Annotated in this window: 105 protein-coding genes (2 of these 105 cut by a window edge); 45 read left to right on the top strand and 60 right to left on the bottom strand. The window is 74.6% G+C overall.

The features are described 5' to 3' along the window. On the bottom strand, positions 1–513 hold the 5' portion of the coding sequence (locus ABZ452_RS20260; protein WP_262286146.1) for a DUF3090 domain-containing protein. It extends 69 nt beyond the left edge of the window; the window shows 513 of its 582 coding nt (coding positions 1–513); its start codon is at positions 511–513; its stop codon lies off the left edge, out of view. A 112-nt stretch (positions 514–625) separates the two neighbouring features. After that, positions 626–1,339 carry a histidine phosphatase family protein gene (locus tag ABZ452_RS20255; protein ID WP_357945366.1) on the bottom strand — a complete coding sequence of 238 codons (714 nt, stop codon included), beginning with the start codon at positions 1,337–1,339 and terminating at the stop codon, positions 626–628. A 1,161-nt stretch (positions 1,340–2,500) separates the two neighbouring features. On the opposite strand from ABZ452_RS20255, the gene ABZ452_RS20250 reads away from it, so the two are divergent. Beyond that, positions 2,501–3,049 carry a hypothetical protein gene (locus ABZ452_RS20250; protein WP_357944953.1) on the top strand — a complete coding sequence of 183 codons (549 nt, stop codon included), beginning with the start codon at positions 2,501–2,503 and terminating at the stop codon, positions 3,047–3,049. Positions 3,050–3,115: 66 nt separating this feature from the next. Here the strand turns inward: ABZ452_RS20250 and ABZ452_RS20245 are convergent, their stop codons facing one another. Together ABZ452_RS20245 and ABZ452_RS20240 are read right to left on the bottom strand one after the other, a co-directional pair. Then, positions 3,116–3,952 (bottom strand): undecaprenyl-diphosphate phosphatase, encoded by an 837-nt coding sequence (locus tag ABZ452_RS20245; protein ID WP_357944950.1) that lies wholly within the window; start codon positions 3,950–3,952, stop codon positions 3,116–3,118. Continuing rightward, entirely contained in the window at positions 3,949–5,001 is a 1,053-nt protein-coding gene (locus tag ABZ452_RS20240) for an LLM class F420-dependent oxidoreductase (RefSeq protein ID WP_091265972.1), read from the bottom strand. Before ABZ452_RS20240 ends, ABZ452_RS20245 begins: the two co-directional genes overlap by 4 nt. Before the next feature lie 164 nt (positions 5,002–5,165). Here ABZ452_RS20240 and ABZ452_RS20235 point away from each other — a divergent pair, with 164 nt between their 5' ends. After that, positions 5,166–6,137, top strand: a complete 972-nt coding sequence (locus ABZ452_RS20235) for an aldo/keto reductase (protein ID WP_313721510.1) — start codon at positions 5,166–5,168, stop codon at positions 6,135–6,137. Positions 6,138–6,230: 93 nt separating this feature from the next. After that, positions 6,231–6,422 (top strand): DUF5703 family protein, encoded by a 192-nt coding sequence (locus ABZ452_RS20230; protein ID WP_091265978.1) that lies wholly within the window; start codon positions 6,231–6,233, stop codon positions 6,420–6,422. A 60-nt stretch (positions 6,423–6,482) separates the two neighbouring features. On the opposite strand, the gene ABZ452_RS20225 is transcribed toward ABZ452_RS20230, so the two are convergent. Both ABZ452_RS20225 and ABZ452_RS20220 read right to left on the bottom strand, forming a co-directional pair. Further along, positions 6,483–7,136 (bottom strand): hypothetical protein, encoded by a 654-nt coding sequence (locus ABZ452_RS20225; protein ID WP_357944946.1) that lies wholly within the window; start codon positions 7,134–7,136, stop codon positions 6,483–6,485. Positions 7,137–7,196: 60 nt separating this feature from the next. Beyond that, positions 7,197–8,525 carry a M20/M25/M40 family metallo-hydrolase gene (locus ABZ452_RS20220; protein ID WP_357944944.1) on the bottom strand — a complete coding sequence of 443 codons (1,329 nt, stop codon included), beginning with the start codon at positions 8,523–8,525 and terminating at the stop codon, positions 7,197–7,199. Between the two features lie 182 nt (positions 8,526–8,707). Between ABZ452_RS20220 and ABZ452_RS20215 the strand changes: the two genes are divergently transcribed. The 3 genes from ABZ452_RS20215 (at position 8,708) to ABZ452_RS20205 (ending at position 10,639) form a co-directional block, all read left to right on the top strand. Beyond that, positions 8,708–9,325 carry a hemerythrin domain-containing protein gene (locus ABZ452_RS20215; protein ID WP_357944941.1) on the top strand — a complete coding sequence of 206 codons (618 nt, stop codon included), beginning with the start codon at positions 8,708–8,710 and terminating at the stop codon, positions 9,323–9,325. Positions 9,326–9,399: 74 nt separating this feature from the next. Next, a complete protein-coding gene (locus ABZ452_RS20210; RefSeq protein WP_357944939.1) occupies positions 9,400–10,383 on the top strand; it encodes a LysR family transcriptional regulator in 984 nt (327 codons plus the stop codon). A 19-nt stretch (positions 10,384–10,402) separates the two neighbouring features. Further along, a complete protein-coding gene (locus ABZ452_RS20205) occupies positions 10,403–10,639 on the top strand; it encodes a hypothetical protein (protein WP_357944937.1) in 237 nt (78 codons plus the stop codon). 53 nt (positions 10,640–10,692) lie between these two features. On the opposite strand, the gene ABZ452_RS20200 is transcribed toward ABZ452_RS20205, so the two are convergent. Genes ABZ452_RS20200 through ABZ452_RS20190 form a run of 3 tightly spaced genes read right to left on the bottom strand, consistent with a single transcriptional unit; the run spans position 10,693 to position 13,801 of the window. Then, positions 10,693–11,043, bottom strand: coding sequence for a DUF3140 domain-containing protein (locus tag ABZ452_RS20200; RefSeq protein WP_357944934.1), 351 nt, complete (start codon positions 11,041–11,043; stop codon positions 10,693–10,695). Then, positions 11,043–11,216, bottom strand: a complete 174-nt coding sequence (locus ABZ452_RS20195; RefSeq protein ID WP_357944932.1) for a hypothetical protein — start codon at positions 11,214–11,216, stop codon at positions 11,043–11,045. The genes ABZ452_RS20200 and ABZ452_RS20195 overlap by 1 nt, the downstream gene beginning before the upstream one ends. A gap of 38 nt (positions 11,217–11,254) precedes the next feature. Continuing rightward, positions 11,255–13,801: an ATP-dependent Clp protease ATP-binding subunit gene (locus ABZ452_RS20190; RefSeq protein ID WP_357944929.1), complete on the bottom strand. Its 2,547-nt coding sequence runs from the start codon at positions 13,799–13,801 to the stop codon at positions 11,255–11,257. A 119-nt stretch (positions 13,802–13,920) separates the two neighbouring features. On the opposite strand from ABZ452_RS20190, the gene ABZ452_RS20185 reads away from it, so the two are divergent. From ABZ452_RS20185 to ABZ452_RS20165, 5 genes are all read left to right on the top strand, one after another. Next, positions 13,921–14,298 carry a hypothetical protein gene (locus ABZ452_RS20185; RefSeq protein ID WP_357944925.1) on the top strand — a complete coding sequence of 126 codons (378 nt, stop codon included), beginning with the start codon at positions 13,921–13,923 and terminating at the stop codon, positions 14,296–14,298. A gap of 201 nt (positions 14,299–14,499) precedes the next feature. Then, a complete protein-coding gene (locus tag ABZ452_RS20180; RefSeq protein WP_030504016.1) occupies positions 14,500–14,760 on the top strand; it encodes a hypothetical protein in 261 nt (86 codons plus the stop codon). 9 nt (positions 14,761–14,769) lie between these two features. Beyond that, positions 14,770–15,651, top strand: coding sequence for a hypothetical protein (locus tag ABZ452_RS20175; RefSeq protein ID WP_357944922.1), 882 nt, complete (start codon positions 14,770–14,772; stop codon positions 15,649–15,651). Then, positions 15,644–18,316, top strand: a complete 2,673-nt coding sequence (locus ABZ452_RS20170) for an FtsK/SpoIIIE domain-containing protein (protein ID WP_357944919.1) — start codon at positions 15,644–15,646, stop codon at positions 18,314–18,316. Before ABZ452_RS20175 ends, ABZ452_RS20170 begins: the two co-directional genes overlap by 8 nt. After that, the gene (locus tag ABZ452_RS20165) at positions 18,313–18,984 is read left to right on the top strand and encodes a hypothetical protein (RefSeq protein WP_357944916.1); all 672 of its coding nucleotides are present in this window, start codon (positions 18,313–18,315) and stop codon (positions 18,982–18,984) included. The genes ABZ452_RS20170 and ABZ452_RS20165 overlap by 4 nt, the downstream gene beginning before the upstream one ends. 249 nt (positions 18,985–19,233) lie before the next feature. Here ABZ452_RS20165 and ABZ452_RS20160 read toward each other — a convergent pair whose 3' ends face one another. Further along, on the bottom strand, positions 19,234–20,505 hold the full coding sequence (locus ABZ452_RS20160) for a cupin domain-containing protein (protein ID WP_357945363.1): 1,272 nt from the start codon (positions 20,503–20,505) through the stop codon (positions 19,234–19,236). A 9-nt stretch (positions 20,506–20,514) separates the two neighbouring features. Next, positions 20,515–20,802, bottom strand: coding sequence for a hypothetical protein (locus ABZ452_RS20155; RefSeq protein WP_091266016.1), 288 nt, complete (start codon positions 20,800–20,802; stop codon positions 20,515–20,517). Positions 20,803–21,085: 283 nt separating this feature from the next. Between ABZ452_RS20155 and ABZ452_RS20150 the strand changes: the two genes are divergently transcribed. Further along, positions 21,086–21,829: a PIG-L deacetylase family protein gene (locus ABZ452_RS20150; protein ID WP_357944913.1), complete on the top strand. Its 744-nt coding sequence runs from the start codon at positions 21,086–21,088 to the stop codon at positions 21,827–21,829. 9 nt (positions 21,830–21,838) lie between these two features. Beyond that, a complete protein-coding gene (locus tag ABZ452_RS20145) occupies positions 21,839–22,648 on the top strand; it encodes a DUF72 domain-containing protein (RefSeq protein ID WP_357944911.1) in 810 nt (269 codons plus the stop codon). Here ABZ452_RS20145 and ABZ452_RS20140 read toward each other — a convergent pair. The 9 genes from ABZ452_RS20140 to ABZ452_RS20100 all read right to left on the bottom strand — a co-directional run bounded on the left by ABZ452_RS20140 (position 22,633) and on the right by ABZ452_RS20100 (position 28,774). Further along, positions 22,633–23,061 (bottom strand): DUF2267 domain-containing protein, encoded by a 429-nt coding sequence (locus ABZ452_RS20140; RefSeq protein WP_357944909.1) that lies wholly within the window; start codon positions 23,059–23,061, stop codon positions 22,633–22,635. The genes ABZ452_RS20145 and ABZ452_RS20140 overlap by 16 nt on opposite strands. Positions 23,062–23,358: 297 nt before the next feature. Continuing rightward, positions 23,359–24,231: a DUF72 domain-containing protein gene (locus ABZ452_RS20135; protein WP_357944906.1), complete on the bottom strand. Its 873-nt coding sequence runs from the start codon at positions 24,229–24,231 to the stop codon at positions 23,359–23,361. 47 nt (positions 24,232–24,278) lie between these two features. Beyond that, the gene (locus ABZ452_RS20130; protein ID WP_357944903.1) at positions 24,279–24,677 is read right to left on the bottom strand and encodes a TraR/DksA C4-type zinc finger protein; all 399 of its coding nucleotides are present in this window, start codon (positions 24,675–24,677) and stop codon (positions 24,279–24,281) included. A 245-nt stretch (positions 24,678–24,922) separates the two neighbouring features. Beyond that, on the bottom strand, positions 24,923–25,552 hold the full coding sequence (locus ABZ452_RS20125) for a uridine kinase (protein WP_357944900.1): 630 nt from the start codon (positions 25,550–25,552) through the stop codon (positions 24,923–24,925). A gap of 191 nt (positions 25,553–25,743) precedes the next feature. Then, the gene (locus ABZ452_RS20120) at positions 25,744–26,352 is read right to left on the bottom strand and encodes a winged helix-turn-helix domain-containing protein (protein WP_357944897.1); all 609 of its coding nucleotides are present in this window, start codon (positions 26,350–26,352) and stop codon (positions 25,744–25,746) included. Between the two features lie 290 nt (positions 26,353–26,642). Then, positions 26,643–27,146 (bottom strand): winged helix-turn-helix domain-containing protein, encoded by a 504-nt coding sequence (locus ABZ452_RS20115; protein ID WP_357945361.1) that lies wholly within the window; start codon positions 27,144–27,146, stop codon positions 26,643–26,645. Positions 27,147–27,287: 141 nt separating this feature from the next. Next, positions 27,288–27,779 carry a rhodanese-like domain-containing protein gene (locus ABZ452_RS20110; RefSeq protein ID WP_357944894.1) on the bottom strand — a complete coding sequence of 164 codons (492 nt, stop codon included), beginning with the start codon at positions 27,777–27,779 and terminating at the stop codon, positions 27,288–27,290. A gap of 50 nt (positions 27,780–27,829) precedes the next feature. Beyond that, positions 27,830–28,282: a cysteine dioxygenase family protein gene (locus tag ABZ452_RS20105; RefSeq protein WP_357944891.1), complete on the bottom strand. Its 453-nt coding sequence runs from the start codon at positions 28,280–28,282 to the stop codon at positions 27,830–27,832. Between the two features lie 114 nt (positions 28,283–28,396). Then, positions 28,397–28,774 carry a signal peptidase I gene (locus ABZ452_RS20100; RefSeq protein ID WP_357944888.1) on the bottom strand — a complete coding sequence of 126 codons (378 nt, stop codon included), beginning with the start codon at positions 28,772–28,774 and terminating at the stop codon, positions 28,397–28,399. Positions 28,775–28,842: 68 nt separating this feature from the next. Here ABZ452_RS20100 and ABZ452_RS20095 point away from each other — a divergent pair, with 68 nt between their 5' ends. Beyond that, positions 28,843–29,235, top strand: coding sequence for an ankyrin repeat domain-containing protein (locus ABZ452_RS20095; RefSeq protein WP_357944886.1), 393 nt, complete (start codon positions 28,843–28,845; stop codon positions 29,233–29,235). A gap of 53 nt (positions 29,236–29,288) precedes the next feature. Next, complete coding sequence (locus ABZ452_RS20090) at positions 29,289–30,236, top strand: DUF3500 domain-containing protein (RefSeq protein ID WP_357944883.1); 948 nt, start codon at positions 29,289–29,291, stop codon at positions 30,234–30,236. 10 nt (positions 30,237–30,246) lie between these two features. Here ABZ452_RS20090 and ABZ452_RS20085 read toward each other — a convergent pair whose 3' ends face one another. The 7 genes from ABZ452_RS20085 to ABZ452_RS20055 all read right to left on the bottom strand — a co-directional run bounded on the left by ABZ452_RS20085 (position 30,247) and on the right by ABZ452_RS20055 (position 38,861). Continuing rightward, positions 30,247–31,005 (bottom strand): class I SAM-dependent methyltransferase, encoded by a 759-nt coding sequence (locus ABZ452_RS20085; RefSeq protein WP_357944880.1) that lies wholly within the window; start codon positions 31,003–31,005, stop codon positions 30,247–30,249. Positions 31,006–31,048: 43 nt separating this feature from the next. Beyond that, positions 31,049–31,552, bottom strand: a complete 504-nt coding sequence (locus ABZ452_RS20080; protein WP_357944878.1) for a DUF2231 domain-containing protein — start codon at positions 31,550–31,552, stop codon at positions 31,049–31,051. Positions 31,553–31,628: 76 nt separating this feature from the next. Beyond that, positions 31,629–32,345, bottom strand: a complete 717-nt coding sequence (locus ABZ452_RS20075; protein WP_357944875.1) for a GAF and ANTAR domain-containing protein — start codon at positions 32,343–32,345, stop codon at positions 31,629–31,631. Between the two features lie 212 nt (positions 32,346–32,557). Beyond that, positions 32,558–34,852, bottom strand: a complete 2,295-nt coding sequence (gene secA2, locus ABZ452_RS20070; RefSeq protein ID WP_357944872.1) for an accessory Sec system translocase SecA2 — start codon at positions 34,850–34,852, stop codon at positions 32,558–32,560. A gap of 109 nt (positions 34,853–34,961) precedes the next feature. Continuing rightward, a complete protein-coding gene (locus tag ABZ452_RS20065; RefSeq protein ID WP_357944869.1) occupies positions 34,962–36,710 on the bottom strand; it encodes an ABC transporter ATP-binding protein in 1,749 nt (582 codons plus the stop codon). 29 nt (positions 36,711–36,739) lie between these two features. Continuing rightward, positions 36,740–37,828 carry a zinc-binding dehydrogenase gene (locus ABZ452_RS20060; RefSeq protein ID WP_357944866.1) on the bottom strand — a complete coding sequence of 363 codons (1,089 nt, stop codon included), beginning with the start codon at positions 37,826–37,828 and terminating at the stop codon, positions 36,740–36,742. After that, the gene (locus ABZ452_RS20055) at positions 37,821–38,861 is read right to left on the bottom strand and encodes a Gfo/Idh/MocA family oxidoreductase (RefSeq protein ID WP_357944864.1); all 1,041 of its coding nucleotides are present in this window, start codon (positions 38,859–38,861) and stop codon (positions 37,821–37,823) included. Before ABZ452_RS20055 ends, ABZ452_RS20060 begins: the two co-directional genes overlap by 8 nt. 245 nt (positions 38,862–39,106) lie before the next feature. Here ABZ452_RS20055 and ABZ452_RS20050 point away from each other — a divergent pair, with 245 nt between their 5' ends. The 5 genes from ABZ452_RS20050 to ctaD all read left to right on the top strand — a co-directional run bounded on the left by ABZ452_RS20050 (position 39,107) and on the right by ctaD (position 44,736). After that, positions 39,107–40,087 carry a glucosyl-3-phosphoglycerate synthase gene (locus tag ABZ452_RS20050; RefSeq protein WP_357945358.1) on the top strand — a complete coding sequence of 327 codons (981 nt, stop codon included), beginning with the start codon at positions 39,107–39,109 and terminating at the stop codon, positions 40,085–40,087. Positions 40,088–40,123: 36 nt separating this feature from the next. Next, a complete protein-coding gene (locus ABZ452_RS20045) occupies positions 40,124–41,278 on the top strand; it encodes a glycosyltransferase (protein ID WP_357944862.1) in 1,155 nt (384 codons plus the stop codon). Positions 41,279–41,362: 84 nt separating this feature from the next. Further along, positions 41,363–41,827, top strand: coding sequence for a DUF4383 domain-containing protein (locus ABZ452_RS20040; RefSeq protein ID WP_357944860.1), 465 nt, complete (start codon positions 41,363–41,365; stop codon positions 41,825–41,827). An 89-nt stretch (positions 41,828–41,916) separates the two neighbouring features. After that, on the top strand, positions 41,917–42,648 hold the full coding sequence (locus ABZ452_RS20035) for an ATP-binding protein (protein ID WP_357944857.1): 732 nt from the start codon (positions 41,917–41,919) through the stop codon (positions 42,646–42,648). A gap of 87 nt (positions 42,649–42,735) precedes the next feature. Further along, positions 42,736–44,736: a cytochrome c oxidase subunit I gene (gene ctaD / locus ABZ452_RS20030; RefSeq protein WP_357944854.1), complete on the top strand. Its 2,001-nt coding sequence runs from the start codon at positions 42,736–42,738 to the stop codon at positions 44,734–44,736. Positions 44,737–44,875: 139 nt separating this feature from the next. Here the strand turns inward: ctaD and ABZ452_RS20025 are convergent, their stop codons facing one another. From ABZ452_RS20025 to ABZ452_RS20010, 4 genes are all read right to left on the bottom strand, one after another. Continuing rightward, positions 44,876–46,009, bottom strand: coding sequence for a SigB/SigF/SigG family RNA polymerase sigma factor (locus ABZ452_RS20025; RefSeq protein ID WP_357944852.1), 1,134 nt, complete (start codon positions 46,007–46,009; stop codon positions 44,876–44,878). 242 nt (positions 46,010–46,251) lie between these two features. Next, complete coding sequence (locus ABZ452_RS20020; protein ID WP_357945355.1) at positions 46,252–47,649, bottom strand: hypothetical protein; 1,398 nt, start codon at positions 47,647–47,649, stop codon at positions 46,252–46,254. A gap of 274 nt (positions 47,650–47,923) precedes the next feature. After that, positions 47,924–49,684, bottom strand: a complete 1,761-nt coding sequence (locus ABZ452_RS20015; protein WP_357944849.1) for a thiamine pyrophosphate-binding protein — start codon at positions 49,682–49,684, stop codon at positions 47,924–47,926. After that, positions 49,677–50,804 carry a Vms1/Ankzf1 family peptidyl-tRNA hydrolase gene (locus ABZ452_RS20010; RefSeq protein ID WP_357944846.1) on the bottom strand — a complete coding sequence of 376 codons (1,128 nt, stop codon included), beginning with the start codon at positions 50,802–50,804 and terminating at the stop codon, positions 49,677–49,679. The genes ABZ452_RS20015 and ABZ452_RS20010 overlap by 8 nt, the downstream gene beginning before the upstream one ends. 140 nt (positions 50,805–50,944) lie before the next feature. Between ABZ452_RS20010 and ABZ452_RS20005 the strand changes: the two genes are divergently transcribed. Both ABZ452_RS20005 and ABZ452_RS20000 read left to right on the top strand, forming a co-directional pair. Further along, the gene (locus ABZ452_RS20005) at positions 50,945–51,493 is read left to right on the top strand and encodes a hypothetical protein (RefSeq protein WP_357945352.1); all 549 of its coding nucleotides are present in this window, start codon (positions 50,945–50,947) and stop codon (positions 51,491–51,493) included. A gap of 36 nt (positions 51,494–51,529) precedes the next feature. Further along, complete coding sequence (locus tag ABZ452_RS20000; RefSeq protein ID WP_357944844.1) at positions 51,530–52,390, top strand: alpha/beta hydrolase; 861 nt, start codon at positions 51,530–51,532, stop codon at positions 52,388–52,390. 10 nt (positions 52,391–52,400) lie between these two features. Here the strand turns inward: ABZ452_RS20000 and ABZ452_RS19995 are convergent, their stop codons facing one another. After that, entirely contained in the window at positions 52,401–52,739 is a 339-nt protein-coding gene (locus ABZ452_RS19995) for a DUF3817 domain-containing protein (RefSeq protein WP_357944841.1), read from the bottom strand. Positions 52,740–52,902: 163 nt separating this feature from the next. On the opposite strand from ABZ452_RS19995, the gene ABZ452_RS19990 reads away from it, so the two are divergent. After that, positions 52,903–54,381: a glutamate--cysteine ligase gene (locus ABZ452_RS19990; RefSeq protein WP_357944839.1), complete on the top strand. Its 1,479-nt coding sequence runs from the start codon at positions 52,903–52,905 to the stop codon at positions 54,379–54,381. 10 nt (positions 54,382–54,391) lie between these two features. Here ABZ452_RS19990 and ABZ452_RS19985 read toward each other — a convergent pair whose 3' ends face one another. The 4 genes from ABZ452_RS19985 to glgX form a co-directional block, all read right to left on the bottom strand. Further along, complete coding sequence (locus tag ABZ452_RS19985) at positions 54,392–54,961, bottom strand: GNAT family protein (RefSeq protein WP_357944836.1); 570 nt, start codon at positions 54,959–54,961, stop codon at positions 54,392–54,394. Between the two features lie 104 nt (positions 54,962–55,065). Next, complete coding sequence (treZ, locus tag ABZ452_RS19980; RefSeq protein ID WP_357944834.1) at positions 55,066–56,799, bottom strand: malto-oligosyltrehalose trehalohydrolase; 1,734 nt, start codon at positions 56,797–56,799, stop codon at positions 55,066–55,068. Continuing rightward, positions 56,796–59,138, bottom strand: a complete 2,343-nt coding sequence (gene treY / locus ABZ452_RS19975; RefSeq protein ID WP_357944832.1) for a malto-oligosyltrehalose synthase — start codon at positions 59,136–59,138, stop codon at positions 56,796–56,798. The genes treZ and treY overlap by 4 nt, the downstream gene beginning before the upstream one ends. A gap of 2 nt (positions 59,139–59,140) precedes the next feature. Continuing rightward, complete coding sequence (glgX, locus tag ABZ452_RS19970) at positions 59,141–61,261, bottom strand: glycogen debranching protein GlgX (RefSeq protein WP_357944830.1); 2,121 nt, start codon at positions 61,259–61,261, stop codon at positions 59,141–59,143. Positions 61,262–61,581: 320 nt separating this feature from the next. On the opposite strand from glgX, the gene ABZ452_RS19965 reads away from it, so the two are divergent. From ABZ452_RS19965 to ABZ452_RS19935, 7 genes are all read left to right on the top strand, one after another. After that, positions 61,582–62,979: a glycosyltransferase family 4 protein gene (locus ABZ452_RS19965; protein ID WP_357944827.1), complete on the top strand. Its 1,398-nt coding sequence runs from the start codon at positions 61,582–61,584 to the stop codon at positions 62,977–62,979. A gap of 461 nt (positions 62,980–63,440) precedes the next feature. Beyond that, a complete protein-coding gene (locus ABZ452_RS19960) occupies positions 63,441–63,635 on the top strand; it encodes an AlpA family phage regulatory protein (protein WP_357944825.1) in 195 nt (64 codons plus the stop codon). A 61-nt stretch (positions 63,636–63,696) separates the two neighbouring features. After that, a complete protein-coding gene (locus tag ABZ452_RS19955) occupies positions 63,697–64,107 on the top strand; it encodes an NUDIX domain-containing protein (protein WP_357944822.1) in 411 nt (136 codons plus the stop codon). Positions 64,108–64,308: 201 nt separating this feature from the next. Continuing rightward, the gene (locus tag ABZ452_RS19950; protein ID WP_357944819.1) at positions 64,309–64,965 is read left to right on the top strand and encodes a response regulator transcription factor; all 657 of its coding nucleotides are present in this window, start codon (positions 64,309–64,311) and stop codon (positions 64,963–64,965) included. Positions 64,966–65,073: 108 nt separating this feature from the next. Beyond that, positions 65,074–67,176 carry a M14 family metallocarboxypeptidase gene (locus tag ABZ452_RS19945; RefSeq protein ID WP_357944817.1) on the top strand — a complete coding sequence of 701 codons (2,103 nt, stop codon included), beginning with the start codon at positions 65,074–65,076 and terminating at the stop codon, positions 67,174–67,176. A 259-nt stretch (positions 67,177–67,435) separates the two neighbouring features. Further along, the gene (locus ABZ452_RS19940; protein ID WP_357944815.1) at positions 67,436–67,951 is read left to right on the top strand and encodes a fasciclin domain-containing protein; all 516 of its coding nucleotides are present in this window, start codon (positions 67,436–67,438) and stop codon (positions 67,949–67,951) included. A gap of 94 nt (positions 67,952–68,045) precedes the next feature. Continuing rightward, on the top strand, positions 68,046–70,862 hold the full coding sequence (locus ABZ452_RS19935) for a M14 family zinc carboxypeptidase (RefSeq protein WP_357944812.1): 2,817 nt from the start codon (positions 68,046–68,048) through the stop codon (positions 70,860–70,862). Between the two features lie 69 nt (positions 70,863–70,931). Here the strand turns inward: ABZ452_RS19935 and ABZ452_RS19930 are convergent, their stop codons facing one another. From ABZ452_RS19930 to ABZ452_RS19915, 4 genes are all read right to left on the bottom strand, one after another. Beyond that, positions 70,932–72,215, bottom strand: a complete 1,284-nt coding sequence (locus ABZ452_RS19930) for a citrate synthase (protein ID WP_357944809.1) — start codon at positions 72,213–72,215, stop codon at positions 70,932–70,934. A 194-nt stretch (positions 72,216–72,409) separates the two neighbouring features. Continuing rightward, the gene (locus ABZ452_RS19925) at positions 72,410–74,461 is read right to left on the bottom strand and encodes a sulfatase-like hydrolase/transferase (protein ID WP_357944806.1); all 2,052 of its coding nucleotides are present in this window, start codon (positions 74,459–74,461) and stop codon (positions 72,410–72,412) included. Further along, the gene (locus ABZ452_RS19920) at positions 74,454–75,869 is read right to left on the bottom strand and encodes a class I SAM-dependent methyltransferase (protein WP_357944803.1); all 1,416 of its coding nucleotides are present in this window, start codon (positions 75,867–75,869) and stop codon (positions 74,454–74,456) included. Before ABZ452_RS19920 ends, ABZ452_RS19925 begins: the two co-directional genes overlap by 8 nt. A gap of 5 nt (positions 75,870–75,874) precedes the next feature. Continuing rightward, positions 75,875–76,024 (bottom strand): hypothetical protein, encoded by a 150-nt coding sequence (locus ABZ452_RS19915; protein ID WP_167364301.1) that lies wholly within the window; start codon positions 76,022–76,024, stop codon positions 75,875–75,877. Between the two features lie 179 nt (positions 76,025–76,203). Here ABZ452_RS19915 and ABZ452_RS19910 point away from each other — a divergent pair, with 179 nt between their 5' ends. After that, the gene (locus tag ABZ452_RS19910) at positions 76,204–76,602 is read left to right on the top strand and encodes a VOC family protein (protein ID WP_357944800.1); all 399 of its coding nucleotides are present in this window, start codon (positions 76,204–76,206) and stop codon (positions 76,600–76,602) included. A gap of 109 nt (positions 76,603–76,711) precedes the next feature. Here ABZ452_RS19910 and ABZ452_RS19905 read toward each other — a convergent pair whose 3' ends face one another. The 5 genes from ABZ452_RS19905 to ABZ452_RS19885 form a co-directional block, all read right to left on the bottom strand. Next, entirely contained in the window at positions 76,712–77,524 is an 813-nt protein-coding gene (locus ABZ452_RS19905; protein WP_357944797.1) for a helix-turn-helix domain-containing protein, read from the bottom strand. A gap of 93 nt (positions 77,525–77,617) precedes the next feature. After that, positions 77,618–78,844: a bifunctional glycosyltransferase family 2/GtrA family protein gene (locus tag ABZ452_RS19900; protein WP_357944794.1), complete on the bottom strand. Its 1,227-nt coding sequence runs from the start codon at positions 78,842–78,844 to the stop codon at positions 77,618–77,620. 3 nt (positions 78,845–78,847) lie between these two features. Next, complete coding sequence (locus ABZ452_RS19895) at positions 78,848–81,397, bottom strand: glycosyltransferase family 39 protein (protein ID WP_357944791.1); 2,550 nt, start codon at positions 81,395–81,397, stop codon at positions 78,848–78,850. A gap of 45 nt (positions 81,398–81,442) precedes the next feature. After that, positions 81,443–82,954, bottom strand: a complete 1,512-nt coding sequence (locus ABZ452_RS19890; protein WP_357944788.1) for an ATP-binding protein — start codon at positions 82,952–82,954, stop codon at positions 81,443–81,445. Beyond that, the gene (locus ABZ452_RS19885; protein ID WP_357945349.1) at positions 82,932–83,672 is read right to left on the bottom strand and encodes a response regulator transcription factor; all 741 of its coding nucleotides are present in this window, start codon (positions 83,670–83,672) and stop codon (positions 82,932–82,934) included. Before ABZ452_RS19885 ends, ABZ452_RS19890 begins: the two co-directional genes overlap by 23 nt. A gap of 184 nt (positions 83,673–83,856) precedes the next feature. On the opposite strand from ABZ452_RS19885, the gene ABZ452_RS19880 reads away from it, so the two are divergent. Both ABZ452_RS19880 and ABZ452_RS19875 read left to right on the top strand, forming a co-directional pair. Continuing rightward, complete coding sequence (locus ABZ452_RS19880) at positions 83,857–84,756, top strand: SDR family oxidoreductase (protein WP_357944785.1); 900 nt, start codon at positions 83,857–83,859, stop codon at positions 84,754–84,756. Continuing rightward, positions 84,753–85,550 (top strand): alpha/beta fold hydrolase, encoded by a 798-nt coding sequence (locus tag ABZ452_RS19875; protein WP_357944783.1) that lies wholly within the window; start codon positions 84,753–84,755, stop codon positions 85,548–85,550. The genes ABZ452_RS19880 and ABZ452_RS19875 overlap by 4 nt, the downstream gene beginning before the upstream one ends. 6 nt (positions 85,551–85,556) lie before the next feature. Here the strand turns inward: ABZ452_RS19875 and ABZ452_RS19870 are convergent, their stop codons facing one another. Continuing rightward, positions 85,557–85,775, bottom strand: a complete 219-nt coding sequence (locus ABZ452_RS19870) for a hypothetical protein (RefSeq protein WP_357945347.1) — start codon at positions 85,773–85,775, stop codon at positions 85,557–85,559. Positions 85,776–85,934: 159 nt separating this feature from the next. Between ABZ452_RS19870 and ABZ452_RS19865 the strand changes: the two genes are divergently transcribed. Then, complete coding sequence (locus ABZ452_RS19865) at positions 85,935–86,879, top strand: serine/threonine-protein kinase (protein ID WP_357944781.1); 945 nt, start codon at positions 85,935–85,937, stop codon at positions 86,877–86,879. A 75-nt stretch (positions 86,880–86,954) separates the two neighbouring features. Then, the gene (locus ABZ452_RS19860) at positions 86,955–87,383 is read left to right on the top strand and encodes an OsmC family protein (RefSeq protein WP_151464846.1); all 429 of its coding nucleotides are present in this window, start codon (positions 86,955–86,957) and stop codon (positions 87,381–87,383) included. Between the two features lie 5 nt (positions 87,384–87,388). Here ABZ452_RS19860 and ABZ452_RS19855 read toward each other — a convergent pair whose 3' ends face one another. Then, entirely contained in the window at positions 87,389–88,339 is a 951-nt protein-coding gene (locus tag ABZ452_RS19855) for an endonuclease/exonuclease/phosphatase family protein (RefSeq protein ID WP_357944777.1), read from the bottom strand. Positions 88,340–88,670: 331 nt separating this feature from the next. On the opposite strand from ABZ452_RS19855, the gene ABZ452_RS19850 reads away from it, so the two are divergent. After that, positions 88,671–89,507: a hypothetical protein gene (locus ABZ452_RS19850; protein ID WP_357944774.1), complete on the top strand. Its 837-nt coding sequence runs from the start codon at positions 88,671–88,673 to the stop codon at positions 89,505–89,507. A gap of 7 nt (positions 89,508–89,514) precedes the next feature. Here ABZ452_RS19850 and ABZ452_RS19845 read toward each other — a convergent pair whose 3' ends face one another. The 5 genes from ABZ452_RS19845 to ABZ452_RS19825 form a co-directional block, all read right to left on the bottom strand. After that, on the bottom strand, positions 89,515–90,003 hold the full coding sequence (locus ABZ452_RS19845; RefSeq protein WP_357944772.1) for an ATPase: 489 nt from the start codon (positions 90,001–90,003) through the stop codon (positions 89,515–89,517). Positions 90,004–90,123: 120 nt separating this feature from the next. Continuing rightward, positions 90,124–90,570 carry a response regulator gene (locus ABZ452_RS19840; RefSeq protein WP_357944769.1) on the bottom strand — a complete coding sequence of 149 codons (447 nt, stop codon included), beginning with the start codon at positions 90,568–90,570 and terminating at the stop codon, positions 90,124–90,126. 73 nt (positions 90,571–90,643) lie between these two features. Beyond that, positions 90,644–90,991 (bottom strand): STAS domain-containing protein, encoded by a 348-nt coding sequence (locus ABZ452_RS19835; protein WP_357944766.1) that lies wholly within the window; start codon positions 90,989–90,991, stop codon positions 90,644–90,646. An 88-nt stretch (positions 90,992–91,079) separates the two neighbouring features. Further along, entirely contained in the window at positions 91,080–92,129 is a 1,050-nt protein-coding gene (locus ABZ452_RS19830; RefSeq protein ID WP_357944763.1) for a cobalamin-dependent protein, read from the bottom strand. After that, on the bottom strand, positions 92,126–93,874 hold the full coding sequence (locus tag ABZ452_RS19825) for a PP2C family protein-serine/threonine phosphatase (protein WP_357944761.1): 1,749 nt from the start codon (positions 93,872–93,874) through the stop codon (positions 92,126–92,128). The genes ABZ452_RS19830 and ABZ452_RS19825 overlap by 4 nt, the downstream gene beginning before the upstream one ends. Positions 93,875–94,129: 255 nt before the next feature. Here ABZ452_RS19825 and ABZ452_RS19820 point away from each other — a divergent pair, with 255 nt between their 5' ends. Both ABZ452_RS19820 and ABZ452_RS19815 read left to right on the top strand, forming a co-directional pair. Further along, positions 94,130–94,474, top strand: a complete 345-nt coding sequence (locus ABZ452_RS19820; RefSeq protein WP_357944759.1) for an STAS domain-containing protein — start codon at positions 94,130–94,132, stop codon at positions 94,472–94,474. Positions 94,475–94,520: 46 nt separating this feature from the next. After that, positions 94,521–94,868, top strand: a complete 348-nt coding sequence (locus ABZ452_RS19815) for an STAS domain-containing protein (RefSeq protein ID WP_357944756.1) — start codon at positions 94,521–94,523, stop codon at positions 94,866–94,868. Positions 94,869–94,932: 64 nt separating this feature from the next. On the opposite strand, the gene ABZ452_RS19810 is transcribed toward ABZ452_RS19815, so the two are convergent. Then, on the bottom strand, positions 94,933–95,247 hold the full coding sequence (locus ABZ452_RS19810; protein WP_357944753.1) for a hypothetical protein: 315 nt from the start codon (positions 95,245–95,247) through the stop codon (positions 94,933–94,935). A gap of 185 nt (positions 95,248–95,432) precedes the next feature. Here ABZ452_RS19810 and ABZ452_RS19805 point away from each other — a divergent pair, with 185 nt between their 5' ends. From ABZ452_RS19805 to ABZ452_RS19795, 3 genes are all read left to right on the top strand, one after another. After that, positions 95,433–96,404, top strand: a complete 972-nt coding sequence (locus tag ABZ452_RS19805; protein ID WP_357944751.1) for a DUF2267 domain-containing protein — start codon at positions 95,433–95,435, stop codon at positions 96,402–96,404. Between the two features lie 70 nt (positions 96,405–96,474). Then, entirely contained in the window at positions 96,475–97,266 is a 792-nt protein-coding gene (locus ABZ452_RS19800) for a fused MFS/spermidine synthase (protein ID WP_357944749.1), read from the top strand. A gap of 41 nt (positions 97,267–97,307) precedes the next feature. After that, positions 97,308–98,435 (top strand): AI-2E family transporter, encoded by a 1,128-nt coding sequence (locus tag ABZ452_RS19795; protein WP_357944746.1) that lies wholly within the window; start codon positions 97,308–97,310, stop codon positions 98,433–98,435. Positions 98,436–98,450: 15 nt separating this feature from the next. On the opposite strand, the gene ABZ452_RS19790 is transcribed toward ABZ452_RS19795, so the two are convergent. Both ABZ452_RS19790 and ABZ452_RS19785 read right to left on the bottom strand, forming a co-directional pair. Then, positions 98,451–99,749, bottom strand: a complete 1,299-nt coding sequence (locus ABZ452_RS19790; RefSeq protein WP_357944744.1) for an NAD(P)/FAD-dependent oxidoreductase — start codon at positions 99,747–99,749, stop codon at positions 98,451–98,453. A gap of 42 nt (positions 99,750–99,791) precedes the next feature. Then, positions 99,792–101,942, bottom strand: coding sequence for a glycogen debranching N-terminal domain-containing protein (locus ABZ452_RS19785; protein ID WP_357944741.1), 2,151 nt, complete (start codon positions 101,940–101,942; stop codon positions 99,792–99,794). Positions 101,943–102,055: 113 nt separating this feature from the next. Here ABZ452_RS19785 and ABZ452_RS19780 point away from each other — a divergent pair, with 113 nt between their 5' ends. Beyond that, the gene (locus tag ABZ452_RS19780) at positions 102,056–103,504 is read left to right on the top strand and encodes a M20/M25/M40 family metallo-hydrolase (RefSeq protein WP_357944738.1); all 1,449 of its coding nucleotides are present in this window, start codon (positions 102,056–102,058) and stop codon (positions 103,502–103,504) included. Between the two features lie 65 nt (positions 103,505–103,569). On the opposite strand, the gene ABZ452_RS19775 is transcribed toward ABZ452_RS19780, so the two are convergent. Beyond that, on the bottom strand, positions 103,570–104,103 hold the full coding sequence (locus tag ABZ452_RS19775; RefSeq protein ID WP_357944735.1) for a GNAT family protein: 534 nt from the start codon (positions 104,101–104,103) through the stop codon (positions 103,570–103,572). A gap of 385 nt (positions 104,104–104,488) precedes the next feature. On the opposite strand from ABZ452_RS19775, the gene ABZ452_RS19770 reads away from it, so the two are divergent. The 3 genes from ABZ452_RS19770 to ABZ452_RS19760 all read left to right on the top strand — a co-directional run bounded on the left by ABZ452_RS19770 (position 104,489) and on the right by ABZ452_RS19760 (position 109,135). After that, a complete protein-coding gene (locus ABZ452_RS19770; RefSeq protein ID WP_357945344.1) occupies positions 104,489–105,715 on the top strand; it encodes an MFS transporter in 1,227 nt (408 codons plus the stop codon). A 202-nt stretch (positions 105,716–105,917) separates the two neighbouring features. Beyond that, entirely contained in the window at positions 105,918–107,489 is a 1,572-nt protein-coding gene (locus tag ABZ452_RS19765) for a glycosyltransferase family 4 protein (protein ID WP_357945342.1), read from the top strand. Next, the gene (locus tag ABZ452_RS19760; protein ID WP_357944732.1) at positions 107,471–109,135 is read left to right on the top strand and encodes a glycosyltransferase family 2 protein; all 1,665 of its coding nucleotides are present in this window, start codon (positions 107,471–107,473) and stop codon (positions 109,133–109,135) included. Before ABZ452_RS19765 ends, ABZ452_RS19760 begins: the two co-directional genes overlap by 19 nt. Positions 109,136–109,156: 21 nt before the next feature. Here the strand turns inward: ABZ452_RS19760 and ABZ452_RS19755 are convergent, their stop codons facing one another. From ABZ452_RS19755 to ABZ452_RS19740, 4 genes are all read right to left on the bottom strand, one after another. Beyond that, positions 109,157–109,450, bottom strand: coding sequence for a DUF6510 family protein (locus tag ABZ452_RS19755; RefSeq protein WP_357944730.1), 294 nt, complete (start codon positions 109,448–109,450; stop codon positions 109,157–109,159). 17 nt (positions 109,451–109,467) lie between these two features. Further along, positions 109,468–110,202: a ferredoxin reductase gene (locus ABZ452_RS19750; protein WP_357944727.1), complete on the bottom strand. Its 735-nt coding sequence runs from the start codon at positions 110,200–110,202 to the stop codon at positions 109,468–109,470. 1 nt (position 110,203) lies between these two features. Continuing rightward, complete coding sequence (locus tag ABZ452_RS19745; protein ID WP_357945339.1) at positions 110,204–110,794, bottom strand: sulfite oxidase-like oxidoreductase; 591 nt, start codon at positions 110,792–110,794, stop codon at positions 110,204–110,206. A 94-nt stretch (positions 110,795–110,888) separates the two neighbouring features. Further along, positions 110,889–111,686, bottom strand: the 3' portion of a protein-coding gene (locus tag ABZ452_RS19740; RefSeq protein ID WP_357944725.1) for a TerC family protein. Its footprint extends 222 nt past the window's final position; the window shows 798 of its 1,020 coding nt (coding positions 223–1,020); the start codon falls outside the window, past its right edge; it ends in the stop codon at positions 110,889–110,891.

Below are 111,686 nucleotides of genomic sequence, written 5' to 3'. Positions count from 1 at the left end.
GCAGGGCGGTCGGCCGGCGTTGACCACCCGCCGGGCCCGCTCGATGAACGCGCGGGTCGCCTCGGGGGTCAGCCGGACCCGGAGCCGGTCGAGGTCGTCGTCCGGTTCGTCCGGGTCCTCGTCGGTGTCGTCGTCCGCGTCGCCCAGCTCGACCTCGGCCTCCGCCTCACCGGCGGCGATCGCCTCGATCACCACGGTGGCGGAGTCGACGTCGAAGGCCAGGCCCAGGGTGCCGACCCGGAACTCCTCGTCGACCGGGGTGTCGAGCGGGTCGTTGTCGCCCGTCGTCACCGGGGCCGCCTCCGGAAGCTCGACGCCGAACCGGCGCTGCGCCTCGGAGAGCAACTCCTCCAGCTTCTCGGCGAGCAGGGACACCTGGACCTTTTCCAGCGCGACGCTGACCAGCCGGCCTCCGCCGCGCGCCTGGAGGAAGAACGTGCGCTCCCCCGGCGGGCCGACGGTTCCGGCGACGAACCGCTCCGGCGGCTCGAAGGCGTGCACCTGGTGGGTCATACCCACGACCCTATCCGGCGTGTGGAACCGTCGCGCAGCGCACCGACGCCGAATCCGCCCAGGGCGAAACGCCAGGGCCGCCGCCCGCCGTTCCCGGGCGTGGCGGTGCGGCTCACCGGGTCGCCCCCGCGCCGCCACCCACCGCCGCGTCCGAGTCGGTCGCCCGGGTCGCCCGCCGGCGCCGCTTGCGCGGCGGCGGGACCAGCCCGGCGAGGTCGCCGCCCGTGTCGTTGAGCCGGACCAGGAAGGGCCGCAGCGGCGTGTAGCGGATCGCGGTCACCGACGCCGGGTCGGCCACGATCCGCTGGAACAGATCCAGGTGTACGCCCAACGCGTCGGCCACGATCGCCTTGATCACGTCGCCGTGGCTGCACGCCAGCCAGACCGCCTCGGGCCCGTGCTCGGCGCTGATCCGGGCGTCCCAGGAGCGCACCGCGGCGACCGCCCGCGCCGCCATCGCCGCCATCGACTCCCCCTCCGGGAACACGGCGGCGCTCGGGTGCTGCTGCACCACCGGCCAGAGCGGCTCCTTCGCCAGCTTCTTCAACGGCTGCCCCTCCCAGGCGCCGTAGCCGCACTCGATCAGCCCCTCCTCGACCACCGGCTCCGCCCCGGGCAGGGCCAGCTCCAGGGTCTGCCGGCAGCGGATCAGCGGGCTGGTCACCACCGCCGCGAGGGGCAGCCCCTTGAGCCGGTCGCCCACCGCCGCGGCCTGGGCGCGCCCGGTCTCGTCCAGCTCGACCGGTTGCCGGCCGGCCAGGCCACCGTCGGCGTTCGCGGTGGTCCGGCCGTGTCGCAGAAGCAGAAGGGTCGCCACGCAGACCACCCTAGGCGCTGCCACCCCCTTGATCGACTGCACCACGGGATGTCGCGGTATCGGGGCGAGCCTGTGACCGCGAACACGTCGCCACCCGGAACACCGGACCCGGTCGGGCCGTTGTGCAGAGCGTCGGTGTGCCCAGTGTCCCCGGGCCTCACCTAAATTGCCTTCGCGGAATACCGTTCGGCTGGAGCCGCGTCGCGCCACTCGCCGAGAGGCGACCTGCACACCGACACCTACAGCGCCGCCCGTCCCTCCGGGGCCGGGCGGCGCTGTCGTTTCCACCCTCTCCCCCGGCGCATCCTCACCCCACGGTTCCGGGTTCGGCGTCCGGCTCCGGCGTTCGGGGCTCGGGGTTCGAGGTTCGGGGTTCGGGTCCGGGGTTCGGCGTCCGGCCCCGGCGTTCGGCGTTCGGGGTTCGGCGTCCGGCTCCGCCTCCGGCGTTCGGGGTTCGGGGTTCGGGGTTCGGGGTCTGGGGTCTGGGGTCTGGGGTCTGGGGTCTGGGGTCTGGGGTTCAGCGTTCGGCGTCCGGCGTCCGACGTCCGGCGTCCGGCGTTCGGCGTTCGGCGTTCAGCGTTCAGCGTTCAGCGAGAGGCACCGGCGAGGAGATGCGCGACCGGTACCGCGCCGATCCATCCACGTCATCAAGTTCGTAGCGCCGACACAGGCAGCGTCAGCCTGGGGTGGATGTCCGGTTCGCACGCAACCTCGGTCGCTGAGTGGAACCTCATGTATGTCTCCGGTGCCGGGATACCTCCATAGCGTTCCACCGACCGTCCCGGCCTGCGTGCGGTGTCCGCTTCGCGGGGTGACCGGCGGCATCCCGGCGGCGGAATGGCGGGCGGGTGGGGGTCGTTGTATCCGGGTGAACGACCGAGGACCACGCCCCGCCCGACGGGGTGACCGGCCCGCGTGAACGACCGAGGACCACGCCCCGCCCGACGGGGTGACCGGCCCGGGTGACAGCCCGCCGAGGCGGGACTGCCCGGCCGGGAATGACGGTGGCCCGGCGGTCGTTGTACATGGTCCCGGCGCGACGAAGAGGCTTCGCCCCGCGCGCTGGATCCCCCAAGACTTTCTTGAGCGCCTGACGGTGCTTGCGCACGCCAGTTAGAGCCGACCCCCATCGGCCCGCGTGTGCGCCAACCCCCGAATGGAGCTACCCCCATGAACACGATGCTGCGTAAGAGTGTGCTGGGTATTGCTGGTCTGGCCTTCACCGGTGGGATCTTCGCCGGTCCGGTCGCCGCCCACGCCGACGCTGCCCCCGTGCAGGGCACCACGCCGGCAGCGGTGAGCGTGCAGGGCGCCCAGTCCAAGATTGACCTCAACGGTGAGCAGCTGGCCAACGCCAAGGCGATCATCGCGGCGACGAAGAAGGCCGGCCTGCCGGAGCGGGCGGCGGTGATCTCGATCGCCACGAGCCTGCAGGAGTCGAAGCTGGAGAACCTCGGGCACCTCGGCGACAAGAACGATCACGACTCGCTGGGCCTGTTCCAGCAGCGCCCGAGCTCGGGTTGGGGCACGCCGGAGCAGATCACCAACCCGGAGTACTCCACCCTGGCGTTCCTGAAGGGCCTCAAGCAGGTCGACGGCTGGGACAAGATGCCCCTGACCGACGCCGCGCAGACCGTGCAGGTCTCGGCCTACCCGGACGCGTACGCGCAGTGGGAGCAGCAGGCCACCGACATCGTCGCGCACAACTGGAACAGCTGACAGCCGAACGAACGCTGGCCGGCACCCCCGAACGGGGGTGCCGGCCAGCGGCGTATCCGGATCAGGTCAGGTGGCGTCGATCGTGCCGGTCAGGAGCAGGCAGATGACCAGGGAGCCGAGCGCCACCCGGTAGAGGACGAACAGGTAGAGGGTGTGGTGCGCGACGTAGCGCAGGAGCCAGGCGATGGCCGCGTACCCGATGGCGAAGGCGATCACCGTGGCGACGACCATCTGCGCCACGCTCGGCGCGGCGGTGCCCGGCGCGGACGGCTCGAAGACGTCCGGGATGCTGAACACGCCGGAGATCACCACGGCCGGGATGGCCAGCAGGAACGAGTAGCGGGCCGCCGTCTCGCGGGTGAGGTTGAGCAGCAGGCCGGCGGTGAGCGTGCCGCCCGAGCGGGAGACACCGGGGACCAGCGCGGCGGCCTGGGCGAAGCCCATGATCACGCCGTCGCGCATCCGGAAGTTCTCCAGCCTGCGGGTCTGCCGCCCCCAGTACTCGGCCAGGGCGAGCACGATGGCGCCGAGGATCAGCGTGGTGGAGACCAGTCGCAGGTCCCGGCCGGCGGTGCGGATCTGGTCCTTGAACAGCAGCCCGAAGATGCCGATCGGGATGGTGCCGATGATGACGTACCAGCCCATGCGGTAGTCGAGGCTCGAGCGCACCGAGCGGTCGAACAGGCCGAGGCACCAGGTGCGGACGATCCGCCAGATGTCCTTGAAGAAGTAGATGAGCACCGCCGCCTCGGTGCCCAGCTGGGTCACCGCGGTGAACGACGCCCCGGCGTCCCGGTCGAAGAAGATCGCCGAGGTGATCCGCAGGTGCCCGGAGGACGAGACCGGCAGGAATTCCGTGAGCCCCTGGACGATGCCCAGGACGATGGCCTCGACCCAGGTCACTCGCCGACTCCGGAGAGGTCCAGCGCCTCGGCGACGGTCCGCAGGGTCTGCACGCCGCTGTCCCGGTCCGCCACAAAGAGGGTGACCGAGAGGGTGGTCACGCCGGCGGCGGCGTACTCCCGCATCCGCTCGGCGATGCGCTCCTTCGGGCCGAGCAGCGAGGTGCGGTCGATGAACTCCATGGGCACCGCGGCGGCCGCGTCGCGCTGCCGCTTGGCCAGGTAGAGGTCCTGCACCTCGCGGGCGGCGTCGCCGTAGCCCATCCGGGTGGCGAGCTGGTTGTAGAAGTTCTGCTGCCGGCTGCCCATGCCGCCGACGTAGAGGGCCGCGTACCAGCGGACCAGCTCCGCGCAGGTGGCGATGTCGTCGCCGACCACCACCGGCACGGACGGGACGACGTCGAAGCCGGCCAGCTCCTTGCCGGCCTTGGCCCGGCCGGCCCGCACCGAGGCGAGCTGCTCCTCGGCGAACTCGGGGGCGTAGAAGACGGCGAGCCAGCCGTCGGCGATCTCGCCGGCCAGCTCCAGGTTCTTCGGGCCGACGGCGGCCAGGTAGATCGGGATGTGCTCGCGCGGCGGGTGGAAGCCCAGCCGCAGCGCCTTGCCCGGGCCGTCCGGCAGCGGCAGCGTGTAGTGCTCGCCGTCGTACGCGACCTCCTTGCGGGCCACGGCCAGCTTCACGATGTCGACGTACTCCCGGGTGCGGGCCAGGGGCTTGGCGAAGCGGACGCCGTGCCAGCCCTCGGAGACCTGCGGGCCGGAGACGCCGAGGCCGAGCCGGAACCGGCCGCCGGAGAGCGCGTCGATGGTCGCCGCGGTCATCGCGGTCATCGCCGGGGTCCGCGCGGGGATCTGCATCACCGCGGCGCCCACGTCGATCCGCTCGGTCTGCCCGGCCATCCAGGCCAGCATGCTCGGCGAGTCGGAGCCGTAGGCCTCCGCGGCCCACACCACCGAGTAGCCGAGCCGATCCGCCTCCTGGGCCAGCGCCAGGTGGTCGGCCGGCGTGCTCCACGCCGTCTGGTATCCGAGGCTGAGCCCGAGTCGCACTGGTCCTCCCACCATCCGCACCACAGGTCGCATCAGGTTACGCAATGGAGGTGGTGGCGCGGACCACGGGCTCACCTCGAACACGTCACATCCGCCGGAGGTCGCGCCGGAAGTTGACTGCGGCGAGGATATCCGTGACGCCGGCTTCGAAATAAGGTTCACCCATGCAACAGCGACCGCTCGGCCGAAGCGGGCTGGCGGTTTCGCGGCTCGCGCTCGGCACCATGACCTGGGGACGGGACACCGATGCCGATGACGCGGCCGCACAGCTGAAGAGCTACCTCGACGCGGGCGGCAACCTCGTGGACACCGCCGACGTGTACGCCGACGGCGACGCCGAGTCGGTGATCGGCTCCCTGCTGGGCAGCCTGGTGCCGCGCGACGACCTGCTCATCGCCACGAAGGCGGGGCTGCGGCCGGGCAGCGGCCGGCGCCGGGACGGCTCCCGGGGGCACCTGCTGCGCACCCTGGAGGCCTCGCTGCGCCGGCTCGGCACCGACCACGTCGACCTCTGGCAGGTGCACGGGTACGACCCGGACACCCCGTTGGAGGAGACGCTCTCCGCGCTCGACCACGCGGTGTCCAGCGGCAAGGCCCGGTACGTCGGGGTGTCGAACTTCTCCGGCTGGCAGACCGCCCGCGCCGCCGCCTGGCAGGCCGCCTGGCCGGGGCGGGCCCCGGTGGTGGCCGCCCAGGTGGAGTATTCGCTGCTGGAGCGGGGGGTGGAGCGCGAGGTGCTGCCCGCCTGCGAGGCCATGGGGCTGGGCGTGCTGCCCTGGTCGCCGCTGGGTCGCGGGGTGCTCACCGGCAAGTACCGCAACGGCCGCCCGGCGGACTCGCGGGCCGTGTCGCCGCACTTCGAGCGCTTCGTCGCCACCTACCTGGAGCCGCGCTGCTCCAGCATCGTGGAGGCGGTCGCCATCGCGGCCGGCGGCCTGGGCGTGTCGCCGCTGGAGGTGGCGCTGGCCTGGGTCCGGGACCGGCCCGGCGTGACCGCGCCGATCCTCGGCGCCCGCACCGTGGGGCAGCTCCTCGGGGCGCTGCAGGTGGAGCGGATGACCCTGCCGGAGGAGATCGTCACCGCGCTGGACGACGTCTCGGCGGTGCCGGTGGGCTACCCGGAACGGGACGGCTGAGCCCGTCCGGCCGAGCCCGCCCGGGCGAAGAGGGCGACGCGGGTCACCCTCAGGGGGTGGCGGCGCGCTGCAGGTCTGGGCAGCATAGAGGCCATGGACTACGAATACGCGCCGCTGCGGTTGCCCTCGAACGTCGATCGGTTGACCGCCGCGGCGCAGCTGGCGATCCAGGCGGAGTTCTCCGGCTGGGAACTGGCCCGGGTGCGGCTGTACCGGGACGGCACGCGGCAGGTCATGCTGCGCCGCCGCCGGGTCAACCAGCCGCAGCCGGGCCTCTCCTACTGACGGCCGCCGGGCGGGAGCGTCCCCGGGGCCCGCACACGGTGGGCCCCGGGGCGTCACTGCCTAGTGGGCGTGGTCGTGCTCCTCGTCGAGCTCCAGGAACGGGTGCTCGTCGAGCCGGCCGACCAGCCGGTCGTCGGCGGCCGGCTGGAACGGGCCGACCGGGTCGTCGTCGTCGAAGGACTCCAGGTCGACCGGGGTGCCGACCTCGCTGACCATGACCACACCGTCGAGCGGCTCCAGCTCGGGCACGTCGAGGGCGGAGAGCGAGCCGTCGCCGCTCTGCAGCAGCTCCAGCACGGCCTCGCCGACCCCCTCGACCGCGGCCGGCTCGTCCTCCTCCGGGGTGCCCTCGCGGCGGGCCGCCTCGGCCGCCCGGATCAGCGCGGAGATGCTGGGCACCCGGTAGTCCCGCCGCTGGCGCACCGAGATCACCCGCGGGTGCGGGTCGGTCGCCTCGACGCCCTCGGCCCCGCCGAAGCGCTCGTCAGCCTCGTCCGGGTCGATCGACTCGACGTCCCACGGCGTCACCTCGCCGAACGCGTCGAGCAGCTGCTCGTCGTAGGCGAACGAGGCGTTGTTCAACGTGACGTACGCCTGCCAGACGGCGTCGTCGTCGATCCGGCCCTGGGCGGCGCGGACGGCGGCCAGGTGGGCGCGGGCCGCGTCGATCACCCGCTCGAGGGCGGCGTCCAGCTCACCGTGCTGGTCGGTCATGTGAGGCAGTCCCTTCGCGATGGGGGAGGTCCGGCGCCGGCGGCGGCGCGACGGGCACGGTCAGCAGCTGCGGAGAAAGCGGTCGAGAACCCGCACGCCGAACTGTAGTCCGTCCAGCGGAACGCGCTCGTCGATGCCATGGAACAGGCCGGAGAAATTGAGGTCGGCGGGCAGCCGCAGCGGCGCGAAGCCGAAGCACCGGATGCCGAGCTGGGAGAACGCCTTGGCGTCGGTGCCGCCGGAGAGCATGTACGGCACCGGCCGGGCGCCCGGGTCCTCGGCGAGCAGCGCGGCCGACATCGCCTCGACCAGGTCGCCGTCGAAGGTGGTCTCCAGGGCCGGCTGGCGCTGGATGTACTCGATGGCGATGTCCGGACCGACCAGCTCCCGCAGCTGCCGCTCCAGCAGCTCGCTCTGCCCGGGCAGGCTGCGGCAGTCGATGGTGGCGGTGGCCCGCCCCGGGATGACGTTGTCCTTGTAGCCGGCGGCCAGCCGGGTCGGGTTGGCGGTGTTGCGGATGGTCGCGCCGATGATGTTGGCGATCGGGCCGAGCTTGGCGATCGCGGTCTCCGGGTCGTCCGGGTCGATGTCGATGCCGAGGATGTCGGAGACCTCGGCGAGGAAGGCCCGTACGGTGTCGGTCATCACCACCGGGAAGCGGTGCCCGCCGATCCGGGCGACCGCCTCGGCGAGGGCGGTCACGGCGTTGTCGTCGTGCACCATCGAGCCGTGGCCGGGGCGGCCCTTGGCGTGCAGGCGCAGCCAGTCGATGCCCTTCTCGGCGGTCTCGATGAGGTAGAGCCGCCGGGACTCGTCCACCGAGTAGGAGAAGCCGCCGACCTCGCCGATCGCCTCCGTGCAGCCGTCGAAGAGGTGGCGGTGCCGCTGGGCGAGGAAGTGCGCGCCGTAGTCGCTGCCGGCCTCCTCGTCGGCGGTGAAGGCGAGCACGATGTCGCGGGACGGGCGGATCCCGGCCCGCTGCCAGCCGCGGACCACGGCCAGCACCATCGCGTCGAAGTCCTTCATGTCGATGGCGCCGCGGCCCCACAGGTAGCCGTCGCGGATCTCGCCGGAGAACGGGTGCACCGACCACTCGTCCGGGTCGGCGGGCACCACGTCGAGGTGGCCGTGCACGAGCAGCGCGTCCCGGCCCGGGTCGGTGCCGGGAATCCGGGCGACCAGGTTGGCCCGGCCCGGCGCGGACTCGATCAGTTCCGCGTCGACGCCGACCTCGGCGAGCTTCTCGGCGACGTACTCCGCGGCCTGGCGCTCCCCGACGCTGGTGTCGTTGTCCCCGGTGTTGGTGGTGTCGATGCGCAGCAGGTCGCGGCAGAGGTCCACGACCTCGTCGGTGGGGTCCGGTCGGGCGGAGGCGGGGTCGCTCGTCATCGCTTCTTCATACCAGCAGGGCCGGCCGGGCGGTCGCCCCCGGTCGGGGCGCGGTTTCGCGGATCGCGCGGGCGGGTACCGCCGGACCACCACACCCGTCGATCGGCTGGCCGGTGCTCGTGGCGCGGCGTCCGGCGCGCCGGGCCCGGACGGCCGTGGCCGCCAAGCTCAAGGAGGGCACCATGACCGTCCCCCTGCCGCCGTTGCCGCCCACCGCAGACGACGCGTACCGGCCGGGCGGGCGGAGCCTGGCCGACCTCGTGGACCGGGAGCACCGGGCGCTGCTCGGGCTGGCCGCGCAGGTCACCGACGCGGGCCTGGACCCGGCGCGCCGCCGCGAGGTGCTGGACGTGCTGACGGCCGCGGTGTCCCGGCACCTGTCCGCCGAGGAGCAGTACCTCTTCCCGGCCGCCCGGGCCGCCGTGCCGGAGAGCGGCGACCTGGTGGACCGGGAGATCGAGGCTGACGCCGCCCTGCTGACCGCGCTGAAGGGACTGTCCGGGCCGGACGACCCGGCGGTGGCCGACGTCGCCGAGCGGGTACGCCGGCACGTCAGCCGGGTCGCCGCGCTGGTGACGCCGCTGCGCGAGGTGGCCAGCGACGCCGAGCTGATCCGGCTGGGCAACCGCTGGGAGATCGCCGAGGAGGCCGCGCCGACGCGGCCGCATCCGGGCACCCCGGCCACCCCGCCCTGGAACAAGATCGTCGAGCCGGCGGTGGGTGTGCTGGACAAGGTGCGCGACGTGGTCACCGGGCGGCGGACCCGCCTCGCGGACCTGGAGCGTCCCCGCGACCTCTGACCCCTGGCTCATACAGGTATACCGATGCCCGAAGACCCTTCCGCCCGGCCGTAGGGTGGTCCTACCGTCACCGTATGAATCTGGAGCTGCGACACCTGCGGGTGGTGTGCGCGATCGCGGAGACGGGGAGCGTCACCAAGGCGGCCTCCACGCTCGGCCTGGCCCAGCCGGCGCTGACCGCCCAGCTCCAGCGCATCGAACGGGCTCTGGGCGGGCCGCTGTTCGAGCGGGACCGCCGGGGCGCCCGGCCCACCGCGCTGGGCGAGCTGGTGCTGGACCGGGCCCGGGTGCTGCTGCCGGCCATGAAGGGCCTGCAGGACGAGGCGGCACGCCTGGCCGGGGCGGGCGACCCGCTGAGCCGCTACCGGTTCGGCGGCGTGAACAGCCCCATCCTCGGCCGGCTGGTGCACCGGCTCGCCGCCGAGCGCCCCGACCTGCAGATCACCACGTACGCGTCGTGGTCGGTGGACGAGCTGGCCCAGCTGGTGGCCGGCGGGCGGCTCGACTTCGCGCTCACCGGGGTGTGCGGCGACGCCACCCCGTCGGCGGAGTCCGGGTTGAGCTGGCGGGCGGTGGCCGTCGACCCGGTCTTCGTGCTGCTGCCGCAGACCCACCCGATGGCCGCACGGGAGGAGGTGCGCCTCGTGGACCTGCGCCGCGAGCAGTGGGTGGCCGCGCCCGGGGACGGCTGCTTCGGCGACTGCTTCGCCGCGGCCTGCGCCCGCGCCGGCTTCACACCCCGCAAGGTCTACGAGGCGGACGTGCGGGCCTGCCTCGACCTGGTCGACGCGGGCGAGGCGGTGGCGCTTTGCCAGGCCACCTTCCGCCCGGTGGCCGGCCTGGTGACCCGCCGGCTCGCCGGGGCGCCGCTGCGCTGGCGGCTGCTGCTCGGCTGGCACCCGGACGCCCCGGCGGCCCGGGTCGCCGAGTCGGTGCTGGAGACGGCGGTGGCGGCGTACACCGACGCGCTGGCCAACCACCCGGACTACCTGGCGTGGCTGCTGGCCCACCCGGACTTCGGCGCGCAGCCGACCGCCCCGGGGGTGCGAACCGCCTGAGCGCGGGTATCTGGGCGGCATGACTGATCTGTACCCGGCCGCCGACGAGCGGGAGCTGCTGCGCCAGGCGGCCGCCACGCACACCGCCGCCTCCGCCGACCTGGAGGCGTTCCTGCGCCGGTTGCCGGAGGTGCCCGAGCCGGCCGACATCACCGAGTTCGCCAACCTGCTCAGCCGCGAGGAGCGGGCCCGCGGCGAACGGCAGGACGCGGCCGACGCGGCCGGCCTGCAACTGCCCAGCATGGAATCGGAATAGGGCGACGGCGGCGGCACCCGGGACCGGTGCCCGGGTGCCGCCGCGTCGCCGCGTCAGCGTTCGATGAGGACGTCGTGGCCGAGGTCGAGCAGGGAGTGCCGCCACTGGTCGTCGGCGTTGCCCCGGCTCGGCTTCTCCGCGCTGAGCGCCCGGATCCGCTCGATGGCGTCCCGCATCACCTCGATGTCCTCCGGGGTCAGGTCCACCTTGCGCTTGGTGAGCACCTGGAGGATCCGCCGGCCCGGTTCGGGCAGGTCGAGGTCGGGGTTCGGGCCGAACGCCTCCTCCCCCGAGCCGCGGGTGAGCAGCCACTGCCGCAGCTGCTCGGAGGGGACGTTCACCTCGGCGTGGAAGTCGTCCCAGATCACCTCGACCTCCGGATCGAGTCGCGCCTCGCGTACCATCACGCCTCCTCTCCCGACGGCGACCCGGACGGCGTCGGGTCGCCCTCACCCTCTTCGGTCTGCTGCTTCAGGCCCTCCGGCGGCACCTTGACCCGGGCCGGGTTGGCGGTCGGCGGCGCCACGATGGGTTCGCTGCGTTCGGTGTCCTCCCGGGTCTCCTGGGGTTCGGTCACGTCCGCCCTCCGATCCGTCGGGTGTGGGGCGTCTTCCCTCATCGCGGATGGGACGTCGCGGCGGCCGTGTAGCCGCGGTCGCCGGCGGCCACCTCGAAGGCGAGCTGGCCGTCGCGCGCGTCGACGGTGATCTGCTGGCCGGGCGAGATCTCGTTCTCCAGCAGCATCCGGGAGAGCCGGTTGTCGACCTCGCGCTGGATGACCCGGCGCAGCGGCCGGGCGCCGAACTCGGGCTGGTAGCCGTGCTCGGCCAGCCAGTCCACGCCGGCCGTGGTGAACTCGACCCGGATGTCCTGGGCGTGCAGCCGGCGGCGGGTCTCCTCCAGCATCAGCCCGGTGATCTGGCGCAGCTGCTCGGCCTCCAGCCGCTGGAAGATGATCACCTCGTCGATCCGGTTGATGAACTCGGGCCGGAAGTTCTCCTGGAGGCGGCGCATCAGCCGCTCGCGCAGGTCGTTGGCCTCCTGCTCGCCGGGCTCGCCGGCGCCGAAGCCGACCGTGCGCTGGGTGCCGGTGATCAGCTCGGAGCCGAGGTTGCTCGTCATGATCAGTACGGTGTTCTTGAAGTTGACGGTGCGCCCCTGGCTGTCGGTGAGCCGGCCGTCGTCGAGCACCTGGAGCAGGATGTTGAACACGTCCGGGTGGGCCTTCTCGATCTCGTCGAGCAGCACCACCGCGTAGGGGCGGCGGCGCACCGCCTCGGTGAGCTGGCCGGCCTCCTCGTAGCCGACGTACCCGGGGGGCGCGCCGACCAGCCGGCTGACCGTGTGCCGCTCCTGGAACTCGCTCATGTCCACCCGGACCATCCGGTCGGCCTCGCCGAACAGCGCCTCGGCGAGCGCCCGGCCCAGCTCGGTCTTGCCGACACCGGTGGGGCCGAGGAAGAGGAAGCTGCCCATCGGCCGGTTCGGGTCGGCCAGGCCGGTACGCGAGCGGCGCACCGCCTCGGCCACCGCGCTGACCGCCTCGTCCTGGCCGATCACCTTCTCGTGCAGGTGCCCCTCCAGGCGCAGCAGCCGGTCCCGTTCCTCCTCGGTGAGCTGGTTGACCGGGATGCCGGTGGCCCGGGAGACCACCTCGGCGATCTCCTTCGGCCCGACCTCGGGCACGTGGTTGGGGCCCTCGTCGCCGCGGGCGCGGCGGACCTGGTCCTCCAGTTCGGCGATCCGGTCGCGCAGGGTGGACGCCCGTTCGTACTGTTCGTCGGAGACGGCCTGCTCCTTGTCCCGGCGTACGTCGTCGAGCTGCTGCTCCAGCTCGCGCACGTCGGCGGCCGGGGTGCGGGTGCGCAGCCGCACCCGGGCGCCGGCCTGGTCGATGAGGTCGATCGCCTTGTCCGGCAGGTAGCGGTCGGTGACGTACCGGTCGGAAAGTTCGGCGGCGGCGACCAGCGCCTCGTCGGTGAAGCGGACCTGGTGGTGGGCCTCGTACCGGTCGCGCAGCCCGCGCAGGATGGCGACGGTGTCCTCGACGCTGGGCTCGGGAACCAGCACGGGCTGGAACCGGCGGGCCAGGGCCGCGTCCTTCTCGATGCTCTTGCGGTACTCGTCCAGCGTCGTCGCGCCGATCACCCGCAGCTCGCCGCGGGCCAGGGCCGGCTTGAGCATGTTGGACGCGTCCATGCCGCCCTCGCTGCCGGCGCCGCCCGCGCCCACCAGGGTGTGGATCTCGTCCAGGAAGATGATCAGCTCCTCGCGGTGGGCGCGGATCTCGTCGATCACCTTCTTGAGCCGTTCCTCGAAGTCGCCCCGGTAGCGGGTGCCGGCCACGAGGCTGGCCAGGTCGAGCTGGATGACACGCTTGCCGATCAGCGTCTGCGGGACGTCTCCGTCGCAGATCCGCTCGGCCAGCCCCTCCACGATGGCGGTCTTGCCGACGCCGGCCTCGCCGATCAGCACGGGGTTGTTCTTGGTGCGCCGGGACAGGATCTCCACGGCCTGCTCGATCTCGTCGGCCCGGCCGATCACCGGGTCGATCTGGTCCATCCGGGCCAGGTCGGTGAGGTCCTGGCCGTACTGGTCGAGGGTGGGGGTGCCACGGTCCGGCTTCGGGCCGGTCATCGGGCCGCGCTCGGCGCTGGCCGCCTGGAGCGACTCGGGCTGGATCCGCCCGGCGGCGAGCATCCGGCCGGCCGGCGACTCCGGGTTGAGCGGCAGGGCCATGAGGATGTGCTCGGGGCCGATGTAGTTGGCGCCCATGGCCCGGGACAGCTGGTGGGCGTCGAGCAGCGCCCGCTTGGCGGCCGGGGTGAGCGACAGGTTCGGCGGGACCTCGCCCCGGGGCGCCCCGTCACCGCGCCCGCCCAGCGCGTTGACCAGCGCGTCCGGGTCGGCGCCGGCCCGGCGCACCAGGTCGCGCAGCGGCTCGCGCTGCAACGCCGCCCACAACAGGTGGTCGGTGTCCAGGTCGTTGCTGTGCTTCTGCGCCGCGCGACGCGCGGCGTCGGCCAGCATCTCCCGCGCGTCGGCGGTCATGAGCCGGGTGATGTCGACCCGGTGCGCCGGCCGGCGTCCCCCCTCGCCCCGCCCGAAGTACCGGGCCAGGAATTCGTCCCACGGGTCGTTGCCGAAGTCACCAGGTCCCATAATCTCTGTCCTCCGCAGTCGGTCGGCACGGCCGCCGGGGCGCGACATGGCGCGGCACGGTCGGCGGTGGCTACCCGGCGGTCGGCGCGACAAACGCGGGCGGGTGGCACGCTGGGGGCATGGAGACCCGGCCCCTGCTGATCGTCGACGGCGCGAACGTGGTGGGCTCGCGGCCGGACGGCTGGTGGCGGGACCGGGCCGGCGCGGCCGCCCGGCTGCGCGACGCGCTGGTGCCGGTCGCCGAGGCGGGCGTGCCGCCGGAGCTGCCACCGCCGGTGGAGGTGGTGCTGGTGGTGGAGGGCGCGGCCCGGGACGTTCCGGCGGTGCCCGGGGTCGCCGTGGTCGCCGCGCCCGGCTCCGGCGACGACACCATCGTCGCGCTGGTCGCGGCCGCCCCGGAGCGCCGCCGGGCGGTGGTCACCGCCGACCGGGAGCTGCGGGCCCGGGTGGCCGCGCTCGGGGCCGAGGTGTACGGCCCGGGCCGGGTGCCCCGCTGACCGTTTTCCGGGACGCCGGCCCGTCCCGCCCACGGGACCCGAGGGTCCGCCGGCGGGACCCGACAGCGCCGCCACACAGCGCCTTTCCGCACGTCAGAGCGACAATCGGACAGCCGGGCAGGAACGCCGCGAGGGTGGATGTTCTCCCGCCCATCGGGATGGGTTGTAATGGAGATCTCCCCCGCCCCCAGGAGGTCCCCCGTGGCGAGCGTCGCCGAGCTGAAGGCAGCCATCGATGTCGCTCTCCAACAGATAGGAGACGGGCAGACAGCGGTGCAGGCGGCCGGGGAGAAACTGGCCGAGGCGCAGCAGACCCTCGCCGGCGCGCTGGAGGGCAGCGGCCACGAGACCGTCGAGGCGGCCCAGGCCTCGCTGACCCAGGCCAGCCAGGAGCTGGAGGAGTGTCTCGCCGCCACGCTGGTGGCGGTCGAGCAGGCGCAGCTCTACGTCGCCACCCTCTGAGGACCGGCCGTGTCCATCGTCGAGGACATCGGCGCGCAGGTCCGCGCCGCCGCCGAGGAACTGCCCCTGGCCCAGCTCGCCGCCGCGCTGGAGAAGTTCGGCCAGGCCACCGAGCGGCTGCGCTGGGTACGCCAGGAGTCGGCCAACCCGATGGGGGTGCCGGAGCTCTCCGCCGCCACCGAGCACGCCGAGACCGCCGGGTACGCGCTGCGGGTCGCGCAGGAGCAGCTGTCGGCGTACCTGGCCGCGATCGGGCTGGCCGCCGACGGGGCGCCCGCGCCGAAGGCCGCGGACCGCCGGCCGCGGCACGACGCGGCCCGCGGGGAGGTCGCATCCCCCGCCCCGGACACCGCCCCGGAACCCGACGAGCAGCCGGCCGTACGGCGCTGGTGGGCGGTGCGGGTCGCGGAGCTGACCGGCGGCCGGGAGGGCGCCCCGGACGACCCGGACGAGCGGGTCGGGGACTCCCGCGAGCTGCTGCGCCGGGTGGTGACCGGCATCCGCGCCGGCGACCGGGACCGGCTGCACCGGGAGCTGCGCCGGGCGCACGCCGACGTCGGGCTGGGGCTGGCCGCGATCGCCCCGCCGATGCTGCGCGGCCTGGCCGGCGAGCTGCTCGGCCACCCGCCGCGCGCCGACGACCTGGGCCGGCTGCGCCGGGAGCTGGACGGGCGGGTCCGCGACCTGCTGCCCGGCCTGCCCCCGCCGGTGCTGGACACCCTGCTCACCCGGGTCTGCCGGATGCCCCCGCCGCGCCGCGCCGACGACCAGGAGCAGCCGCACGCCGCCGACCCGGCCGTCACCGCCGGGGTGGTCACCGGGGTGCTGCTCGACCGGCTCGGCCGCGACCTGCCCAAGGACACCGACGACCGGGAGCCGTCCCGTGGCTGACGTCCGCGCGCAACTGGTGACGCGGGTCCGGGGGCTGCTCTCCGAGGCCCTGGGCACCACCCGGAACCGGCTCGCCGACGCCGACGCCGACCTGGCCGCCGGCCGGGACCGGCTGGCCCGGGTGCGGCGGGCCGCCGCGGCCGTGCCGGAGCGGGTGGGCGCGGCGCGCGACCAGCGACTCGCCGAGATCGACGCCCGGCACGCCGCCCGGATCGCCGAGCTGGCCCGCCGGGCCGCCGCCGCGGCCGGGCGGGAGGCCCCGGGCGCGGCGTCCGCGCCGTGGGACGACTGGCAGGCCACCCCCGCCGGCCGGGCCGAGCCACCCGGCGCGGTCCGGGTCGGCACGGTACGCATCCCCGGCGCCGAGCCGGTGCCGGCGCTGGTGCCGCTTCTCGACGCCGGGCACGTGCACCTCGCCGGCAGCGACCGGGAGGGCGTCGCCGCGGTCGTGCCCGCGCTGCTGCTGCGGTCGGTGGGCCGGGCCGACCCCGGGGCGGTCCGGCTCTTCGGGTACGACCCGGAGCACCTCGGCGGCGGGCTGGCCGGGTTCGCCCCGCTCGGCACCGCCGGGCTGCTCACCTTCGTCGGCCCCGGCGGCCTCGGCCGGCTGCTCGACGACCTGGTGGAGCAGATCCGCCGGATCAACGAGACCGTGCTGGCCGGCGAGTACGCGTCGCTGCGCGAGCTGGCCGCCGCGACCGGCCGGCGCCCGGAACCGTGGCGGGTGGCGGTGCTGCTCGGCGGCGACGAGCTGTCCCGGCACGAGCGCGGCCAGCTGGACCGGGTGGTGCGTACCGGTGCGGCCTGCGGCGTGCACCTGGTGGTCCGCGGGATCGACCTGCCCGACGGGCCGACCGTCACCCGGGTGGTGGTCGACCCGGACGACGCCCGGATCGGCGGCCTGCCGGTGGCGCTCGACGCCCCGCCGCCAGCCGGGCTGGTCACCGAGACCTGCCGCGACGTGGCCTCCCGGGTCAACGCCGGGCCACCACCGGCGCCCTTCACCGACCTGCTCCCCCCGGCCGGCGAATACTGGCGGGAGGACTCGGCGCACGGGCTGACCGCGCCGATCGGCGAGGGCCCGCACGGGCGGCCCGTGCTGCTCACCCTCGGCGACTATCCGCCGCACGCCCTGATCGGCGGCCCGTCCGGCACCGGCAAGACCAACCTGATCTTCGCGTGGATCGGCGCGCTCGCCGCCCGCTACTCCCCCGCCGAGCTGGAGTTCTACCTGCTCGACTTCAAGGAGGGGGTGTCCTTCGCCCGGTTCGCCCAGGGCCGGCGGGACCCGAGCTGGCTGCCGCACATGCGGCTGGTCGGGATCAACGTCAACACCGACCGGGAGTTCGGGCTGGCGCTGCTGCGGTTCCTCGCCGAGGAACTGCGCCGCCGGGCCGACGCGGCGAAGAAGCACGAGGTCACCAAGCTGGCCGAGCTGCGCGCGGTCGACCCGACCGGGCACTGGCCGCGGATCGTGGCGGTGGTCGACGAGTTCCAGGCGCTGCTCGCCGGCCGGGACGTGGTCGCCCGGGAGGCCGCCGACCTGCTGGAGGACCTGGCCCGGCGGGGCCGGTCGCAGGGCATCCACCTGGTGCTCGCCTCGCAGGACGTGCGCGGCATCGAGGCGCTGTGGGGGCGGCCCGCCCTCGTCGCGCAGTTCACCCTGCGCATCGCCCTGCCCAAGGCGCTGCGGATCCTGGCCGAACGCAACGACGCGGCGCAGTCGCTGCCCCGGCACCACGCCGTGGTCAACGCCGAGTCCGGCCTGGCCGAGGGGAACGAGGTGGCCCGCATCCCGTCGGCCGGCGACTGGGAGACGTGGAGCCAGCTCCAGCACCGGCTGTGGCGGATGCGCCCGCAGGACGCCGCCCCGGCCCGCCTCTTCGACGGCGACGCGATCCCGCGGCTGGCCGAGGCGCCCGACTTCCGGGCGCTCACCGCCCCCGAGCAGGGGGTGCCGCGCAGCCCCGTGGCGCTGCTCGGCGAGATCATCGACGTGCAGGCCCGCTCGGCGGCGCTGCGGCTGCCCCGCGCACCCGGCCGGAACCTGGCCGTGCTCGGCACCCGGGTCGACGAGGCCTGCGCGGTGCTGGACGCCGCCGCCCGCTCCCTCGCCCGGCAGTACCGGCCCGGCACCGCCCGGTTCTCCATCGCCTGCCTCGACCCGGACGCCGACCCGGCCGCCCGCGCCCTCTACGAGGACCTGGCCGACGACGCCTCCTGGTACGACGAGGAGACGGTGCCGGAGCTGATGGCCGAGGTCGGCGACGCGCTCGGCGCCCCGGGCACCCCGCAGACCCCGCACTTCCTGCTGCTGTACGCGGTCGACGCGGCGGCCGGGCAGCTCGCCGGGAAGGCCGGCCGGCGGACCGGTCTGGAACAGCTGCGCCGGATCCTGCACGACGGGCCGGAACGGCGTACCCACGTGCTGGCCTGGTGGCGCGGCGTGGCCCGGATGCGGGTCGACCTGGGCGGGCCGGCGGCGCGCATCGACCAGATCGGCGCGTGGGTGGCGCTCGACGTGCAGGGCGCCGAGCTGGGCTCCTCGCTCTACCCGGGCACCGGCGGGCCGGACTGGTATCCCCGCCCGTGGCGGGGCCTCTACTTCGACCGGGCGGTGCACCGCACCGGACAGGTGATCATCCCTTATGGTCCGTCCCGATGAACGAACCGGTTGCCAGTGAGACGTACGCCGCCCAGGTCCGCCGGCTCGCCGAGCTGACCGCCCGGGTGGCCGCCCAGCGCGCCGAGGCGCACGGCTGGTACGCGCAGCAGGTCGCCGCTGCCGACCGCGCCGTCGCCGACGCCGCCGAGCAGGTGCGGCGGGCCGAGGCGGAGGTGGCCGAGGCGCGGCGCATGGTGGAGCGGGTGGACACCGAGGCCACCCACCTGTGGGGTCAGCTCCGGGAGCGGATCGGCGCCGGCGGCCGGCGGCTCGGTGACCCGCCCGGGCCGGCCCGCGACGCCACCGGCGACCCGGTGCCGCTGCTGCGCGGGGTACGCGAGCTGCTGGACCGCACCCGCCAGCCGGGCGAGCTGCCGGGCTCGGCCAACCCGCTGCTGGTCGGCTGCGGCGTCGGCGGGGCGCTGGTGGCGTACGCCCTGGGCGAGGGCGCGCGGGCGCTGGGCGCCGGCTCCGGCGGGGACCTGGCGGTCGGCCTGCCCGTGCTGGCCCTCGTCGTGACGCTGCTCGGGCCGCTGGTCGGGTTGGCGCCGGCCCGGCTGCTCGCCGACCGCCGTCACGCCGTGCTGACCCCCCGCCCGATCATGCTGGTCGCCGCCACCGGCCTGGCCACGACCGCCCTCCTGCTGACCCTGACCGCAACCCGCTGACCGACCCCCGCCCGACCCCCGCCCGGTCCGGCCCGCCCGCCCGGCCCGCCCGGCCCGCCCGGCCCGGCCCGGCCCGGTGATCATGAAGTTATTGCCGCGACACGCCGTCGTGGCGGGCAATAACTTCATGATCGACCGGCCAGGACGGCGGTGGGCGACACGCTCGGGCGAGGCGGCGAGGCGGCGAGGCGGCGAGGCGGCGAGGGGGCGAGGCGGCGAGGGGGCGAGGGGGCGCGGGGTGCAGGGGGGTCAGGCGGGGGTCAGGACGGCTTCCTTGAGGAGGCGGCGGGTCAGGACCAGGCGGTCGGCGTCGTCGTCCAGGCCGGGCAGGTCGCCGACCCGGGTCACCTCGCCGGCGAGCAGCGCGCGCAGGGCCGGCTCGCAGGTGCCGGGCAGGGTGATGGTGCGGTCGACGAGCCGCAGCGCCACCTTCCCGTCCCCCGTCGGGGTGAGCTGCCAGCGCAGCCCGGCCCGGGGCGCGACCCGGCTGTCCGCGTCGAGCGTGGCCAGGGCGGCGGCCTGGGCGAGGGGCCGGATGGGCGCCGGGCGGGCGGCCGGCCAGGCCCGGGCGCGCAGCCGCGCGGCCACCGCGGCCGGGTCGGCCCGCAGGAGCCAGTCGCGCAGCGCCTCGACCGTCTCGGTCAGCTCCGGCTCGATGGCGTCCGGGTCGGCCACGTCGATGCCGAACGGCAGCCCGGCGCGCAGCCGGACGTCCTCGGCGGACAGCGCCAGCAGCTCCTCGACCAGGGCGTGCCGGGTCAGCGCCCGGATGCCGACGGTCAGGTGCAGGGAGCTGGACTCCTGTGCCTGGGCGCTGTGCAGCCAGCCGCGCGGCAGGTAGAGCGCGTCGCCGGGTTCGAGCACCACGTCCAGCGCGGGCCGGCCCTCGGCGACGGCGGAAACCTCGTCGGCCCGGCCGCCCCAGGGCTGCTTCTCCAGCGGGTCGGGCAGCACCGGCGGGTGGATCCGCCAGTGCTTGCGTCCGTCCACCTGGAGCACGAAGACGTCGTGGGTGTCGTAGTGGGTGGCGAAGCCCTGGTTGCCGGCCGGGGTCAGGTAGGCGTTGACCTGCAACGGCTGGGCCAGCGCGGCGCCCAGGTCGCGGGCGAAGTCGACAAGCGCCGGCCAGGTCCGGTGCAGGCCCTGGAGGACCAGGGTGGCGCCGTCGGCGTACAGGGCGAGGATCTGCTCGTCGAGGACCTGGTCGCCGATCTCGGCGCCCGCGCCGCCGCCGCCGGTGAACCGCGCCGCCGGCACGAGCTGGCCGTCCTTGGCGACCCGCAGGAACGGGGTACGCAGGCCGCGCCGGCTGAGCAGCTCGTCGGCGTCGGCGGGGCTGAGCAGGTCGGTGAAGCCGGCCGGGTTGGGCAGCTCGGCCGCCCGGGACAGCAGCGGGCTGCGCCCCCAGTGGTCGGCGGCGAACTTGGCCGGCTCGACCGCCACGCAGCGCGCGAGGGCGTCGGCGGCGGAAGACGGAACCGCCGGGCGGCCGTGGCCGCCCGGCGGGTCGAGGTGCGTCACGGTCATCCGTCAGGCGCTGCCGTCGGCGCCGCCGTCGCGCTGACCGGGGGTCGCGCCGCCGTCGGCCGGGCCCTCGGCGCTGCCGTCCGCCCCGCCGTCATGCTGACCGGGGGTCGCGCCACCGTCGGCCGGGCCCTCCGCGCCCGCGTCGGCACCCTGGTCCCGGCCGCGCTCCGCGCCACGGTCCGCGCCGCCGTCGGCGCCGCCGTCCTGCTGGCCCGGGGTCGCGCCACCGTCGGCCGGGCCCTCGGCACCGCCGCCGCCGGTGGTCTGCATGTCGTCGTCGTTGAGTGCCATGGGTGCTCCCTCGGTGTGCCGCCCCGTCGTCGGGGTCCGTGTGCAGCGGGTGGTACCCCACGCCCGATCTTCTCTAACCACACCGTAGACGCCCGGACGCGGCCGCACGGACGGTTCGCCGCGCCCCGGCGAGGGTCACCCGATGCGGCAGGTCACGCCGTTCACAGTGCACGTCGCCGGCGACGGCGGGCGCCGCGGGGGCCGGTGTCCGCGGGTTGCCGGGCGGCGGGCGGACGCGTCCGGTGCCAGGATGGCAGAGAGGGAGCACCGGGAAGGGGTGGGCGTGGGACAGCCGGAGCCGTTGACGCCGCTGGCCGAGGACTGGCAGCGGGCACTCGCCGTGGTGGCCCACCCGGACGACCTGGAGTTCGGCGCGGCCGCCGCGGTGGCCCGCTGGACCGGGCAGGGCAAGCAGGTCGTCTACTGCCTGCTCACCAGCGGCGAGGCGGGCATCGACGGCATGCCGCCGGAGCGCAGCCGGGTGCTGCGGGAGGAGGAGCAGCGGGCCTCCGCCGCCGTGGTCGGGGTGGACACCGTGGAGTTCCTCGGCCTCCCCGACGGTCTGCTGGAGTACGGCGTGGCGCTGCGCCGCGCGATCGCCGCCGTGGTGCGCCGGCACCGCCCGGACGTCGTGCTCACGAACAACTTCCGGGAGACCTGGGACGGGGCGTACGCGCTCAACCAGGCCGACCACATCGCCTGCGGCCGGGCCACGCTGGACGCCGTCCGGGACGCCGGCAACCGCTGGATCTTTCCGGAGCAGCTCACCGACGGGGTGGGGCCGTGGTCCCGGGTCCGCGAGGTGTGGGCGGCCGGCTCCCCGCAGGCCCGGCACGGGGTGGACGTGACGGCCAGCTTCGACCGGGGGGTGGCGTCGCTGCGCGCGCACGGGGCGTACCTGAGCGGGCTCGGCGACGGCGGTTTCGACGCCGAGGAGTTCCTCGAGGGGCTGGCCCGGCCGGCCGGCACCCGGCTGGGCGTCCGGTACGGGGCCGCCTTCGAGGTGTTCCGGATCGACCTCGCCTAGGCGGCCGCGATGATCCTGGTGGGCACGTCGGGCTGGCAGTACCGGGACTGGCGGGAGCGCTTCTATCCGGCGAAGCTGCCGCAGCGGCTCTGGCTGGAGCACTTCGCCGCGCGGTTCGCCACGGTCGAGGTCAACAACGCCTTCTACCGGCTGCCCGAGCGGGACACCTTCGTGGCCTGGCGGGACCGCACGCCGGGCGACTTCTGCGTGGCGGTCAAGATGAGCCGCTACCTCACCCACATCAAGCGGCTGCGGGAGCCGGCCGAGCCGGTGGCCCGCTTCCTGGACCGGGCGACCGGGCTGGGCGACCGGCTGGGGCCGGTGCTGGTGCAGCTCCCGCCCACCATGCGGGCCGACCCGGCGGCCCTGGACGCGACGCTGCGGCTGTTTCCCGCCGAGGTGCGGGTGGCCGTGGAGCCCCGCCACCCGTCCTGGTGGACCGACGACACCCGGCGGGTCCTGGAGCGCCACCGGGCGGCGCTGGTCTGGGCGGACCGGCTGAGCCGCCCGGTCACCCCGCTGTGGCGCACCACCGACTTCGGCTACCTGCGGCTGCACGAGGGCCGGGCCCGGCCCTGGCCCCGCTACGGTCGCGCCGCGCTGGCGACCTGGGTGCGCCGGCTCGCCACCGCCTTCCCGGCCGGCGAGCCGGCGTACGTCTACTTCAACAACGACCCGGGCGGGGCGGCCATCGTCGACGCGGTGGCCTTCGCCGGGCTGGCCCGGCGGGCCGGGCTGCCGGTCACCCGGACGCCGCCGGCCCGCCCCGCCGGTGCGGCGGAGCGGGCCGGGGACGGAGCCGGTCAGGGAATCATCTGACCCAGGTCCTTCGGCATGGTGGACTTCACGTCCTCCCACTCGCCCTGCGTCACGTGCCGGCGCAGGGTGTCCAGCACCACCTGCACCACCCGCTGCGGGCCGCCCTCCACGTCGTACGGGAAGCCCTGGCGGACCTCGTAGAGGAAGTCGTCGCGGTTCAACTTGATCGGCACGTTCTCCGGCTGCCAGCCGTCGAAGTAGATGCCGCGCACCAGCACCGGCAACTGCTGGGCGAACTCGGCGCTCTCCTGCACCGGCATCCGGTCCCGCAACAGGTGCAGCACCGTACGCAACGCCGCGTAGGACTGGTTGCGCTGCGCCTTCGGCCAGCCGTACGCCGACTCGATCTCCTTGAGGATCACGTTCGTCTTGTCCAGCGAGGACTCGAACGCGGAAATCAGCTGCTCAGCCATCTGCCCACCCCCGTGCTTCGCTTTCCCAACGTCGGTCGTCGGTGCGTCGCGGCGGCCCGCTGGGCCCCCGCCAGAGCCGGGTCGGGCTGAACCGCCCGGGCCGCCCGCCCCGCCGGGGCGCGTCGGGATTCCCGACCACGTGCAGCACCCCGCCACGGCGTCGATCCGCTACGACCCGCACCGTCATGACCCCACCTCCTCCTCGGCCGCGCGGTCGCGCCGGTCGACGGACCGCGCACACCGTCCATGCTGCTGGGGCATCGGGTGAGGCGGCCTCACCCGGGCCGGGTGAACTGCTCAGTCGGCGTCGAGCAGACCCGCCAGGGTGGTGGCGTTGCGCTGGGCGTAGTCGCGGTAGCAGTTGTTCATGAGCACGTGGGTGCGCTCGGCGTCGCCGGCCAGCTCGCGCAGTTTCGGCGCCCAGTCGCGCAGCTCCCGCGTGGAGTAGTCGTAGCCGAACTTCTCGTGGATGTCCTTGCTGGTCCACTTGTCGCTGTGCCCGTGGAAGCGCACCACCGCGAGGTCCGCGGTGGCGGCCAGCACCGGGGGTACGGACGACCTGTGTCCCTGCGGCATGTCCACGCAGACCAACGGCAACTCGTGTTCCCGGAGGAAGCCCAGCGTCTCGTCGGCGTTGTCGCCGTCGAACCAGGAGGCGTGCCGGAACTCGAAGACCGGGCGCAGCGGCGCGCAACGCCGGGCCACCTCGAGCAGGTACTGCTTGTTGTCCCGCCGGATGGTGAACCAGGGCGGGAACTGGAACAGGATCGCGCCCAGCTTGCCGGCCTCGACCAGCGGGTCCAGGGCGGACAGGAACCGGGTCCACACCTCCTCGTACGCCTGCGGCGGCAGGTCGTCCGGGTAGAGGTTCTTCTTCTCCGTCTCCGGGCGCAGGTCCTTGTAGAGCGCGGAGACCCGGGTCGGGTGCCCGGTGAGCAGGCTGAACGCCTTGATGTTGAAGGTGAAGCCGGGCGGGGTGCGGTCCACCCACAGCTGCGCGGTCCGTTCGGCCGGCGGCGAGTAGTAGGTGGCGTCGACCTCGACCAGCGGGAACTGCCGGGCGTAATAGGACAGCCGTTTCTCCGGGGTGTCGGCGCTCGCCGGGTACCAGCCGGAGTCGAGCAGGGTCCGGTCGGTCCAGGAGGCGGTGCCCACCTTGATGTCACCCATCTGGCGAGTCCACCGCTACTTGGACCGACCGGCAACCCGGGCGACGCTCAGGCCGCCCGCCGCTCCCGGGTCTGCTTGCAGGACACGCAGGAGGTGGCGGACGGGAAGATCTCCAGGCGCTCCACCGGGATCGGCGCGGAGCAGCCCTCGCAGAAGCCGTAGGTGCCCTCGTCGAGGCGGGTGAGGGCGTGCTCGAACTGGGCGCGCCGGTCGAGGATGGTGCGCAGCAGGGACTGCGCGGTGTCCCGCTCGGCGGTCTTGGTGCCGCTGTCGGCCTGGTCGTCGCCGGCGGTGTCGCCGACCTCGACCAGCCGGAGGACCTGGCTCTGCAGCACGGCCTGGTCGTACTCCGCGGTCAGCTCGTCGTACCGCGACGTGAGGGACTGCCGGATCTGGTCGACCTCCGCCTGGGAGCGGCCCGTGGCTGTCGTGTCGTGGACGAGCATCGCTGCCTGCCTTTCCTGGGGCCTCATAACATTCCGGGGCGCGAGCGCCCCGGAACGTGGTCCGATGGATGCATGGGCGAGATCACCCCTGCCCTGTGAGCCGGGCGATTACCCACCCGGTCCGCGGATCAAACCGGGGATTTCCGCGTTCTTCGTCGCCGTTCGTGCCCGGCTGCGCCGCCCGGACCGTCCCCGTCCCGGCCGCCCCGGACGCGGTCGTCCGGATGCGGGCGGGCCGGTGCGGGTCAGCCGGCCTCGACGAGGGCGGGGTGGCGCGGGTCGTCGGCGCGGACCACCACGTCGGCGAAGGAGGCCGGGTCGACCTCGTCGGCGTACCGGGCGAAGGCCGGCAGGGTCCAGCGCAGCTCGGGGTCGGTCCGCCGCTCCAGCGCCGCCGGGGAGAGCACCAGGTGGACGGCGACGTCGAACGGCAGGCCGCCGCCGAGCAGCAGTGCGCCGCTGACCAGGACCACCCCGCCGGGAGGCAGTTCGAGGTACGCGGCGCGGCTGGCCCGGTCGGCGGTCGCGTCCCAGAGCGACGGGAGCAGCCGGCCGGTCCCGTCCGGGCCGGCGGGGTCGAGCACCTCCCGGCGCAGGCCGGCCTCGTCGACCCAGCCCTCGTAGTACGCGTCCGGGTTGGTCCGGCCGTGCTCCAGGCGGATCGAGGCGGGCCGGAGGAAGTCGGCGGACCGGACGTGCAGCACCGGGCGGCCGGCGGCGCGCAGCGGGTCGACCAGGGCGGCGGCGAGGGCGTCCGGCTCGGCTGCCGGCGGCCCGTCGACGGCCACCCGCAGCCGGCCGGGCACGGCGGCGCCGGCGAGCCGGTCGGCCAGTTCGGCGACGAGCAGCTCGGGCGTGATGGGGCGGACGCGCATCCGACCATCCTGCCCGGCGGGACGGGTCACGATGCGATCGGCCGGGCGGGGCTCCGTCCCTCGGCGCGGGTCGCGGTGCGATCGGCCGGGCGTCGGGGCTCCGTCCCTCGGCGCGGGTCGCGGTGATCGGCCGGGCGGTCGGGGCTCCGTCCGGAGGGCGATCGGCACGTGGCGGCCGGGCCCGGGCGGGGTCAGCCGGTGCGGTCGATGGTGACCCGGGCGTCGTCGGCGAGCCGGTAGCCGACGCCGTAGACGGTGGTGACCAGCGGGACGTCCACCCCGACCTTGCCGCGCAGGCGGCGCACGTGCACGTCGACGGTGCGGACGCCGGCGTGCTCGTAGCCCCAGACGGCGTTGAGAAGTTGCAGGCGGGTGAACACCCGGCGGGGGTGGGCGACGAGGTGCAGCAGCAGGTCGAACTCCAGCCGGGTCAGCGGCAGCGGCTCGCCGTCGCGGAGCACGGACCGGGACGCGGCCAGGATGTGCAGGGTCGGGATGGTCGGCGCGAGCGGGCGCCCCGGGGACCGGCCGGCCGGCACCGGGTCGGGGCGGCGCTCCGCCGGGGCGGCGCCGGTGCTGATCACGGCGTCGCCGCGTTCGAGCAGCTCACGGGCTGCGTCGAGCAGCCGGCGGGCGGCCGGGGTGAGCGACTCCTCGCAGGCCAGCGGGATGTTCAACGTGACCGTGAGCACGGGCGCCGAGGTGTTGGCGGGGCGGCGCTGGCCGCCGGGGGGACGACCCGGAACCGCGGGTTGGGACGTATGCCATCCGGCGCGCGACGAGGCGGGGCTGACCGACATGGTCCTCCTTGGCTGGTCCGGGTATCTCCCCACGGCCCGGGACGCCGCTTCATCGATGCTTCCCGGCGCCTGTGCGAGGGTCAAGGGGCGGCTGCGTTGCATGAATGTGACAATTGACGAACACATCGGAGCCGCATGCTCGCTCTGCGTACGAGCCCGTTGATTACAGCAGAGCGACGAGTTGACCCGGTACGGGGGGTCCCCGCCCGGTTCACAATGGGCGGTGCACCCGCGAACGTGAACGCGGCGTACCCGTGAACCGGGTACGCCGCGCACCGGCCGGCGGCGCCTCAGCGCTCCCGGTCCACCACGATCCGGGCCTCGTCGGCCAGCCGGTAGCCGATGCCGTACACGGTGGTCACCAGGGGCGTGTCGACGCCGAGCTTGGCCCGCAGCCGGCGCACGTGGACGTCGACGGTGCGGGCCACCGCGTGCTCGTAGCCCCAGACGTTGGCGAGAAGTTGCCGCCGGGTGAACACCCGCCGGGGATGTTCGGCGAGGAAGAGCAGCAGGTCGTACTCGATCCGGGTGAGGGTCACCTCGGCGCCGTCGTGGCGGACCCGGCGGGTGCCGGTCAGGACGCGGACCGTGCCGGGTTCCTCGGCCCCGGCGGGCGGCGCGGGCGGCTCCGGCGGCGCGCCGGCGCGGCGCAGGTCGAGCACGGCGCGGGCGGCCTGGTGCTCATCGGGCCGGAGCAGGCCCTCGCCGGAGGCCGCGAGCTCGTCCAGCAGGTCCACCAGCCGCGCCAGGCCGGGCGTCAGCGCACCGGCGCCCAGGTCGAGGGTGATGGTCAGGGTCGGGGCGGTACGCGGCCGGTGCGGCGCGGCGCGGTCGGGGCGGCCCGGTCGGGCCGGACGGGAGGAGATGGCGACAACGGACATGGGAGCCTCCTGTGCGGGCGGTCGCCCCGCCCCACCGGGGGTGCGGCGGGGCGGTCAGCGGGGCGCCCGGCCGGCGGTCACCGGGGGCGCGGCGGGCGAGGGTCGGGGCAGCGGGGTGGGGCCGAGGGTGGGCAGGCCGGCGATGCGCCAGGCGGCGAAGCCGCCCGCCACGTCGGTGGCCCGGTGCAGGCCGAGGTCCTGGAGGGCCGCGGCGGCCAGCGAGGAGGTGTAGCCCTCCTGGCAGAGGACGATCACCGGCACGTCGTAGTCGACGGCCTGCGGCAGCCGGGCCGCGCAGCGCGGGTCGAAGCGCCACTCCAGGACGTTGCGCTCGACGGCGAGGGCGCCCGGCACGGTGCCGTGCGCGGCGCGCTGGCCGGCGGGCCGGATGTCCACGAGCAGGGCCCCGCCCCGGACCGCCAGGTGGGCCTGCTCGGGGTCGAGCCGGCGCAGCCGGGCGCGGGCGGCGGCGAGCATCTCGTCGATGCTCCGGGAGCCGGGCGGTGGGACCGGACAGCTCTCGGTGCGGGTGGGGGTCTGCGCCATCGTGGCGTCCTTTCCAGCGGTGACGGTCGGGGGTCGGAGTGCGGGCCGGCTCACCAGGCGACCCCGGCCTCGGCCACCTCGGCGACCAGGAGCCGCCCGGTGTCGAGGCGGTAGCGGGTCATCCGGCGCAGCGCGGGCCGGTAGACGTGCACGCTGACCGCCGGCTGGTCGCTGCGGTTGCCGACGACGTGGACGTGCCGGGGGCCGAAACGGCGGCCGGAGCCGGCGGCGAGCTGGTGCGGGCGCAACCGGCCGCCGACGACGGTCTCCTCGGTGAGGGTGCCGGCGACGACCAGGAAGGCGCCCGAGGAGCCACCGTGGTCGTGCAGGTCGGTGCCCTGCCCGGGCAGCCAGCTCAGCGCCCACACCTCGTGCTCGGCGTCGCCGGCGAGCCGCGCGTACCACCGCTCGGCGCGGTCGAAGCACAGCGGCACGGGCCAGCCGGTCGGGTCGGCCCAGCGGGCGGCGACGGCGAGCAGGTCGGACGGGGCGGCGCTGGTCATCGGCGGGGCGTCCTCACGTGCGGTGGCGGCGTGCTCCTCAGCATAGTCTTTAAACCCTATGGGTTTAGTAGGTAATACCGCATGCTGGGACGCCGCGAACCGCGTGGCGGCAGGTCAGCGGAGGACGGGCGGGTCCACCCGGTAGCCGGGGACCGACGGCCAGCGCACGGTGAGCACCACCGACTCCCGCTCGGCGTACCAGGAGTGGTCCACGCCCCGGCCCCAGACCACGTAGTCGCCGGGCTCGCGCAGCACCACGGTCCGATCCGCCAGCTCGATCCGGAAGGCACCGCTGATCAGCACCAGCAGGGCGGTACGCCGCTCGCCGGTGGCCCACCGCGAGCGGGTCTCCCCCGCCGGATGCACGCCCCACTTCACCTCGACCTCGGTGCTGTGCCGGACGTCGCCGGGCGGCTTGAAGTGCCCCAGCAGCCAGCCCGCGTCGGTCGCCCCGTCCACCGCCGCGTTGCCGACGTACACCCGATCGTCCATCCGCGCCTCCCGTGCCGGCTCGGCAAGCTACCAGGCGGGGCCGGCGAGGCGCCCACTAACCTGGACGGATGCCCGACGAACTCGACGCCGAGACGCTCGCCTTCGCCCACCGGATGTTCGACCTGGCCCGCGCCGGGACGACCGACGAGCTGGCGGCGAACGTGGACGCGGGGCTGCCGGTCAACCTGACCAACGCCAAGGGCGACACGCTGCTCATCCTGGCCGCGTACCACGCCCACCCGGAGACCGTGGGCGCGCTGCTCTCGCGCGGCGCCGACCCGGCCCGGACGAACGACCGGGGGCAGACCGCGCTCGCCGCGGCGGTGTTCCGCAGGAACGCCGAGGCGGTCCGGGCGCTGCTCGACGCCGGCGCCGACCCCGAGCACGGCGATCCGTCGGCGGTCGAGACCGCCCGCTTCTTCGATCTTCCCGAGATGCTCGCCCTCCTCGGCCGGAGCTGACCGGCCCGGGCGGGCTGCCGGCGCGCCCGGCGGCGGGGCGGTATACAGGTGCGGTGGAGGATCCCGTACCCGAGCAGATGCGCGCGGCGGCCGGCGCGCTGCTGGCGGCGCTCGACGAGCCGGCCGCGCAGCGGGCCCGGCACGACTTCGACGACGAGCCGGCGCGCCGGTGGCTGGAGTACCGGCCCCGGCCCCGCCCCGGCGTCAGCCTCGCCGACCTGAGCGGCGCCGCCCGCAAGGCCGCCCACCGGCTGCTCGCCACCGCGCTCAGCCCGGCCGCCTACGCCCAGGCCATGGCCGTGGTGGCGCTGGAGGAGGTCCTCGATCGGGCGGAGGGCTGGCAGCGCGGCCGGCACAGCGGCGACTACTGGGTGGCGGTCTTCGGTGACCCGGTGCGCGACGACCGGTGGGCGTGGCGGTTCGAGGGGCACCACCTGTCGGTCAGCATGACCGTGGTCGACGACCAGGTCTCCCCCGCCCCGATCTTCCTCGGCGCCAACCCGGCCACCGTCCGGCACGCCGGCCGGCCGGTCTCCCGGCCGCTCGGGCCGGAGGAGGACCTGGCCCGGGAGCTGCTCGACGCGTTCGGGACGGCCGGTCGGGCCGCCGCGATCGTCACCGACGAGGCGCCGGCCGACATCATCAGCGCCACCCGGGCCACGGCGCCGGGGCGGCTCGAGCCGCTCGGCGTGCCCCGCGGCCGGCTCGCCCCGTCCGGCCGGGCGCTGCTCGACCGGCTCGTCGCCCTCTACCTGGATCGGCTCCCGCCCGAGCTGGCGACCCGGGAGGCGCGCCGGCTCACCGGCGGCGAGCTGCACTTCGCCTGGGCCGGCCCGGTCGGACCGGGTCAGCGGCACTACTACCGGATCCAAGGCGACGACCTGCTGATCGAGTACGACAACACCACCGAGGACGGCAACCACGCGCACACCGTGCTGCGCCGCCCGGCCAGCGACTTCGGCGCCGACGTGCTGGCCGCCCACCACGCCTCCGCGCACTGACGGGGACGGGTCACCGGCAGCGGGCCTCGATGAGGAAGCGCCGGGCGTGCGCCACGAACGGACCCTCGGCGCGGATGCGCTCGTCCAGGCGGCGCAGCTCGGCGCGGTAACGGTCCACGGTGAAGCCGGGCACCGTCCAGACCACCTTGCGCAGGAACCACACCACCGCGCCGATGTCGTGGAAGACGGTCCGCAACGTGGCCGTGCGCAGGTCCACCACGGTCAGTCCGGCGGCCTCGGCCGCGGCGACCGCCTGCTCGGGGTGGCGGTGCTCCGGCGGCGGCAGCGGCCCGAGGATCGCCTCGCTCAGCTCGCGGACCGTGCCGGCGCCGATCTGCTGGGACAGGTAGCTGCCGCCGGGGCGTAGCACCCGGGCGACCTCGTCCCACCAGGTGTCCACCGGGTGGCGGCTGACCACGAGGTCGAACGCGGCGTCGCGGAACGGCAGCGGCGGCCGGGCGGCCACCTGCACCACGGCGCCCCCGACCCGGCGCAGGGTGCGCCGGGCGACCGGCACGTTCGGCGGCCACGCCTCGGTGGCGACCAGCAGCGGCGGCGGGACCGGGACCTCGGCCAGCACCTCTCCCCCGCCGGTGTCGATGTCCAGTGCGGCACGCGCGGTGGCCATCCGGGCGCCGACCAGGCGGGCGTACCCCCAGGGCGGGCGTTCCTCGGTGGCCCGCCCGGCGAGCCAGGCGAAGTCCCACCCCTCGACCGGCGCCGCCGCGCCCTCGGCGATCAGCTCGTCGGCGTACCGTTCGGTGTCCATCCGGCGAGCCTGGCGGCCGGGGGCGGCCGGCGGCAAGGCGTTTTCAGGCCTTCGGACGGATGATCTCCACGGTGGCGCCGGGGATGTCCCGTAGCGCCTCGAAGCCGGTCGGCTCCGCGGCCCGGCCGCGGTCGAACTGGCGCATCAGCCGGGCGCCCAGCCGCACCCCCACCGAGCCCACGGCCAGTGCGAGCAGCTCGGTGGCCACCTCGACGCCGTTCGCGCCGCGCTGCGGCGCCTGGGCCCGGATCAGGCAGGTGAGCAGGAACAGTGCCGCCATCGCGGCGTTGACCAGGTTGAACGTGATCGCGGTCCGCCGGGTCCGGTCGGCTCGCACGTCCCAGAGGTCGACCATCCCGGCGACCGTCGTGAGCGCGGCGGCGACCAGGGCGGCGACCGCCGTCCAGTAGCCCACCTCGCCGAGGAAGGCCGGGCCGCCGGCGACGTCGGCGAGGTCGAAGACCGCGGCGCTGACGAAGAGCCCGAACGGGAACGTCACCAGCATCGGTTGGATCGGGTGCCCCTGCACCCGCAGCCGGCTCTCCATCGGTTCCTCCCCAGGTCGGTGCAGCTCACCAGTCCAGGGTGCTACCCGAGGCCCACCGGGGCGAAACGAATGTCGCTCAGTTGTCCCGGGGCCGGGAGACGGTGAGCAGGAGCCGCTCGGCCACCTCGCGCAGCGGTATGTCCAACGAGGAAGCGGCGCTGCGGAGCACGTCGAGGGCCTCCGGGGCGGGGCAGCCGCGCTGCGTCATGATGACGCCGACGGCCTGCCCGACGACCCCGTCGGCCAGCGCCGCGGTGTCGAGCTGGCCGGCGAGTGCGGCCTGCCGCTCCCGGTCCCGGGTGGCGGCCAGCAGCAGCCCGGCGTGCTCGGCGAGGAGCATGGCGGTGAGCTGGTGCCGCGGGGTGAGCGCACCGGCCGACTCGGCGTAGAGGTTGATCGCGCCGATCACCTGCTCGTCCACGTCCACCGGCGCGGCGATGACCCCGTGCACGCCCAGCCCGCGGGCCCGCTGCGCCCAGGCCGGCCAGCGCGCCTCCCCGGCCAGGTCGCCAGCGGTGATCATCTCGCGCCGCCGGATGGCGGTCAGGGCCGGCGTGTCCGGGCCGTGCCGCAGGTCGTCCAGCTCGGCCCGCTCCGGGTCGGAGGCGGCCACTCCGGCGGGCTCACCGGCGCGCAGCGCGGTGAAGCCGCAGCAGTCCACCCCGGGTACGGCGTCCCGGGCGATCCGGACCAGCCGGTCCAGCGCCTCGTCGAAGTCGGTGACCGAGATCAGGCCGGCGGTCAGCTCCCGCAGCAGCGCGGCGGCCTCCAGCACTCCGAGGGTGTCGGTCATGGGGTCCCGCGTGTCGAGGTTCACCGGGCCACGGCCTCCGTCACCTCCGCGTCCGTCCACGCGGTGTACCCGTCCGGCGCCGTTGCCTGTCCCATGATCGCTCTCTCCCTGACTCGAAGCCCCGGCCTACTACCCTCCCAAACCGGGATCGAAACCGCGCAAAGGGGTCCCTTCCGGCGCGGTACGCGCCCGGAGGGACCCCTTGCGGACGATCAGCGGGAGCCGGAGATGAGCCGCCGCCCCACCGAGGCGATCAGCCGGTCCAGCTCCGAGCCGAACGGGTTGTCGTGCACCAGGTACGTCCAGGTGGCGGTCGGCCGCACCAGCTTGGCGGCGTCCGGCTCCCAGCCGTCGGAGAACTCCGTCTCCTCGAAGGTGGCGATGGTCCGCGTCTCGATCTCGGGGATCAGCGCGTTGAACGCCGGCACGGCGCTGCGGTGGAACTCGTCCAGCGGGTCGAGCCGGCCGAGCGCCCGCAGGTGCACGCCCTCGCGGACCTCGGAGAGCTCGGCCAGGTGCTCGGCCCAGAGCCGGTCCAGGTGGTAGAGGGCGATCTTGCGGGCCACCTCGGCGAGCAGGTCCTCGTCCATCTCGCCGGCCTTCTCCGGCACCCGCTCCAGCAGCATGAGCGCCGCGATGTCGCTGGTCAGCAGCCGCTCCCGGCGCTCGGCCAGCGCCTTGCGCTGCTGCTCGATCACCTGGCTGTACCGCCAGGTGTTGCGGTGGATCTCGTGGTTGACGCCCTCGGCGACCCGCTGGGCGTGCTCCACGGCGTAGTCGACCTGCGGGTCGGTGACCAGGCCGTCGGCGTTCATCCGGGGCGACGCCGGGACGGTGTCGCCGGCGTGCCGCACGACCAGGTCGTCCTCCAGGCTGACGAAGAAGACCGAACCACCCGGGTCGCCCTGGCGGCCGGCCCGGCCACGCAGCTGGTCGTCGACGCGGCGGCTGTCGTGCCGGCCACTGCCGATCACGTAGAGGCCGCCCAGCTCGGCGACCCGCTCCTGGTCGGCCTGGTCGCTGCCGCCCAGCCGGATGTCCACGCCCCGGCCGGCCATCTGCGTGGAGACGGTCACCGCGCCGTACGCGCCGGCCTCGGCGATGATCCCCGCCTCCTCGTCGTCGTTCTTGGCGTTGAGGACCACGCAGGAGACCCCGGCGGCGTGCAGGCCGGCGGCGAGCCCCTCGGACTCCTTCACGTCGAGGGTGCCGACCAGCACCGGACGGCCGGCCTCGTGGCAGCGCCGGATCTCGTCGATCAGCGCCTCCTCCTTCTCGGCCCGGGTGGCGTAGATCCGGTCCGTCTCGTCCTCCCGGACGCACGGGGTGTTCGGCGGGATCACCGCCACCTCGAGGCCGAAGAACTCGCGGAGCTGGTCGCCGACGAGGACCGCGGTCGCGGTCATCCCGCAGACCGTCGGGTAGAGCGCGATGTAGGCCTGCACGGTGATCGTGCCGAGCACCTCGCCCTCGGCCGTGGCGTCCAGGCCCTCCTTGGCCTCGACCGCCGCCTGGAGCCCGTCCGGCCAGCGGCGGCGCTGGGCCACCCGGCCGCGCATCTCGTCGATCAGCTCGACCGACTTGTCGCGGACGATGTAGTCCACGTCGCGGTGCAGCAGGGCGTGCGCGTGCAGCGCCACGTTGACCGCGGAGAGCTGCCCGACGTGCTCCTCGTCGTAGAGGTCGATGCCGCCCAGCTTGGCCTCGACCGTGGCCAGGCCGACCGAGGTGAAGGCGACGCTGCGGCCGTCATCGGCGATCGTGTAGTGCCGGTCCTTGCGCAGGCCGCGCACCAGTGCGGCGGCGGCGTGCACCGGGTCCTGCTCGCCGGGGACCGCGCCGGCGAGGACCATCGGCACCCGGGCCTCGTCGATGAGGATGGAGTCGGCCTCGTCGACGATCGCGGTCTTCAGGGCCGGCTGGACCCGCTCGGACAGGTCGGTGACGAGCTGGTCGCGGAGGAAGTCGAAGCCGGCCTCGCTGACCGCGATGTAGGTGACATCGCAGGCGTAGGCGGCGCGCCGCTCCTCGGGGGTGGACGCCTCGTTGACCCAGCCGACGGTGAGCCCGAGCAGGGCGTAGACCGGGCCCATCCACTCGGCGTCGCGGCGGGCCAGGTAGTCGTTGACGGTGAGCACGTGCACCGGGCCGTTGCCCATCCGGACGTGCCCGTAGGCCGCGATGGCCGCGGTCAGCGTCTTGCCCTCACCGGTGGCCATCTCGGCGACCTTGCCGGAGAGCAGCGCCATGGCGCCGAGCAGCTGGACGTCGTACGGCCGCTGGTCGAGGCCCCGGCGGGCCGCCTCGCGGCCGACCGCGCAGAGCTCCTCGTAGCCGGTGGCCTGCCCGGCCGCCTCGGTCAGCTCCGCGTCGGAGAGCTTCTCCAGCTCCGCCTCGCGGGCCTCGATCGCCGGCAGCAGCTTCTCCAGCGGGGCCAGGTCGACGGTCGTTCCCGGGCGCTGGAGGAACCGCCGGAACCTGGTCTTCAGACGTTGCGACACACCCATGAGCGGCAACGGTACGCGAACGGGAGCCGATTGTGACACCCGTGCGGGGCGGTCGCCGGGCCGTGTCCGAGTTTGGGACTGTTTCCCCAGGTCAGGGCATTTTCCGCGCTCAGCCGACGAGGAGCTGGTGGGTGGCCAGCTCGCGGTAGAGCGGGCTGGTCGAGGTCAGCTCGTCGTGGGTGCCGACGGCGACCACCCGGCCGGCGTCCAGCACCACGATCTGGTCGGCGTCCACCACGGTGGAGAGGCGGTGCGCCACGATCAGCAGGGTGCGGCGCACGGCGACGGCGTCGATGGCCCGGCGCAGCGCGGCCTCGTTGCGGGCGTCGAGGTTGCTGGTCGGCTCGTCGAGCAGCAGCACCGGCGGCCCGGCCAGCAGCGCCCGGGCGATCGCCAGCCGCTGCCGCTCCCCGCCGGAGAGCAGCACGCCGCCCTCGCCGACCTGCACGTCCAGCCCGGCGGCGGTCCGCTCGGCCAGGTGCCCGAGGTTGACCTCGTCGAGCACGGCGCGCAGCCGGTCGTCGGTGGCGTCCGGCGCGGTGATCAGCAGGTTGTCCCGGAGCGTGCCGGCGAGCACCGGGGCCTCCTGCTCCACGTAGCCCAGCCGGGCTCGCAGCGCGTCCCGCGGGAGGTCGCGCACGTCCACCCCGTCCAGCCGCAGCGCGCCGCCGGTCACCTCGTAGAAGCGCTCGACCAGGGCGAGCAGCGTGGACTTGCCGGCGCCCGACGGGCCGACCAGGGCGGTGCGGGTCCCGGCGGACACGGTGAAGCTCACCTCGTGCAGCACCGGCGGGCCGCCCGGGTAGCCGAAGTCGACCCGGTCGAACTCCAGCGCGGCCGGCCCGGACGCGACGGGCCGGGCGGTGACCGGCGCCGGCCGCTCGTCGGCGCCCTCCCCCGGCACGGCGAGGATCTCCTCGATCCGGGCCAGCGCGCCGAGCCCGGTCTGCAACTGGGTGTACGCGTGCACCGCCTGCCCCAACGGCAGCACCAGGAAGAACAGGAACATCACGAAGGCCACCAGGTCGCCCACGCCGATCGCGCCGGACGCCACCCGGGCCCCGCCCACGGCCAGCACCAGCAGGAAGGCGCCCTGGACGGTGACCGTGCTGGCCGGGCCCACCACCGCCTGGGCCCGGGCCACCCGCAGCCCGGCCGCGTACGCCTCGGTCGCGCTCGACACCACCGTCGCCGTCTCCCGCCCCTCGGCGCGGCTGGCCCGGATGGTCCGGGCCGCGGAGATGGCCCGCTCGACGGCGGAGGTCATCTCGCCGACCCGTTCCTGGGCCTGCCGGGCCAGCCCGCGCACCCGCCGGGCGACCGTGAGGGCGAAGCCGACGCCGACCGCGACGGCGGCCAGGGTCACCCCGAACAGCAGCGGGTCCAGCAGCAGCATGGCGGTGCCGGCACCGAGCACCATGACCGCGCCGGTCACGGTCTCGAAGAGGCCGGAGGTGACCACCGCCCGCAGCAGCGTGGTGTCCGCGCCGACCCGGGAGAGCAGGTCGCCGGTGCGGCGCCGGTCGTACTCGGCGATCGGCAGCCGCAGCACGTGCCCGGCGAGCCGCCGCCGGGTGCCCAGCACGAGCCCCTCGGCCGTGCGCTGGAGCAGGAAGTCGCGGAGCCCGCCGAGCAGCGCGCCGACCACCACGAGGGCCACCAGGACGGCGACCAGCCCGGTGGCCGGGCGGCCGGCGGTGATCCGGTCGAGCACACCCCGGGTGAGCAGGGGCTGGGCCAGCGCCGCCCCCGCGCCGGTGAACGACAGCGCGCCCACCGCGACGAGAGTGCCGCGGTGGGCGCGCAGGTACGGCAGCAGGGCGGCGAGCCCCGGCGGGCGGGCGGCGTCGGTGGTCATGGCAGCACCGTAACCGGGCCCGCCCAGGCTCAGCCGGTGAGCACCACCTGCAGCTCCGAGCGGCGCCGCTCGGCCAGGTCGGTGAGCAGCACGGGCGCCTCGTCCAGCGGCACCACGGCGGAGACGAGGTGCTTGCGGACCAGGTCACCGTGCTGGCGCAGCAGCTCGACGGTCTCCGCGGAGAGCCGCTCCCGGTCCCAGGTGGGGGCCAGCCCACGCGGCACCCGGCCGATCTGGGCGCAGCGCAGCGACAGCCCGTTGTGGTGGAACTCCTCGCCGAACCGGACCGCGTCCGCGCCGCCCTGGTAGAACGCCAGGTCGATCACCGTGCCCTGAGGCCGCAGCAGCCGCAGCGCGAGCTGGAGCGCCCAGTCCTGCCCCCGGCACTGGAAGACCACGTCCGCGCCGCGGTCGCCGGCGGCGTGGTTCCAGCGGGTCTTGAGCACCACGGCCGGGTCGCCCGCCGCCGGGTCGAGGGTCTCCAGGCCGAGTGCCTCGGCCGCCTCCCGCCGGGCCGGGGTGGGGTCCAGGACCACCACGGAGGCGGCGCCGTGCCGCCGGGCGAACAGCGCGGTGAGCAACCCGACCACTCCACCGCCGACCACCGCCACCCGCCGCCCGCGTACCCCGTCGCCGAGCGAGCGGACGTCGGTGCCGCACAGGTCGGCGGCGGCGTGCAGCAGGCCGTTGGCGCAGATCGGGCCCATGTGCGCGACGTAGACACCGAGCAGCGGGTCGAGGTCGTCGGGCAGCGGCACGAACCGCTCGGCGACCGGGTCGGCGACGTGGCCGCTGCGGTGGCCGTACGTCATGGCGCCGACCGTGCCCACGGCGACGGCCGGGGTGCGGCTCTCCACCACCCGGCCGACCTGCATGTAGCCGAGCCGGGTGACCGGGTACGGCGTGCCGGCGCCGCCGGGCCGGAACAGCCCGAGGTCGGCGTTCCAGGTGACGTGGAGATAGGGGTTGGTGCCCTTGACGTAGCTCAGCTCGGTGCCCGCCGAGACCCCGCTGAACAGGGTCTCCACCCGGAAGGTGCCCTCGCGCAGCTCGGCCGCGTCCTGCTCGACCAGCTCGACCCGGCCCGGAGCGCTGACCACCACCACCCGGTCACGCATCGACGGCCACCCCCGTCGGCCCGGCCGGCGCCGCGTCGGCGACCGCGGCGGTGAGCCGCGCGGCCGGCCCGGTGGGCAGCGCCACCGCCCGCCCGGTACGCGCCGACTCGGCCACCGCCAGGGCCAGCCGCTGGGTGCGCAGCGCCTCGGCGTACGGGACCCGGACGTCGTCGCCGATCCCCCGGACCGCGTCGACGAAGGCCCGGTCGACGGCCACCCGGGCGCCGTCCGGGTCGGCGGGCAGGTGCCGTTCGCCCTCGGCGTCGCAGACGGTCAGGCCGTCCTCGGCCAGCGACAGGGCCAGCCCGTCGGCGAGGATCTCCAGGCCGGCCCGGTGCTTCCAGCCGAGCACGCAGGCCGCGGCCAGAGTGCCGACGGCACCGGAGGCGAAGCGCAGGGTGGCCGCCGTGACCGAGTCGATGTCCGCGCCCTCCACCGGCGGCGGGGTGCCGTCGCCGTACGCGGTCACCTCGGTCGCCTCCCCGACCAGCAGCCGGACCAGGTCCAGGACGTGCGCGGCCTGCTCGACGACCGGCCCGCCGGAGCGGTCCCGGCGCGCCCACCAGGCGACCGGCGGCACCTTGTCCAGCCAGGCGCCGTTGACCATCCGTACCGGACGGTCGGCGAGCAGCTGCCGGGCCTCCTCCACCACGTGCAGGTAGCGCCAGTGGTGGCCGACCCCGGTGAGCAGGCCGCGCCGCTCGACCAGCGTGGCGACCCGCTCCGCGGTCTCCAGGTCGAGCGCCACCGGCTTCTCCACGAACATCGGCACCCCGGCGTCGATCACCGCCTCCTCGACGGGACCGTGCGCGAACGGCGGCACGCAGACGTACACCGCGTCCGGGCCGGCGGCGAGCAGGTCGTCCACGTCGCGGAAGGCCCGGGCGCCGTGCGCGCCGGCGAGCGCCTCCGCCGCCTCCCGGGCGACGTCGGTCACCCCGAGCAGTTCCACGTCCTCGAAGCCGGTCAGCACACGGGCGTGGCGCTGCGCCACCCCGCCGGCCCCGACCAGTCCCACCCGGCACGCGCGCATACTCCCGACCCTTCCACGACGACAGACTGCCGAAAGCACTCCCCGGGCGGGCGCATCGTCAAACGCGGACGGACGCGCAATCAGACGTTCACCGCGCGGGAACCGGCCCGTACCGGACTGGTGATCAGGTGTTCGGCATGATCCGGTTAGCACGGGCCGCGGACTGGGCAATCCAGGAGCCCGTGGTTCCACCACGATCTGGGAGAGTGCCTGTGCGGGATACAGAGTCGACCGTCTCACCTGTGGTGGAGGCCTGGGCCACGTACCGCACCACGTCCGCCGACGACTGGCCGGCGCGTCGCCTGCTGCGGGCCAAGGGCCCGAGCCGGGTGAGCGTGGTGCTGCCGGCCCACAACGAGGAGGCGACCGTCGGGGCGATCGTCTCGACGATCCGGCAGCACCTGATGGACCGGGTGCCGCTGGTGGACGAGCTGATCGTGGTGGACTCGCGGTCCACCGACCGGACCGCGCAGGTGGCCCGGGCGGCCGGCGCCGAGGTGGTCAGCCAGGACGCCATGACGCGCGGGCTGCCCCGGCTCACCGGCAAGGGCGACGCGCTGTGGGCCGGGCTGGCGGCGGCGGAGGGTGACGTCGTCGCGTTCGTCGACGCCGACCTGCGGGAGTTCCGGCCGCACTTCGTCACCGGCCTCGTCGGGCCGCTGCTCACCGACCCGTCGGTGGACTTCGTGAAGGGCTTCTACCACCGGCCCCTGGTCGGGACCACGGGCGTGGAGGCCGACGGCGGGGGCCGGGTGACCGAGCTGATGGCCCGGCCGCTGCTGAACCTGTTCTGGCCGGAGCTGGCCGGCTTCGTCCAGCCGCTGGCCGGGGAGTACGCGGGCCGCCGCGAGGTGCTGGCGCAGCTGCCGTTCGTCTCCGGCTACGGCGTCGAGACGGCCATGCTCATCGACCTGCTGGAGCTGGTCGGGCTGGACGCGCTGGCCCAGGTGGACCTGGGCGAGCGCAAGCACCGGCACCAGGACACCGCCGCGCTGGGCCGGATGTCGGCGCAGATCCTGCTGACCGTCTGGTCCCGGTTGCAGCGGCGCGGCTGGGCGGTGCCCGGCCTGGAGCCGACCGCCCTGTTGACCCAGTTCCGGCGGGGCGGCTCGGAGGCGCTGCCCAACCTGGACCGCGAGATCGTGGTCAGCGACGTCTCGATCGAGGAACGGCCGCCACTGGCGCAGCTGCGACACCGGGTGCCGCGCCGGCGTGTGGCGGCGTGAACCGGTGAGCGCCGCAGGAGGAAGGGACCGCGCACGATGACCCTCACCGTCCTGATGAACGCGGGTCCCTGGCTGTCCGTGCCGCCACCCGGCTACGGCGGGATCGAGAACGTGGTCGCCACGCTGGTGCCGGAGCTGCGCCGGCTCGGCGTGCGGGTGGTGCTCGCCTCGGTGGAGAGCAGCACGCTGCCGGTCGACGAGCGGATCTCGGTCTTCCCGGACGGGCAGTTCCAGAACCTGCAGCGGCCGTACAACCAGGTCTGCGGGGTGGCCCAGGCGCACCTGCACGGCGTGGTGCGCGCGTTGCGCGCCCGCGACGACATCGACCTGGTGCACGATCACGTCGAGGCGGCCGGGTTGGCCACTCTGGCCGCGATGGGCCCGGACGCCCCGCCGGCGCTGCACACCCTGCACTGGGACCTGGCCAAGCACCCGGAGCTGTACGGCAACCTCGACGGCGGCCAGCGGGTGCGGGTCAACGGCGTCTCCGCCGCACAACTGGCCCGCGCCCCGCGGGCCCTCCAGGAGCACTCGGTCGGCCACGTGCACCTGTCCACCCCGCTGGCCGTGGGCGCGGACCGCCGGCCGGCGGTGGCCAAGGGTGAGCACGTGGTCATCCTGGGCCGGATCAACCCGGGCAAGGGGCAGGACCTGGGCGCCCGGCTGGCCCGGCAGGTCGGCTTCCCGCTGGTGCTGGCGGGGCCGGTGGGGCCGTACCACCGGCCCGAGGACCTGGCCGCGGCGGGCGACGAGGCCCGGCAGAACCCGGATGTGCGGTTCTTCTACGACCGGGTGGCCCCGCACGTCGACGGCGACCTGGTGCGCTGGGTCGGCACGGTCGCCGGGCAGGAGCGCGACGACCTGGTGGCGGGGGCGCGGGCCTCGCTGTTCCCGCTGCGCTGGGAGGAGCCCGGCGGCACCGCGGTGGTCGAGTCGCTCGCGCTCGGCACGCCGGTGGTGGCCACCACCCGCGGGTGCCTGCCGGAGCTGATCGAGCACGGCCGCACCGGGCTGCTCACCGCCGACGAGGAGGAGCTGGGCGAGCTGGTGCTGGCCGCCGGGCTGCTCGACGAGGACGAGTGCCGGCGGGAGGCGGCGGCCCGGTTCACCCCGGAGCGGATGGCCCAGCGGTACGTGGAGCTGTACGAGGGGGTCCGCCGGCTCGCCGCCCGGTCGTTGCAGCCGGCCTGACCCGGAGGGTTCGCGCCGGTTGCGCGTTTGCCCCCGGTGTGCCCGGGAAAGCCGCCCGGTCCCTTGTCTGGCGAGGAGGCCGGCATGACGAACTCGATGGCCCACTCCCGTGGGCGACGCAACCCGGCCGACGGCCGCGCGCCGGTACGCCGGGCCGCGGCGACGGTCGGCGTGCTCTTCCTGGTGATCGGCGTGCTGGGCTTCATCCCCGGCATCACCACCCACTACAGCGACCTCAAGTTCGCCGGGCACGACTCCGACGCCAAGCTGCTCGGCCTGTTCCAGACCTCGGTGCTGCACAACATCGTGCACCTGCTGTTCGGGATCGCCGGCCTGCTGCTGGCCCGGTCGGTCTCCGGCGCGCGGGCGTTCCTGGTCGGCGGCGGCGCGATCTATCTCGTGCTCTGGCTCTACGGCCTGGTGGTCGACCACAACAGCGGCGCGAACTTCATCCCGCTCAACGGCGCGGACAACTGGCTGCACTTCCTGCTCGGGGTCGGCATGATCGCCCTCGGGCTGCTCACCACCCGGGGCGCAAAGCGGCGCTGACCAGGCCCACCCGGAGCCGGATGTCCGGTTTCACCCGCCCCGGGCGCGGGTATTTCCAGATCCCCGACGAGATGGAAACGAGGGCCTGGATGTCGACCCGGATCAGGTGCGAGGTCCGCGACGAGACGCCGGTCACCGTCGTACGGCTGGCGGGCGCGCTCGACCTGGGCACGATGCGCTCGGTGCACACCGTGCTCGACCGGTGCCTCGCCGCGCAGCCGGACGCCCTCGTGGTCGACCTGGAGAAGCTGGCCGTCACCGACCCGCTCGCCCTGTCCGTCTTCGCGGCCGCCGCCCGCCGGGCCGCGGACTGGCCGGCCGTGCCCATGGTGCTGTCCGCGCCGCCGCCGGAGGCGGCGGCCTGGCTCACCGAGACCACCGCCTGCCGGGTGGTCCCGGTCCGCGGCGACTGCGCGGAGGCGGCGGCGCTGGCCGGGACGGTCGCGGCCCCGCGGCTGCGCGCCCGGCTGGAGCCGGTGGCGGGGGCCTGCCGGCGGGCCCGCGAGCTGGTCACCGACGCGTGCGGCCGGTGGAACATCCCGGAACTGGCCGGCCCCGCCTCCCTGGTCCTCAGTGAGCTGGTCGGCAACGTCGTCCGGCACGCCGGCACCCCGATGCAGGTGACGCTGACCCTGCGCCGGCCGTACCTGCGGGTGGCCGTGATGGACGGCAGCCCGGCCGACCCGCGGGCGGCGACCGACCGCGACCCGCGGGCCGAGGGCGGGCGCGGGCTGATGCTGGTCCGCGAGCTGACCCAGCGCTGGGGCAGCACCCCGGCGGGCGCGGGCAAGGTGGTCTGGGCCATGCTGCCGGCGAACTGACCGAATTCTCCGCTCTCGCCTGGTTTGATGGGCAGAGGGTCGGGTACGCGTGCCCGTCCTGTCTGTCGTCACACGGGGTGAGAAGCCATGCCTAAGCGGGTAGTCACGGAGCCACGAGACCGGGGGCCTGCGATCCTCGCGCCGGCCCGGTTCGGCGGCTTTCCCGGCCCGGTCCGGGGGGCGGTCAAGGGCGACTCGCTGTGGCGGCTGCTGCGCACCACCGACGCGAAGCTCATCGGCCTGCTGTACCTGGGCACAGCCTTCGCGTGGTTCATCATCGGCGGGTTCATGGCGATGCTCATGCGGGGGGAGCTGGGCCAGCCCGGCATGCAGTTCCTGTCCCCGGAGCAGTACAACCAGCTGTTCACCATGCACGGCACGATCATGTTGCTGCTGTTCGCGACGCCCATGGTGTTCGGGTTCGGCAACTACATCGTGCCGTTGCAGATCGGCGCGCCGGACGTGGCCTTTCCCCGACTCAACGCCTTCGCGTACTGGCTCTACTTCTTCGGAGGCCTCATCGTCCTCGGCGGGTTCGTCACCCCGCAGGGCGCGGCGGACTTCGGCTGGACCGCGTACACGCCGTTGAGCGAGTCGCAGCACAGCCCGGGAGTCGGCGGGAACATGTGGGTGGTGGGCCTGGCCGTCTCCGGGCTGGGCACCATCCTCGGCGCGGTCAACCTGATCACCACGATCATCACCCTGCGCGCGCCCGGCATGACGCTGTTCCGGATGCCGATCTTCACCTGGAACCTGCTGCTCACCAGCGTCCTGGTGATCCTGGTCTTCCCGCTGCTGGCCGCCGCGCTGTTCGCACTCGGCGCCGACCGGATCCTGCACTCGCACGTCTTCGACCCGACCACCGGCGGGCCGATGCTCTGGCAGCACCTGTTCTGGTTCTTCGGCCATCCCGAGGTCTACATCGTGGCGCTGCCGTTCTTCGGCATCATCACCGAGATCATCCCGGTCTTCTCCCGCAAGCCGATCTTCGGCTACACCGGTCTGGTGCTCGCCACCATCGCGATCACCGTGCTGTCGATGACCGTCTGGGCGCACCACATGTTCGCCACCGGCCAGGTGCTGCTGCCGTTCTTCAGCATCCTCAGCTACCTCATCGCGGTGCCGACCGGCGTGAAGTTCTTCAACTGGATCGGCACCATGTGGAAGGGGCAGATCACCTTCGAGACGCCGATGCTGTTCGCCATCGGGTTCCTGGTCACGTTCCTGTTCGGTGGACTCACCGGGGTGCTGCTGGCCAGCCCGCCGGCCGACTTCCACCTGCACGACACCTACTTCGTGGTGGCCCACTTCCACTACGTGCTCTTCGGCACCATCGTCTTCGCCGCGTTCGGCGGGCTCTACTTCTGGTTTCCCAAGATGACCGGGCGGCTGCTCGACGAGCGCCTGGGCAAGATGCACTTCTGGACCATGTTCATCGGGTTCCACGCCACCTTCCTGGTCCAGCACTGGCTGGGCGCCGAGGGCATGCCCCGCCGGTACGCCGACTACCTGCCCGGCGACGGCTTCACCACGCTCAACGTGATCTCCACCCTCGGGTCCTTCCTGCTCGGCGCGTCCACGCTCTTCGTCATCTACAACATCTGGAAGTCCTGGCGTTACGGCGCCATGGTGACCGTGGACGACCCGTGGGGCTTCGGCAACTCCCTCGAGTGGGCCACCACCTGCCCGCCGCCACTGCGCAACTTCGACCGGATGCCGCGGATCCGCTCCGAGCGGCCCGCCTTCGACGCCAAGTACGGCCCACTCGTCTCCGACCTGGGCCGCGACCTGCCGCAGCGCACCACCAAGCCGCCGCAGCACTTCACGGAGGAGTTGCGCCACGTGCCGTACACCCCGGAGTCGCCGGCCGCCGAGGGCGCGCACGGCGCCCGCGAGGCCGTCGAGTACCAGCCCGCGCCGCAGTCCGGCGCGCGGCCGGTCGAGGTGCCGGAGCCGGAGGAGGTGCGCCGGCCCAGCTTCGACGAGACGATCGAGCCGGACGAGACCCAGCTGGGTCCACAGCGCAGCAAGCCGTCGAACCCCCGCTGGGAACACCCCCGCGGGCACGGCGAGAGCACCGAGGACTGACCGGACCGCACCGCGGAGGGGCCGGCGCCGTCGGGCGCCGGCCCCTTTCGCTCGGGTACGCGCGCGCCGCCCGCCCCGGTCCCGTCGGGTACGGCACCGCGCCGGCCCCGGTGGACGGAGCCGGCGCGGTCCGGACGGATCAGTCGGCGGCGGGCAGGCCGGCCGCGGCGAGCGAACGGCGCACCGCGGGCTGCACCCGGGTCAGCCGCAGCGGCACCCCGGTGCGCGCAGCGGCGTCCCGGCCGGCCATCAGCGCGGCGATCCCGCCCGCGTCGAAGCCGCCCGCGCCCACCAGGTCGACCACCACCTCGCGGGGCTGCCCGGTGACCGCCTCCAGCATGGCCTTGCGGAGCCGGTCCGCGCCGTCGCGGTCCACCTCTCCCCCGACCTCGACGACCACCCGGTCGCCGTTCTGCTTCACCGAGATCCTCGCCCTGGCCGGCTCGGACTCGGCCGCGCCGTTCTGCCACGGTGGCGGGGCGTCGGCGAGCATCGCCTGGCGCAGCCAGGTCAGGGCCCGGGAGAGCAGCCGGGACACGTGCATCTGCGAGATGCCGAACCGGGCCGCGATCTCCGCCTGGGTCTGGTTGCCGTAGAAGCGCATGGCGAGGATCCGCCGCTCGCGCCACGGCAGCCGGTGCAGCAGGCCGCTGACCGTGACCCGGTCGTCGACCGACTCCAGGGCGTTGTCCGACTCGCCGACCAGGTCGCCGAACTCGGCGGAGCTCTCCCCGCCGACCGGCGCGTTCAGCGAGGCCGGGCTGTAGCCGGCGGCCGACTCCAGCGCGGCGAGGATCTCCTCCTCGGGCGTCTCCAGCCGTTCGGCCAGCTCCGCGACCGTCGGCGCCCGGGACAGCTCGCTGGTCAGCGCCGCCGTCGCCTGCCCGACCTCCAGGATCAGGTCGCGCAGCCGGCGCGGCACGTGCACACCCCAGGTGCGGTCCCGGAAGTGCCGTTTGATCTCGCCGACGATGGTGATGGCCGCGTACGCGGTGAACGAGCCGCGCTCCGGGTCGTACCGGTCGACGGCGTTGACCAGGCCGAGGCGGGCCACCTGCTCCAGGTCCTCCAGCGGTTCCCCGCGGCCCCGGTAGCGGCGGGCCAGCCGCCCGGCGAAGGGCAGCGCGAAGCGCACCAGGTCGTCCCGTGCCTCCTGCCGCCGCTCGGGTGGCAGGCCGGCGATCCGTGCCGCGTACGCCAGCGCCGCCGCGTCGAGGTCCTCCAGGCCCCGCTCGGTCGGTGGTGGTGTGGGTGTGGTGGTCTGTCCGAACATCCGCGCCTCCCTCAGGAAGGTCCCCCGCCCGGATCGGAACCGGTCGTGCGCGTGGTCGAGCCACACACCGGGCCGGAAGTTGGGTTACGTGACGGCACGCCGGAAGCGGCGGCCGCCCGCCGCACGGCGTCGTGGGCCGTTCCGCGGCGAGCGGTGTTCCCGCTCCGTAGGTACTCAATCACGGTCCGCAGGATCGCGAGGATGTTTCGCCAGGTTGGTCGGCGACCCGCCGACGGCCGGCCTCAGGAGACCAGCAACCCCTGGTGGGCGCCCGCGTCGCGCAGCGCGGCGAGGGCCTCGGCCATCCGCAGCGGCGGCGGCACGGGCAGGTCGTAGGCCTGGTTGCGCAACACCTCCGTGGCACGGCGGGTGGGCACCGCGGTGACCGGGTAGCCGCGCGCGGAGCCCCTGTCCAGGGCGCGCCGGCGGCGCCCGAACCCGGCCACCGCGAGCCACTGGGGCAGCCCCGCGAGGGCCGGCGAGCGGATCCCGGGCGGCTCCGGCAGCACGTCCACCGAGCTGAACGGCTCGCTGCCGGCGAGCCACCACTCGGCCCCCTGCACCCGGCGGCGGGTCGCGTTCTCGCACCAGTAGGGCACCAGGCCCGCCCGGAGCACCTGCCACGGGTCGAGCAGCCGGCCGCACTCGACCACCAGGCGGTCGCCGGTCTTGCCGGCCCGGCGCAGCCAGCGCCGGTACAGGTCCGCGGTGGCCGCGCTCAGCGCGTCCGGCTGAGGGACGACAACCCGGTGCAGCGGGTGTCCCTGGCGGCCGCCCCACTCCCGGGCGTCGTGCTCGAAACCGGACTCCACGCCGTTCTCGGCGAACGCCGCCGGGGAGGTGACGTCCGGCGGTGCCCAGCGCGCGCCGTCGCCGCCCGCCGAACGGAGCACCTGGCGCAGCGCGTGCGCGTCCGGGTGGAAGTCGACCGGGTCGAGGCCGCTGGCCGGGCAGCCGACCTGGAAGCTGTGCCCGCTCCCCTCGTCCCGCACCGGCCACGTGCGCGCGTCGTGCAGCAGCAGCACCGGCGCCCCGGGCTCCAGCCCTTCGGCCAGGAACCGGGCGTACGCCACGGGCAGCGCCCGCCAGCGCACCGCGAGAGCCACCGTGGCGCCCGCCGACGCGCCCCGGCTGGCCGGGCAGTGCACCTGCCGGACGTGCACGCGGGCGTTGCCGGCGAGCAGCCGGCCGGCCAGCGCGGCGCCGTGGTCGAGCGCGGCGTCCGGGCGGTCCACCGCGCCCCGCGTCCAGTGCGCGGCCACCTCGAAGCCGGCAGGCAGCCAGGGCACCCCGAGCGCCACCGCGAGGTGCGCCGCGGCGCCGTGCGGCGAGCCGAACACCGCACCGGGCCAGCGGCGGGCCGGGTACTGGTCGACGAACCAGCCGGCCACCCGCTCGGCGTCCACGTCGGCGACCTGTGCGGGGCTGAGCGCGGCCCGACCGGCGGCCCGTGCCGCGGCGGCCCGGCGCACCGGCTCCGGGGCCCCGGTGAAGCGCGACAGCGGCCCCGGGTGACCGAGGTCGCCGCAGTCGTCGCCGCGCAGCGCCCGGGCCGTCACGGCGACCAGGAGCCGGGCGGCGCTACCCGCCGCCACGACCCGGTCGCCGGTTAGCCCGGCGCCGGCCGTCGTCGGCCCCACCGGCACCTTCCGCCCCGGCCCCACCTTGCCTCGTTCGCTCACCACGCGGCCCGGCTTCCCGTCCCTCTGGGGTCTAAACGGGGCATCCCCCCACGGGTCGGACCAATCAGCGGGCGGGCGGCGGCACCGCGCGCGGCACGCACCGGAGCAGTTCCGCCGTGCCCCGCCGTCGCGGGCGGAACGGGGGCGAAAGCAGCGCGGCCCGGCGGCACGACAGCGGTCGGCACCGCCCCCGACCGAGGGCGGTGCCGACCTCACGCGTGGCCCGGTCCCGCTACACCAGGTCCTCCGCCTCCACGGCCGTCCCGGTCTCCAGCACCCGCTCCCGCACCCGCCGGGCGGCGTCCCCGTCGGCGAACAGGCCGCGCAGGTCGGCCAGGGCCGGCTCGGGCGGGTCCAGCGCCACCGCCGGGTCGACCACGGCCTCCAGCACGCTGGGCCGGTCCGCGGCGAGCACCTCGTCCCAGGCGGGACCGACCAGGTCCGGCCGGTCCACCCGCACCCCGTGCAGGCCGAGCAGCCGGGCCCAGCCGGCGTACGGCACGTCGGGCCGCCGGGCGGCGAACGCGCCGGGCGGGCGTCCGTCACCCATCCCGGACTGGTCGCGGTTGTTCAGCACCAGCACCACCAGCCGGGGATCCCGCCACTCCTGCCAGTGGTGCGCCACGGTGATCAGCTCGGCCAGCCCGTTGAGCTGCATGGCGCCGTCGCCGAGCAGCGCGAGCACCGGCTCGTCGGGGCGGGCCAGCTTGGCGGCGACCGCGTACGGCAGGGCGCAGCCCATCGAGCCGAGCGTGCCGCAGAGCTGCGCCCGCACGCCCGGAGGCAGTTGCAGATGCCGGGCGTACCAGTAGATGACCGAACCGACGTCCACCGCGACGGAGCCGTCGCGCGGCAGCCGGGCGGAGAGCTCCTGCAGCACGAGCTGCGGGTTCACCGGCTCGGCCGGCGCGGCGGCCCGCTCGGCGGCGGCGTCCCGCCACCGGTCGACCGAGCTCTCCACGATGCCCCGCCACTGCGCGTTGGGCCGGTCCGGCACCCGCCCCAGCAGCGCGCGCAGGGTCTCGGCGGCGTCGCCCACCAGCGGCACGTCCACCGGGTAGCGGGTGCCGATGCGCCGGCCGTCGATGTCGATCTGGATGGTGCGCACCTGGCCCGGCATCGGGAACCAGTCGGTCCACGGGTCGTTGGTGCCGACCATGAGCAGGGTGTCGCAGCCCCCCATGAGCTGCGCCGCGGCGGTCGTGCCGACCTCGCCGAGCACCCCGGTGTGGAAGGGCAGCCGCTCGTCGAGCACCGGCTTGCCCAGCAGCGAGGTGGCCACGCCCGCGCCGAGCCGGTCGGCGAGGGCGACCACCTCGTCGGCCGCCCCGTGCGCGCCCTGCCCGATCAGGATCGCCACCCGCTGCCCGGCGCCGAGCAGCGCGCCGGCGGCGTCCAGGTCGGCGTCGTGCGGCAGCACCCGGGCCAGCGGCTCCCCCGGCGTCGCCGACATCACGCCGGCGGCCTGCGGCAGCAGGTCGGGCACGGCGGCGAGCTGCAACGCGTGCGGCAGCACCACGCAGGTCGGGCTGCGGGTGGCCGCCGCGGTGCGGAACGCCTGGTCCAGCAGGACCGGTACCTGGTCCGGGGTGCGGCCGTAGCGGACGAACTGGTTGCAGACGTCGCCGAAGAGGCGGCTCAGCCCGATCTCCTCGTGCGCCCCGCCGAGCGGCCCCGTGACGTCCTCGCCGACGATCGCCACCACCGGCTTGCTGTCCAGCTTGGCGTCGTAGAGGCCGTTGAGCAGGTGGACCGCGGCCGGCCCCTGGGTGGCCAGGCACACCCCGATCTCGCCGGTGAACTTGGCGTGCCCGGTGGCCATGAACGCGGCGGTCTCCTCGTGGCGGGCCGGGATGAACTCCGGGTCCCCGCCCGCCGCGTCGAGCGCGCCGACCAGGGGGGCGATCGCCGCCCCCGGGTAGCCGAACGCCCGAGGCACCCGCCAGGCCCGCAGCCGTTCGACGACCAGGTCCGCCACCGTACGGTCAGCCATTGCCCCGCCCGGGCGTGCTGGCGTCGACGTAGCGCAGCACGGCGCCGACCCCGTCGGTGAGTTCCGGCGCCTCCTCCGGCGCGAGCACGGTGAGCTCGGCGTCGGTGCCGATGAGGGCGCGCAGCAGCGCGGCGTCGGCCCGTACCTTCTGCGGGTCGGCCACGGACATGTCCCGCAGCTGTGCCGGGTCGGTGGCGATCTCGGTGGGTTCCGGCCCCACCCACAGCTCGCCGTCGGCGGACGCGTCGTCGACGATCAGCATGGTGTCGACCTGGTCGCGTTGCAGGGCGGAGACCACGGCGTCGAGGCCGGCGCCGACGTCCTCCTGCACGCCGAAGCGGTCCAGCGCGGTGGCGATCCGCTGGTCGGCGACCTCGGCGATGGTCTGCACGGTGATGTCGTCCATCAGGGTGTCGTCGGCGCCGATCCTCTCGCGCGAGCCGGCGTCGGTGCGGACCAGCACGTCCTGCCAGCGCTCGGGCAGCTGGGCGGCGATCATCCCGGTGGCCCGGATGTCCCCGGCCACCACCACCACGTCCGCGCCGACCCGGTCGGCCAGCTCGGCGGTGGCCGCCGCGGCGTCACCGGCGTTGTGGTGCCAGGCCTCCATGGCGGCCCGCTGGTAGCGGGACTGCGACCAGCCGCCCGGCTGCACCCGGCGCAGCTGCCGGCTCTCCCGCCCCTTCACCGTGGCGCGCCGCGGCACCCCGCCGGCGCTGACCGCGACCGCGTCGGCCCCGGTCCGGTCGGCGAGCACCCGCACCCAGGCGATCTGCTCGCCGCGCTGGGCGACCAGGGGCATGGTGTGCGGCAGCGCGGACCAGGTGGCCAGGTCGCGCAGCGGCGGTGCGGAGAGGTATTCGGTGAGCACCACCCGCCCCCGGGTGGCGAAGACGGCGATGCCGTAGTCGCCGGGCATCGGTTGGTGCCGGCGGACCACCTCCTCGACCGCCTCGACGGTCGCCTGGTCGGCGCCCTGTCCGATCAGCTCCCCCTTGAGCGCGCGCCAGCGCAGGTCGACCTGCGGACGTGCGTCATGGGTGTCGCGGGAGGCGTCCAGGTACACCGAGCACCACGGCCCGGGACGGTCGTAGAGCGGGCGCAGGAAGGACAGCTGCATGCTCGACCCCTTTCCAGCTCGGCCGCACGCATACCCGCGCGACCCCGGATGTCACCTTCCGGGGCCGGCCGTGACCGGTGTTCATTCACGTCGTTCAACCCGGGGAATCGATACCATCAGTGAACGCGACGGGACTCTCGGTGGTGAACATGGACACGGAGCTGCACATCCGCCACACCGTCCATCCGACGGAACGGATCGTCACCGGCCGGTTGGCCCGCCTCCAGGAGGGCTACGCCCGCGAGGTGCGGGTGGGTCAGCCGGTGCTCGTCGGGGTGCTGACCGCGGCGGGCGTGGTGGGGCTGCTGCTGCGGGTGGTCCGGGCGCTGCTCAGCAGCGGCGGCGGGGGCGCGCGGCGCAGCTTCAAGGAGCTGAAGAAGGGGCCCGAGTTCCTGGTCACGCCGGTCCGCGTACGCGACGCCGCCGACCGGCTCGTGGAGGTGGAGCTGCACGGCCACCTGCCGCAGAGCGCCCTGCACCCCGGCGACCACCTGCAACTGACCCTGCGCCCGCAGCGCGACCCCGACCTGCCGCCCCGGATCGAGCGCATCGTCAACCTGACCACCGGTCAGCTGCTGACCCCGCGCACCGCCACGGTCTGGTCGCACCTGGGGCCGGCGCTGCTGCTGCAGGCGGCGCTCGGCGTGCTGCTGGTCGCCGGCGTCGCCGCCTGCTCAGCGCTCGGCTGAGGTTTCCGCTGCCGCCCGCCGGGGCACCGGCTCGCCATGTTCCCCGGATTCACCCTGGAGCACATCGACGTCGGCCCGGTGCGCCTGCGGGTCCGGCACGGCGGCTCCGGGCCGCCGGTGGTGCTGCTGCACGGGCACCCGCGCACCCACGCCACCTGGCACCGGGTGGCGCCGCTGCTCGCCGACCGGCACACCGTGATCTGCCCCGACCTGCGGGGATACGGCGACTCGTCGAAACCGCCGAGCGACCCGGCGCACACCACCTACTCCAAGCGGGCGATGGCCGGCGACGTCGTGGCGCTGCTCGACGCGCTCGGTCATTCCCGCGCGGCCGTCGTCGGCCACGACCGGGGCTGCTACGTGGCCATGCGGACCGCGCTGGACCACCCGGACCGGGTGACCCGGCTCGGCGTGCTCGACGGCGTGCCGATCGGCGAGGCCCTGGCGCGCTGCGACGCCCGGTTCGCGGCCCGCTGGTGGCACTGGTTCTTCCTGGGCCAGCTCGCGAAGCCGGCCGAGCGCGTGATCAACGCCGACCCGGACGCCTGGTACGGCGGCTCGCCGGAGGCGATGGGCGCGGAGGCGTACGCCGACTACCGCCGGGCCATCCACGACCCGGCCACGGTGCACGCCATGTGCGAGGACTACCGGGCGGGACTCGGCCCGGACCGGGCGGCGGACGACGCGGACCGGGCCGCCGGCAGGCGGATCGGCTGCCCCGTGCTCTTCGCCTGGTCGGAGCGGGACGACATGGTCGACCTGTACGGCGACCCGGCGGCGATCTGGCGGGACTGGGCCGACGACGTGCGGGCGGCGTCGATCCCCTCCGGCCACCACATGGCCGAGGAGGCGCCGGTGGAGCTGGCCGCCCTGCTCGGCGACTTCCTGGCCGGGTGACCCCCGGCGGTCAGCCGACCGGCGTGAGGGGGCGCTCGGTGGCGGCCGGCGTGGCGAGGAGGCCGCGGCGGCGGGCCCAGCGCTCGAAGAGCACCGTGGCGAACGGCGGCACGGCGCAGGCCAGCGCGACGGCGGTGTGCCACAGCGACCAGCGCCGCTGGCGGGCCACCACCAGCACGAGCAGCCCGTACGCCACGAAGAGCGCGCCGTGGACCGGGCCGAACACGTGCACGCCGATCTCGTTGCGCGGCGGCCCGTACTTGACGGCCATGCCGGCCAGCAGGGCGGCCCACGAGCAGGCCTCGGCGATCGCCGCCGCCACGAACAGCCGGATGGTCATCTCGCGCATCCGGCCATGCTAGCCAGCCGGGCCGGCCGGACCGGCCACGACACTGTGCGACGCGACAGGGATCACCGGCGGGACAGCTGGGTAGTAATGGGTCCCCCGGCTCTTTCCCCGCGCCGCGGTGGCGTGCGAGGTTAGGGGGACCAACGGTGACAGGGTGGTGACCATGGGCGAGGACGTCGGCGTGCGCACCTTCAGCCGGGAGGACCGGGCCCGCTACCGCGACAAGGTGCGGCGTTGCCTGGACGTGTTCGCCGAGATGCTGCGGGAGTCCCGCTTCGACGTGGAGCGGCCGATGACCGGGCTGGAGATCGAGCTGAACCTGGTCGACGAGGACTCCCAGCCGGCCATGCGCAACGCCGACGTGCTGGAGGCGATCGCCGATCCCAGCTTCCAGACCGAGCTGGGCCAGTTCAACGTGGAGATCAACGTCGCGCCGCGCCGGTTGGCCGGCACCGGCACGGCCCAGTTCGAGGAGCACGTCCGGGCCAGCCTCAACGCCGCCGAGGAGAAGGCCCGCGCGGTCGGCGCGCACATGGTGATGATCGGCATCCTGCCGACCCTGCGCCCGGAGCACCTGACCGCCGAGACCCTGTCGGCCAACCCGCGCTACGCCCTGCTCAACGAGCAGATCTTCGCCGCCCGGGGCGAGGACCTGCGGATCTCGATCAGCGGGGTCGAGCGGCTGGCCACCACGGCGGACACCATCACCCCCGAGGCCGCCTGCACCAGCACCCAGTTCCACCTCCAGGTCAGCCCGGACCAGTTCGCCGACCACTGGAACGCCGCCCAGGCGATCGCCGGCGTCCAGGTGGCGCTCGGCGCGAACTCGCCGTTGCTGTTCGGCCGGGAGCTGTGGCGGGAGACCCGGGTGCCGCTGTTCCAGCAGGCCACCGACACCCGCGCCGAGGAGATCAAGGCCCAGGGGGTACGCCCCCGGGTGTGGTTCGGGGAACGCTGGATCACCAGCGTGTTCGACCTCTTCGAGGAGAACGTGCGTTACTTCCCCGCGCTGCTGCCGGTCTGCGACCCGGAGGACCCGGCGGAGACCCTGGCCGCCGGGGGCGTGCCGAAACTCGCCGAGCTGCGGCTGCACAACGGCACGATCTACCGGTGGAACCGCCCGGTCTACGACGTGCTGAAGGGCCGCCCGCACCTGCGGGTCGAGAACCGGGTGCTGCCCGCCGGGCCGACCGTGCTGGACACCGTCGCCAACGGCGCCTTCTACTTCGGCCTCGTCCGCGCCCTCGCCGAGTCCGACCGGCCGCTCTGGTCGCAGATGTCGTTCAGCGCGGCCGAGGAGAACTTCACCAACTGCGCCCGGCACGGCATCGACGCCCAGGTGTTCTGGCCGGGGCTGGGCTACCTGCCGGTGACCGAGCTGGTGCTGCGCCGGCTGCTGCCGCTGGCCCACCACGGGCTGGACCGGTGGGGCCTCGACCCGGCCGAGCGGGACCGGCTGCTCGGCATCGTCGAGCAGCGCTGCCTGACCGGCCGCAACGGCGCGACCTGGCAGGTGGAGACGCTGCACCGGCTGGAGTCAGCCGATCACCTGGACCGGCCGGAGGCGCTGCGCGAGGTGGTCCGCCACTACGTCGACCTCATGCACACCAACCGCCCGGTCCACGAGTGGCCGATCCCCTGACCGTTCCGGCTCAGAGCGGGGACGGGTCGTCGCGCAGGCGGCTGTAGAGCCAGCCGTCGCGCCAGGCGCCGGCGCGGAACTCGCAGGCCCGGATCACCCCTTCGAGCTGGAAGCCGGCCTTCTCCAGCGACCGCTGCTCGGCGAGGTTCTCGGGGTGGGTGCCGGCCTGGATCCGCTGCGCCGGCGTGTGGGCGAACAGGTAGTCGCAGAGCAGTGCCTGCGCCCGCCAACCGATGCCCCGCCCGCGCCACTCGGGCAGGAGCGCGATACCGATCTCCCAGTACGGCGCGCGCCCGCTGTAGATACCCGACTGGTAGCTCACGAGGCCGGCCGCGGCCTCCTCGGGCTCGACCTGGACGACGAGCCGGCCGTCCCGCTCGCCCAGGTAGCCGTCCTCGGCGTACCGGCGGGCGGGCGCGCCCGCGTCCCGGAAGCCGGCCCAGTCGAGCCCGATCAGGCCCGGCTCGGTGAGGAACCGGCGGAGCATCGCCAGGTCCGGCTCGGCCACCGGACGCAGCCGGACCGCGCCGCCGCCCGCCTCGTGCGCGATGCCGGCGAGCCTCGGCTCGGCCTCGTCCATGTCCGGAACGCTAGCGGCCGTCGTCTCGCGTCGCTGCCCCGTGGCGCACGCCGGGCAGCGCACGGTCGCCGGACCGTCTGGCCGCGGCCCGGACCGGTGAGCGGTCAGAGCGCCACGATCGCGGCGGACTCCGGCGGCAGCTCGATGCCGTCGCGCATCACGGTGACCCCCTCGGAGGTGGCGAGCAGCACCCGGCGCACCACGCCGGGCAGGTTGATGCGCTGCGGCTTGCCGGCCAGGTTCGCCACCACGAGGCAGCCGCCCCGGCGCATCAGCAGGAACTGGTCGCCGTGGCGGACGTCGACGTGGCCGAGCCGGGGATCGGACAGGTCGGGACGGTGCTTGCGCAACGCGATGAGCCGCCGGTAGAAGTCGTACATCTCCCGGTGCTCGGGCTTGTCCAGCTCGGCCCAGTCGAGCCGGGACCGGACGAAGGTCTGCGGGTCCTGCGGGTCGGGCACGTCCCCCGGCGGCCAGCCGTGCGCCGCGAACTCCCGCCGGCGCCCAGTCGCGACCGCGGTGGCCAGCTCGGGCTCGGGGTGGCTGGTGAAGAACTGCCACGGGGTGCTGGCCGCCCACTCCTCCCCCATGAACAGCATCGGGGTGAAGGGCGCGGTCATCAGCAGGGTGGCGCCGACGCGCAGCAGCCCGGCGGAGAGCGTCTGGGAGATCCGGTCCCCGGTGGCCCGGTTGCCGATCTGGTCGTGGTTCTGCAGGTACGCCACGAACCGGTGCCCCGGCGTGCGCTGCCGGTCGACGGGCCGGCCGTGGCTGCGGTTACGGAAGCTGGACCAGGTGCCGGCGTGGAAGAACGCGCCGGTCAGCACGTCGGTGAGGCATTCGAGGGAGCCGAAGTCGCCGTAGTAGCCCTGCCGTTCCCCGGTGAGCAGGGTGTGCAGCGCGTGGTGGGCGTCGTCGTTCCATTGGGCGTGCAGCCCGTAGCCGCCGGCCTCCCGCGGGGTGATCAGCTTCGGGTCGTTGAGGTCGCTCTCGGCGATCAGGGACAGCGGCCGGGCCAGGTGGGTGGAGAGGGCTTCCACCTCGGCGGCCACCTCCTCGAGGAAGGGGGTGGCCCGGGAGTCCGGCATGGCGTGCACGGCGTCGAGCCGCAGCCCGTCGACGTGGTAGTCGCGCAGCCACATGAGCACGCTGTCGACGATGTAGCGGCGCACCCCGTCGGAGTGCGGCCCGTCCAGGTTGACGGTGCGGCCCCAGGTGTTGCTCTGCTCGGTGAGGTACGGCGCGAAACGCGGCGCGTAGGCCCCGGAGGGCCCGAAATGGTTGTAGACGACGTCGAGGATCACCCCCAGCCCTTTGGCGTGCGCCGCGTCGACGAAGCGCTTGAGCCCGTCGGGCCCGCCGTACGGCTCGTGCGGCGCGTACCAGCAGACCCCGTCGTAGCCCCAGTTGTGCTCGCCGTTGAAGGCGTTGACCGGCAGCAGCTCGACCAGGTCGACGCCGAGGTCGACCAGGTGGTCGAGGCGGCCGATCGCCGCGTCGAAGGTGCCCTCCGGGGTGAACGTGCCGATGTGCAGCTCGTAGAGGACGCTGCCGGGCAGCTGCCGCCCGGTCCAGCCCTGGTCGGTCCAGCCGAACGCGGCGTGGTCGTAGCGGCGGCTCGGCCCGTGCACGCCCTGCGGCTGCCAGGCCGACCGGGGGTCGGGCAGCGCCTGGTCGTCGTCGTCCAGCAGGAACGCGTAGTCGGTGCCGGGCCCGGCGCCGGGCACCTCGGCCCGCCACCAGCCGTCCGGCCCGGGGCGCATGTCGTGGTCGGCGACGCCGGGCAGGCGCAGCCGCACCCGGGCGGCTTCGGGCGCCCACACCGTGAACTCGGTCATGCGGCAGCCTCCACGGAGACGGAGTCGGTGGGAGCGAGGAGGGCGACGGGGTAGGTGCTCAGCAGATCGTGCATCAGCAGCTCAGACCCACTGTAGACCCGACCGGTGAACACGTCGGTAACACTGTTGCCGGAAATCGCGAGGGTCGTGTCGCGCCAGCCGCCGTCGCGGGCCAGCCGCAGCGGCAGGCGGGTGGCCACGGCGATCGCCCCGCCCCGGTCGAAGGCGACCGCGTGCGCGCCGGCCGGCCCGTGTGCCGGCACCGGCCGGTAGCCGGTGAACAGCTCCGGACGGTCCCGGCGCAGCCGCAGGGTCCGCGAGACCACGAGCAGCTTGGCCGCGCCGTCGGCGGCCACCGCCGGCTGCCAGCCGGCGTCGAGCCGGGCCAGCAGGTCCCGGCGTACGGCGAAGTCGACCGGGCGGCGGTTGTCGGGGTCGACCAGGGAGTTCTCCCACAGCTCCGTGCCCTGGTAGGTGTCCGGCACCCCGGGCATGGCGAGCTGGACCAGCTTCTGCCCGAGCGAGTTGGACCAGCCGGGCGGGGTGATCTCGCCGGCGAACGCGGTGAGCTCGGCGTGCAGCTCAGGGTCGTCGTACAGCCGGTCGACCAGGGCGTGCAGCTCGTGCTCGAACGCGGGGTCGGGGTCGGCCCAGCTGGTCGACACGGACGCCTCCCGGGCGGCCTTCTCGGCGTACCCGTGCAGCCGCTCGCGCTCGATGGGCCAGGCTCCGACGGCGGTCTGCCACAGCAGGTGGGCGAACGCGGGGTCGGCCAGCGGGGCGCGGGACATCCAGTCGGCGACCCGCTCGGCCCAGCGGCCGGGCAGCTCGGACAGGACCGCGAGCCGGGCGCGGACGTCCTCGCCGCGCTTGGTGTCGTGGGTGGAGAGCGTGGTCATGCTCGCCGGCCAGCGCACCTGCCGGGCGGTGGCGAAGCGGTGGAACTCGGCCGGCGGCACGCCGAAGTGGGCGGGGCTGCCGCCCACCTCGTTGAGGGCGACGAACCGGCTCCACCGGTAGTAGGCGGTGTCCTCCACCCCCTTGGCCATCACCGCGCCGGAGAGCTGCGGGAAGCGGGCGGCCAGCTCGTGGTCGGGGTCGCGGAGCCGGGCGGTGACCTCGTCCAGCACGGCGGTCAGGTCGGGGCGGCGGCGGCCGGCCTCGGCGCGGGCGGCCGCGAGGTGCCGGGCGCCCTCCGGCGGGTAGCCGCGGTAGACGTCGAAGGCGGCGGCCAGCTCGGCGAGGGCCGACCGGACCTGCTCGCGGGGCAGCTCGGGGACGAGAGCGGCGAGCCGGCTCAGCTCGGCGGCGAGCAGCCGGGTGGCGGCCTCGAGCTTGGTGTCGTGGGTGAGGTCCTGCCACGAGGTGTGCCGGCCGGTGAGCCGGCCGTCCAGCGCCGTGAAGTCCGCCTCCGCGTCCGGGTCGACGAAGAGCCCGCCCGCCGCGGCCAGGGCGTCGTAGCCGGTGGTGCCGTCGACCGGCCAGTCCGGCAGCTCCTCGGCGTACTCCAGGATCTTCTCCACCACCAGCCACGCGCCGGGCGCGGCGGCGCGCAGCCGGGCCAGGTAGCCGGCGGGGTCGCGCAGCCCGTCCGGGTGGTCGACCCGGATGCCGTCGAGGTCGCCGGCGGCGGCCCAGCGCAGGATCTCGGCGTGGGTGGCGCGGAAGACCTCCGGGTCCTCCACCCGCAGCCCGGCCAGGTCGGACACGGCGAAGAACCGGCGGTATGTCAGCTCGCTGTCGCCGCGCCGCCAGTCGACCAGCTCGTAGTGCTGGCGGTCGTGCACCTCGCGGGGCGTCCCGTCCGCGGTGCCGTCGGCGATCGGGAAGCGGTGCTCGTGGTAGCGCAGCTCCCCGTCGACCACCTTGAGGTCGTCCAGGGCGTCGGGGGTGTCGGCGAGCACCGGCAGCAGCAGCCGGCCGCGGTCCCAGTCGATGTCGAACCAGTCCGCGTACGCCGAGGCGCGACCCCGGCGCAGCACGTCCCACCAGGCCGGGTTGGCCGCCGGCCGGGCCACCCCGGCGTGGTTGGGCACGATGTCCACGACCAGGCCGAGCCCGGCCGCGCGCAACGCCCGGACGAGGCGCTGCCGGCCGCCCTCACCACCGAGTTCCGGGTTGACCGCGCGGTGGTCGACCACGTCGTAGCCGTGCTGCGAGCCGGGGGTGGCGGTGAGCAGGGGCGCGCTGTAGAGGTGGGTGACGCCGAGGTCGGCCAGGTAGCCGGCGAGGCCGGCGGTGGCGTCGAGGTCGAAGCCGGGGCGGACCTGGACGCGGTAGGTCGACCCCACCCCCGCCGTCGTCGCCGTCGTGTCGTCGGGGTGGGGGGTGTCGGGCATGGTCAGGCCGTCCTCTCCAGGACCAGCAGCGCGCGGTCGGGGACGCAGACACTCCCGCCCGCCTCGACCGCCAGTGTCTTCTCCGGATCCGGGTCCGCGGTGCTGATGACCAGCTCCCACCGCTGCCCGAACTCGGCCGGTGGCAGCGTGAAGTCCAGCGGCGCGTCGTGCGCGTTGAACAGCAGCAGGAACGAGTCGTCCCGGTGGCGCTGGCCGTACTGGCCGCGTTCCGGGATGCCGTCGCCGTTGACGAACAGGGCCACCGAGCGGCCGAAGTCGTTGCCCCAGTCCTCGCCGGTCATCTCCCGGCCGTCGGGCGTGTACCAGGCCAGGTCGGGCAGGGCGGTGCCGGCGGCCCGGCCGCCGACCGGCAGGCCGGTGAAGAACCGCCGCCGCTGGAACACCCGGTGCCGCTTGCGGAACTCGGTGAGCCGCTGGACGAACGCCACCAGCTCCTCGTCGGCCCGCGTCCAGTCGACCCAGGCCAGCTCGCTGTCCTGGCAGTAGGCGTTGTTGTTGCCGTGCTGGGTGCGGCCCAGCTCGTCGCCGTGGCCCAGCATCGGCACGCCCTGGGAGAGGATGAGGGTGGCCAGGAAGTTGCGCCGCTGCCGGGCGCGCAGGGCGAGCACCGCGGGGTCGTCGGTGTCCCCCTCGACGCCGCAGTTCCAGGATCGGTTGTGGCTCTCCCCGTCGCGGTTCTCCTCGCCGTTGGCCTCGTTGTGCTTGTCGTTGTAGGAGACCAGGTCGTTGAGCGTGAACCCGTCGTGGCAGGTGACGAAGTTGATGCTGTGGAACGGGCGGCGCCCGTCGTCCTGGTAGAGGTCGGCGGAGCCGGAGATCCGGGAGGCGAACTCGGCCAGGGTGTGCGGCTCGCCGCGCCAGAAGTCCCGCACGGTGTCCCGGTACTTGCCGTTCCACTCGGTCCACTGCGGCGGGAAGTTGCCGACCTGGTAGCCGCCCGGGCCGACGTCCCACGGCTCGGCGATCAGCTTGACCCGGCCGACCACCGGGTCCTGCTGCACCACCTCGAAGAAGGTGGAGAGGCGGTCCACCTCGTAGAACTCCCGGGCGAGGGTGGCCGCCAGGTCGAAGCGGAAGCCGTCGACGTGCATCTCGGTGACCCAGTAGCGCAGCGAATCCATGATCAGCTGCAGCGAGTGGGGGCTGCGCACGTTGAGGCTGTTGCCCGTGCCCGTGTAGTCGACGAAGTAGCGACGATCTTCCTCGGAGAGCCGGTAGTAGCTCGGGGTGTCGATGCCCTTGAAGCTCAGCGACGGGCCGAGGTGGTTGCCCTCGGCGGTGTGGTTGTAGACCACGTCGAGGATGACCTCGATGCCGGCCGCGTGCAGCGCCTTGACCATGCCGCGGAACTCCTGCACCTGCTGGCCGAGCCGCCCCAGCGCCGAGTAGCCGTGGTGCGGGGCGAAGAAGCCGATGGTGTTGTAGCCCCAGTAGTTGCGCAGCCCCAGATCGGCCAGGCGGTGGTCGTGCACGAACTCGTGCACCGGCATGAGCTCGACCGCGGTCACCCCGAGCCGCCGGAAGTAGTCGATCATCACGGGCGAGCCGATCGCCGCGTACGTGCCGCGCAGCTCCTCTGGGATGTCGGGGTGGCGCATGGTCAGGCCGCGCACGTGCGCCTCGTAGATCACCGAGTGGTGGTACGGGGTGCGCGGCGGCCGGTCGTTGCCCCAGTCGAAGTACGGGTTCACCACCACCGACTTCGGCATGAACGGCGCCGAGTCGGTGTCGTTGCGCCGGTCCGGGTCGCCGCCCACCTCGTAGTCGTAGACGGCCGGGTCCCAGCTGACCTCCCCGTCGACCGCCTTCGCGTACGGGTCGAGGAGCAGCTTGTGCGGGTTGCAGCGCAGCCCGTTGGCCGGGTCCCACGGCCCGTGCACCCGGTAGCCGTAGCGCTGGCCGGGCTCGATGCCGGGCAGGTAGGCGTGCCAGACGTAGGCGTCGACCTCGCGCAGCTCGACGCGCCGCTCGGCGCCGGTGTCCCACTCGTCGAACAGGCAGAGCTCGACCTTCTCCGCCACCTCGGAGAAGATCGCGAAGTTGGTTCCCATCCCGTCGTAGGTGGCACCGAGGGGATAGCTCTCGCCCGGCCAGACCTGCATGTCGCTCCTTCGGCCATGATCATGAGCGCACCGGACGGGCGGGCCGCCGGTGCGCACGCCGCTAATGCCCCGCCACACGCTCCGCCAATCCACCCGTTCGGACGGTAACCGAATTCCACCCACCTGAGGCGGGCCGGGCCGTCAGGTGTTGTCCGTCACGATCGCCCTTTTCCAGATGCGGGTTCGCGCCGGATGGCTTTTCCTGGATGGCGGACGCGCGTGCCCGCGCGGGTCCGTCCCCGGCCGTTCGGCCACCCCACCACGCTCCCCACGCCGCCAGTGACGTCGGCGCGTACCAGCATGCATGGACGGAGATCGATGTGACCACCCTGCGGGTCGGCGCGCAGCCCGCCACCGCGACGGACCGGACCCACCGGCCCACCCTCACCTCCCGCCCCACCATCCCGCCGCAGCCCGGCGTACCGCCCCGGACGCGGCGCATCCTCATGCTGTCGTGGGAGTACCCGCCGGTGCTCGTCGGTGGCCTCGGCCGCCACGTGCACGCGCTCTCCGTCGCCCTGGCCGCCGCCGGCCACGAGGTCACCGTCGTCACCCGGCACGCCGACGGCGCGCCGCTGGAGGAGTACGCCGACGGCGTGCGGATCGTCCGCGCCGCCGAGGACCCGGTCACCTTCCCCCTCGCGACCGGCTCGCTGCTGGCCTGGACCATGGCGTTCAACCACACCCTCACCCGGGCCGCCCTGCGCGCCACCGAGTCCGGCGCGTACGACGTCATCCACGCCCACGACTGGCTGGTCGCGCACACCGCCATGACCCTGCGCGAGCACCTGGACGTGCCGCTGGTCAGCACCATCCACGCCACCGAGGCCGGCCGGCACCAGGGCTGGCTGCCCGAGGAGATGAACCGCACCATCCACGGCGTCGAACACTGGCTGGCCACCGAGTCGGGCCGGGTGATCGTCTGCTCCGGCTACATGCGCGACGAGGTGGGCGCCCTGTTCGGGGTGGACCCCGCCCGGGTCGACGTGGTGCCCAACGGGGTGGAACCACACCGCTGGCGGGTGCCCGGCTCGGCCGTCGCCGCCGCCCGGGCCCGGTTCGCCGGGGACGGCCCGCTGGTCACCTTCGCCGGCCGGCTCGTCTACGAGAAGGGCGTGCAGCACCTGCTCGCCGGGCTGCCCCGGCTGCGCGACCGGCACCCCGGGCTGCGCGCGGTGATCGTCGGCGACGGCCCGTACCGGGCGACCCTGGAAGCCGAGGTGCACCGGCTCGGTCTGGGCGGCACGGTCAGCATGCCGGGCTTCCTCGGCGGCACCGACCTGCCCGCCGTGATGGCCGCCTCGGACTGCTTCGCGGTGCCCAGCATCTACGAGCCGTTCGGCATGGTGGCCCTGGAGGGCGCGGCGGCCGGCGCGCCCCTCGCGGTGTCGCGCACCGGCGGGCTGGCCGAGATCGTCGAGCCGGGCGTCACCGGACTGACCTTCGCGCCGCAGGACCCCGACGGGCTCGCCGAGGCGGTCCACGCGCTGCTCTCCGACCGGGACCGGGCCCGGCTGCTGGCCCGGCGCGCCCGCGCCATGGTCCACGACCAGTACGGCTGGTCGGCCATCGCGTCGCGCACGGCCGCCGCGTACGCGTCCGCCATCGCGGGCGATCCCGCGTTCACGGCCGCCCGGGCGGAGCAGCGGATGGCCGCGGGCCGGACCCTGCCCGCCCTGCCCGAGGGCAACCTGCTGGCCGCCGCCGGCCTCCGCTGACCCGACGCCGCCCGCCGGTCCCTCTCGGCCGGTGAGGTGGCGGCCGGCGGCGCCGGGGATGATCGGCTCCAGATCGCCGACGTGGCGGGGTCCGACACGTTCGGATACCGCCACCTCGGCGATCTGGAGTGGATCAAGACCCCTGCTCGGGGCGGCGGCCGTCGTGGTGGTTCAGGGACAGCGGAAGTAGCGCTGGCGCCTTCGCGCCTCGACCGTCAGGCGCCAGGCTCGAAGCAGCCTCTTGGCATGCTGCACGCGGGGACACGTCCCGTCGGCCCGGCAGTGTGGGCAGCGCTTTCGGGTGTGGAGATCCACCATGAAGCCGGCGGCCATGACGTGGAACGGCGGCTCAGGTTCCCAGCTGCTAGTCACGAGGGGATGATATATGACTAGTACCTATGACTACTAGGCGTGCGTCAAGCTGATACGTGACTAGTTGTCGGACACCTAGCGTCCGACGCATGGGCAAGAAGCTGCGGCTGGTGGGCTCGGCGGAGATCCGCGTGCTCCTCGGGGGCGTGTCGCGACAGCGGGCGTACCAGATCACCAGCCGCCGCGACTTCCCCGAGCCGGTTGCCATGCTCCAGATGGGCAACGTCTGGCTCGCCGAGGATGTCGAGAAGTGGATCGCGGAGAAACGCCCCGAGATGGACTAGCCGGCCGTCGTGCCGATCGTGGTGTGTCTCTCGCACAGAACCGAGATGGCATGATCCGCAAATGGCCAGCTATGCAGTGGCGATCGTCCTGCTCGTCGACGCCTCCGGCGCGATCCTCCTGCAGCACCGGGACGCGCACGCGCCCGTCTCCCCGAACCAGTGGAGTCTGCCCGGCGGCCGCATCGAGCCCGGCGAGACGCCGGAGGAGGCCGCCCGCCGGGAACTGCTGGAGGAGACCGGGCTGACCGCCGGCGAGCTGCGCCCTCTGTGGAGCGGCCCGCGGCCGTACGAGGAGGGCTTCCCGCACACGGTCACGGTGCACGCCTTCCACGGCACCACCGACGCCACCCAGGAGGACGTGGTGCTCGGCGAGGGCCGCGCGATGGTCTTCGTCCCCCGCGCCGAGGTGCTCGACCGGGAGCTGGCGGTCTCCACGGCGTTCCTCCTACCCCGTCACCTGGAGGACTCGTGAGGGGCGGCGCGAATCCTGGCGACTCACCGTTCGCGACGAGCGGCGACTCGCCAAGATCGCAGCGCGACGGTTCACGGAATCCGCCCGACGGGTCGACGTGAATGATCGTCCGGTCGTGATCTGAAGTTCGGGCTGGTCGCGGGCCGTGCGGATCGGACAGACTCGCCTGAACCGGTGACGACGAGGTCCGAGGGAGACGCGGTGCGGGTGCTTCTGGTGGAGGACGACCTGCGAGTCGCGTCCGCGCTCGCCGCCGCGCTGCGCCGCCGCGGGAACTCGGTCATCACGGCCACGACCGCGTCGGAGGCGGTCGAGGCCGGCCCGGTGGACCTCATGCTGCTCGACCTCAACCTGCCCGACCGGGACGGGCTGGCACTGTGCCGGGAGATCCGCCGGCACAACGAGGACATCGCGATCATCGCGGTGACCGCCCGCGGCGACGAGCGGGATCGGGTGGCGGGGCTGCGGGCCGGCGCCGACGACTACGTGGTGAAGCCGTTCTCGATGGCCGAGCTGCAGGCCCGGATCGAGGCGGTGATGCGCCGCGCGGCGCGCACCGCCCGGATCGAGGCGGCGCTGGAGGTCGGCGACCTGCGGCTGGACCTCAACGCCCGGCGGGTCTGGCTCGGCGACCGGGAGGTCGTCCTGACCCGCAAGGAGTTCGCGCTGCTGATGGCGCTGGCCCGGCAGGCCGGGACGGTGGTGCCCCGGGAACGGCTGCTCATGGACGTCTGGCAGACCACCTGGGGCGCCGGGCACACCCTCGACGTCCACGTCGCGGCCCTGCGGGGCAAGCTCGACGACGCCGGCCTCGTGGAGACCGTGCGCGGGGTGGGCTACCGGCTCCGGCCGGCCTGAGCCGCGGATCCTCAGATCCACCTCAAGAAATCGCTGACCGTCGACCAGGGACGGGTTGGCTCGCGTTGGCTGTGCGGACCGAGTCATCCCACCTGTTCTGGAGCATCCATGAGAGACAGACGGACGACGGCCATCCTCTCCGCCCTGCTCGCCGCCAGCCTGGCGGCTTTCGCGGGACCCCTTCCCGCACAGGCCGACCCGGCCGAGCCGAACCAGGTCCAGGGCCTGACGGTCGTGCAGGGCGACGGCTACGCCACCCTCGCCTGGACGCCGGTCGAGGGCGCCACCGACTACCAGATCGAGCGCACCCCGGTCGCCGCCGACGACACGGCGGCCGGGCCGGCGGTCATCACCGGCGTCTGGCGGCCGAACCGCCAGATCAACAACTCCTCGCCCACCTTCGCCGACGCCGGGTTCAACCCGGGCACCCGGTTCCAGTGGCGGGTCCGCGCCCGCGTCGGCACCACCGCCGAGCCGTACTCGGCGCCGGTGGCCGGCACCACCCGGGCCCCCTGGGGCGACCCCGCCGTGCCCGGCCAGAACCTCCGGACCCAGTGGGAGACCACCCTCGCGGCCCAGTACACCAGCGACGTCAACGAGTACGCGTACACCGCGGCGGTCGACGAGGCGAGCGACCGCGTCCGGGTGACCGAGATCGGCCGGACCGCGCTCGGCCGCCCGATCAACATGTTCGTCATCGGCTACCCCACCCCGCCGGCCACCCCGGCGGCGGTGGCCGCGACCTCGCCGCTGATGGTCAACTGCAACGTGCACGGCAACGAGCCCGGTGACCGGGAAGCCTGCCTGATCATGGCGCGCCAGCTGGCCTTCAGCGACGACCCGCGGACGCTCGACCTGCTGTCGCACACCACCGTCCTGATCGTGCCCACCATCAACGGGGACGGCCGGGCGGCCAACACCCGGGGCAACTCCACCGGCCAGGACCTCAACCGGGACTACTCGCTGATCCGCCAGCCGGAGACCTTCGCGCTGATGCGGATGCTGCGCGACTACCGGCCGGTGGCCGGCTACGACGGGCACGAGTTCGGCAACTCCAGCGCCGGCGACCTCCCGATGCTGCCGCCGCGGCACCAGAACGTCGCCCAGCCGATCTTCGACGAGTCGCAGCACATGATCGAGGGTCACATGTACACCCAGGGCGCGAAGGACGGCTGGTGGCCCTGCCCGTACGGCTGCAACGGCGGCGGGAACGTGGGGCTGAGCGAGGAGACCATCCTGCGCAACACCCTGGGGCTCAAGAACGTGGTGAACTCCCTGCTGGAGCTGCGCAGCTCCGGCGGCACCACCCGGCCGGACGAGGGCAACACGGCGAACAACCGGCGGCGCAAGACGTTCTCGGCGCTCTGGACGTTCCAGCAGTTCCTCGACTACCACCGGGCGAACCTCAAGGAGATCACCTCGGCGCGGGCCGACGGGATCACCTTCCAGGTGTCGAACACCGGCCGGATCGTCTTCCGTGGCTCCCGGCCGATCGCGGCGTACCCGTCGCCGCACCCGGGTGAGGCCCCGCCGCCCCTGGACGCCCCGCGCGCCGACCAGATCCTCACCGACGTGCCGTGCGCCTACCGGCTCACCGAGGAGCAGTACCACGGCGAGCGCACCGACGGCCCGGCCGGCCAGCGGACCACCGTGGCGCAGCGGCTCGCCGCGCACGGCTGGAAGGTGGTCAAGGTCGCCGACGGGTACGTGGTGCCCCTCGCCCAGCCCGAGCGGGGTCTGATCCCGCTGCTGCTCGACGGGCAGGCGGTGGAGAAGCTGGTCGACGCCGAGCGGGTGTACCCGACGGTGACCGGCCCGCGGAGCGGTCCGCTGGTGGTCTCCGGCTTCACCTGCCTGCGGGACGCCACGGTGACCGGTCCGGTCCGGGTGCGGGCCGGTGGCACGCTGGTCGCCACCGGCTCGTCGATCACCGGCCCGGTGGATGCCGCCGGCGCCGCCGGCGTGTTCCTGACCGACACGAAGGTCACCGGCCCGGTCCGGATCGCGCAGGGCACCGGGCCCGTGGTGGTCGTCGACACCACGGTCGAGGGTCCGGTCGACGTGTCCGGCAACCGGGGCGACGCACCGCTGCTGGCCGCCAACACGGTCACCGGCCCGCTGCGCTGTGACGGCAACAGCGCGGCCCCGGTCGACCTGGAGCTGGGCAACTCGGCGAAGGGCCCGAAGTCGGGCCAGTGCGCGAGCCTGTGACCCGCTGACCGTCGTACCGGCAGGTCCGGCCTCCCGGGCCTGCCGGTACGACCCGACCCGAGCGGAGAACGCCGTGGAACGGCCCGTCATCCCCCCGCGATCCCGATCCCTCCCCCGGCTCCGGTGGCCGGCCCGCCGGCGGACCGCTGCGCTCGCCGCGGTCGCGCTGTCCCTGGCGCTCACCGGCACGGGCTGCTCCGGCGCCGGCACCGCTTCGCCGGCCGCGGCCGGCGGCGCCGCTCCGAAGGCGGCACCCGTCGTGAGCGGCCCGCTGTGCGACCTGCTGCCGTCCGGCAGCGAGCCCGGCAACCCGGCGGCGCTGGCCGGTCAGCCGGCCGAGGCGGCTCTGCAGTGGCTGCCCGTCCTCACCACGTTCGAGGCAGCGGTGCGGGCGTCCGGCATGTCCGCCGACCTGCACGGCGGCTCGGGGGTGACCATCCTGGCCCCGACCGACGACGCGTTCGCGGCCAAGTTCTCCGAGGACAACCTGGACCAACTCCTCGTGGCCGACCGGGACAAGCTCCGCGGCCTGCTCCGCGAACACCTCGTCACCGGGTCGCTGTCGCTGTCCGACCTGGTGAGCGCCGGCACGGTCACCACGCTCGCCGGCACCACGCTGACCGTCACCGGGGGCGGGGGTAACGCCCGCCTGGCCGACCAGGCCGACACCGTGTGCGCCGACTACCAGGTCGCCGGCGCGCGGATCCACATCATCAACCACGTGCTCGGCAGCCTGCCCACCACCGGTGGCGAGGGCGGGCACCGCGCCCACTGACCGCACGAACCGAGTCTTGCCCCAGGAAACCGCAGGTCGATACGTTTCGATCCAGCTCGCTTGATCTCCCGCCGAGTGAAACGAGGCATTCACCATGCGCCTGTCGAAGCGCCCGCTTAGGGCGGTCCACCCGAGAAGAACGGCCGGTGTCGCCGCGCTGCTCCTGCTCGCCGGTCTGACGCCGTTGCTCGGAGGCGCGCCGGCCGGCGCCGCCCCCACGCCCACCAGCTGCAGCAACGACCCTGCCGCGCGGCTGTCCACCGTGCCCAACCCCGAGTCGGCGCTGGGCTTCCCGCTCGGCACGGGCCAGGAGCGGGTCGTCACCAACGACGAGGTCCGTGGCTACCTGAAGGCCGTCGACACGGCCTCCGACCGCGTGGTCACCGGCGTCCTGGCGACGAGCGTGCTCGGCCAGCCGCTGCCGTACGCCATCGTCTCCAACGAGCGGCACATCCGGCCGGGCGCGCTGCGGCAGATCGCCGACGACATCCGCGACCTGCGGGACCCGCGCCGGACGAAGCCGAGGAAGGCCGCCGAGACCGCGGCCGACCGCCCGGCCATCGTCTGGGTGGCCGGGAACGTGCACGGCGGGGAGAAGAGCGGCACGGACGCCGCGCTCAAGACCCTGTACGAGCTGGCGTCGGGGCTGTCCTGCGCGGTCGCCGAACGGAACGACAACCTGGTCACCGTCATCGTGCCGACCCAGAACCCGGACGGTCGCGACGCCAACCGGCGGCAGAACGAGTACGGCTTCGACATGAACCGGGACTGGTTCGCCCGCACCCAGCAGGAGACCGACGGCAAGATCGAGCTCCTGCGGCAGTACCCGCCGCAGGTCTTCGTCGACGCGCACGAGATGGGCGGCCGGCAGTACTTCTTCCCGCCCAACGCCGACCCGATCCACCACGAGATCGCCAGCGAGAACGTCGACTGGATCAACCGGATCGGCGAGGCCAACAAGGCCGGCTTCGGCTTCAACGGCGCCTGCGGCGGCGCCGTCACCACCGAGTGCTACTTCAACTACGCGACGTACGACCTGTTCTTCATGGGCTACGGCGACACCGTCCCGGCCGCCGGCTTCGGCGCCGCCGGCATGACCTTCGAGAAGGGCAGCGCGTCGGCGGTGGCCGACCGGGTCCAGCAGCAGTTCCACACCCAGTGGTCCACCCTCGGGTGGGCCGCCGCGAACAAGCACGAGGTGCTGACCGGCTACTACAAGATTTGGACGGACGCGCTCGCCGAGGGCCGGGCCGGGGCGCTGGAGCCGAACGAGGTGGTCCAGCCGACCAACAACGTCCAGTTCCCGGTGCCGGACATCACGATCCGCTCGTACTTCCTGCTCCCCGATCGTCAGCTCGGCGACGTGCGCCAGCTGGTCGAGCGGCTGCGCCGGATGGACGTCGAGGTCTACGAGGTGACCAAGCCGACGAAGGTGCCCACCGCCCGGGTCTTCGGCGGACGCACCGCGACCGACGTCACCGTGCCGGTCGGCGCGTACTGGATCCCGATGGACCAGCCGCAGAAGCACTGGATCCAGGCGATCATGGGCGAGGACCCGTACGTGCCGTTCCCCTACTTCTACGACGTGTCGTCCTGGAGCAACCCGCTGCTCATGGGCGTGGACACCATCTACACCGGCGACGACGTCCGGCCGCACGCCAAACTGGTCCGGGAGATCACCGGTGGCAGGGCCTCGGCGGCCGGGGCGAAGGGGTCGTACGCGTACCCGCTGGACTCGGCGGCGGCGGCCGAACTCACCTTCCGGCTGCTCGGCCGGGGCGTGCCGCTCGTCCGTGACCTCGACACCAGCGTGGTGGGCTTCCCCGCCAAGAGCCTGACCCAGGAGGTCGACCGGCTGGCCCGGTCGCTCGGGGTGACCCTGAGCCCGAGCGGCGCGCCGGCCGCCGGGAGCCCGGTGGACCTGCCGGATGTCGGGCTGTTCCAGGGCACCGGCATCTCCACCACCTCCGGCTCGCACGGCGAGGCCCGGTATGTGCTCGGCAAGCGGTGGGGGCTCGACCTCACGCCGGTGACCACGGCCGACATCAACGACAACACCCCGGCGTTCACCGAGCGGACCGTGCTGCTCGTGCCGGACGGCAGCAGCTCGACCGGCGGGCTCACCGCCGCCGGGCAGGCCAACCTGCGGAACTGGATCGCGCAGGGCCACACCTACCTCGGCCTGCGCAACGAGGGCACCCGGATGGCCCGGGCCGCCGGCCTCACGTCCACCACGGAGAAGGCGAAGCCGGCGGACTACCGGATGATCGGCTCGCACCTGCGGGTCGACGTCGACCGCAGCAGCCCGGTCGCGCTGGGCCGGCCGGCGGAGGACTTCGAGTTCAACAACAGCGACTCGATTCTGAACCCGAGCAGCACCGGCACCAACGTCCTCAGCTACCCGTCCGACGACACCTTCTGGGCGAACGGCTACACCACGCGCAGCGAGGTGTTGAAGGGCACGGTCGCCCTGGTGGACGAGCCCACCGGCGCCGGCCGGGCCGTGCTGTTCGCGTTCAACCCGCTCTTCCGGGCGTACAACGAGAACGGGCTGCACCTGGTGGCCAACGCCCTGCTCTACCCGTCGGGTGCGGCGGCGGACCGCGGCGCCGCGCGGCGGACGCCCGGTGTCGACCCCGCCCGGGCGGCCGCGGCGGCCCAGCCGGTGGCGGACGACCTGGGCGGCGAGTGGCGCCCGATCACGGTCGAGGTGGCGGCCGGTGACCGCGGTCGCGCCGAAGCGGTCGTCGCCCGGTACACCGACACGGCCCGGGTCTCCGTGGTGGACGGGTCGGCCTACCTGGTGATCCCGAATCCGGCCGGCCTGCAGGCCGACGAGCACCCGTTCCTGCGTGACCTGGTGGGCGCCCTCCGGGAGGCGCAGATCCCACTGCGTTCCCTGGTGGGCTGACGCACCGTCGCGCAAACACGAAGGCCGCCGACCCGCACGGGGTCGGCGGCCTTCGCCGTCAGGACCGGCTCAGCGCTGCGCGGCGGGGACGTAGTCCCGCTCGGCGTAGCCGGTGTAGATCTGCCGCGGGCGGCCGATCTTGGTCTCCGGGTCGTTGATCATCTCGCGCCACTGGGCGATCCAGCCGGGGAGCCGGCCCAGGGCGAACAGCACCGTGAACATCTTCGTCGGGAAGCCCATGGCCTTGTAGATCAGGCCGGTGTAGAAGTCCACGTTCGGGTAGAGCCGGCGCGAGACGAAGAAGTCGTCGGCGAGGGCGATCTCCTCCAGCTGCATGGCGAGGTCCAGCAGCGGGTCCGGCTTGGCCATCCGGCCGAGCACGTCCTGGGCGGCCTTCTTCACGATGGCGGCGCGCGGGTCGTAGTTCTTGTAGACCCGGTGGCCGAAGCCCATCAGCTTCACGCCGTCCTGCTTGTCCTTGACCTTCTGCACGAAGGTACGGACGTCGCCGCCGTCGGCCTGGATCTTCTGGAGCATCTCCAGCACGGCCTGGTTGGCGCCGCCGTGCAGCGGGCCGAACAGCGCGTTCACGCCGGCCGAGACCGAGGCGAACAGGTTGGCGTTGCTGGAGCCGACCAGCCGGACGGTCGAGGTGGAGCAGTTCTGCTCGTGGTCGGCGTGCAGGATGAACAGCATGTCCAGCACGCGGGCCATCACCGGGTCGACCTCGTACGGCTCGGCCGGCACGCCGAAGGTCATCCGCAGGAAGTTCTCGACGTAGCCCAGCGAGTTGTCCGGGTAGAGCAGCGGCTGGCCGATCGACTTCTTGTAGGCGTACGAGGCGATGGTCGGGACCTTCGCCATCAGCCGCACCGTGGACATCTCGACGTGGTCGGAGTCGAACGGGTCCAGGCTGTCCTGGTAGAAGGTCGAGATCGCGCTCACGGCCGAGGAGAGCACGGCCATCGGGTGCGCGTCGCGGGGGAAGCCGTCGAAGAAGCGGCGCATCTCCTCGTGCAGCAGCGAGTGCCGGCGGACCCGCTCGCTGAACTCGGTGAGCTGGGTCTGGGTCGGCAGCTCACCGTAGATCAGCAGGTAGGAGACCTCCAGGAAGGAGGACTTCTCGGCCAGCTGCTCGATCGGGTAGCCGCGGTACCGCAGGATGCCCGCGTCACCGTCGATGTACGTGATCGCGGACGAGCAGGACGCCGTGTTCACGAAACCGGGGTCGTACGTCGTCATCCCGGTTTCCTTCAGCAGCTTGCCCACCCCGATTCCGGCGGGCCCCTCGACCGCGGACTGCACCGGCATCGACAGCTGCCCACCGGGGTGGTCGAGCTTGACTTCCGTCATCTGTTCCTCGCTTCGCCGGCAAGATCTTCGTTGAGTTGCCTTCGCTTTTACCGTAATCACGGTGGGGAGGACACCGCTCGTCATGGTTCGGTGGTGAGGTATGCGTCACCCGATTCCCGACTTGCCGACTCGGAAACCCGGTGGAAGCGCGACCACCCCGAGCTGGGAAGGCTACCCGGCGATCCTGCGGATGATCACGAGAGGGTGAGCCCGCTCAGCGCCCCGTCGACGCTCACCCGGTAGAGATCGAGGCGGTTGGCCCCGGCGGCGAAGAGCCGGTCGTCGGGGAGAAGGGCGGCGAACCGCCGGCCGGCGTGATCCGGCGGGACCACCGGGACGACCGCGCCCACGGTGCCGTTCACCGCCACGGCGAGCCGCGTCCCGTCCGGCACCGAGGCGGGCACGGACCCCCAGACCAGCGCGGGCAGCTCGCCGCGCGCCGGGTCGACATCGCGGAACGCGGCGAGGTTGCCCACCGTCGCCGTACCCCCGGGTGGTTTCTCCCCGACCCGGGTGCCCACCAGCGGGTCGGGGGCGGGTGACGCGGGCGGGGACGGGACCCCGCCGGGGAACGTGAGCGGCTGGCCGGGCGTGTCGTAGAAGCGCTTGTCGGAGGTGTCGCGCGGGGCCTGGCTCGCCGGCCGGCCGTCCATCCGCCAGGGGATCCGCATGTGGGTCTCGTCGGCGATCGTCGGCAGCAGGTCCACGTGCTGCCAGTTCCGGTCGTCGACCCGACCGGTCCGCTGGCCGGGTTCCTTCAGGAGCATCGGCACCCAGGCGACCTGGTCGGGCGCGTGGGTGATGGCGTCCAGCCCCCGGCCCTGCCAGTCCTTGCGGAAGCTCACCCCGTGGTCGGCGGTGACCACCACGAGCGCCTTGTCGTAGAGGCCGGTGGCGCGCAGGGTGCGCAGCGTCTCGCCGATCAGCCGGTCGGTGTAGCCGAGCTGGGCGAGGTGCCGGGCCCGGGCCAGGTCCACCCACCCGGTCCCGTCGCTGGGCAGGTCCTCGGGGGCCGCGTAGTGCGCCCCGGACGGCAGGTAGACCCAGGGCGAGTGCGGCATGAGCAGGTGCAGGAAGTGCAGCGTGGGCCGGTCGGCGGGGCGCAGGCCGGCGAGGAAGGTGGTGAACCGGGCCGGCTGGTTGTCGTCGAGGGTGTCCCAGCGGAACTTCGGGTCGTTCGGCACCGGCTCGGCCGCGTCCAGCCCCGCCTCGGCGCGGGTCTGCTCCCGGTAGGAGTCCTCCGGGTCGATCCGGCTGTCCACCGGGGCCATGACCTGGCCCAGCAGCTTCCCGCTCTCCCGCACCAGCACCCCGAGCCCCTGCTGCGGGCTGACCGGCTGCTCGCAGCGGCTGGGCGGGCAGAGCCGGGTGATGCTCTCCTCGGCCTTGATGTCGTACAGGCCGCCGAGGGCGGTGAACAGGTTGTCCGGGTACCGCGAGTAGTGCGGGGCGATCGGCTCGGCCGGGTAGCGCCCGCGGAGCATGGCCGGCAGCGCGTAGGGGGTCCAGCCGCTGACGCCGGTGGCGTTGCGGTACCAGGTCGAGCCGGCGGCCAGCTCGGCGAAGTGCGGATAGCGGGCGGCATCGATCCTGCGGTCCGGACCGAGCAGGGAGACCAGCGGCAGCTCGTCCAGGACGATCATGACCACCGGCGGGTGGGCGCCCGCGCCGGCCACCCCGGCGGCGCCGCCGTGCCCCCGGGGCAGCACCACCGCCGAGGCCGGCGAGGCGAAGACGAACAGGCCGACGAAGACCAGCGGCCCGACCGCGGCCACCCGCAGCACCCGGGCCAGGGCCCGCCACCGCCGGTGGGCGGCCGCCCCCGCGGCGCCGGCCACCACCGCCGCAACCAGCAGGGGTACGCCCCGCAGGGGCGTGACGTGCCGGCCGACCTGCACCGCGAGCGCGGCCAGCAGCAGTCCCACGACCAGCGTGTGCACGGCCGCCCGGGCGGGCCGGCCGGCGACCAGGCCGACCGCGCCGAGCAGGGCGAACGGCACGGTCGGCGCGATCGCGATCAGCGCCACCAGGAGCAGCACGTCGGCCCGGGAGGCGCGGTGGAACAGGAAGAAGTCCGGGCTGCGGCCGAGCACGTCCAGCAACGGCTGGGTGACCACCAGCCCGACCAGCGCCGCCACCTCCAGCAGCCGGCCCGCCTCGCCGCGCCAGCGCCCCCGGCCCCAGGTCCGGGGCCGGTCCGGGGCCGGCGGCGGGGTCCGTGGCCGCGCGAGCGTGTCCTCAGCCACCCACCACCACCTGATAGAGGGTGCGGGTGCCCGACGGCAGCTCGGTGCGGCCGACGACCCGCCCGCGCGCCGCGAGCAGCGACTCGAACACCTCCCGCCGGTAGTCGGGGAAGAGCCCGTCCGGCTTGTTGGCCAGCAGGCGGCGGGCCATCGGGTCCTCCGGGTGCACGAACTCGACCACCAGGCTGCCGCCGGTCACGGTCAGCGCGACGAGCTGGTCCAGCACCTCGGGCAGCGGCACGTTCCGGCCGATCGCCAGGTGGTGCACCACGGCCAGGGCGAGCACCACGTCGGCCCGGGCCCGGTCGGCGAAGGCGGCCCGCTCGACGCCCCGCCAGCCACCGCCGGGCGACGGGTCGGCCAGGTCCATCACCAGCGGCAGGATCCGCCCCTCCCCCTCGTCGCGCAGCGCGCGGTAGAGGGCGTCCACCACCGCCGGATCCTGCTCGACGGCGACCACGTGGTCGGCGTGCCGGGCGGCGATCCGGGCGTAGCTGCCGTCGTTGGCGCCCAGGTCGAGCACCCGGCCCGGCCCGGTGGCGGCCACCGCCCGGTCGACGAACCGCTCCTTGGCCTGCCGGTCGGGCACCGAGTACGCGCACGTGCGCTGGTAGTCCGACCAGTGGGTGTCCCCCGGCCGGTGGTCCAGCCTGCGGACCAGCTTCGTCAGCCCGCGTACGGTGGCCAGGGCCAGCTCGCGCGAGTAGCCGGCGGACCGGAGCTGCGCGCGTACCGTGCTGGTGCTGGCCCCGGCGTTGCGGTCCTGCATCGCGCCGTGCAGGTGCACGTGGGTGAGCACCCCGGCCCGCCAGCGCCGGGCCCCACCGAAGAGCCGGCGCATCTGGTCCGGCTCGACGCCGTCGATCCGGGCCCGCAGGAAGGGCTGGAAGTCCAGCCCGAGGTGGGCCTGGAGCAGCAGCGGGTAGAGCAGCGTCTGGCAGAACTGCCGGTAGCCGGCCCAGGGCTCGCCGTCGCGGGCCGCCTCGAACGAGCCGACGTCGATGAAGACCGGCCGGGCGCCCCGCCACTGCACGTTGTAGGCGGAGCCGTCCTTCGTGGTGAAGCCGGCGGCCAGCGCGGCGCCCAGCACCTCCAGGTGCAGCAGGGCGGCGTCGCGGAGCATCCCGTACGACCACTCGTAGGGGTGCGAGACGAACGGGATCCGCTCGTGGCGCAGCACCGCGGCCCAGGGCACGTCGACCGGGGTCGGGAACAGCTCCTCCGTGGCGCAGACCTGCCGGTTGGCGAGCAGGTCGCGGAAGAAGTCGCTGGCGGCCAGGGCGCGCCAGTCGCGCGCGGACCGCTCGTCCAGCCCGCGCAGCACCTCGCCGGCGCGGTGGAAGACCCGGTTGCCGGGGTCGCGGAAGGAGCCGGGCTCGGCGCGCAGGCCGGTGTCGGAGAGCCCCACGCCCGTCAGCCCTGGTCGGTGGGCTGCCGGCGGAACCGGGCCACCAGCCGTCTCCAGTAGAGCTTGGCGGCCACCGCCACGCCGGCCACCCCGCCGACCACCGCCTGCACGATAAGGCTGCCGGATCCCGCGTCCAGGTAGGCCAGGTGCGTCACGGCTGCTTCCTTCCCCTCGCCAGTCATCGGAGTCCGGCCCGATATGAGAGCTTTACTGCTCTAAGCCGGACTTGCCCCACCGTACGCCCCTGGTCCTGATTGCGCGGGCCACACCGGCGACTCGTCCCCCGTCCGATCCGTTCAAGACGGCCAGGCCGGCCGGCCTCTACCGTGGCCGCATGACACCGCAGTTCGATCTCATCGGGATGGTCGTCACCGACATGGGACGCACCCTGGACTTCTACCGCCGGCTCGGGCTGCCGATCCCGCCCGGCGCCGAACGCGAGCCCCACGTGGAGGTGACCCTCGACAACGGCGTCCGGCTGGCCTGGGACACCCTCGAGACGATCCTCAGCTTCGACCCCGACCACGCCCCGGCGACCGGCGGCCCCCGCGCCAGCCTGGCCTTCCGCTGCGCCGACCCGGCCGAGGTGGACCGCTGGTACGCCGAGCTGACCGGCGCCGGCCACCACGGCCACCTGCCACCGTGGGACGCCTTCTGGGGCCAGCGCTACGCGGTCCTGCTCGACCCGGACGGCAACGGCGTCGACCTGTTCGCCCCGCTCAAGTCCGACTGAGCCACCACCGCCGGGCGCTCACCTCCGCACCGATCCGCCGATCTTGGACAGTTACCGTTCGAGCGGAACGGCAGCTGTCCAAGATCTCGAAGGCCCCCCGCCGAGGGCCTCAGGCGCCGGCGGGCGGCAGCAGGTGGGTCGGTGGGACGCCGGCCAGTTCCTTCACCTCGCGGGTGAGGTGGGCCTGATCCGCGTACCCGGCCAGGGCCGCGACCTCGGCGAGCGGGGTGCCGGCGCCGGCCAGGTCGAGGGCACGGCGCATCCGCAGGATGCGGGCGAGGGTCTTCGGGCCGTACCCGAAGAGGAGCTGGCTGCGCCGGTGCAGGGCCCGCGCGCCCAGGCCGACCTCGGCGGCGGTCGCGGTGACGGTGGCGCCGGCCGCCAGCCGGGCGGCGACCCGCGCCCCGATCGGGTCCGGGCCACCGGCGGCCCGCAACCGGCCCCGCGCGACGTCCTCCAGCACGGCGGCGACGGACGGTCCCGACCATCCGGCGAGCGCCGGAACGGGTGGGCTGCCACCGGCGGACGCGGCGGCCGGTGGACGTCCGGGAGTTCGGTGCCGGGCACGACCGGCGCCGAAGAGTGGGGCGTCGGCTGCCTCGATGCGGTCGGCCAGGTCGGCGGCGGCGCGTCCCCACAGGTCGGCGAGGGGCACCCGCTGGTCCCGCAGCTCGTCGGCGGGCAACCCGAACACGGCGGGTCCGGTGCCCGGCGGCAGCCGCAGCCCGACCCACCGCTCCCCCGGCACGCCCACCGACAGGTGCGCGGTGCGGTCCGGCCCGGCGACCAGCAGGCCGGACCGGCTGGACCAGAGCAGGTCCAGGCACCCGTCCGGCAGCACCCGCACGGGTGCGTCGCCGCGCGAGACGCTCGCCCACCGCACGGCACCCGGGATCCCCGGTGCCGGCCCTTCCCGGTACATGCCCCCACCCTGCCACGCGGTGGCGCGGTTCCCGCTCCGGATCTTGGCGAGTTGCCGTTCCTGGCGGACGGAAACTCGCCAAGATCTCCGCCGTCAGGGGCGGTGGTGCAGGGCGAGGCGGAGCAGGGTGAAGCGGAGCGCGGTCGCCGCCAGGTTGGCGGCGACCAGGACGGTCAGCTCCACGGCGCGCGGCGGCGTGCCCGCCGTGGCGTGCAGGACCGCCAGGGAACCGCTGGTCAGGGCCAGGCCGAGGGCGAAGGCGAGCAGGCCCTGGAGGTGGTGCCGGCCGGCGTGCCGGCGGCCGGTGACGCCGAAGGTGAGCCGCCGGTTGGCCGCCGTGTTGGCAACCGCCGTGACCAGCAGCGCCAGCAGGTTCGCCGGTTGCGCCCCGAGCGGGCCGCGGGCCAGCACGAACAGCACCAGGTACGCGAGCGTGCTGGCCACCCCGACCATCGCGAACCGGGCGAGCTGCCGGGGCAGCCCGACGGGCACCTGGGCCGGCGGCGCGTGCAGCGGCGCCCGGCCGAGTTGCGCGCGCAGGTCGGCCAGGGGCAGCGCCCCGGTGACCAGCCCCCGGCCCAGCCGCCAGATGCCGCGCAGGTCGGCCAGGGCGGTGGCCACGATGTCCACCCGGCTGTCCGGGTCGTCCACCCAGTCCACCGGGACCTCGTGGATCCGCAGGCCGGCCCGCTGGGCCAGCACCAGCAGCTCGGTGTCGAAGAACCAGCCGGTGTCCCGCACCAGCGGCAGCAGCCCGGCCGCCACGTCGGCGCGGATCGCCTTGAACCCGCACTGCGCGTCGGAGAAGCGCACCGCGAGGGTGCCGCGCAGCAGCAGGTTGTAGCCGCGCGAGATCACCTCCCGCTTGGCGCCCCGGACCACCCGGCTGGTCCGGGCCAGCCGGGTGCCGATCGCCAGGTCCGAGTGCCCGGAGAGGAGCGGGGCGACCAGCGGCAGCAGCGCCGCCAGATCGGTGGAGAGGTCCACGTCCATGTACGCCAGCACAGGCGCCGGGGAGGCCGACCAGGCGGCCCGGAGCGCCCGGCCCCGCCCCTTGGCGTCCAGGTGCAGCACCCCCACCTCGGGCAGCTCGGCGGCGAGCGCGTCGGCCACCGCGAGCGTGCCGTCGACGCTCGCGTTGTCGGCCACGGTGATCCGGAACGGGTACGGGAGATGCGCGGTGAGATGCGCGTGCAGCCGCCGGACGCAGGGGCCGAGGTCGGCCTCCTCGTTGTGCACGGGCACCACCACGTCGAGCACCGCCGTGTGCTCCGTGGGCCGGGCCCGCACGGCGGCCCGGGGTTCGCGGGTGTCGGTCATCGCTCAGCCCTGCTCTCCGCTGCTCAGGTCGTACACGGTCACGCCGTCGACGGTTCGCGCCGTGAAGGTCTCGGCCACCCACGCGGCGATCTCCGCGGACGCGTTGCTGCCGCCGTTGGCCCGGAACCCGCCGCCGCCGATGAAGTAGTGGATCCGCCCGTCGGTGACGTACCGCTGGAACTGGGCGAGGGTCGGGGACGGGTCGCTGCCGTTGAAGCCGCCGATCGGCATCACCGGCTCGCGGGTGGCGAGCTGGTAGCCGGAGGCGTTGTTCGAGCCGACCGTCGCGGCGACCCAGGTGTAGTCGTCCGCGTCGGCCTGCAGCAGCGCCTTCAGTTCGGCGCTCGGCTCGCGGGCGTCGAGCAGCCCGCCCATCCCGCCGCCGCGCTGCGACCGCCCGTCACCGGGAAGCTGCCCGCTCGTCCCGTCCTGCCCCGTGCCGGTCTGGCCGGAGCCAGTCTGGCCGGAGCCGGTCTGGCCGCCGGGAAGGCCGGGGAGTTGGCCGGTGCCGCCCGGGAAGGCCGGGAACTGGCCGCTGCCGCCCGGCGCGGCGCCACCGTTCGGCCCGGTGCCGCCCGGCACCCCGCCGTTCTGCCCGCCTGACGCGGCGCCGCTGTTCTGCCCGCCTGACGCGGCGCCACCGTTCTGCCCGCCTGACGCGGCGCCGCCGTTCTGCCCGCCCGGGAGGCCGGGGAACTCGCCGCCGGGGAACTGCATGCCGCCCGGCATCCGGCCGCCGCCCGGGAAGCCGCCGCGGCCGCCGGGGCCGAAGCCGCCCTGCACGGCGGGGCCGGCGCTGGGGATCGAGCCGGTGTGCGGGGTCGCCGCCGTCTGCAGCGCGTACGCCACCGGGCCGGCGAGCGCGGTCGCCGCCCCCAGGGCCAGCAGCACCGGCGCCGCGCGGCGGGGCAGCCGGTCGACGAGGACCAGCAGCGCGGCGGCGGCCAGGCCGGCCACCAGCACGGCGGTGCGCAGCCACGGGTACCAGTCGGCGCTGCGGCCGAGCAGGTGCCAGGACCACCAGGCGGTGACGGCCAGGGCGCCGGCCAGGATCACGGTCGCGACGAACCCGCGCCGCCCGCTGCCTGCGGTCGGCCCACTCGTCGGGACTGCCGGCGCGGCCGCCGCGGCCGGCGCGGCCGGAGCAGCCGGAGCAGCCGGAGCGGCTGCCGCCGGCGGAGCGGTGACCAGCGGGGCTGCGGTCGGGGCATGCGGGCTGGCGACCGCCGGGGTGTGCCGAGGGGTGGGCGGGGTCGGGACGGCCGGGGTGTGCCGAGGGGTGGGCGGGGTCGGGACGGCCGGCGTGGTCCGGGCCCGCCAGAGCAGGGTCGCTCCGATGCCGACCAACGCGCCGACCGCCGGCGCCAGGGCCACCGTGTAGTACGCGTGGAAGATCCCGGACATGAAGCTGAAGATCAGCCCGGTGACCAGCAGCCAGCCGCCCCACAGCAGCAGCCCGGCCCGGGTCCGGTCGGTACGCGCCGCCCGCCCGGCCAGCCACAGCCCGGCGACGAGCAGGATCAGCGCGGCCGGCAGCAGCCAGGAGATCTGGCCGCCGACCTCGGCGCCGAACATCCGCAGCAGTCCGGACTGCCCGGAGAACGGGCCGCCGCCGCCCGGGCGGCCGGCGCCGCCGACGCTGCCCTCCTCGTCCCCGGTGATCCGGCCGAGGCCGTTGTAGCCGAGGGTCAGCTCCAGGATGCTGTTGTGCTGCGAGCCGCCGATGTACGGGCGGGCGCTCGCCGGGACCAGCTCCACGACGGCCACCCACCAGCCGGCGGCGACCACCACGGCCAGCCCGGAGAGCAGCAGCTGACGCACCCGCCGCCAGAAGCCGGTCGGCGCGGCCAGCAGGTAGACGCCGGCGAACACCGGGATCACCAGGAACGCCTGGAGCATCTTGGTGAGGAAGCCGAGGCCGACCAGCGCGCCGGTCAGCGTGATCCACCGGGTGCTCGCCGTCTCGACCGCGCGCACCGTGGCGTAGGCGGCGGCGACCAGCAGGAACACCAGCAGGGCGTCGGGGTTGTTGAACCGGAACATCAGCGTGGCCACCGGGGTGACCGCGAGCACCGCGCCGGCCAGCAGGCCGGCGACCGGCCCGTACCAGCGGCGTACGGCGGCGTGCAGGACGCCGACGGAGGCGACGCCGAGCAGGGCCTGCGGCACCAGGATCGACCAGCTGCTCAGCCCGAAGAGGCGGACCGAGAGGGCCATCAGCCAGAGCGAGGCGGGGGTCTTGTCGACGGTGATCGAGTTGGCCGCGTCCGAGGAGCCGTAGAAGAAGGCCGTCCAGCTCTCCGAGCCGGCCTGCACGGCCGCCGAGTAGAACGCGTTGCCCCACCCGGAGGCGCCGAGGCCCCAGAGGTAGAGCACCGCGGTGGCCAGGAGCAGGCCGAGCAGGGCCGGTCGCGTCCAGCGCGGGTCGAGACGGGGCGGCCCGGCCGGCGGCTGCGCCGGGGTCCGGACCGGTTCCGGGGCGGGCGCGGGGGCCGGGTCGGTCGCGGGCGACCCGGCCGAGGGCGCGGTCAGCAGGCTCTCTGTTCTGTCCATGCCGGCAAGCCTCGGGCGACCCGCTGACCCGCCACCGTGAGCGGCCTATGCGTCGGCTGTGGATCCGGGCAGCCGCACCGTGAAGGTGGTCCGGCCGGGCCGGCTCGCCACCGCGACCTCGCCATGGTGGGCCTCGACCACGGCGGCCACGATGGCCAGGCCGAGGCCGGTGCTGCCGTGCGCCCGGGAGCGGGAGCTGTCGCCGCGGGCGAACCGCTCGAAGACCTCCGGTTGCAGCTCCTCGGGAATGCCGGGGCCGTCGTCGGTGACGCTCAGCTCGACGCCGCCGGGCACCGGCGTGAGCCGGGTGGTCACCGTGGTGCCGGGCGGGGTGTGCACGCGGGCGTTGGCGAGCAGGTTGGCCAGCACCTGGTGCAGCCGGTGGGCGTCGCCGGTTACGCTCACCGGCTCGTCGGGCAGGTCGAGCTGCCAGCGGTGCTCAGGGCCGGCCACGTGCGCGTCGCTGACCGCGTTGACCACCATGACGGTGAGGTCGACCGGCTCGGCCGCGAGCGGGCGGCCGGAGTCGAGACGGGCGAGCAGCAGCAGGTCGTCGACGAGGCTGGTCATCCGGGTGCCTTCCGACTCGACCCGGCGCAGGGCGTGTGCCACGTCCGGCGGCACCTCGTCCCGGCCGCGCCGGGCCACCTCGGCGTAGCCGCGGATGGCGGCCAGGGGGGTGCGCAGCTCGTGGCTGGCGTCGGCGACGAACTGGCGTACCCGGGTCTCGCTGGCCTGCCGGGCGGCGAGCGCCGCGGCGACGTGGCCGAGCATCCGGTTGAGGGCGCCGCCCACCTGCCCGACCTCGGTACGCGGGTCGGTGTCGGCCGCCGGGACCCGCACCGACAGGGCCACCTCGCCCCGGTCCAGTGGCAGCTCGGTGACCCGGGCGGCGGTGGCGGCGACCCGGTTCAGCGGGCGCAGCGCGGCCCGGACGATCAGCGCGCCGAGGCCACCGGCGACGACCAGCCCGGCGGTGACCAGCCCGGCCTGGGCGACCAGCACCCACATGACCGTTTCCTCCACCCCGGACAGCGGGACGGCGAACACGAGGACATCGCCGTCGGCCGCCTGATGGGCGACGGCCCGGTAGTCGCCGTGACCTCCGATGTCCACGGTGCGGGGCCGCCCGTCGGTGGGTTGCCCGACCACGTCCGAGACCTGCTCGGCCGGCAACGACTCGACCAGGCGCGCGCCGGTCCGGATCTTTCCGCAGACCACCTGACCGTCCCGGACCCGCACGGCGACCGAGTCCACCGGGAAGCCCGGCGGTGGCTGCAGCGCCTCGCACTCCCCGGCGTCGCCGGGCCGCCCGGGCGTCGGCTGGTCGCGGAAGATGTCGGGCACGTTCTCACGCCGGCGGTCACCGGCGGTGATCTGGTCGTCGACCTGGCCGATGAGGAAGTGCCGCAGGGCGATGGTGGTCAGGCCGCCGATGCCGATGCTGACCAGGGCGAGCAGCCCCACCACGGAGAGCACCAGCCGGCGGCGCAGCGACCACCCGGCCAGCCGTTGCCGCAGCCGCCCGCCCCGGTCACTCCGCGGGCTTGAGGACATAGCCCGCCCCGCGCAGGGTGTGGATCATGGGCTCCCGGCCGGCGTCGATCTTCTTGCGCAGGTACGAGATGTACAGCTCGACCACGTTGGCCTGGCCGCCGAAGTCGTAGTTCCAGACCCGGTCGAGGATCTGCGCCTTGCTCAGCACCCGGCGCGGGTTGCGCATGAGGTAGCGCAGCAGCTCGAACTCGGTGGCGGTGAGGTTGACGAGGTCGCCGCCGCGGCGTACCTCGTGGCTGTCCTCGTCGAGGCTGAGGTCGCCGACGGTCAGCACGGCCTCCTCGCGGGCGGCGACCGCGAACCCGGAGCGGCGCAGCAGGGCGCGCAGCCGGGCGATCACCTCTTCGAGACTGAACGGCTTGGTGACGTAGTCGTCGCCGCCGACGGTGAGCCCGGCGATGCGCTCCTCGACCGCGTCCCGCGCGGTCAGGAAGAGCACCGGCACGGTGGGCGCCTGCTCGCGCAGCCGGCGCAGCACCTGGAAGCCGTCCAGGTCCGGGAGCATCACGTCGAGCACCACGGCGTCGGGCTTGACCTGCCGGGCCGCGCTGATCGCCGCCATCCCGTTGCCGGCGGTGGTGACCTGCCAGCCCTCGTAGCGCAGCGCCATCGAGAGCAGGTCGGTGAGCGTCGGCTCGTCGTCCACCACCAGCACCCGCACCGGTTCGCCGTCCGGTCGGCGCAGTTCGATCCGGCCCTGTGCGGCCTGCCCGTTCATGACCATGCTCCCATCGTGGGCGCACCCGCTGTACCGGGCCTGTCCCGATCCTGTGTACCAGCTGTGCGGGCTGATCGGCGGGATCTGCGCGGATCGGAATGGCTGGCCGGGCGGTTCGTCCGGGCCTGGCGCGGACGCGCCGGCGACCCTTCCCCAGCACGCTACCCGGTGGTAACTTGCCGGCATGTCCATCGATGGCGCCGCGGCCGGACGGCTCGCCGGCAAGGTGGTGCTGGTGACCGGAGCGGCCCGGGGCATCGGCGAGCACACCGCCCGGCTCGCCGCCGCCCGGGGCGCGCGGCTGGCCCTGGTCGGGCTGGAACCCGACCGCCTCGCGGCGCTCGCCACCGAGCTGGGTCCCGGCCACGTCTGGTTCCGCGCCGACGTCACCGACCAGGCCGAGTTGGCCGCCGCTGTCGACGGCACGGTCACGGAACTGGGCGGCATCGACGCGGTGGTGGCGAACGCCGGGGTCGCCAACCGGGGCACCATCGCCGTCGGCGACGTCGAGGCGCTGGTCCGCACGGTCGAGGTGAACCTGATCGGCGTGATGCGCACCGCGGCGGCGACCGTGCCGGCACTCACCGCCCGCCGGGGCTACCTGCTGATCGTCTCCTCCGCCGCCGCGTTCGCGGCGCTGCCCGGCATGGCCGCCTACTGCGCCTCCAAGGCCGGCGTCGAGCACTTCGGCACGGCCATCCGGCTGGAGCTGGCGCACCGCGGGGTGGCCGTGGGCACGGCGCATCCGTCCTGGGTGGACACCGACCTGGTCCGCGAGGCGCGGGCCGACCTGCCGGCGTTCGAGACGGCGCTCGCGAAGCTGCCCTGGCCGATGCGACGGACCACCACCGTGCAGGAGTGCGCGGAGGCGTTCGTCCGGGCGATCGAGCGCAGGCGGCGCCGGGTCTACGTGCCACGCGCCGTCGGCGGCGTGCAGGCGGTCCGGTCGCTGCTGGTCAGCCCGCTCGCCGACCGGCTGGTCGGGCGGACCGCGAAGGAGACCGTCCCGCTGATCGAGGAGCAGACCCGGGCGCTGGGGCGGGGCTTCGGGCCGAGCACACCGTACGGGGAGACACGGCGATGACCGCCGCCGTGGAGGTCGTCTTCGAGCGGCGCGGGGCCGGCACGCCGCTGGTGCTGCTGCACGGCATCGGTCACCACTGGGCGGCCTGGTCGCCGGTGCTGGACCGGCTCGCCGAGGCGCACGACGTGATCGCCGTCGACCTGCCCGGGTTCGGCCGCTCGCCGGTGCCCGCCGCCGGCCTGCCCGCCGACATGCCCGGCCTGGTGGCCGGGATCGTCAAGCTGTTCGCCGCGCTGGGGCTGGACCGCCCGCACGTGGCCGGCAACAGTCTCGGTGGCGCCATCGCCCTGGAACTCGCCGCCGCCGGAGCGGTCTCCTCCGCCACCGCCCTCTCCCCCGCCGGCTTCTGCACCCCGCGCGAACTGCGCTGGGCGCTCACCGTGCTCACCCTGCACCGCAACGCCGCCCGGCTGCCCGAGCCGGTGCTGCGGTCGCTGTTCGCCAACCCGGCGCTGCGCACCCTCGCGCTGGGCATGATCCTGGCCCGGCCGAACCGGATGGCGCTGGCCGAGGCGCTGGCCGACGCGCGGGCGCTGCGCGAGGCGCGGGCGTTCCGCGCGGTGGCCCGCGCCGGCCGCGGGTACACGTTCGCCGGCGCGCCGACCGTGCCGGTGACGGTCGCCTGGGGCACCCGGGACCGGATCCTGCCCTACCGGCAGGCCGCGCTGGCCCGGACCAGACTGCCGGCGGCCCGGCACCTGGACCTGGCCGGCTGCGGGCACGTGCCGATGCACGACGACCCGGAGCTGGTCACCTCGGTCATCCTGCACACCACCGGCGCACGGGCGGCCTGACCGGGCTCACTCGGTGGCGCCGAACGGGTCGGTGCGCACGTACCGCATCGTCCAGTCGCCGCCGCCGTGGTGGTGGTCGCGCTCGTAGAGATGGTCGGCCTCGCCGCCGGGCGGCCGGTCCGGGTGGCGCAGGATCCACCGTGGCGGTGGCGCCCCGTCCGGGCCGGCGGGCAGGTCCCGGACCAGGTCGTCGGCGGGTCCGCCGACGAACCGCACGCGCACCATAGCCACCGGTCACCCTCCGCATCGCCGTCGACACACAGTCCCTGCTCGCGAAGCTACCCCGCGCCGGCCCCGCCCGCTGGCGGTAATCCCCGGCGGTTTGCCCTGCTCCGGGCCCGGGTAGCGAAGCGGAGGGGACCGAACGAGGGCGAGGAGTGGTCGATGAGGACGCTGGGCGGGCGGTACGAGCTCGAACGGCGGGTCGGCATCGGCGGGATGTCCGAGGTGTGGCGGGCGCACGACCTCGTGCTCGACCGGACCGTCGCCGTGAAGCTGATCTCGCCCGGGCTGGACGGGGAGGCCACCTCGGTGGACCGGATCCGGCGGGAGGCCCGCTCGGCCGCGCGGCTCGTGCACCCGAACGTGGCCAGCGTCCACGACTTCGGCACCGCCGCCCTGCCGGACGGCCGCGCGGTGCCGTACATCGTGATGGAGCTGGCCGAGGGCGAGACGCTCGCCGCCCACCTGCGCCGCGGCCGGCTCGACTGGCGGATCGCGGTGCGGGTCTGCGCCGAGGTGAGCGCCGCGCTGGCCGCGGCGCACACGCACGGCATCGTGCACCGCGACGTGAAGCCGGCGAACGTGATCCTCACCCCGGCGGGCGTGAAGGTGCTCGACTTCGGGATCGCCAGCCCGGCCGGCGCACCCGACCACACCCCGGACGGAATCGTGGTGGGCACGCCGGCGTACCTGGCGCCGGAACAGCTCGACCGGCAGCCGGCCACCCCGGCCGCGGACATGTACGCCCTGGGCGTGCTCCTCTACTACTGCCTGACCGGCCGGCTCCCGTACGCGGCCGACAGCACCACCCAACTGCTCGGCTCGGGCCGGCGCCGGCCGCCGGAGCCGCTGCCCGACATCGACGGGTTGCCGGCCGAGGCGGCCGACCTGTGCCGCCGCTGCCTCGCCGAGGATCCGGCCGCCCGGCCGACCAGCCTGATGGCCGCGTTGCTGCTCGCCGAGGTGGTGGACGCCCGGGTCTACGTGCCGATGGTCGCGTCGGCGCCCCGCCAGCGCACCGCGGTGTCGGCGTGGACCGACCAGGCGGCCGCCGAGGCGACCGAGGCGTTCGCCGTCGACGCGCAGCCGACCGGCCGGGCCGGCTGACGCCCGGCCTGCTCAGGCACGGTTTCGCCGGGCGGGGGCCGGGTAGCCGGGCGGGTGAGTGACGGGAGGAACGCGATGCCGGATCCGAGTTCCTGGCTGGCCGAGACGGCCACGGCGACCGCCGCGGGCGGTCACGTACGCACCGACGACGGCGGTCTCTCCTCCGCCCTGGCGTCCCCGCTGGCGCCGCACTGCACCGGCCTCACGCCGGAACAGCTCCTGGCCGCCGCGTTCGCCTCCTGCCTGCACCACGCGGCGGTGGAGGCGGCCGGTGAGATCACCGACGAGGCGCACACCGTCGAGGTGACCGCGGAGGCGAAGCTGGGCCGCGACGACGACGGCCGGTACCGGGCCGACGTGCACGCCGAGATCTCCTCGGCCGGTCTCACCCGCGAGCAGCTGGCCGACCTGGTCGCGCACGCCGACCGGCTCTGGCCGTTCTCCAGCGGCGACAACAGCCGGCACCGACTGACCGTCACGCCGGCGGAGAACGGCCGGCACTGACCGCTTCACCAGCGGAAACCGGCGGTCACCGCGCGGTGGTCGCTGTCCGGGGTGTGCAGCACCCCGGCCGCGGTGGGGGTGATCCCCCGGTAGAGGACGTGGTCCGGGCGGGTCACCGGGAGCCCCGCCGGCCAGGTAAAGCCGAAGCCCTGCCCGGCCTCGGCCTGGGCGTCGCCCAGCAGGCGGGTGAGCGGCCCGAAGACCCGGTCGGTGGTGGCGGTGTTCAGGTCGCCGAGCACCACGAGCCGCGGCGCGTCGTCGGCCCGGACGGTCGCGGCGAGCGCGGCGAGGGTCTCGTCCCGGGTGGCGGTGTGCCCGGCCCGGGCCGAGCCGAGGTGGACCACGTACACCGCCAGGTCGCCCTGCGGGGTGGCGACCACGGCCCGCAGGGCCCGCTCCCAACCGAGGCCGGTGTCGACGCCGTGCGCCTCGCGGATCGGCCAGCGGCTCCACAACGCGACGGTGGAGACCGCGGCCCGGTGCGGGTAGCGCGCGCCGAGCGCGGCGGCGACCCGTTCGCCGTCGTCCACCTCCTGGAGCCCGATGAGGTCCGGGGCGGCGTCGGCGAGGGCGCCGACCGTGGCGGCCGGGTCGGGATTGCCGGAGCGCAGGTTCTGGCTGGCGACCCGGAGCGAGGGCGCGCCCGCGCCGGCGGCCGGCGGCAGCCAGGCGCCGCCGTAGAGCGCCGCCCAGACCAGCGCCGGCAGCAGCACCACGAGCAGGGCCCGGCGGGACCGGCGCAGCAGCGCCGCGAGGGCGAGCAGGGGTACGCCGAGCCCGAGCAGCGGGGTCACGCTGTCCACCAGGCTGCCCAGGCCGTGCACGTTGGGCACCGCCCGGTGGCCGACGATGAGCAGGGCGAGCAGGACAGCGCACAGGCTGACGACCAGCCCCCGCCGGCCCTGGCGGCCGGCGGGCTCGCCGGCGGCCCGCTCATCGACCATCTGCTCCGTCACCGTCCGCATCGTATCGAGCGGCGGGACCTCCGGTGCCGGCGATCCGGACACGTCCGCCCGCCGGCGGCGTGGGCCCTCCGGCCGAGTGATGTACCCCCAGGTGGCGGGCGCATCCCTCGCCCGAACGGAGGAGGGCGGGGGGAACCGCCGAGAAGCGGATCATGCGCGAATTCTGCCCCGGACTTTCCGACATGAACGGAAAATGCGAAACGCGAGGATGATCGAATTCGTGGTGCACCGAGCGTAATGTGCGGGCGGATCATGGCAAATTGTGGCGCATGCCACCAACCACCCCGATGGCAAGCGCCGAGAAGCTTTCTAGCCTCGGCGGGTGCATCCCGATCATCCCGATAAGCAGCAGCCGACCGAGACGCGACCCGTTCGCCGTACGATCGACCCGGCATCAGCCGAACGGAGGATCGGGCGGCACCGGGCCCCGGAGCCGGCCCGCCGCGGGCCGGGCCGCTCCACCCCCGCCCGGGTCGCCGTCGCCACCGGCGTGACCTGCTGCCTCGGCCTGGTCGGCGTCGTCGGCGTGCGGGAGACCGGGCAGCCGCACGCCCCGGTCCGCGAGGCCCTCGCCGACCGGGCGGCCACCGAGCAGCGGGCCTCGCGGGACTTCGAGCGGGCCGCTCCGCCGGTCGCCGTGCCGGTCACCCCGATCCCGGCCGCCACCCCGAGCCCGACGCCCACGAAGAAGAAGACGCCGAAGAAGCCCGTCCGGCCCAAGCACCCCCGGCCCGTCGCCGGGCTCGACCAGCGGCAGATGGACAACGCCAAGGCGATCGTCGACGCCGGCCAGGCCATGAAGATGCCCCGCCGGGCGCTCGTGGTGGCCGTCGCCACCGCCATGCAGGAGAGCAACCTCTACAACCTGGCCAGCGACGTGCTCCCCGAGTCGTTCGACTACCCGCACCAGGGCAGCGGCTCCGACCACGACTCGATCGGCCTGTTCCAGCAGCGACCCAGCAGCGGCTGGGGCACCGTCGCCGAGATCATGCGCCCGGCGTACGCGGCCCGCGCCTTCTTCACCGCGCTGAAGGAGGTGCCCGGCTGGACGGAGCTCAGCCTCACCTCGGCCGCCCAGGCGGTGCAGGTCTCCGCCTTCCCCGACGCGTACGCCCAGCACGAGAAGCGGGCCACCACGGTGGTGGCGGCGCTGGTCTGAGCGACGCTCAGGCCGCGCTGCGCTCGGCGGCGCCGCCGGTGGGCACCCCCGCGGCCGCGGTCGGCGTGTCCGGCGGCACCGTGTCACCCCGTGCCCCGGCGAGGATCTCGTCGACGCGGGCCTCCCGCCGGCGCCGGGCCAGCAGCGCCGCCTCGAAGTCCCGGCGCGCCCGGACCGCCTCGGCGTACGCCTGCTCGCGTACCTGGCGGGCCTCCTCCCGGGCGGCCTCCAGCTCGCTGCGGGCCTCGGTCAGCAGCCTGGCCGCCTCCCGCTCGGCGGCCGTTCCGACGGCCCCGTCGCCGTCCACGGCGGCGGTGCGGCGGCGCAGGAAGTCGCAGAGGTGGGTGGCGTCCTCCCGGACCTGGTCCCACTCCCGGCCCGCGCCGGCGGCGCTCTCCGCGCGAGCCGCGAGCCGGACCAACCGGATGCCCAGCTCGTCCAGGCAGGAATCCACCTGCCGCTGGTCGTAACCGATGTCGACCACGGAGAACCTCATCTGTGTCGCCCCCCAGGCAGCTGGTGTCACTTCCCCACCTGACGATCCTGGGCGGCCGACGGGCACGGCCGCGGCGGTTCCCGCAAATTGTTCAGCATCCGGACGCCCGGACGAAAGGGCTCAGGGGTGCTTGGGGAGCACAACCACCCGGCCGAAGAACTCGTCGATGCGGCGCACCACGTCGTTGAAGTCGTCCAGGTCGATGGGCTTCGTCACGTACGCGTTGGCCTGGAGGGTGTAGCTGCCGAGGATGTCGGTGTCGGCGTTGGAGGTGGTGAGCACGACGATCGGGATGGTCCGCAGCTCCTCGTCCCGCTTGACCTCACCGAGCACCTGGCGCCCGTCCATGCGCGGCATGTTCAGGTCGAGCAGGATGACGTCGGGGCGCCGGGCCTCGGTGTGCCGGCCCTGGCGGCGGAGGAACTCCATCGCCTCCTGGCCGTCGTTGACCACGTCGATGACCTTCTCGACGTCCGAGTCCTCAAGGGCCTCCTCGATCATCAGGACGTCACCCGGGTCGTCGTCCACCACCAGGATACGAACGGGGCTCGGGGTGCCATGACCCATGGGACTACCTGCTTCGTCTCGGGAGGTGGAAGGCCGACGGCGAGGTCGACGGCCGGCGGGGAAATCTATCCGATCAGGAGGCGGCCGGGGTGGCCGGGTCGGCCGCCACCGCCTCGTGGCTCAGCACCTCGGCCAGCCCGGTCACCTGGAGCACCCGGGCCACCCGGCCGGTCGCCCCGGTGATCCGCAACCAGCCGCCCTTGGCGGCGACGAGGTTGTCGCCGCGGACGAACGCGGCGATGCCGGTGGAGTCGCAGAAGGTCAGCTCGCTGAGGTCCAGCAGCAGCTCACGGTGCCCCTCGGCGGCCAGCCGGTCGATGGCGGCGTTGAGCTCCGGCGCGGTGGCCAGGTCGAGCTCACCCGCGAGCCGGAGGTAGGCCGGACCGCCGTCCCGCTGGCCGTACGTGACGGTGAACGTCACCGTGGCCCCTCTCGCTCCCACCGCAGGCCGACCCTTGCAGTGCAGCAAGTATACGCAGGTCTCCCCGGCGCGCCCGCACCCTGACCGGTCAGCGCCCCGGCGCGGCGGACAGCCCGCCGACCAGCGCGCGGGCTCGGTCGAGGAACCGGGCCGCCCGGGGGAAGTCCCGCAGCCGTTGTCCATAGTGGTCGAGGGTCAGCCCGACCGCGCCGGCCGGGACCCGGCGGCTGACCAGGATCGCCACCAACCACTCGACGAACTCGGTGAAGAGGGTCTCGTCGTCGACGTAGAGGGCGGCGGCGAGGAAGTCGACGATGTAGCCGAGATCGCTGACGGTCGAGTCGAGCTGCGCCGGCGTGTAGTCGCGCACCCCGGGCACCCGCTCCCGCAGGTCGGCCAGGGCGCTGTCGATCAGCTCACCGCGCCGCTTGGCCAGGCTCGTGTACTCGTCGTCGGCGAGGTGGTCGAGCCGGGCCGGCGGGACCGCGCGCAGCGCCCGCTCGTCGGCGACCAGGTCCGCCGCGGTCGGCGCGTCCGGCGCCCACGGCACGCCCAGCACCCGGGCCCAGCGGCCGTCGCCGCCGAAGCCGCGGCCGCCGACCACCACCGGCACGTCCGAGCGGCGGCACGCCTCGATCATCCGGTGCGCGTGCGGCAGCCGCATGGGCAGCGCGCAGGCCAGGGCCACCGCGTCCGCGTCGTAGCGGTGCAGATAGGACACCAGGTGCGCGGCCGGCACGCTGGCGCCGAGGAAGGTGATCTGCCAGCCGCGCAGCCGCAGCACCTCGGCCACCAGCCGGGCGGGCAGGGCGTGCCACTCCCCGTCCATGCAGGCGACCACGATCCGGCCGCGGGTCGGGCGGGGATTCGCGTACGCGGCGACGGCCGCCACCACCCGCTCGCTGATGTGGGTGGCGGCGTGCTCCTGGGCCACGCTCCACTCGTCGCGCGCCCACCGCTCCCCCACCTCGGCCTGCGCCGGGGCGACCAGCTCCAGCAGCACCCGCTCGGCCGGCACACCGGACTCCAGCAGCCCGAGGGCCACCTCGACGGCGGCGTGCTCGTCGGCCTCCGCCAGGCACTCCAGATAGCCGGGGAAGGCGTGGGCCGGGTCGGCCCCGGTGGTCGTCGCGGTCACGCGTCGGTCTCCCTCGTCCGGTCGGCGCCGGTCGGGCCGGGCACCACGTGCAGGTGGCGGCCGGGGCGGACCGGGCCGGTCGCCCGCAACGCGAGCACCGCGATGTCGTCGTGGTCGCCGTGACCGAGCCAGTCGCAGGTCACCTGCTCGACCCGCTCGGCCAGCGCCGGCGCCGGCATCCGGTGGCAGCCGGTCACCGCGTGCAGGAGCCGCTCGGGGCCGAACTGCTCGTCGCCACGCCGGCCGCCGCGCGCCTCGGTCACCCCGTCGCTGTAGAGCAGGCAGGTCTCGCCCGGGGCCAGCTGCACGGTCACCTCGCCGATCCGGGGATCCGGCACCACACCGATCAGCATCCCGCTCAGTGGCACCGGCTCGACCTCGCCGGAGGCCCGCAGCACCAGCGGCGGGAGGTGGCCGCCGCCGGCCATGGTCAGGGTGAGGCCGCCGTCGCGGTGCGGGCGCACCACACCCAGCACCATGGTGGCGAACCGGCCCTGCCCGTGCGCCTGGGTGGTCTCCAGCAACGCGTCGTTGAGCAGTTTGAGCAGCCGGCCCGGCTGCGACTCCACCCGGTGCAGCGCGTGCAGGCACTGGCGGAGCTGGCCGGTAAACACGGCCGCCTCGACGCCCTTGCCCGAGACGTCGCCGAGGAAGAAGACCGAGCCGCCGTCGACGAGCCGGTGCGAGCCGTAGAAGTCGCCGCCGATCCGCAACCCGGCCTGGGCCGGCCGGTAGGCGGTGCCCCACTGCACGCCCGGGGCCGCCGCGGGCTCGACGGGCAGGAGGCTGGCCTGGAGGGTGTCGGCGACCTCGGCCTGGTCGCGGTAGAGCAGCGCGGTGGTGAGCGCGGCGCCGGCCCGGGCCGCGAACGCGCGGACCAGGTCGAGGTCGGCGTCGTCGTACCAGCGGTTGGTCCGGCGGGCGACCAGCAGCACGCCGACCGGGGCCTCCCGGCCGGGCAACGGCACCACCCGCGCGGTGGCGCCGGCCGCGTCGAGACCAGACAGCCAGCCCGCCTCGACGGCCTGCTCCACCAGCCAGTCCAGGGCGTGCGGCTCGGCGCCGCCGAGCCCCTCCTCGATCGCCGACGGCAGCGCCGCGGCCGCGAGCACGCCGCTGTCCACGGCGGGCGCCTCGTCGTCCGCGCGCACCGCCCGCCACCAGCGGGCCCGGCCGGAGCGCGGGGTCAGCACCAGCACGGCGACGTCGGCCACCGTCGGCACGGCCAGCCGGACCACCGCGGCGGCGGCACGGTCGGGATGCAGGGGGTTGCCGAGCTTCTCGCCGACCACGGCGAGGAACGCCGAGCGGGCCCGCTCGGCGAGCAGCGCGTCGGCCCGGCTGACGCTCTCGGTGACGTCCTCGACGTACCAGCAGCGGCGGCCGGCGGAGAGCGCGACCCGCCGCAGGCGCAGCCGCCGGCCGTGATGGGTGAACTCGCCCGGGTCGTCGCCGCGCAGGGCGGGCACGCCGGCCGCGGCGAGCACCTCACCGGGCACCACCTCGGGGACCAGCCGCTCGGCGACCGGGCTGAGGTGCCGCACCACACCGTCGGCGTCGCAGACGATCAGACCCTCGCGGAAGTGCTCCACCACCGCCGACCAGTCGGGGGCGGCCGGGCCGCGGTCCGGGGCCAGGGGCGGCAGGGCCGGCGCGGCGGGCGACCACGCCCGAGCCCGTCTGGCGCCCGGCGTGGAGATCCGTCCGTCGCCCGGGTCAGCGCCCCTGACGTCGGCAGCAGTCACCAGCTGAGCCCCACTCCTGTCGATACCCGCGGTCCACGCGACACGGCGCGTGAGGTCAAATCTCTTCGCCCACCCTACGCCGGTGTACCGGTACCGCCACCCCACCGCTCATGCCCCGGCCTGCGGACGCGTCGCCCGGCGGGGCGGTTCCGGGGTTGTTACGATCCGGACGACCCGGCCCGAACGGCAGCCGCGAAAGGCGTGATGGTGGCACCCCGACGGAGAACGCCCGACGCGACACCGCTACACCTCTCCGTGGACCGCTCCGACCCCGACGCGCCGGTCATCAGGGTCGGCGGTGACCTCGCCTTCACCACGGCCGCCCCGCTGCGCACCGAGGTCGACCGGCTGCTGGCCGAGGCCCCCCGGACGCTCGTGCTGGACTTCCGCGACCTGCTCTTCATCGACAGCACCGGCCTGTCGGTGATCGTGCACGCCTGGCGGGACGGCCAGCAGGGCGGGACGGCCGTCGAACTGCGGGAGACGCCCCGCTTCCTGGCGACGATCCTCGACATGACCGGGGTCACCGGCCTCCTGTCCCGGCCGCAGCCCGACCGCCCGTCCGAGCGGCCCACGGCGGGCTCGTCCGCCCGTGCCTGAGCACCCTGGGGTTTCCGGGACCGGTCCGGGCTGGAAACATGACCCCATGCCCCCGCAGCTGCTGACCATCCAGGTGGACCGGCTCGACCCCGGACGTGCCCGGCTTCGGCTGACCGGCGAGCTGGACTTCGACACCGCGCCGGAGCTCGTCTCCGTCGCGGCCGAGCTGCGCCGCGACGGCTGCCGGGAGCTGCTCCTCGACTTCGCCGGGGTGGGGCTCTGCGACTCCTCCGGCCTCAGCGCCCTGGTGCTCATCCACCGGGCCGGCGACGGCCCCGTACACCTGGACGCCGTGACCCCGCAGGTGCGGCAGCTGCTGGACCGCACCGGGCTGGCCGAGCTGCTGGCCGTCCCGCCGGTCGGGGAGACCGCGACCACCCGCGACGTCGGCTGACCGCCCCCGGACGGGGGATGGCCCCCGACCCTGGGACCAGGGGCCGGGGGCCGGGGAGGATGGCTCAGGCGGCGGGAATGGCCTGCAGGCGCGGGCCGGACTCGCGCAGCTCCCCCACCGTGGGCGACGCCGCGTCCTCCGGCGTGCCCGAATCGGGCGTCTGGAACAGGTAACGGACGAACTCCCCACCCGCCTCGTTGTCGTCAGCTCCCGGCCACTGCCCCACACAGTCGACGCCGACGACCTCGCGCCCGCTGCCGTCGCTCTCCTCCAGCAGAGCCCAGAGGGTCACCGGGTAGCTGCGGGTGCCCTCCGGGTCGACCTGCCACCTCGCGTACCAGCCGGGCCGGGCGGGGACGATCTCCACGATCCGTTTCATGACGACCTGCCCTTCCGCTTGCGTCGGAAGTTCTTCCGGTCCACCACGATCGTGCGGCCCCCCGGGGTGACCGGTCCTCACCCGCAGCGAGTGAAGCCGGCCGGTCCGCCGGCAGCCGTTTCCTTCCCGCCAGCGCCGGGAAGGCGACCGGCGCAAGCGCAACCGACCAGGAACGAGGTGCGACGATGCGCAAGCAGATGGAGGGCGACAACCAGCGCCGCCGGGCCCTGGCCCGGGACGCCCGGGAACGCGGTCGGCGGCCCAGCCAGATCGGCGCCAGCCTGAGCGCGTCCAAGCAGATCACCTCGCTGGACCAGCGCGAACGGTCCGGCCCGCCGCCGGCTGGCCGGCACAAGCCGGACACCACGCGCGGCGGTCCCGCGCCGCCGCCAGCGGCCGTGGCGGAGCGCCCGCGCCCGCTGCCGGACGAGCAGCCCGCCCCGGTGACCACCCTGGGCTACCGGGACCTCGTCGGCGACGTGAGCCGGCGGGCGGGGGTCGACTTCTCCACCGCCAAGGTGGCGGCGGAGGCGACCGTGCTCGCGTTGGCCTGGGCGCTCGACGAGGCCGAGCGGGAGCGGCTGCTCGAGGCCGTGCCGGTGAAGCTGCACGACGTGGTGCCGGTGGACGGCGTCGAGCGGCGGCACGACCTGCCCGGCTTCCTCGCCGAGGTGGGCCGGCGCAGCCGCCTCACCCCGGAGCAGGCCCGCTACCAGGCGCAGGCCACCCTGGCCGCGCTGGCCGACGCGGACGGCGAACTCGTCGAGTCGCTGCGCGTACCCGACGGGTTGCGGGACCTGCTCGCGCCGCCGGCGGCCGGCGGCGGCCTGGTGGGCGCGACGTCCGCCACCGCCCCGCTGGACGAGCAGGAACTGCGCGACGCGCTCGGCCGGCTGCCGTACTGGTCCAGCGACCGGCAGTCGCTGGTACGCACCATCGAGCTGCCGAACGGCAACCTGGACCGGGTGCTCGACCGGCTCGACCTGCTCCGGAGCGAGACCGGGCGCGGCCCGCAGATCGGCCGGCCCGACCCGGACAGTGCCGTGCTCACGGTGCGCAGCCAGCAGGTCGACGGGGTGACGGCGTCGGACGTGGACCTGGCCGGGCGGATCGATGACGCGATCGACGAGGCCGGTGCCGGGATGGCCGCCGGCTGAGCCGCGGGCGGTCCGGGCCGGCGGGCGCCACGCCCGCCGGCCCGGCGTGCGCCGGGTACCGTTGCCCGCCGTGGAGAGCGACGCCGAGGCCCTGGAGATCGTCGTGGACCCGGCCCGGCCCACCGGCCGGACGCTGCTCGCCGCCGGGGTCGAGCAGTCCTACGTCGACCTCGCGGACCCGCGCCACCTGCACTTCGAGTACGTGCGGCGGATGGCCGCCGTGCTCGACCTGGCCGCGCCGCCGGGCCGGCCGCTGACCGTCCTGCACCTGGGCGGCGGGGCGCTCACCCTGCCCCGCTGGCTGGCCGCCACCCGGCCCGGCTCACCCCAGCGGGTGATCGAGCGGGACCCGGCGGTGGTCGACCTGGTCCGCCGCGAGCTGCCCCCGGTGCCGCCCGAGGTGGTCGTCGAGATCGGCGACGCCCGGGACGCGGTCACCACCGCCCCGGCCGGGGCGTACGACGTGGTGCTCGCCGACGTCTACCGGGGCGCCCGGATGCCCCGGCACGTGGCCAGCGTGGAGTTCGCCGCCGAGGTGGCCCGGGTGCTCCGCCCGGACGGCGTCTTCCTGGTCAACGTCACCGACCTGCCGCCGCTGGTGCACACCCGGGCCCAGGTGGCCACGCTGCGGGCGGTCTTCGCCGACGTCTGCCTGGTCGCCGACCGGCGGATGCTGCGCGGCCGGCGGTACGGCAACCTGGTGCTCGCCGCGGCCACCCGCCCTGACCGGCTGCCGGTACGCCGGCTCGTCGCCCGGGCCGCCGGTGATCCGGTGCCGGGCGGCGTGCTGCACGGGGCGACCCTGGACGCCTTCGTCGCCGGCACCCGGCCGGCCACCGATGCCACCCTCGCCGAGCGCTGACCGGCGGGTTTCCACCGGTGCCGGGCGGGTAGCCGCGCCGGATGAGCAGAGCCGACGACCGGTCCACCGCCCGCCGGGCGCTGATCGTGATCGGTCTGGTGCTCGCCACGCTGCTCGGGCTGGCGCTGGTCTGGGCCACCCGGCGGGTGCTGGTCTGGGGCCTCGTCGCGGCGTTCTTCGCGGTGGCCCTGAACCCCCTGGTCAACCGGGTGGAACGGCGGCTGGTCCGGCGCCGGGCACTGGCCACCCTGCTGGTCTTCCTGGCCACCTTCGTGCTGCTGGCCGCGCTGGGCGCGATGATCGTGCTGCCGCTGGCCGACGAGCTGGGCCGGTTCGCCGACCGGGCGCCGGAGCTGCTCCGCGAGGCGCGCGCCGGGCGGGGACCGCTCGGCGAGGTGCTCAACCGGTTCCACCTGCTCCGGTACGCCGACACCCACGCGGACCAGATCGAGCGCTACGGCTCCCGGCTCGGGCAGCCCGCGGTCGGGGTGCTCCGGGGCGTGCTCGAGATCGTCGCGGCGGTGCTCACCGTGGTGGTGCTGGCCTACCTGATGGTGCTGGAGGCGCCGAAGATCATCGCCGGCACGCTCCAGCTCATCGGCGACGGTGCGGCGGAGCGGCTGCGGCGCATCGGCCGGGACTCGTCCCGGATCATCACCGGCTACCTGAGCGGCAACCTGCTGATCAGCGTCATCTGCGGCGGCCTGACGTTCGCGGTGCTCTTCCTCGTCGGGGTGCCGTTCGCCGGGGTGATCGCCCTGGTGGTCGCGCTGGCCGACCTGGTGCCGCTGGTCGGGGCCACCATCGGGGCCATCGTCGCGGCCGGGGCCGGGTTCCTGCACTCCCCCACCGCCGGCGTGGTGGTGCTGGTCTTCTTCGTGGTCTACCAGCAGGTCGAGAACCACCTGCTGCAACCGGTCATCATGGCCCGCGCGGTCCGGCTCAACCCGTTGACCGTCCTGGTGAGCGTGCTGCTCGCCGCCGAGCTGGCCGGCCTGGTGGGCGCCCTGCTGGCCATCCCGGTGGCCGGGATCGCGCAGGTCCTGCTGCGCGAGTTCGCCCGCGCCGGGCGGCAGGCCCTGGCCGTCCCGGCCGTCGCCGGCCCGGAAGGGCGTCCGGCCGGCGGCCACACTCCCGGAGACGGGAAGGCGCCACCGGCCGGCGGTTGATCCGCGCGGACCCGTTCAGCGGCGGTGCACCACCTCGGGCGACTCGCTCTCCAGCGGCACCGCGTTCGCCGGCACCAGGCCGAGCTGCACGGCCGGCCGGGGCAGGGCGGCGTCGAGCAGCCAGTCCGCGCCGACCCGGGCCCGGTTGCTCGGCATGGCATAGAGGTGGTAGCCGCGGGTGACCGCCTTGGCCGGCAGGCCGGCGAGCGGCACGTGCAGCGGGTTGGCCGCCGCTTCCTTGCCGCCCAGGTCGACCACCCAGCCCAGGTCACGGTGCTTGTACGACTTCCGGGTGCCCTGCCCGTAGGAGGCGGCGATGTTGCGCGCGGCGAGCTTGCCCTGCCGCTGCGCGTGCTGGGCGGTCATCGCGCACACCTGCCCGGGGCGGGTCGGATCGGGCACGGCCGCCGCGTCGCCGCAGGCGAACACCTCCGGGTAGCCGGGGACGTTGAGGTACTCGTCGGTCACGAGGCGCCCCTTCTCGGTGCGCAGCCCCAGCTCGGCCACGAACGGGTCCGGGCGCACCCCGACGCACCAGACCAGGCTGCACGTCGGGACGTACTCGCCGTCGGTGAGCAGCACCCCGTCCGGGGTGGCCTCGGAGACCGAGGTGCCCATACGCACGTCGACGCCGCGCCGGCGCAGCACCCGGTCGGCGGTGACGGAGAGGCGCTGGTCCAGCTCGGGCAGGACGCGCGGGGCCACGTCCAGCAGCATCCAGCGGGGGCGCACCTTGAGGTGGGGCCGCTGGGCCATCATCCGGTCGGTGAAGAGCTGCCCGTGCGCGGCCACCTCGGTGCCGGTGTAGCCCGCGCCGACCACCACGAACGTGGTCCGGGACCGCTGCTCGACCGGGTCCTCGGCCAGCTCGGCCAGCTCGAGCTGGCGGATCACGTGGTCATGCAGGTAGAGCGCCTCGGGCAGGCCGCGGAAGCCGTGCGCGTACTCGGTCACGCCGGGGATCGGCAGCAGCTTGTTGACGCTGCCGACGGAGAGCACCAGCCGGTCGTACGCGAGCTGGCCGTGGTCCCCCTCGGCGGAGCGGTAGCCGACCCAGCGGTTCTGCAGGTCGACCCGGTCCGCCTCGCCGATGACCACGCGGACGCCGTCGAGGGTGCCGGCCAGCGGCACGGAGATCCGGGTGGGCTCGACCACCCCGGCGGCGACCTCGGGCAGCAGCGGCAGGTAGAGGAAGTAGTCGGTCGTGTTCAGCAGGACGATCTCGGCCCGCTTGCCGGCCATCCGGCTCAACGCCTTCGCCGCGTGGTATCCGGCGAACCCGGCCCCCACGATCACCACACGAGGTTTCGTCATGCCTGCTGCCGTTCCCGTCGAGGACCCCGACAAACGTGGCCGTCAGCCGGGGGCGAGCCGGACGTACCCGGTCCGGCCGACCGCCTCGAGGTCCCAGCAGCGGCCGAACGCGCGGACCCGCTCGCTGGTGATCCGGCCCAGCTCCGGTGGGATGTCTGGGTCGATCTCCAGCCGCCCGTCCACGGGGTTCAGGTTGAGGATGGCCCGGACCAGGGCCAGCGGCGCGCCGGAGGCCCAGGCCTGCGGGCTGCAGGCGGTGGGGAACGGCACGGCGAAGATCGTCCCTTCCCGGACGGAGCCGCTGAGCGCCTCGGGGAGCCGGTAGCCGAACTGCTCGGCCGCGTCGAGCAGGGCCATGGTGATCCGGTTGGCCTCGGCCCGGTAGCCGTACCGGACCAGCCCGAGGGCCGCGATCGAGTTGTCGTGCGGCCAGACGGTGCCGGCGTGGTAGCCGAGGGCGTTGAACAGGCGGTCCTCACGGGACAGGGTGCGGATGCCCCAGCCGGAGAACATGTCCTCGTGCATGAGCTGGCGCACCACCGCCCCGGCGCGCTCCGGTGGGACGATGCCGCTCCACAGCAGGTGTCCCATGTTGGAGGTCTTCGAGTCGATCGGGGTCTTGTCGCCGTCCAGGCCGACCGCGTAGAAGCCGCCCCGCTCGTCGAGCCAGAAGTCCCGGTTGAACCGCTCGTGCAGCCGGGCCGCGTCCGCGCGCAGCCGGGCGGCCAGCGGCGGGTCGGCCAGCGGGCCGTCGGCCAGCTCCGCCAGGCGCAGCTTCGCGTCGTAGGTGTAGCCCTGGATCTCGCTGCTGGCGATCGGCAGCACCGGGATGCGGCCGTCGGAGAAGCTGACCCCGTCCGGGGAGTCCCGCCAGCACAGGTTGCCCAGCCCCTCCGGCGAGCGGGTGGCGTACTCGACGTAGCCGTCGCCGTCCCGGTCGCCGTAGTCGTCGATCCAGTGCAGCGCGGCGAGCGCGTGCCCGCGCAGGAGGCGGACGAGGTCGTCGTCGCGGCTCCACCGCCAGTACTCCGACAGCAGGATCAACCAGAGCTGGGTGGCGTCCGCCGTGCCGTAGTACGGGGTGAACGGCTTGACGCCGGTGCGGGCCAGCTCGCCGCTGCGCACCTCGTGGAGGATCCGGCCGGGTTCCTCGTCGGTGAAGTCGTCGCAGCGGGTGCCCTGCAGCCGGGCGAGCGCCAGCAGCGCACCGCGGGCCAGGGACGGGCCCGCCGCCAGCGTCTGGTACGCGGTGATCAGCGTGTCCCGGCCGAAAACCGTCAGGAACCAGGGCAGCCCCGCCCCGGGCAGCATGATCCGCTGTCCCTTGACCTCCAGGTCGAGGCGCAGCGCGGACAGGTCGTAACGGGACTTGCGGGTGACCCGTTCCAGCACCGGGTTGTCGGAGTCCAGGATCGCCCGGCTCTCGGTCCAGCGCCGCAGCGGGTCGTCGGCCCGGCCGTGCAGCACGTCGCCGATGTCGCCGCGCACCGGCTCCACCACGCCCGGCCCGGGCGGCAGCGGCACCTCCAGGTCGACCCGCCACTCCTGCCGGGGCTGCAGTTCGACCTCCCAGACCAGTTCGTCGCCCTCCACCCGGTCCGGCGGCACCGAGCAGCGCACGTCGGTGCGGGCCCGGAAGCCGTTGCGCTCATACCGGAAGGACAGCGCCGCGCCGTCGGCGCCGTGCCGGCGCACGGTGTCGGCCGACCGGTCGGGTACTCCGGACTTGACCTCGAAGAGGTCGGCGAAGTCGGCCGCGACGGCGAGCCGCAGCTCGACCCGCGCCGGTTCGGTCCGGTAGGACATCAGCTCGATCCGCTCCTGGAAGCTCTCCCCGACGAACCGCAACCGCCGCGCGCCGAGGCTGTTCGGCGGCAGACCGGGCAGCTCGGGATTGGTGAGCACGAACTGCGCCGAGTAGTGGTCGACGGTCTGCGAGCGCAGCGCCAGGAACGCGCCGCCGTTGACCGTGAGCATCCAGCTGCTGAGCAGGCGGGTGTCGAGGTGAACCAGCCCGCCGATGCTGCCGGAAGGCACGTCCCCGCACCGGTCGGAGTACAGAAACGACGGGCCGCTGAGCACCGCGATCGAGTCGGGGCCCAGCTCCGGCGGGACGGCCCGCTGGTCGGCGGTCTGGCTGGCGGCGACGAGACCGGGCATCGGATCGGCGGGAGTCGGACGTGCGACGGCCATGCCTCCCACCGTAGGAGCGGTGATCACGCAGCGTCATCACCCACTCCGGGTGAACACTCCATCCGCGGTCGCCTATATGGACAAGTGTCACCATCAGGGGCGAGGATGCCCAGATGGGAACCCACGAGACCGCCGGGGGTCGGCCCACGAGGTCCACCCGGCGCACCTTCCTCACCGCCTCCGCCGCCGCCACCGCCGCCACCGTCGCCGCTCCGCTGACCGCCACGCCGGCCGCCGCCGGCGGCACCGACGCGCCGCCCGGCCCGGGGCGCCCCGCCCGGCCGCAGCCTCCGGGCCGGGAGCTGACCGCGCTGCTGCGCGAGATCGACCGGGACCGGATCGAGGCCACCGTCCGCCGGCTCGCCGCGTTCGGCACCCGGCACACGCTCTCGGACCAGGACGATCCGGTACGCGGCATCGGCGCCGCCCGGGACTGGATCCACGCCCAGCTCACCGGGTTCGCCGCCGCCTCCGGTGGCCGGATGACCGTCGCACTCCAGTCGTACGTGCAGCCGCCCGCCTCCCGGATCCCGACTCCCACCACCATCACGAACGTGGTGGCCACCCTGCGCGGCGACACCGCTCCGGACCGGGTCTACGTGATCACCGGCCACTACGACTCGCGGGCCACCGATGTCATGGACGCGGTCAGCGACGCTCCGGGCGCCGACGACGACGCCTCCGGCGTGGCCGTCGTGATGGAACTGGCCCGGGTGCTGGCCTCCCGGCGCACCGAGGCCACCATCGTCCTCGCCGCGGTGGCCGGCGAGGAGCAGGGGCTGTACGGCTCGGCGTACCTGGCCGGGCAGCTCAAGGCGGCCGGGGTGGACGTCCAGGGGATGTTCAGCAACGACATCGTCGGGAGTAGCACCGCCGACGACGGCACCCGCGACCCGCGCGTCGTCCGGCTCTTCGCCGAGGGTGTGCCGACGTCCGAGACCCCGGCCGAGGCGAGCGTGCGGCAGTCCGTCGGCGGCGAGAACGACTCGCCGTCCCGGCAGCTGGCCCGGTTCGTGTCCGACGTGGCGGACAACGGCGCGACCGGAATGCGGGTCCGGGTGATCTACCGCCGGGACCGCTACCTGCGCGGCAGCGACCACATCTCGTTCCTGCGCGAGGGCTGGCCGGCCGGGCGCTTCACCGAGCCGAACGAGGACTTCGCCCACCAGCACCAGGACGTCCGGGTGGTCGACGGCGTCCAGTACGGCGACCTGCCGGAGTTCTGCGACTTCGACTACATCACCCGGGTGGCCCGGGTGAACGGCGCGACGCTCTGGTCCCTGGCACAGGCGCCGGGCACCCCGAAGGGGGTCACCGTCGTCACCACGAACCTGACCAACGACACCACCCTGCGCTGGCAGCGCGGCACCGAACCGGACCTCGCCGGCTACGAGGTGGTGTGGCGGGAGACCACCGCCGCCGAGTGGCAGAAGGTGCTGCCGGTGGGCGACGTCACCGAGGTGACGATCGACCTGTCGAAGGACAACGTGTTCTTCGGCGTCCGGGCGGTGGACCGGGCCGGGCACCGCAGCCCGGTGGCGTTCCCGAAGCCGGGCAGCTGACCCACCGTGCGGCAATCGAACAAGGCCGGTGGGCGGCCGCCGTTCGGCGGCCGCCCACCGCGCCGTCAGTCCCGCCCGGGCTCCGGCGCGGTGATCGCCCAGCGCTCGTGGTCCCGCCAGGCGCCGTCGACGAACAGGTAGTCCGGCGAGAAGCCCTCCTGCCGGAACCCGAGCCGGCGGGCCAGCTTCTTCGACGGCTCGTTGCCCGGCTGGATGTTCGCCTCCAGGCGGTGCAGCCCCAGCGCGGTGAACGCGTGCTCGATCACCAGCCGGACCCCGGCCGAGGCGTGCCCGGTGCCGGCGTACGGCCGGAAGGCGGCGTAGCCGAGGTAACCGCCGCGCAGCGCGCCCATGACGATGCCGCTGATGTTCGCGTACCCGGCGATCTCGCCGGTGGCCCGGTCGCAGAACAGGTACCCGGAGCTGCCCCGCCCCCGGATCTTGCGCAGGTAGGCGGCGTACCGCTCGGCGTCGTCGGGCGCGGTGAGCCACGGATGGTGCAGGTCGTGACTGCGCCGGGCGGCGGCCACGAACTCCGCCTCGTCGGCGGGGCGGGGACGGCGGATCGCGACGCGGCCGTCGCTGCGGAGGTACCTCACGGCCAGCCACTCTCGGTCACCCGCCCGCCCGCTGTCCAATCGGGGTCGCGCCACCCGCCGGCCTGCCCTAGCGTGGCACCCGAGGACGGGAGGTCGATCATGAGGACTGCTCCACTCGGCACGGTGCTGGTTTCCGCTTCGCCGGTGGGCGACCCGGTGTCCTGACCTGACCGGCGCGGCCTCCGCGCCCGCCCGGCGCTGTCGCCGGGCCCGACACCGCCACCCGCACCGCGAAGCGATCCGGTGATCCGCCCCGCGCGGGTCCCGACATCCCGGCGTGCCCGCACGCCACCACATCGCTTCCGAGGGAGTTCCTCGTGTTTCCGGACGACCCGTCCGGGTGCCGCGTCGCACCCGGACCGCGTACCCCTGCCCGGTGGCCGGCATGACGGCCACCCTTCCCGCCGGCCGGCTCGGCCCCGACTTCCGCCGGCTCTGGACCGCCTCCGCCGTCTCCAACCTCGGTGACGGTGTCACCCTGGTGGCCGCGCCGCTGCTGGTCGCCTCGCTCACCCCGGACCCGGCGGCGGTGGCCGCCGCGGCGCTCGCCCCGCAACTGCCGTGGCTGCTCCTCGCCCTGGTCAGCGGGGCGCTCGTGGACCGGCTCGACCGCCGCCGGCTGATCGTCGCGGTCAACCTGGGCCGGGCCCTGGTGCTGGCCGCGCTGGCCGGGGCCGTGCTCGCCGGGGTGGCCACCGTGCCCCTGGTCTGCCTCGCCTTCTTCCTCACCGGCATCGGCGAGACCCTCGCCGACACGGCGGCCGGGGCCCTCCTGCCCTCGGTGGTGCCCGCCGACCGCCTGGAGCAGGCCAACAGCCGGCTCGCCGCCACCTTCGTGATCGGCAACCAGTTCGTGGCCAAGCCGTTCGGGGCGTACCTCTTCGTGTGCGCGGCCGCGCTGCCGTTCGGGTTCGACGCGGCCACCTTCGGGCTGGCCGCGCTGCTGCTGGCCCTGCTGCGCTGGCGACCCGTCCCGTCCGCGACACCGCCGGCGCCCGCGGCTCCGCGCCGGTCGCTGCGGGTCGACGTGGCGGAGGGCGTACGCGCGCTCTGGGCCGTGCCGGTGCTGCGCACCCTGGCCGGTTGCATCGCCGTCATGAACGTCGCCTTCTGCGCCGCGTTCGCCGCCTTCGTGCTCTACGCCCGCCAGCGGCTCGGCCTCGCCGAGGTCGGGTACGGCCTGCTGCTGACCGCCTCCGCGCTCGGCGGGCTGGCCGGCAGCGCGCTGGCCACCCGGCTGCGGTCCCGGTTCGGCACGCCCGCGCTGCTGCGGGCCGGGCTGCTGATCGAGATCGGGCTTCAGCTGGTGCTGGCCGGCACCCGGAATCCGGTGGTCGCGGGCTCGGCGCTGGCCGTGTGGGGCGGGCACGCCATGGTCTGGGGCGTGCTCGTGGTGTCGCTGCGGCAGCGCCTCGTGCCGGACCGGCTGCGCGGCCGGGTGACCAGCGTCTACGCCCTGGCCGACCTGGGCGGGGCCGCACTGGGCACCGCCGCGGGTGGTGTCCTGGCCCGGGCGACGGGGAGCCTCCTGGCGCCGTTCTGGCTGGCCGCGGCGGCGCTCGCGGTGCTCACCGCGCTGTCCTGGCGCCGGCTGGGCGACACCGGCCGCTGATCCGCGCCGGTGGGGAGGCCGTCCGGTCTCCCCACCGGCGCCCCCAACCGCCTCCTGTAGGTCACCTTGCCGTCATGTCGGCGTAGCCGCGCCGACCGATGCCTCCGCCAGCGTGGTGTCGCGCCGGAGAGGCCGGCCGACCAGCGGAGGACCAGCAGTGGCACACGAGGAGGCGACACCGCCGCGCCGCGGCCGGATCGTCATGCTCGTCGACAACAAGGTCGAGGGCGACTCCCGGGTGCAGAAGATCGCCCGGTCCGCCGCCGAGGCCGGCTGGGACGTGACCCTGCTCGGCCGCTCCCCCGACGGCGCCGAGCGGAGCTGGCGGCTGGGCGCCGCCGAGGTGCGGCTGCTGCCGATGCCGGAGCCGCTGCACCGCCGCCGGCACGAGTTCCGCCGCTCGCTGCGCTGGCCGCTGGCGTACCGGTCGGACGGCATCGCCGAGCACCGCGCCCAGTGGGTCCGGGCCTGGCGGGCGGACCTGGCCGTCCGCGCCGCCCTGGTGACGCGACGCGCGGCCGACGGCGAGCTGGCCGGCGCCCGGCTGGGACGGGCCCGGCGCGCGCTGCGCCGGCGGGAGGTCGCCGCCCGGCTGCTCGACCGCTGGGTGTGGCTGCGCACGAAGATGATGAACAGGGTCCGGTACGGCCGCCGCTTCCGCAGCCCGTGGGACCGGGCTTACACGCTGTTCTGGCAGCTCGTCCAGGGTGACCGGGCGTGGCGGCGGCTGGAGCCGGGGCTCTGGGACTACGAGCTGGCCTACGGCGCCGAGGTGGACCGGCTGCGCCCGGACCTGATCCACGCGCACGACTTCCGGATGCTCGGCGTCGGCGCCCGCGCCAAGATCCGCGCCGCGGGCCAGGGCCGCCGGGTCGCGCTGGTCTGGGACGCCCACGAGTTCCTGCCCGGGATCAAGCCGTGGCGGGACCACGCCCGCTGGCTGCCCGCCCACCGGGCGCACGAGCGGGAGTACGCCCCGTACGCCGACACGGTGCTCACCGTCTCGGCGGACCTGGCCGAGCTGCTGCGCCGCGAGCACCGGCTCGCCGAGGCGCCGGGCGTGCTGCTCAACGCCCCCGCCGACGACCACCGCCCGGCCGACGACGCGCCGCCGCCGGACCTGCGGGCCGAGTGCGGGATCGCCCCCGACGTGCCGCTGCTGGTCTACAGCGGCGCGGCGGCCCCGCAGCGCGGGCTGGACACCCTGGTCGAGGCCCTGCCCCGGCTGCCCGGCGCGCACCTCGCGCTGGTGGTGAACCCGGCGCTGCGCTACGTCGAGCGGCTCGCCGAGCGGGCCGCCCGGCTCGGTGTCGCCGACCGGCTGCACGTGCTGCCGTACGTGCCGCACTGGCAGGTGGTGCCGTTCCTGTCCGGCGCGGACGTCGGGGTGATCCCGATCCACCGCTGGCCGAACCACGAGATCGCCCTGATCACCAAGTTCTTCGAGTACGCGCACGCCCGGCTGCCGGTGGTGGTCAGCGACGTGCGGACCATGGCGGCCACGGTGCGGGAGACCGGCCAGGGCGAGGTGTTCCGGGCCGGCGACGTCGACGACCTCGTCCGCGCGGTGACCGCCGTGCTGGCCGACCCCGCCCGGCACCGCGCCGCGTACGACCGGCCGGGCCTGCTCGCCGCCTGGACGTGGTCGGCCCAGGCCGAGGTGCTGGAGGCGGCGTACCGCCGGCTGCTGCCCGAGGTTCCATCCCCGCCCGACACGGACACGCCCGAATCGTCGACTCCCCGAGGAGCGCTCCGGTGCCCACCCCAGACGTGAGCGTCGTCATCCCGGTCTACAACACCCGGCCCTACCTGCGGTCCTGCCTGGACTCGCTGCTGCGCCAGACGATCGGCCGGGACCGGCTGGAGATCGTGGCGGTGGACGACGGCTCGACCGACGGCAGCGGCCGGCTGCTGGACCGGCTCGCCGCCCGCCATCCCGACACCGTGAAGGTGCTGCACCAGGCCAACTCCGGCGGCCCGGCCGCGCCCTGCAACCGGGGCCTCGAGGTGGCCACCGGCCGGTACGTCTTCTTCCTCGGCTCGGACGACCACCTCGGCCCGGAGGCCCTCGAACGGCTCGTCGCCGCCGCGGACCGGTACGGCTCGGACGTCGTGCTCGGCAAGGTGGTCGGGGTCAACGGGCGGCACGTCTTCTCCGACGTCTTCGCCGCCGGCAACGCGGTCGACGTGAGCCTGTTCGACTCCGCGCTGCCCTGGTCGCTGGCGAACACCAAGCTGTTCCGGCGGGACCTCGTGGACCGGCTCGGGCTGCGCTTCCCCGAGGACATGCCGGTGCTCAGCGACCAGCCGTTCACCCTGGCCGCCTGCTATCACGCCCGGCGGATCTCGGTGCTCGCCGACTACGACTACTACCACGCGGTGCGCCGCCTGGACGCCCGCAACATCACCTACCACAGCCGGGTCGACCAGCGCCTGGTCAGTGTGGAGCGGCTGTTCGCGTTCGTGGCCGGGCTGATCCCGGCCGGCCCCCGGCGGGACGCGGTGCTGCGCCGGCACGTCGGGCTGGAGCTGGCCAACCTGGTCGGCGACGACTTCCGCCGCCTGGACCGCGCCGCGCAGGAGCGGGTGCACGCGGTGGTCCGCCGCCTCGTGGAGCGGTACGTCACGGACGGGCTCCGCAGCCGGCTCGACATCGAAGCCCGCCTGCGGCTGGGCGCGGTGACCGCCGGAGGCGTCGACGAGCTGCTGGCGATCATCGACCAGGACGCCGAGCGGGGTGTCCCGGCCACGGTGGTCGCGGACGGCCGCTGGCACGCCGGCTACCCGGGCGCGCCGGCCGCCTGGACCGACGTCACCGAGGTACGCGCCGACTGGCTGGCCCGGCTCGACACCGTGACGGTGAGCTGGGCGGACGCACACACCCTCGCGGTGACCACCCGCAGCCCGTACCCCCGTTTCGCCGCGGAGGCGGGGCCGGTGCGGCTGGTGGCCGGCCCGGTCGCCGGCACCACCCTGCTGGACGCCACCGACCCGACCGGCCGGACCGTGCGGACCGACTTCCCGGTCGACCGGCTCCTCGCCGGCAGCGCGGCCAGCGGCCAGCGCCACCCGGTGCGGGCGGAGGTCGACGGTGGCCACGGCAGGGGCAGCGCCCCGGTCCGCGCGCCCCGGCTCGCCGCCGGCCGCCCCCGGCTGCTGCGCCAGGGCGCCCGCCTGTACGGGGTGGCCGCGACCGTCGACCCGCGCAACGGCCAGCTCGTGCTGTCGGTGGTTCCGGTGACGGCCGGGCAGCTGGTCAGCCGGCTGCGCCGGCGGTGGCGGCGGAGCGCGCCGGCCGTCGCCCGCCCGGTGCCCGCCCCGGCGCCGGCCCGGCCGGCGGGCGCGCCGGCGCCCCTCAACCCGACGAACCACGCCGAACCCAGCCCCGTGCAGGTGGGCCAGCTCACCGTCACGTCCTGACGTTCGGGGCGCCCCGCCGGGTCAAAGCGGGCGGGGGTGGGGTTGGTCGAGGGGCATGGGGATCTGGAGGTAGGTGGTGCCGCGCAGGTCGAGCCAGGCCTGGTCGGGGGCGCGGACCAGGCGCACCATCACCTCGGTGCAGGCCGGGCAGCGTCCGATCAGGCCGGGCGCGTGCGAGTAGACGTGCAGCCCCGCCATCGGGCCGGTCATGCCGCAGTGGTCGCAGCGCCCGATGGCGGAACTCAGGTCGACCGCGAAGACTTCGCGCAGCGGCCCGTCGAGCATGTTGCCGTCCACGTAGGACATGTCGGTCATGCGCTCTCCTCGGGTGGTCAGCCGGTCGGGCCGAACCGCTCGGTCTTCACCCGCCGGGTCGGGTGGCCCAACCCCACCAGCAGGTCCGCCACGGTCTCCACGAAACCGGTGGGGCCGCAGACATAGCAGAGCGGCTCCAGGTCGGGCGGCCAGCCGTGGGTGTTCACGTCGGCCACGCCGATCCGGTGCGGCTCGCCCCGCCAGCCCTCCGGCGCCGCGCGGGTGTAGACGTACGCGACGTCGAGGCCCTGGTCGTCGCGCGTGCGGCGGCGCAGTTCGTCGGCGTAGAAGACGTCGTCGGGGGTGCGTACCGAGTAGATGAGGCGGAACGGCGCCCGGCTGCCGGCGGCCCGCCGGGCCCGGACCATCGCCATGAGCGGCACCACCCCGGAGCCGCCGCCCACCAGCAGCACCGGCGCGGTCTCGTCGGAGCGCCAGACGAACCACCCGCCGATCGGCCCGCGCACCTCCACCGGGTCGCCCTCGGCGTAGGTGTCGATGAGGTACGGCGACACCTCCCCGTCGGGCACCCGCTGCACGGTGACCACGATCCGCTCCCCCTCGGCCGGCCCGGCCAGGGAGTAGGAGCGGGCCGCCTGGTAGCCGTCGGCGGCGGTGAGCCGGATGTCGACGTGCTGCCCCGGCACGTGCCCCGGCCAGCCGGGGACGTCCAGCACGAGGGTCTGCGCGCTCGGCGTCTCGACCCGCCGCTCCACGAGCCGGGCGACCCGCCAGGTCAGCGCGGCGGCCACCTCAGTCGCCCTGGTAGCGCTGCTCGCGCCACGGGTCGCCGTAGTCGTGGTAGCCGGCGGTCTCCCAGAAGCCGGGCTGGTCGTCGGTGAGCAGCCGGACACCACGGACCCACTTGGCCGACTTCCAGAAGTAGAGGTGCGGCACGAGCAGCCGGGCCGGGCCGCCGTGCTCGGCCGGGAGCGGGCCGCCGTCGTAGGTGTGCGCCACCCAGGCCCGGCCGCCGCGCAGGTCGTCCAGCGGCAGGTTGGTGGTGTAGCCGCCGTAGGAGTGGACCAGGGCGTACCGGGCGGCCGTGTCGACGCCGTCGAGCAAGGTGTCCAGCGAGACCCCCTGCCAGTCGGTGCCCAGCTTGGACCAGTGGGTGACGCAGTGGATGTCCACGTGCGGCGTCTCCTGCGGCAGGCCCATCAGCTCGTCCCAGGACCAGCGGTACTCGGCGCCGTTCTCGGCGGTGAGCACGAACTCCCAGGTGTCCAGCGGCACCCGGGGCGTCGGCCCGGCGGAGAGCACCGGGAAGTCCTCGGTGAGGTACTGCCCCGGTGGCAGGGCCGGTTCGGCCGTACGGGGCCGGCCCTGAAAGCCCGGCGACACGATTCCCACGCGTCAGTCGTACCACCTGGGGTGGGGTCGGGGCGACGGGTTCGGCCGGGAGCCGCCGCGCCGGGTGACCGGCGCGGCGGCCGGGTCACCGCCGCTCGGCGACGACCGACCGCTCCCCGGGGGTGCGGTCGCGGGTGGCGCGCAGGCTGGTCAGGGTGACGATCACCAGGACACCGATGATGACGCCGAGCGAGGCGAGGGTGGGGATCTGCGGCACCCCGGGCCAGATGCCGTGCGCCCAGTGCAGGCCCAGCTTGAGGCCGATGAAGGCGAGGATGGCGGCCAGGCCGTAGCTGAGGTGCACGAGGCGGCTCAGGGCGGCGTGCAGGACGAAGTAGAGCGCCCGCAGGCCGAGCAGGGCGAAGGCGTTGGTGGCGAAGACCAGGTAGGGGTCCTCGGTGATGCCGTAGACGGCGGGCACCGAGTCGACGGCGAAGACCACGTCGGTGGCGAGCACCGCGACCACCACGAGGGCGAACGGGGTGAGCGCCCGCCGGCCGTGCTGCCGGATGGTCATCTTCGGACCGTGGTACTCGTCGACCACCGGCATGACCTTGCGCAGCAGCCGGACCGACCGCATCTTGTCGATGTCGACCTCCTGCTCGTGCCCGGTGAGGGCGTCGCGCAGCAGCTTGACCGCGGTGGCGATCAGGATGAGGGCGAACAGCAGGAAGGCGAAGTCGAGGGTCTGCAGGGCGGCGGCGCCCAGGGCGATGAAGACCGCGCGCAGCACCAGCGCGCCGGCGATGCCGTAGAGCAGCACCCGCTGGGCCAGCACGGCGGGCACCGCGAACGCGGCCAGCAGCAGCATGAAGACGAAGAGGTTGTCGACCGAGAGCGACTTCTCCACCAGGTAACCGGTGAGATATTGCACGCCCTGCTC

The sequence above is a fragment of the Micromonospora sp. NPDC005707 genome (genome assembly GCF_040631005.1).
Lineage (GTDB): Bacteria > Actinomycetota > Actinomycetes > Mycobacteriales > Micromonosporaceae > Micromonospora.
This window is presented reverse-complemented; position numbering and strand designations above follow the sequence as displayed.

What these genes read in the sequence shown, in the direction of transcription:
- ABZ452_RS20250 (WP_357944953.1), top strand. Translation starts at nt 2,501, where the DNA reads ATGAACACGATGCTGCGTAAGAGTGTGCTGGGTATTGCTGGTCTGGCC.
- ABZ452_RS20235 (WP_313721510.1), top strand. Translation starts at nt 5,166, where the DNA reads ATGCAACAGCGACCGCTCGGCCGAAGCGGGCTGGCGGTTTCGCGGCTC.
- ABZ452_RS20230 (WP_091265978.1), top strand. Translation starts at nt 6,231, where the DNA reads ATGGACTACGAATACGCGCCGCTGCGGTTGCCCTCGAACGTCGATCGG.
- ABZ452_RS20225 (WP_357944946.1), bottom strand. Translation starts at nt 7,136, where the DNA reads ATGACCGACCAGCACGGTGAGCTGGACGCCGCCCTCGAGCGGGTGATC.
- ABZ452_RS20220 (WP_357944944.1), bottom strand. Translation starts at nt 8,525, where the DNA reads ATGACGAGCGACCCCGCCTCCGCCCGACCGGACCCCACCGACGAGGTC.
- ABZ452_RS20215 (WP_357944941.1), top strand. Translation starts at nt 8,708, where the DNA reads ATGACCGTCCCCCTGCCGCCGTTGCCGCCCACCGCAGACGACGCGTAC.
- ABZ452_RS20210 (WP_357944939.1), top strand. Translation starts at nt 9,400, where the DNA reads ATGAATCTGGAGCTGCGACACCTGCGGGTGGTGTGCGCGATCGCGGAG.
- ABZ452_RS20205 (WP_357944937.1), top strand. Translation starts at nt 10,403, where the DNA reads ATGACTGATCTGTACCCGGCCGCCGACGAGCGGGAGCTGCTGCGCCAG.
- ABZ452_RS20200 (WP_357944934.1), bottom strand. Translation starts at nt 11,043, where the DNA reads ATGGTACGCGAGGCGCGACTCGATCCGGAGGTCGAGGTGATCTGGGAC.
- ABZ452_RS20190 (WP_357944929.1), bottom strand. Translation starts at nt 13,801, where the DNA reads ATGGGACCTGGTGACTTCGGCAACGACCCGTGGGACGAATTCCTGGCC.
- ABZ452_RS20185 (WP_357944925.1), top strand. Translation starts at nt 13,921, where the DNA reads ATGGAGACCCGGCCCCTGCTGATCGTCGACGGCGCGAACGTGGTGGGC.
- ABZ452_RS20165 (WP_357944916.1), top strand. Translation starts at nt 18,313, where the DNA reads ATGAACGAACCGGTTGCCAGTGAGACGTACGCCGCCCAGGTCCGCCGG.
- ABZ452_RS20155 (WP_091266016.1), bottom strand. Translation starts at nt 20,802, where the DNA reads ATGGCACTCAACGACGACGACATGCAGACCACCGGCGGCGGCGGTGCC.
- ABZ452_RS20145 (WP_357944911.1), top strand. Translation starts at nt 21,839, where the DNA reads ATGATCCTGGTGGGCACGTCGGGCTGGCAGTACCGGGACTGGCGGGAG.
- ABZ452_RS20140 (WP_357944909.1), bottom strand. Translation starts at nt 23,061, where the DNA reads ATGGCTGAGCAGCTGATTTCCGCGTTCGAGTCCTCGCTGGACAAGACG.
- ABZ452_RS20135 (WP_357944906.1), bottom strand. Translation starts at nt 24,231, where the DNA reads ATGGGTGACATCAAGGTGGGCACCGCCTCCTGGACCGACCGGACCCTG.
- ABZ452_RS20130 (WP_357944903.1), bottom strand. Translation starts at nt 24,677, where the DNA reads ATGCTCGTCCACGACACGACAGCCACGGGCCGCTCCCAGGCGGAGGTC.
- ABZ452_RS20125 (WP_357944900.1), bottom strand. Translation starts at nt 25,552, where the DNA reads ATGCGCGTCCGCCCCATCACGCCCGAGCTGCTCGTCGCCGAACTGGCC.
- ABZ452_RS20120 (WP_357944897.1), bottom strand. Translation starts at nt 26,352, where the DNA reads ATGTCGGTCAGCCCCGCCTCGTCGCGCGCCGGATGGCATACGTCCCAA.
- ABZ452_RS20110 (WP_357944894.1), bottom strand. Translation starts at nt 27,779, where the DNA reads ATGGCGCAGACCCCCACCCGCACCGAGAGCTGTCCGGTCCCACCGCCC.
- ABZ452_RS20105 (WP_357944891.1), bottom strand. Translation starts at nt 28,282, where the DNA reads ATGACCAGCGCCGCCCCGTCCGACCTGCTCGCCGTCGCCGCCCGCTGG.
- ABZ452_RS20100 (WP_357944888.1), bottom strand. Translation starts at nt 28,774, where the DNA reads ATGGACGATCGGGTGTACGTCGGCAACGCGGCGGTGGACGGGGCGACC.
- ABZ452_RS20095 (WP_357944886.1), top strand. Translation starts at nt 28,843, where the DNA reads ATGCCCGACGAACTCGACGCCGAGACGCTCGCCTTCGCCCACCGGATG.
- ABZ452_RS20085 (WP_357944880.1), bottom strand. Translation starts at nt 31,005, where the DNA reads ATGGACACCGAACGGTACGCCGACGAGCTGATCGCCGAGGGCGCGGCG.
- ABZ452_RS20080 (WP_357944878.1), bottom strand. Translation starts at nt 31,552, where the DNA reads ATGGAGAGCCGGCTGCGGGTGCAGGGGCACCCGATCCAACCGATGCTG.
- ABZ452_RS20075 (WP_357944875.1), bottom strand. Translation starts at nt 32,345, where the DNA reads ATGACCGACACCCTCGGAGTGCTGGAGGCCGCCGCGCTGCTGCGGGAG.
- secA2 (WP_357944872.1), bottom strand. Translation starts at nt 34,852, where the DNA reads ATGGGTGTGTCGCAACGTCTGAAGACCAGGTTCCGGCGGTTCCTCCAG.
- ABZ452_RS20065 (WP_357944869.1), bottom strand. Translation starts at nt 36,710, where the DNA reads ATGACCACCGACGCCGCCCGCCCGCCGGGGCTCGCCGCCCTGCTGCCG.
- ABZ452_RS20060 (WP_357944866.1), bottom strand. Translation starts at nt 37,828, where the DNA reads ATGCGTGACCGGGTGGTGGTGGTCAGCGCTCCGGGCCGGGTCGAGCTG.
- ABZ452_RS20055 (WP_357944864.1), bottom strand. Translation starts at nt 38,861, where the DNA reads ATGCGCGCGTGCCGGGTGGGACTGGTCGGGGCCGGCGGGGTGGCGCAG.
- ABZ452_RS20045 (WP_357944862.1), top strand. Translation starts at nt 40,124, where the DNA reads ATGACCCTCACCGTCCTGATGAACGCGGGTCCCTGGCTGTCCGTGCCG.
- ABZ452_RS20040 (WP_357944860.1), top strand. Translation starts at nt 41,363, where the DNA reads ATGACGAACTCGATGGCCCACTCCCGTGGGCGACGCAACCCGGCCGAC.
- ABZ452_RS20035 (WP_357944857.1), top strand. Translation starts at nt 41,917, where the DNA reads ATGTCGACCCGGATCAGGTGCGAGGTCCGCGACGAGACGCCGGTCACC.
- ctaD (WP_357944854.1), top strand. Translation starts at nt 42,736, where the DNA reads ATGCCTAAGCGGGTAGTCACGGAGCCACGAGACCGGGGGCCTGCGATC.
- ABZ452_RS20025 (WP_357944852.1), bottom strand. Translation starts at nt 46,009, where the DNA reads ATGTTCGGACAGACCACCACACCCACACCACCACCGACCGAGCGGGGC.
- ABZ452_RS20015 (WP_357944849.1), bottom strand. Translation starts at nt 49,684, where the DNA reads ATGGCTGACCGTACGGTGGCGGACCTGGTCGTCGAACGGCTGCGGGCC.
- ABZ452_RS20010 (WP_357944846.1), bottom strand. Translation starts at nt 50,804, where the DNA reads ATGCAGCTGTCCTTCCTGCGCCCGCTCTACGACCGTCCCGGGCCGTGG.
- ABZ452_RS20000 (WP_357944844.1), top strand. Translation starts at nt 51,530, where the DNA reads ATGTTCCCCGGATTCACCCTGGAGCACATCGACGTCGGCCCGGTGCGC.
- ABZ452_RS19995 (WP_357944841.1), bottom strand. Translation starts at nt 52,739, where the DNA reads ATGCGCGAGATGACCATCCGGCTGTTCGTGGCGGCGGCGATCGCCGAG.
- ABZ452_RS19990 (WP_357944839.1), top strand. Translation starts at nt 52,903, where the DNA reads ATGGGCGAGGACGTCGGCGTGCGCACCTTCAGCCGGGAGGACCGGGCC.
- ABZ452_RS19985 (WP_357944836.1), bottom strand. Translation starts at nt 54,961, where the DNA reads ATGGACGAGGCCGAGCCGAGGCTCGCCGGCATCGCGCACGAGGCGGGC.
- treZ (WP_357944834.1), bottom strand. Translation starts at nt 56,799, where the DNA reads ATGACCGAGTTCACGGTGTGGGCGCCCGAAGCCGCCCGGGTGCGGCTG.
- treY (WP_357944832.1), bottom strand. Translation starts at nt 59,138, where the DNA reads ATGCCCGACACCCCCCACCCCGACGACACGACGGCGACGACGGCGGGG.
- glgX (WP_357944830.1), bottom strand. Translation starts at nt 61,261, where the DNA reads ATGCAGGTCTGGCCGGGCGAGAGCTATCCCCTCGGTGCCACCTACGAC.
- ABZ452_RS19960 (WP_357944825.1), top strand. Translation starts at nt 63,441, where the DNA reads ATGGGCAAGAAGCTGCGGCTGGTGGGCTCGGCGGAGATCCGCGTGCTC.
- ABZ452_RS19955 (WP_357944822.1), top strand. Translation starts at nt 63,697, where the DNA reads ATGGCCAGCTATGCAGTGGCGATCGTCCTGCTCGTCGACGCCTCCGGC.
- ABZ452_RS19945 (WP_357944817.1), top strand. Translation starts at nt 65,074, where the DNA reads ATGAGAGACAGACGGACGACGGCCATCCTCTCCGCCCTGCTCGCCGCC.
- ABZ452_RS19935 (WP_357944812.1), top strand. Translation starts at nt 68,046, where the DNA reads ATGCGCCTGTCGAAGCGCCCGCTTAGGGCGGTCCACCCGAGAAGAACG.
- ABZ452_RS19930 (WP_357944809.1), bottom strand. Translation starts at nt 72,215, where the DNA reads ATGACGGAAGTCAAGCTCGACCACCCCGGTGGGCAGCTGTCGATGCCG.
- ABZ452_RS19910 (WP_357944800.1), top strand. Translation starts at nt 76,204, where the DNA reads ATGACACCGCAGTTCGATCTCATCGGGATGGTCGTCACCGACATGGGA.
- ABZ452_RS19905 (WP_357944797.1), bottom strand. Translation starts at nt 77,524, where the DNA reads ATGTACCGGGAAGGGCCGGCACCGGGGATCCCGGGTGCCGTGCGGTGG.
- ABZ452_RS19900 (WP_357944794.1), bottom strand. Translation starts at nt 78,844, where the DNA reads ATGACCGACACCCGCGAACCCCGGGCCGCCGTGCGGGCCCGGCCCACG.
- ABZ452_RS19895 (WP_357944791.1), bottom strand. Translation starts at nt 81,397, where the DNA reads ATGGACAGAACAGAGAGCCTGCTGACCGCGCCCTCGGCCGGGTCGCCC.
- ABZ452_RS19890 (WP_357944788.1), bottom strand. Translation starts at nt 82,954, where the DNA reads ATGTCCTCAAGCCCGCGGAGTGACCGGGGCGGGCGGCTGCGGCAACGG.
- ABZ452_RS19885 (WP_357945349.1), bottom strand. Translation starts at nt 83,672, where the DNA reads ATGAACGGGCAGGCCGCACAGGGCCGGATCGAACTGCGCCGACCGGAC.
- ABZ452_RS19880 (WP_357944785.1), top strand. Translation starts at nt 83,857, where the DNA reads ATGTCCATCGATGGCGCCGCGGCCGGACGGCTCGCCGGCAAGGTGGTG.
- ABZ452_RS19875 (WP_357944783.1), top strand. Translation starts at nt 84,753, where the DNA reads ATGACCGCCGCCGTGGAGGTCGTCTTCGAGCGGCGCGGGGCCGGCACG.
- ABZ452_RS19870 (WP_357945347.1), bottom strand. Translation starts at nt 85,775, where the DNA reads ATGGTGCGCGTGCGGTTCGTCGGCGGACCCGCCGACGACCTGGTCCGG.
- ABZ452_RS19865 (WP_357944781.1), top strand. Translation starts at nt 85,935, where the DNA reads ATGAGGACGCTGGGCGGGCGGTACGAGCTCGAACGGCGGGTCGGCATC.
- ABZ452_RS19860 (WP_151464846.1), top strand. Translation starts at nt 86,955, where the DNA reads ATGCCGGATCCGAGTTCCTGGCTGGCCGAGACGGCCACGGCGACCGCC.
- ABZ452_RS19845 (WP_357944772.1), bottom strand. Translation starts at nt 90,003, where the DNA reads ATGAGGTTCTCCGTGGTCGACATCGGTTACGACCAGCGGCAGGTGGAT.
- ABZ452_RS19840 (WP_357944769.1), bottom strand. Translation starts at nt 90,570, where the DNA reads ATGGGTCATGGCACCCCGAGCCCCGTTCGTATCCTGGTGGTGGACGAC.
- ABZ452_RS19815 (WP_357944756.1), top strand. Translation starts at nt 94,521, where the DNA reads ATGCCCCCGCAGCTGCTGACCATCCAGGTGGACCGGCTCGACCCCGGA.
- ABZ452_RS19810 (WP_357944753.1), bottom strand. Translation starts at nt 95,247, where the DNA reads ATGAAACGGATCGTGGAGATCGTCCCCGCCCGGCCCGGCTGGTACGCG.
- ABZ452_RS19805 (WP_357944751.1), top strand. Translation starts at nt 95,433, where the DNA reads ATGCGCAAGCAGATGGAGGGCGACAACCAGCGCCGCCGGGCCCTGGCC.
- ABZ452_RS19795 (WP_357944746.1), top strand. Translation starts at nt 97,308, where the DNA reads ATGAGCAGAGCCGACGACCGGTCCACCGCCCGCCGGGCGCTGATCGTG.
- ABZ452_RS19790 (WP_357944744.1), bottom strand. Translation starts at nt 99,749, where the DNA reads ATGACGAAACCTCGTGTGGTGATCGTGGGGGCCGGGTTCGCCGGATAC.
- ABZ452_RS19785 (WP_357944741.1), bottom strand. Translation starts at nt 101,942, where the DNA reads ATGGCCGTCGCACGTCCGACTCCCGCCGATCCGATGCCCGGTCTCGTC.
- ABZ452_RS19780 (WP_357944738.1), top strand. Translation starts at nt 102,056, where the DNA reads ATGGGAACCCACGAGACCGCCGGGGGTCGGCCCACGAGGTCCACCCGG.
- ABZ452_RS19770 (WP_357945344.1), top strand. Translation starts at nt 104,489, where the DNA reads ATGACGGCCACCCTTCCCGCCGGCCGGCTCGGCCCCGACTTCCGCCGG.
- ABZ452_RS19765 (WP_357945342.1), top strand. Translation starts at nt 105,918, where the DNA reads ATGCTCGTCGACAACAAGGTCGAGGGCGACTCCCGGGTGCAGAAGATC.
- ABZ452_RS19755 (WP_357944730.1), bottom strand. Translation starts at nt 109,450, where the DNA reads ATGACCGACATGTCCTACGTGGACGGCAACATGCTCGACGGGCCGCTG.